The 115,343-nt window shown below is 69.9% G+C and carries 74 protein-coding genes (2 of these 74 running past the window's edge); 36 read left to right on the plus strand and 38 right to left on the minus strand.

What is annotated here, in order from left to right:
- Positions 1-377: the final stretch of a hydroxyectoine utilization dehydratase EutB gene (gene eutB, locus P2PM1_RS20440; RefSeq protein WP_186400315.1), read on the plus strand. It extends 619 nt beyond the left edge of the window; 377 of the gene's 996 nt are visible here — the last part of the coding sequence; the start codon falls outside the window, past its left edge; the stop codon is at positions 375-377.
- Positions 367-1,359, plus strand: coding sequence for a cyclodeaminase (locus P2PM1_RS20445; protein ID WP_186400316.1), 993 nt, complete (start codon positions 367-369; stop codon positions 1,357-1,359). The genes eutB and P2PM1_RS20445 overlap by 11 nt, the downstream gene beginning before the upstream one ends.
- A gap of 6 nt (positions 1,360-1,365) precedes the next feature.
- Here P2PM1_RS20445 and P2PM1_RS20450 read toward each other — a convergent pair whose 3' ends face one another.
- From P2PM1_RS20450 to P2PM1_RS20485, 9 genes are all read right to left on the minus strand, one after another.
- Positions 1,366-2,019, minus strand: a complete 654-nt coding sequence (locus P2PM1_RS20450; RefSeq protein ID WP_186400317.1) for a YitT family protein — start codon at positions 2,017-2,019, stop codon at positions 1,366-1,368.
- A gap of 193 nt (positions 2,020-2,212) precedes the next feature.
- Positions 2,213-3,133, minus strand: a complete 921-nt coding sequence (locus tag P2PM1_RS20455) for an SRPBCC family protein (protein ID WP_186400318.1) — start codon at positions 3,131-3,133, stop codon at positions 2,213-2,215.
- Between the two features lie 14 nt (positions 3,134-3,147).
- Complete coding sequence (locus P2PM1_RS20460; protein WP_186400319.1) at positions 3,148-4,014, minus strand: phosphoenolpyruvate hydrolase family protein; 867 nt, start codon at positions 4,012-4,014, stop codon at positions 3,148-3,150.
- The gene (locus tag P2PM1_RS25565) at positions 4,011-5,210 is read right to left on the minus strand and encodes a Tm-1-like ATP-binding domain-containing protein (protein WP_244301580.1); all 1,200 of its coding nucleotides are present in this window, start codon (positions 5,208-5,210) and stop codon (positions 4,011-4,013) included. Before P2PM1_RS25565 ends, P2PM1_RS20460 begins: the two co-directional genes overlap by 4 nt.
- 18 nt (positions 5,211-5,228) lie before the next feature.
- Positions 5,229-5,939 (minus strand): ABC transporter ATP-binding protein, encoded by a 711-nt coding sequence (locus P2PM1_RS25570; protein WP_244301581.1) that lies wholly within the window; start codon positions 5,937-5,939, stop codon positions 5,229-5,231.
- Positions 5,939-6,766 carry an ABC transporter ATP-binding protein gene (locus P2PM1_RS20470; protein WP_244301582.1) on the minus strand — a complete coding sequence of 276 codons (828 nt, stop codon included), beginning with the start codon at positions 6,764-6,766 and terminating at the stop codon, positions 5,939-5,941. Before P2PM1_RS20470 ends, P2PM1_RS25570 begins: the two co-directional genes overlap by 1 nt.
- Before the next feature lie 63 nt (positions 6,767-6,829).
- On the minus strand, positions 6,830-8,095 hold the full coding sequence (locus tag P2PM1_RS20475; RefSeq protein ID WP_186400320.1) for an ABC transporter substrate-binding protein: 1,266 nt from the start codon (positions 8,093-8,095) through the stop codon (positions 6,830-6,832).
- Positions 8,096-8,216: 121 nt separating this feature from the next.
- Positions 8,217-9,218, minus strand: coding sequence for a branched-chain amino acid ABC transporter permease (locus P2PM1_RS20480; RefSeq protein WP_208985357.1), 1,002 nt, complete (start codon positions 9,216-9,218; stop codon positions 8,217-8,219).
- The gene (locus P2PM1_RS20485) at positions 9,215-10,108 is read right to left on the minus strand and encodes a branched-chain amino acid ABC transporter permease (protein WP_208984831.1); all 894 of its coding nucleotides are present in this window, start codon (positions 10,106-10,108) and stop codon (positions 9,215-9,217) included. Before P2PM1_RS20485 ends, P2PM1_RS20480 begins: the two co-directional genes overlap by 4 nt.
- 182 nt (positions 10,109-10,290) lie before the next feature.
- On the opposite strand from P2PM1_RS20485, the gene P2PM1_RS20490 reads away from it, so the two are divergent.
- Positions 10,291-10,974, plus strand: a complete 684-nt coding sequence (locus P2PM1_RS20490; protein WP_186400321.1) for a phosphoenolpyruvate hydrolase family protein — start codon at positions 10,291-10,293, stop codon at positions 10,972-10,974.
- Positions 10,975-10,996: 22 nt separating this feature from the next.
- On the opposite strand, the gene P2PM1_RS20495 is transcribed toward P2PM1_RS20490, so the two are convergent.
- Entirely contained in the window at positions 10,997-12,742 is a 1,746-nt protein-coding gene (locus P2PM1_RS20495; protein ID WP_186400322.1) for a phosphoenolpyruvate hydrolase family protein, read from the minus strand.
- A 493-nt stretch (positions 12,743-13,235) separates the two neighbouring features.
- On the opposite strand from P2PM1_RS20495, the gene P2PM1_RS20500 reads away from it, so the two are divergent.
- From P2PM1_RS20500 to P2PM1_RS20580, 17 genes are all read left to right on the plus strand, one after another.
- Complete coding sequence (locus P2PM1_RS20500; protein WP_186400323.1) at positions 13,236-15,632, plus strand: ABC transporter permease; 2,397 nt, start codon at positions 13,236-13,238, stop codon at positions 15,630-15,632.
- A 117-nt stretch (positions 15,633-15,749) separates the two neighbouring features.
- Positions 15,750-15,977, plus strand: coding sequence for a hypothetical protein (locus P2PM1_RS20505; protein WP_186386632.1), 228 nt, complete (start codon positions 15,750-15,752; stop codon positions 15,975-15,977).
- A gap of 33 nt (positions 15,978-16,010) precedes the next feature.
- Positions 16,011-17,042, plus strand: coding sequence for an ABC transporter ATP-binding protein (locus P2PM1_RS20510; RefSeq protein ID WP_186400324.1), 1,032 nt, complete (start codon positions 16,011-16,013; stop codon positions 17,040-17,042).
- On the plus strand, positions 17,039-18,067 hold the full coding sequence (locus P2PM1_RS20515) for an ABC transporter permease (RefSeq protein WP_186400325.1): 1,029 nt from the start codon (positions 17,039-17,041) through the stop codon (positions 18,065-18,067). The genes P2PM1_RS20510 and P2PM1_RS20515 overlap by 4 nt, the downstream gene beginning before the upstream one ends.
- Before the next feature lie 30 nt (positions 18,068-18,097).
- Positions 18,098-19,030 carry a thiopeptide-type bacteriocin biosynthesis protein gene (locus P2PM1_RS20520; protein ID WP_186400326.1) on the plus strand — a complete coding sequence of 311 codons (933 nt, stop codon included), beginning with the start codon at positions 18,098-18,100 and terminating at the stop codon, positions 19,028-19,030.
- A complete protein-coding gene (locus P2PM1_RS20525; protein ID WP_186400327.1) occupies positions 19,027-20,367 on the plus strand; it encodes a YcaO-like family protein in 1,341 nt (446 codons plus the stop codon). The genes P2PM1_RS20520 and P2PM1_RS20525 overlap by 4 nt, the downstream gene beginning before the upstream one ends.
- A 14-nt stretch (positions 20,368-20,381) precedes the next feature.
- On the plus strand, positions 20,382-21,110 hold the full coding sequence (locus P2PM1_RS20530) for a hypothetical protein (RefSeq protein WP_186400328.1): 729 nt from the start codon (positions 20,382-20,384) through the stop codon (positions 21,108-21,110).
- The gene (locus P2PM1_RS20535; protein WP_186400329.1) at positions 21,104-23,434 is read left to right on the plus strand and encodes a nitroreductase family protein; all 2,331 of its coding nucleotides are present in this window, start codon (positions 21,104-21,106) and stop codon (positions 23,432-23,434) included. Before P2PM1_RS20530 ends, P2PM1_RS20535 begins: the two co-directional genes overlap by 7 nt.
- Positions 23,431-24,360, plus strand: a complete 930-nt coding sequence (locus tag P2PM1_RS20540) for a hypothetical protein (RefSeq protein WP_186400330.1) — start codon at positions 23,431-23,433, stop codon at positions 24,358-24,360. The genes P2PM1_RS20535 and P2PM1_RS20540 overlap by 4 nt, the downstream gene beginning before the upstream one ends.
- Positions 24,357-25,271, plus strand: coding sequence for a VOC family protein (locus P2PM1_RS20545; RefSeq protein WP_186400331.1), 915 nt, complete (start codon positions 24,357-24,359; stop codon positions 25,269-25,271). Before P2PM1_RS20540 ends, P2PM1_RS20545 begins: the two co-directional genes overlap by 4 nt.
- Complete coding sequence (locus P2PM1_RS20550; RefSeq protein WP_186400332.1) at positions 25,268-26,650, plus strand: efflux RND transporter periplasmic adaptor subunit; 1,383 nt, start codon at positions 25,268-25,270, stop codon at positions 26,648-26,650. Before P2PM1_RS20545 ends, P2PM1_RS20550 begins: the two co-directional genes overlap by 4 nt.
- A gap of 11 nt (positions 26,651-26,661) precedes the next feature.
- A complete protein-coding gene (locus tag P2PM1_RS20555) occupies positions 26,662-27,396 on the plus strand; it encodes an ABC transporter ATP-binding protein (protein ID WP_186396441.1) in 735 nt (244 codons plus the stop codon).
- Complete coding sequence (locus tag P2PM1_RS20560; RefSeq protein WP_186400333.1) at positions 27,393-29,564, plus strand: hypothetical protein; 2,172 nt, start codon at positions 27,393-27,395, stop codon at positions 29,562-29,564. Before P2PM1_RS20555 ends, P2PM1_RS20560 begins: the two co-directional genes overlap by 4 nt.
- Positions 29,558-30,373 (plus strand): ChaN family lipoprotein, encoded by an 816-nt coding sequence (locus tag P2PM1_RS20565; RefSeq protein WP_186400334.1) that lies wholly within the window; start codon positions 29,558-29,560, stop codon positions 30,371-30,373. The genes P2PM1_RS20560 and P2PM1_RS20565 overlap by 7 nt, the downstream gene beginning before the upstream one ends.
- A 474-nt stretch (positions 30,374-30,847) precedes the next feature.
- Positions 30,848-31,300 carry a LuxR C-terminal-related transcriptional regulator gene (locus P2PM1_RS20570; protein ID WP_186400335.1) on the plus strand — a complete coding sequence of 151 codons (453 nt, stop codon included), beginning with the start codon at positions 30,848-30,850 and terminating at the stop codon, positions 31,298-31,300.
- A gap of 107 nt (positions 31,301-31,407) precedes the next feature.
- On the plus strand, positions 31,408-31,953 hold the full coding sequence (locus tag P2PM1_RS20575; protein ID WP_186400336.1) for a pyridoxamine 5'-phosphate oxidase family protein: 546 nt from the start codon (positions 31,408-31,410) through the stop codon (positions 31,951-31,953).
- Positions 31,950-32,525 (plus strand): GNAT family N-acetyltransferase, encoded by a 576-nt coding sequence (locus P2PM1_RS20580; RefSeq protein ID WP_244301583.1) that lies wholly within the window; start codon positions 31,950-31,952, stop codon positions 32,523-32,525. The genes P2PM1_RS20575 and P2PM1_RS20580 overlap by 4 nt, the downstream gene beginning before the upstream one ends.
- A gap of 34 nt (positions 32,526-32,559) precedes the next feature.
- Here P2PM1_RS20580 and P2PM1_RS20585 read toward each other — a convergent pair whose 3' ends face one another.
- The 19 genes from P2PM1_RS20585 to P2PM1_RS20675 form a co-directional block, all read right to left on the minus strand.
- Positions 32,560-33,387, minus strand: a complete 828-nt coding sequence (locus P2PM1_RS20585) for a carbon-nitrogen hydrolase family protein (RefSeq protein WP_186400337.1) — start codon at positions 33,385-33,387, stop codon at positions 32,560-32,562.
- Complete coding sequence (locus P2PM1_RS20590; protein WP_186400338.1) at positions 33,384-34,127, minus strand: YqcI/YcgG family protein; 744 nt, start codon at positions 34,125-34,127, stop codon at positions 33,384-33,386. The genes P2PM1_RS20585 and P2PM1_RS20590 overlap by 4 nt, the downstream gene beginning before the upstream one ends.
- Complete coding sequence (locus P2PM1_RS20595) at positions 34,124-35,050, minus strand: spermidine synthase (protein ID WP_186400339.1); 927 nt, start codon at positions 35,048-35,050, stop codon at positions 34,124-34,126. The genes P2PM1_RS20590 and P2PM1_RS20595 overlap by 4 nt, the downstream gene beginning before the upstream one ends.
- Positions 35,047-35,916 carry a cyclopropane-fatty-acyl-phospholipid synthase family protein gene (locus P2PM1_RS20600; protein WP_186400340.1) on the minus strand — a complete coding sequence of 290 codons (870 nt, stop codon included), beginning with the start codon at positions 35,914-35,916 and terminating at the stop codon, positions 35,047-35,049. The genes P2PM1_RS20595 and P2PM1_RS20600 overlap by 4 nt, the downstream gene beginning before the upstream one ends.
- Positions 35,913-36,884, minus strand: coding sequence for a hypothetical protein (locus P2PM1_RS20605; RefSeq protein ID WP_186400341.1), 972 nt, complete (start codon positions 36,882-36,884; stop codon positions 35,913-35,915). The genes P2PM1_RS20600 and P2PM1_RS20605 overlap by 4 nt, the downstream gene beginning before the upstream one ends.
- Positions 36,881-38,062: a hypothetical protein gene (locus tag P2PM1_RS20610; RefSeq protein WP_186400342.1), complete on the minus strand. Its 1,182-nt coding sequence runs from the start codon at positions 38,060-38,062 to the stop codon at positions 36,881-36,883. Before P2PM1_RS20610 ends, P2PM1_RS20605 begins: the two co-directional genes overlap by 4 nt.
- Before the next feature lie 109 nt (positions 38,063-38,171).
- Complete coding sequence (locus P2PM1_RS20615) at positions 38,172-39,281, minus strand: mandelate racemase/muconate lactonizing enzyme family protein (RefSeq protein WP_186400343.1); 1,110 nt, start codon at positions 39,279-39,281, stop codon at positions 38,172-38,174.
- Complete coding sequence (locus P2PM1_RS20620) at positions 39,278-40,183, minus strand: DMT family transporter (RefSeq protein ID WP_186400344.1); 906 nt, start codon at positions 40,181-40,183, stop codon at positions 39,278-39,280. The genes P2PM1_RS20615 and P2PM1_RS20620 overlap by 4 nt, the downstream gene beginning before the upstream one ends.
- A gap of 7 nt (positions 40,184-40,190) precedes the next feature.
- Complete coding sequence (locus P2PM1_RS20625) at positions 40,191-41,165, minus strand: glycine betaine ABC transporter substrate-binding protein (protein ID WP_186400345.1); 975 nt, start codon at positions 41,163-41,165, stop codon at positions 40,191-40,193.
- 151 nt (positions 41,166-41,316) lie between these two features.
- Positions 41,317-42,234: an aspartate carbamoyltransferase gene (locus P2PM1_RS20630; protein ID WP_186400346.1), complete on the minus strand. Its 918-nt coding sequence runs from the start codon at positions 42,232-42,234 to the stop codon at positions 41,317-41,319.
- A 51-nt stretch (positions 42,235-42,285) separates the two neighbouring features.
- Positions 42,286-43,236 carry a ThiF family adenylyltransferase gene (locus P2PM1_RS20635; RefSeq protein ID WP_186400347.1) on the minus strand — a complete coding sequence of 317 codons (951 nt, stop codon included), beginning with the start codon at positions 43,234-43,236 and terminating at the stop codon, positions 42,286-42,288.
- A 29-nt stretch (positions 43,237-43,265) separates the two neighbouring features.
- Positions 43,266-43,718, minus strand: a complete 453-nt coding sequence (locus tag P2PM1_RS20640; RefSeq protein ID WP_186386658.1) for an SET domain-containing protein-lysine N-methyltransferase — start codon at positions 43,716-43,718, stop codon at positions 43,266-43,268.
- A 179-nt stretch (positions 43,719-43,897) separates the two neighbouring features.
- The gene (locus P2PM1_RS20645; protein ID WP_186400348.1) at positions 43,898-44,506 is read right to left on the minus strand and encodes a maleylpyruvate isomerase N-terminal domain-containing protein; all 609 of its coding nucleotides are present in this window, start codon (positions 44,504-44,506) and stop codon (positions 43,898-43,900) included.
- The gene (locus P2PM1_RS20650; RefSeq protein ID WP_186400349.1) at positions 44,503-45,609 is read right to left on the minus strand and encodes a cupin domain-containing protein; all 1,107 of its coding nucleotides are present in this window, start codon (positions 45,607-45,609) and stop codon (positions 44,503-44,505) included. The genes P2PM1_RS20645 and P2PM1_RS20650 overlap by 4 nt, the downstream gene beginning before the upstream one ends.
- Before the next feature lie 30 nt (positions 45,610-45,639).
- On the minus strand, positions 45,640-46,287 hold the full coding sequence (gene maiA / locus P2PM1_RS20655; RefSeq protein WP_186400350.1) for a maleylacetoacetate isomerase: 648 nt from the start codon (positions 46,285-46,287) through the stop codon (positions 45,640-45,642).
- Between the two features lie 4 nt (positions 46,288-46,291).
- Positions 46,292-46,987, minus strand: coding sequence for a fumarylacetoacetate hydrolase family protein (locus P2PM1_RS20660; protein WP_186400351.1), 696 nt, complete (start codon positions 46,985-46,987; stop codon positions 46,292-46,294).
- 15 nt (positions 46,988-47,002) lie between these two features.
- Complete coding sequence (locus tag P2PM1_RS20665; RefSeq protein ID WP_186400352.1) at positions 47,003-48,976, minus strand: TRAP transporter fused permease subunit; 1,974 nt, start codon at positions 48,974-48,976, stop codon at positions 47,003-47,005.
- 76 nt (positions 48,977-49,052) lie between these two features.
- Positions 49,053-50,033 carry a TAXI family TRAP transporter solute-binding subunit gene (locus P2PM1_RS20670; protein ID WP_186400353.1) on the minus strand — a complete coding sequence of 327 codons (981 nt, stop codon included), beginning with the start codon at positions 50,031-50,033 and terminating at the stop codon, positions 49,053-49,055.
- 99 nt (positions 50,034-50,132) lie between these two features.
- On the minus strand, positions 50,133-52,892 hold the full coding sequence (locus P2PM1_RS20675) for a benzoate-CoA ligase family protein (protein WP_186400354.1): 2,760 nt from the start codon (positions 52,890-52,892) through the stop codon (positions 50,133-50,135).
- Positions 52,893-52,977: 85 nt separating this feature from the next.
- On the opposite strand from P2PM1_RS20675, the gene P2PM1_RS20680 reads away from it, so the two are divergent.
- Both P2PM1_RS20680 and P2PM1_RS20685 read left to right on the plus strand, forming a co-directional pair.
- Positions 52,978-53,403, plus strand: coding sequence for a thioesterase family protein (locus P2PM1_RS20680; protein WP_186386666.1), 426 nt, complete (start codon positions 52,978-52,980; stop codon positions 53,401-53,403).
- Entirely contained in the window at positions 53,384-54,178 is a 795-nt protein-coding gene (locus P2PM1_RS20685; protein WP_186386667.1) for an IclR family transcriptional regulator, read from the plus strand. The genes P2PM1_RS20680 and P2PM1_RS20685 overlap by 20 nt, the downstream gene beginning before the upstream one ends.
- 202 nt (positions 54,179-54,380) lie before the next feature.
- On the opposite strand, the gene P2PM1_RS20690 is transcribed toward P2PM1_RS20685, so the two are convergent.
- The 5 genes from P2PM1_RS20690 to dctP form a co-directional block, all read right to left on the minus strand.
- Positions 54,381-55,280, minus strand: coding sequence for a hydroxymethylglutaryl-CoA lyase (locus tag P2PM1_RS20690; protein ID WP_186400355.1), 900 nt, complete (start codon positions 55,278-55,280; stop codon positions 54,381-54,383).
- Between the two features lie 10 nt (positions 55,281-55,290).
- Positions 55,291-56,568 carry a hydroxymethylglutaryl-CoA reductase, degradative gene (locus P2PM1_RS20695; protein ID WP_186400356.1) on the minus strand — a complete coding sequence of 426 codons (1,278 nt, stop codon included), beginning with the start codon at positions 56,566-56,568 and terminating at the stop codon, positions 55,291-55,293.
- Positions 56,569-56,593: 25 nt separating this feature from the next.
- On the minus strand, positions 56,594-57,907 hold the full coding sequence (locus P2PM1_RS20700) for a TRAP transporter large permease subunit (RefSeq protein ID WP_186400357.1): 1,314 nt from the start codon (positions 57,905-57,907) through the stop codon (positions 56,594-56,596).
- Positions 57,904-58,416, minus strand: coding sequence for a TRAP transporter small permease subunit (locus P2PM1_RS20705; RefSeq protein WP_186386671.1), 513 nt, complete (start codon positions 58,414-58,416; stop codon positions 57,904-57,906). Before P2PM1_RS20705 ends, P2PM1_RS20700 begins: the two co-directional genes overlap by 4 nt.
- 98 nt (positions 58,417-58,514) lie before the next feature.
- Complete coding sequence (gene dctP, locus P2PM1_RS20710; RefSeq protein ID WP_186400358.1) at positions 58,515-59,546, minus strand: TRAP transporter substrate-binding protein DctP; 1,032 nt, start codon at positions 59,544-59,546, stop codon at positions 58,515-58,517.
- Positions 59,547-59,684: 138 nt separating this feature from the next.
- Here dctP and P2PM1_RS20715 point away from each other — a divergent pair, with 138 nt between their 5' ends.
- On the plus strand, positions 59,685-61,082 hold the full coding sequence (locus tag P2PM1_RS20715) for a PLP-dependent aminotransferase family protein (RefSeq protein ID WP_186400359.1): 1,398 nt from the start codon (positions 59,685-59,687) through the stop codon (positions 61,080-61,082).
- Between the two features lie 9 nt (positions 61,083-61,091).
- Here P2PM1_RS20715 and P2PM1_RS20720 read toward each other — a convergent pair whose 3' ends face one another.
- Positions 61,092-62,057 carry an acyltransferase domain-containing protein gene (locus P2PM1_RS20720; protein ID WP_186400360.1) on the minus strand — a complete coding sequence of 322 codons (966 nt, stop codon included), beginning with the start codon at positions 62,055-62,057 and terminating at the stop codon, positions 61,092-61,094.
- Between P2PM1_RS20720 and P2PM1_RS20725 the strand changes: the two genes are divergently transcribed.
- Positions 62,056-62,880: a 4'-phosphopantetheinyl transferase superfamily protein gene (locus P2PM1_RS20725; protein WP_186400361.1), complete on the plus strand. Its 825-nt coding sequence runs from the start codon at positions 62,056-62,058 to the stop codon at positions 62,878-62,880. The genes P2PM1_RS20720 and P2PM1_RS20725 overlap by 2 nt on opposite strands.
- Here the strand turns inward: P2PM1_RS20725 and P2PM1_RS20730 are convergent.
- Entirely contained in the window at positions 62,838-63,704 is an 867-nt protein-coding gene (locus P2PM1_RS20730) for a metallophosphoesterase (protein WP_186400362.1), read from the minus strand. The genes P2PM1_RS20725 and P2PM1_RS20730 overlap by 43 nt on opposite strands.
- Before the next feature lie 127 nt (positions 63,705-63,831).
- Between P2PM1_RS20730 and P2PM1_RS20735 the strand changes: the two genes are divergently transcribed.
- The 6 genes from P2PM1_RS20735 to P2PM1_RS20760 are packed head-to-tail and all read left to right on the plus strand — an operon-like array spanning position 63,832 to position 69,434.
- Positions 63,832-64,638 (plus strand): FkbM family methyltransferase, encoded by an 807-nt coding sequence (locus tag P2PM1_RS20735; protein ID WP_186400363.1) that lies wholly within the window; start codon positions 63,832-63,834, stop codon positions 64,636-64,638.
- A gap of 11 nt (positions 64,639-64,649) precedes the next feature.
- Positions 64,650-65,906: a cytochrome P450 gene (locus P2PM1_RS20740; protein ID WP_186400364.1), complete on the plus strand. Its 1,257-nt coding sequence runs from the start codon at positions 64,650-64,652 to the stop codon at positions 65,904-65,906.
- Positions 65,903-67,180, plus strand: coding sequence for a hydroxymethylglutaryl-CoA synthase family protein (locus P2PM1_RS20745; RefSeq protein WP_186400365.1), 1,278 nt, complete (start codon positions 65,903-65,905; stop codon positions 67,178-67,180). The genes P2PM1_RS20740 and P2PM1_RS20745 overlap by 4 nt, the downstream gene beginning before the upstream one ends.
- Positions 67,181-67,214: 34 nt before the next feature.
- Positions 67,215-67,463, plus strand: a complete 249-nt coding sequence (locus P2PM1_RS20750) for an acyl carrier protein (RefSeq protein ID WP_208985358.1) — start codon at positions 67,215-67,217, stop codon at positions 67,461-67,463.
- Complete coding sequence (locus P2PM1_RS20755) at positions 67,444-68,664, plus strand: beta-ketoacyl synthase N-terminal-like domain-containing protein (protein WP_186400366.1); 1,221 nt, start codon at positions 67,444-67,446, stop codon at positions 68,662-68,664. The genes P2PM1_RS20750 and P2PM1_RS20755 overlap by 20 nt, the downstream gene beginning before the upstream one ends.
- Positions 68,661-69,434 (plus strand): enoyl-CoA hydratase/isomerase, encoded by a 774-nt coding sequence (locus tag P2PM1_RS20760; RefSeq protein WP_186400367.1) that lies wholly within the window; start codon positions 68,661-68,663, stop codon positions 69,432-69,434. The genes P2PM1_RS20755 and P2PM1_RS20760 overlap by 4 nt, the downstream gene beginning before the upstream one ends.
- On the opposite strand, the gene asnB is transcribed toward P2PM1_RS20760, so the two are convergent.
- Positions 69,398-71,407 (minus strand): asparagine synthase (glutamine-hydrolyzing), encoded by a 2,010-nt coding sequence (asnB, locus tag P2PM1_RS20765; RefSeq protein ID WP_186400368.1) that lies wholly within the window; start codon positions 71,405-71,407, stop codon positions 69,398-69,400. The genes P2PM1_RS20760 and asnB overlap by 37 nt on opposite strands.
- 52 nt (positions 71,408-71,459) lie before the next feature.
- Entirely contained in the window at positions 71,460-71,708 is a 249-nt protein-coding gene (locus P2PM1_RS20770; RefSeq protein WP_186386684.1) for a phosphopantetheine-binding protein, read from the minus strand.
- Between the two features lie 419 nt (positions 71,709-72,127).
- Here P2PM1_RS20770 and P2PM1_RS20775 point away from each other — a divergent pair, with 419 nt between their 5' ends.
- The 6 genes in view from P2PM1_RS20775 to P2PM1_RS20800 are tightly spaced (each overlapping or abutting the next) and all read left to right on the plus strand, a layout consistent with a single transcriptional unit that may run on beyond the window.
- Positions 72,128-73,765 (plus strand): cyclic peptide export ABC transporter, encoded by a 1,638-nt coding sequence (locus P2PM1_RS20775; protein ID WP_186400369.1) that lies wholly within the window; start codon positions 72,128-72,130, stop codon positions 73,763-73,765.
- Complete coding sequence (locus P2PM1_RS20780; RefSeq protein ID WP_186400370.1) at positions 73,762-75,417, plus strand: cyclic peptide export ABC transporter; 1,656 nt, start codon at positions 73,762-73,764, stop codon at positions 75,415-75,417. The genes P2PM1_RS20775 and P2PM1_RS20780 overlap by 4 nt, the downstream gene beginning before the upstream one ends.
- Positions 75,414-77,774 (plus strand): ACP S-malonyltransferase, encoded by a 2,361-nt coding sequence (gene fabD, locus P2PM1_RS20785; protein ID WP_186400371.1) that lies wholly within the window; start codon positions 75,414-75,416, stop codon positions 77,772-77,774. The genes P2PM1_RS20780 and fabD overlap by 4 nt, the downstream gene beginning before the upstream one ends.
- Positions 77,771-98,452 carry an SDR family NAD(P)-dependent oxidoreductase gene (locus P2PM1_RS20790; RefSeq protein WP_186400372.1) on the plus strand — a complete coding sequence of 6,894 codons (20,682 nt, stop codon included), beginning with the start codon at positions 77,771-77,773 and terminating at the stop codon, positions 98,450-98,452. Before fabD ends, P2PM1_RS20790 begins: the two co-directional genes overlap by 4 nt.
- Positions 98,449-99,786: an NAD(P)/FAD-dependent oxidoreductase gene (locus P2PM1_RS20795; RefSeq protein ID WP_186400373.1), complete on the plus strand. Its 1,338-nt coding sequence runs from the start codon at positions 98,449-98,451 to the stop codon at positions 99,784-99,786. The genes P2PM1_RS20790 and P2PM1_RS20795 overlap by 4 nt, the downstream gene beginning before the upstream one ends.
- A protein-coding gene (locus P2PM1_RS20800) for a non-ribosomal peptide synthetase (protein WP_186400374.1) crosses the window boundary here: on the plus strand, positions 99,783-115,343 show its 5' portion. Its footprint extends 4,725 nt past the window's final position; only the first 15,561 of its 20,286 coding nucleotides appear in the window; its start codon is at positions 99,783-99,785; its stop codon lies off the right edge, out of view. Before P2PM1_RS20795 ends, P2PM1_RS20800 begins: the two co-directional genes overlap by 4 nt.

Raw genomic sequence — 115,343 nt, forward strand, 5'->3', positions numbered from 1 at the left:
CCATCCGCGCCGGCCACCCGGTCGAGGTGGAGGAGGTGGCGAGCCTTGCCGATTCCCTTGGCGGCGGCATCGGCCTCGACAACCGGCTGACCTTCGCCCTGTGCCGCGACCTGCTCGACGACTGCGTCCTCGTCACCGAGCAGGAGATCTACGAGGCGATGCAGGCGCTTTACTACGAGGACCGCATGGTGGCGGAGGGCGCCAGCGTCGTCGGCATCGCCGCGATGCGGGCCGGCCGGCTGCCGGCCTTCGACGGCCCGGTCGCCACCATCCTGACGGGCCGCAATGTCGACATGATCACCTTCACCGACATCGTCGTCGGGCGCGGCATTCGTCTCGGCGAGGTCGAGGTAAAAGGGCGTGGCTATGGCGCATGAGGTAACCGTCCTGACCGCCGGCGAACTGCGCGGTCTCGTGCATCTGGATCCGGCCGCCGTCGATGTGGTCGAGCGGGCCTTCGCCGCGCTCGCCTCCGGCACGGTGGTGATGCCGCCGATCCTGTCGATGACGATCCCTGAGGCCAATGGCGAGGTCGACGTCAAGACCGCCTATATCCCCGGCTTCGACGGTTTCGCGATCAAGGTCAGCCCCGGCTTCTTCGACAATCCCAAGCTCGGCCTGCCGAGCCTCAACGGCTTGATGATCCTGTTTTCCGCCAAGACCGGCCTCGTCGAGGCCCTGCTGCTCGACAATGGCTACCTGACGGATGTGCGCACGGCCGCCGCCGGCGCCGTCGCCGCGCGCCATCTTGCGCCCTCCAGGGTCGAGACGGCGACGGTCATCGGCACCGGCGTCCAGGCGCGGCTGCAGATCGAGGCGGCCCATCTGGTGCGCCCGTTCTCCCGCGTCCTCGTCTGGGGGCGCGACAGGGCCAAGGCGGAGGCCTGCGCCGCCGATCTCTCCGGGCGGCTGAAGATTGCGGCCGAGGCCGCTTCTGACCCGGCCCAGGCTGTGGCGCAGAGCCAGCTCGTCGTCACCACCACCCCGGCCGAGCATCCGGTGTTCAAGGCCGAATGGCTGCATCCCGGCCTGCACATCACGGCGATGGGCTCGGACCAGGCCGGCAAGAACGAGATCGATCCGGCCGCGCTCGTCGCCGCCGACCTTTACGTCTGCGACCGGGTCAGCCAGTGCGAGGCCCTCGGCGAGCTGCGCGCCGCCATCGCCGCGGGCCTCTGGCAGGGGGGCACGCCGCCGGAGCTCGGCGAGATCGTCACGGGCCGCCATCCGGGCCGCCGCTCGGACGACGAGATCACCCTCTGCGACCTCACCGGCACGGGCGCGCAGGACACGGCGATCGCCACCTTTGCCGTCACTGCCGCCCGCAAGGCCGGCGCCGGATCGGTGATCGTCACCTGACGGCTCTCAACTCGATCCGAGATAGCGGCCGGGCCGGTGGTTCATCGCCAGCACCAGGTTGAGGACCACGGTGCCGATCACCGAGAACAGGAGTTCGCCGGCGCCGAGCACGAAGACCGCCCCGGCGATCACCGCAAGGTCCAGCCCCATCTGGACATAGCCGGCACGCAGGCCGAACCGGTCCTGCAGATACATCGCCAGCAGGTTGAAGCCGCCGAGCCCGGTGCGGTGGCGGAACAGCATCAACAGCCCGACGCCGCACAGCCCGCCGCCGGCGAGCGCGGCGAAGGCCGGGTCGAGATGCGAGAACTCCACCCAGACATGGATCACCCCCGACAGCAGGCTGACCAGGCTGACCGCGACAAGGGTCCTCAGCGCCACCGCCGGCCCGAGCCGCAGCCATGCCAGCAGGTAGAAGGGCAGGTTCACCGCGAAGAAGCCGGCCCAGAACGGCACGCCGCTCGCGTGCTGCAGCAACAGGGCAAGGCCGGCGACCCCTCCCGTGACCAGATGCGCGTCGGCGAACATCTTGGTCCCCAGCGCGACGAAGGCCGTGCCGAGCAGGATCGCCGCGACATCCTCGTGCAGGCCGTGCCGGGCAAGGCCGCCCGTCGCACCGGTGCCCGGCGCGTCGCCGTCTGCCGTCGCCGGAGCCGTCATGCTGCGGCCCTCCGCTCGGGGCATCGGAAGGGCGCCGCCGGCGCCGGGCCGGCGGCGGTTGCGAAGGGGGGGCGGTCCATGGCCTCGGGTCCTGTCTGTGTCCGACGATTGGACACAGTCCTACCCGGCCGCACGCCCGCGATCTTTGACCTGTCACAACTCCGGGCGCAATGAGCCGGGCGTCACAGCTCTCTCAGCCGGCCCCGTCTCCCAGTTGTTCTTCCAGCGTGTCGAACGCCTTCTGGAAGACATTGCCATGCACGTTGGGGATCAGCTCCAGATCGTCCTGCGGCGCGGCGGTCCAGTCGGCGGTCCACACCGCGAAGGTGTGGTTCCGGTCGGTGACCGGATAGAGCCGCGCGCCGGCATGGTAGTTGAGCCAGGGCATCGGGCTTTTCAGGATGCGGTAGCGGAAGGCGCGCTCGCTGTCGGAGAGATAGGTGAGCTGCTCCCACAGCAGGCCTTCGCCGAACAGGAAGTCGCGCACCCCCGACACCTTGTCGGAGCGCGCGCCGTCCAGCATGTGCATCTTGGTGATGTCCTCGTGCCAGCCGCCCATGCCGGCAAAGTCGCGCATCTTCGCCCAGACCGTCTCGACCGGCGCGGTAATAGCGCTGGAGGTGAACACCTTGGCCGGGCGCAGGCCCTGCCAGCGCTCGGCCCCCGCCGGCGCGCTCGCGCCGATGAGCTTTTCGGCAAGCGCCGCGAGACCGGCGGCGAAGACATCGCGCGAGACGATGTCGACGAAGCGCCCCGCATCCTCCGGCTTCTCGTCGAACGTCGCCCACCACTGGACATAGGTGCGCCCGCTCTTCGTCTCGGGGATCAGCTCCATGCCGGCGACATAGTTGCCGACCGGGAAGGCCGGCGTCTCGAAATTGTAGGTGAAGCTGTAGCGGCTGTCGTCGAGCGACAGCAGCCGCTCGCGCACGAAGGTGCCGTCGGAAAGCGTGAAGGCGCGCACGCAGCCGACCACGTCGGAGGCAAGGCCGCCCTCGATGGAACTGTCGCGCACGGCCGGGTTCCAGTCCGGCAGGCCGTTGAAGTCACGGACCATTGCCCAGACCGCCTCCACCGGCGCATCTAACAGGGTGCTGGCGAAAGCCCTTGCCATGGCTGGTTCTCCCCTCAGAAGCTGAGCTGCTTGAAGCGCCGGGTCTGGTCGATCAGCGCCGATTCCGCCGGCAGCCGCTCCATCGAGCTGGCGCCGTAGAAGCCGTTGCAGCTTGGTGTGTTGCGCAGCACGAATTCGGCGTCCTCCGGGTTGGCGATCGGCCCGCCATGGCACATGACGAGGATGTCCGGGCGCACGCTGCGCGCCGCCTCGGCCCAGGCGCCGATGTCGCGCACGCAGTCCTCCAGCGTCCGCGCGGTCTCCGCGCCGATCGAGCCGCCGGTGGTCAGGCCCATATGGGCGACCAGGATGTCGGCGCCGGCCTCGGCCATCGCGATGGCTTCCTGCGAGGAGAACACGTAAGGCGTCGTCAGCATGTCCTTCTCGGCGGCGAGGCGGATCATCTCCACCTCGTGGTGAAAGCCCATGCCGGTCTCCTCCAGGTTCTGCCGGAACATCCCGTCGATCAGCCCGACCGTCGGGAAGTTCTGCACCCCGGCAAAGCCCAGCGCCTTCAGCCGGTCGAGGTGGTCATGCATGATCACGAAAGGATCGGTGCCGTTGACGCCGGCCAGCACCGGCGTGTGCTTGACGACGGGCAGCACCTCGCGCGCCATGTCGAGCACGATCTCGTTGGCATTGCCATAGGCCAGCACGCCGGCCAGCGAGCCGCGCCCGGCCATGCGGTAGCGGCCGGAATTGTAGATGACGATCAGGTCGATGCCGCCGGCCTCCTCGCATTTCGCCGAAAGGCCGGTGCCGGCGCCGCCGCCGATGATCGGGATCCGGCGCCGGGCCATGTCCTGGAACCGGTCCAGCAGCTCGCGGCGCGTCGGCCGGGCGGGCCGGGAGGAGGTCTTGGGGTTGGGTACTTCGTTCATGACGCGATCTTTCGGAATTCGGCGACCGCCGCATCGGCGAAGGCCGGATCGTTGATGGTGAAGGGCAGTTCGATCAACTGGCGCTTGGGGGTGGTGACGAGGGTGTCGCGGATGGCGGCGAACAGCGCCGCATCGGCCTCAGGGTCGTGGAAGGGCATGCCGGGAACGTCGATGGCCGAGACCCCGCCGAGCGGCAGCAGGAAGCGGACCTCGCCCTCGCAGCGGTTCAGCCGTTCGGCGATCCACCGGCCGATGGCGGCGTTCTCTTCCGCCGTCGTGCGCATCAACGTCACCTGCGGATTGTGGACATAGAGGTTGCGGTCCCGGTACTTCTCCGGAACCGTCTCCAGCGCGCCGAAATTCACCATGTCGACGGCCCCGACCGAGCCGACATAGGGCAGGCGGGTGCGCGCCACCGCGCCGAACCGGTCCTGCGTGCAGGGAAACACCCCGCCCATCAAAAGGTCCGGGACCTCGGTCGTGGTGACGTCGATCATCCCGGCGAGCAGGCCGGATTCCGCCAGCTTCTCCATCGACTGGCCGCCGGTGCCGGTGGCGTGGAAGACGTAGCACTCGTAGCTGTCGCCGATCCGCTCGCGGATCTGGTCGACGCAGGTCGTGGTGACGCCGAACATCGTCATGCCGACGCCCGGCCGGTCGCCGCTCGCCTCCGGCGCCTGCCACAGCGCCATGGCGGCAGCGGCATGGGCGGCATTGGCGATGATCTTCCGGCTGATGGCGTTGAGCCCGGCGACATCGGTCACCGAATACATCATGGCGATGTCGGTCGGCCCGACATAGGGCGCCACATTGCCGGAGGCGACGGTCGAGACCATCAGCTTGGGCACGCCGACGGGCAGCGCCCGCATCGCCTGCGTCACCAGCGCCGTATTGCCCGACCCGCCAAGGCCCAGCACCGCGCCGATGTCCTGCCGGCCGGTGAGCCAGATCGTCAGCGCCTCGGCCATCGCGCCGACGGCGGCGCCCCGGTCGCTGCCGCCGAGCACCGCCTCCACCCCGCCCGGATGCCTGGCGGCGACCTCGCGCGCCGGCACGTCGGCGACGTCCGTCTCGCTCCGGGTTCCCACATCCACCAGCACCGCCTCGACGCCGGCGGCCCGGATCAGCGACCTGGCATAGGCCAGCTCCTCCGCCTTGGTGTCGCAGGTGCCGACAACATAGACCGTCCTGCCCATCAAGCTGTCTCCCGCCCTTCAATGTCCATGGCTGACGCCGAGATAGCGGCGCTGGGCGTCGCGGTCGGCCTCCAACTCGCGCGCGGGCATGGTCGTGGCGATCCGCCCGGTGACCATGATCGCGACCTGGTCGGAGACCGAGGTCGCAACCCGCATGTTCTGTTCCACCAGCAGCACGCCCATGCCTTCGGCGGCGATGGCGCGCAGCGTCTCGATCAGGTGGTCGACGATCACCGGCGCCAGCCCTTCCGAGGGCTCGTCCATGATGACGATGCGCGGGTTCATCAGGAGAGCCCGCGAGATCGCCAGCATCTGCTGCTCGCCGCCCGAGAGCTGGTGGCCGCCGTTGCGGCGCCGTTCGGCCAGCCGCGGGAAGGTCTCGTAGACCCGCTCCACGGTCCAGGCGCCCTTGCTCCGTCCGGCCACCAGCAAGAGGTGTTCATGCACCGAGAGCGAGGGGAACATCCGCCGCCCCTGCGGCACCAGGGCGATGCCGCCGCGCGCCACCCGGCTGGGGCCAAGGCCGAGCAGCGGCCGCCCGTCCAGCGTCACCGTGCCCTGCCGCGCCGCCACCATGCCCATGATCGCATGGCACAGGGTCGACTTGCCCATGCCGTTGCGCCCGACCAGCGACAGCGGCGCGCGATCGAGCGACAGCGTCACGCCCTGCAGGATCACCGCCTGGCCGAAAGTCACATGCAGGTCGTCGATCTCCAGACGGCCGCCCATCAGTGTTCGCCTCCAAGATAGATCGCCTGCACCACCGGATCGTCGGCGATGCGGTCGGGCGTGCTTTCCACCACCACCTCGCCGTCCTTCATCACGGTGACGATGTCCGAGTTGGGCAGGGCCACATCCATGTCGTGCTCGATCAGGATCAAGGTCAGCTCGCGCGGCAGGTCGCGGATCAGCTTGACCAGTTCCGGCCGCTCTGCCGCCGAAAGCCCCGCCGCCGGCTCGTCCAGCATCAGCAGGCGCGGGTCCGAGGCGAGCGCCATGCCCACCTCCACCTGCCGGCGCTGGCCGTGCGAGAGCGACTGGATGCGCGCCCCGGCGATGGTGTCGACGCGCACCTGCTCGGCGAGCCGCCGCGCCTTGGCGAGCGCGGCATCGCCCCGTCCCGCCTTCCACAGCGACAGCCGTCCGGGCATTGCCCCGCGCACGGCGAGATAGAGGTTTTCCAGGACGCTCAGCCCGTCGAACAGCAGCGAGCTCTGATAGGTGCGGCCGATGCCGCGCCGCGCCCGTTTGTGCGGCCGCAGGTGGGTGATGTCCTCGCCGAACAGCAGGATGCGCCCGGCGGTCGGCGGATGGTCGCCGCAGATCGTGTTGAACAGCGTGGTCTTGCCGGCGCCGTTGGGGCCGAGGATCGCGCGCCGCTCGCCCGGCGCGATGGTGATCGACACATTGCTGACGGCCCTGAGGGCGCCGAAGCTGCGGCCGACATTTTCCGTCACCAGGGCAGGGGTCGCGGCAGGGGTCGCGGCAGCCGTCGGTGCCAAAGCCTCCGTCCGGTCCTTGCGTGTCGTCGTGTCGAGCATCTGCTGTCTTTGCATGCTGGTATCGGAAGGAGCCTCCCCCCGCGCGGCACGCGGGAGGAGGCAGGCTGGGAGGGAGCCTCAGTTGGCCGGCGGGCAGTCCGGATTGTCGCGCGAGGGGGCGCCGAGCGCCAGGAACGCCTCGCGGTCCATGCCCATCGTCTGGGTCACGCCCTCGGTCTTGCCGAAGGCCTGCGTGCGCAGCGTGCCGCCGTCGTTGACGATCCGCGTCAGGAAGATGTCGGAGATCGCCTGCCGGTTCTCGTCGAGGCTGACATTCGCCCCCATCGGGTTCTTGAACTCGACCTTGGCCAGCGCCTCCTGGAAGGCCTTCTGGCCGTCCGACAGGTCGCCGCCCACCTCGTCCAGCGCCAGCAGCACCGCCTTGGTGTTGGTGTAGTAGTTGAAGGCATGGATCGAGGGCGAGTCGAAGCCGTCGGGGAAGCGCTCGCGATAGGCGGAGACCCAGGCGACCCACATCGGATCCTCGTTGAGGTCGGCGATCGGGCCGGCCGCCAGCATCCCTTCCATCAGCCGCTGGTGCGGGCCGCGGGCGCTGAGCAGCGTCTGGTCGGCGGTGATCGAGCCGCCGATGATCGGCAGGTCGCCGCCGGCCTCGGCATACTGGGTCAGGAAGGCGAGGGCGTCGGTGCCGCCCTGGATCAGCACGATGGCGCCGGCATCCTGCGGGATGTTGGCGATGATCGAGCCGAAGTCGGTGGTGTTCAGCGGCGACCACAGCTTGGTCACCGCGCCGCCCGCCTGGCAGTATTCGAGCATGAAGCCCATCACCTGCGCATAGGGGAAGGCATAGTCGGCGGCGACCAGCGCCACATGGCCGACATTCAGGTCCTTGTAGACGTGGTTGCCGAGGCCGGCCATCCACTGGGTGCCTTCCGTGCTGAAGCGGAAGAAGTTCGGCGAGGCATCGCGCAAGGTGGTGTCGGCGGCGCCCGACGAGCCGTTGACGATGGTCTTGCCCTCCAGCGTGCGCGAGTAGTCGCGCAGCGCGATGCCTTCGGCGCCCGACAGCGGGCCGACGATGATGTCGACATTGTCCTGCTCGATCAGCTTGCGGGCGCGGGCCAGCGCCACGTCTGCCTGGGCGTTGGAGGATTCGCGGATCCACTCGATCTTCTTGCCGTTGATCGTGTAGTCGATCTCCTCCAGCGCCATTTCCATGGCGCGGTAGGCGTCCTGGCCGCCGGTGGCGAAGGGGCCTTCCAGCGTGGTGATCGAGCCGAGCTTGATGACGTCCTGTGCGGCGGCGGCACCGATCCCCGCCAGTGCGAACAGGCCGGCGGCCAGCGCCGTCGCGGTTCTATAGGCCAGTTTCTTCCTGAGCATGGTCTTCTCCCCTTGGTGGTCTTGCTCGGCCATTTCTCCTCCACGGCCGGGCTCCGGTGATGCCGGCCTTGCGGCCGGTGCCTGCCTGCGGCGCCGGAGCCGGGCTGCCGCAGGCAATTCCTCAGTGCGGCGTGCCGCCGTCCCCCGCGTCCCGTTGCTTGCGCCAGCCGGTCAGGCGCTTGCCGAGCCCCAGCACCCCGTCGGGCGAGGCCACGACGATGCCGAGGAAGACGAGGCCGATCAGCGTGTTGAAGCGGTCGCGGTCGTAGATCGTGGCGGCGAACGTATCGATCAGCGTGAAGATCACCGCGCCGATGAACGCCCCGATCGGGTGCCCCAGCCCGCCGATGACGGACATCACCAGCACGTTGACCGTCGCCGTCATGCCGATCGAGCCGGGGGTGATGCCGATATTGTAGAAGGTGATCAGCACGCCGCCGCAGCCGGCGATGAAGCCCGCCATGGCGAAGGCGGCGATGCGGTGCACGGCGACGTCGAAGCCGAGCGCCGACACCCGGCGCGGGTTGTCGCGGATGCCCTGCAGCACCAGGCCGAACGGCGTGCGCACCACATAGAGCACCATGAGATAGAGCAGCGCCGAGACGGTCAGGGCCACGTAATAGAACACCGCATGGGCACGGAACGGCTGGCCGAAGAGCTCCGGCCCGACGACGTTGCGGATGCCCTCATAGCCGTTGAACCAGTCGATGTTGGACTGGGCGAACAGGCTGAAGCCGACCGCCAGCGCCAGGGTGATCATCAGCAGGTAGATGTCGCGGGTGCGGATCGCGATCAGTCCGACCACGCCGCCGGCAAGGGTCGCGGCGAGCACGGCGAGCGGCATGGCGAGCCAGTAGCTGACGGCGTTCTGGCCGGCCGGGATCGCCGTCGGCGCCAGGATCGCCACCGTGTAGCCGGCAATGCCGGCGAGCATCGTCTGGGCCAGCGAGATGAAGCCGCCATAGCTCGCCAGGAAGGTGATCGACAGCGCCACGATGCCGTAGATCAGCGACCGGCCGAGAATGCCGCTCAACCAGAAATCGGGCAGCAGCAGCGGCAGGACGGCGAGGATCGCCAGTGCCAGCGCGGTGACGGCCCATTGCGTGCGGGACATCAGGATCATCGTCCGGTCCTCCCGAGCAGGCCCTGCGGACGCACCGCCAGCACGGCGACCATGATCGCGAAGGTCAGGATCACCGAGTAGGTCGGAAACAGCGCCTGGCCCCATTGCTCGGCGACGCCGATCAGGATCGCGCCGATGGCCGTGCCGCCGATCGAGCCCATGCCGCCGACGATCACCACCACCAGCGAGGTCAGCAGGAACTTGACGTCGACCCCGAGCGCGACCGGCTGCGCCGTGGCGCCGATGACGCCGCCAAGGCCTGCCAGCCCGGCGCCCAGCGCGAAGGTGGCGACCGAGATCAGCGGCACGTTGACGCCGCAGGCGGCCAGCATCTGCCGGTCGTCGACGCCGGCCCGCACCATGATGCCGAGCCGCGTCTTGTTGAGCAGCAGCCACAGCCCGACGCCGACGGCGAGCGCAAGGCCGATCTGGAACAGGCGGAAGGTCGAGTAGCGGCCGATCACCGGCACCGGCGTCGGGCCGAACAGCGCGTCGGGCGCGAAGAACTGGAACGGGTTGCCGCCGAAATGCGCCAGCAACTGGTCGGCGATGATGATCGACAGGCCGATGGTCACCAGCGCCTGGCGCAGCTCCTGCCCCTGCATCCAGCCGAGGAACACGACCTGGATCACCACGCCGGCGACCGCCGCCGCCACCACGCCGGCCAGCAGTCCGACATACCAGGCATAGCCGGCGGTGGCGTTGGAGGCGTAGAGGCTGTCGAAAACCGAGAACCCGACATAGGCGCCGATCATGTAGAGTGATCCATGCGCCATGTTGACCGTGCGCATCAGGCCGAATATCAGAGAGAAACCGCTGGCGACGATGAAGTAGAGAGCGGCCAGGGTGAGGCCGTTCAACGTCACCGTGATCATGAACTGAAGCGACAAAAATCCCTCCCGTGCGAAAGATCATCGATCTTCCACGCATCGTTTTTGTTTGTTTTGAGGGTAAGTTTCGGCTCCTCCCAAAACCTCCCGATCTGCTACGAATGTTTACAAGCGCGGAAGATCCGTGCCAGAAGGAATTTTCGGCAATTTCGGGTAAGAATGGGTAACATGGGTCAACGATCATGTCCTTGACGCTGCCGATCCTGGCCCAGCCGCCAGCTCAGCCGCCCGCCCGCCCGCCCGCCGAGCGTCCCGACGGGGACTACCTCCTCGCGCCCTTCCTCGCGCAGGTCGCGCCGGCCCATCGCGAGCTTGTGGGCATGCTGCCGGTGGTGGATGTCAACGCCGCCGCGCTGGCGGGGCTGCGCGCCGTGTCCCCCGCATCGCCTTCCTGCCGCCGGGCGGTGGCCGGCCTGATGCTGGTCGATCCGTTCCTGCGCCTGCGCGATGCGACGCTGGCGCTGGCCGAGGCGGGGGTGAGCGGCGTCGCGAATTATCCGACGGTGCAGCTCATCGACGGCGAGACGGCGCGCGTCTTCGACAGCGCCGGGGCCGGGGTTGCGCGCGAGATCGCGGTTCTGACGGCGTTTCGTGAGGCCGGCTTCGAGACCGTCGCCTTCGCCGCCTCGCTGGACACCGCCCGGGCGATGCTCCGCCACGGCCCCTCGCGGCTGGTGCTGCATCCGGGCCTGGCGCTTGCCGACTGGCGCGAGCGGGCCGCCGCCAGCCTTGCCGTCGCCCACATGATCCCGGCCTTGCGCGACCAGTGCGACACGCCCCTGCTGGTCTATCGTCCGCATGGCTTCGGCCCGGAGCTCGATCAGGCGGAGGCGCTGGCCGACGGGCGCGTATGGGTCGCCGACTGAGCGGTTTTCAATCCAATAGGACTCAGTCCAAGAGACCGGCGCGGCGCATCTTGTTGTAGAGCGTCTTGCGCGAGATGCCGAGGAAGGTCGCCGTCTCGCCCCGGCGGAAGCGGTGGCGGCGCAGCGCGTCGAGGATCCAGTCCTTCTCGGCGAGCGGCGTCGTCGTCCCTTGCGCCCCGTCCGCGGCCTCGATCACCGCCCGCAAGACCTGCGAGCCGATCACCCGTCCCTCGTTCAGCACCGCCGCCTGTTCGACGACCCGGCGCAATTCCCGTGTGTTCTCCTGCCAGCCATGGGCGAACAGCACCCGGTAACCGTCGGCCGAGATCTCCAGCGGCCCCAATTGCCGCGCCTCGCCGATCGCCTCCAGATAGGCGCGGGCATGGGCGGGAATGTCCTCGGGCCGGTCGCGCAGCGGCAGCACGTCGATGCGCCCCGGTTGCAGCCGCGCGGCGAGCGCCTCCGCCAGCCGGCCTTCCGCGAGGTCCTCAGGGCTTGCGATCAGCACCAGCCGCCCTTGCGGGCTGTGGCTGCGGCTGCCGCCGACGCGCTCGGTCTCGCCGCGTTCCAGCCAGGACAGGATGTGCTGCTGCGCCCCCTCGTCCAGCGCACCGGCATTCTCCACCACCACCGTCGCCTCGCGCGCATCGAGCGCGCCATTGCGCCGCACCCGGCCGAAATCCGCCTCCGCGCCGAACAGCAGCTCCGCCGGCGGCACCTCGCGCTCGGCCCCGTTCAGCACGGCGAGGCCGCCCTTGCGGTTGGCCAGCGCATGCAGGCTGCGGGCGAGGGTGGTGCGCCCCAGGCCCCTTTCGCCGACGATCAGGATCGGCAGGTTGGTGCCGGAAAGCTTCACCACCTGCTCCAGCAGCCGGGCGACGGCCTTCGACTGGCCGGCGATGCCGGTCAGCCGTGCTGCGCGCATCGTCTCTCGCGATTGCGCCGCGTCCGCCTGTTGCAGCACGCTGAAGGCCTTGAACGCCGAGGTCTTCTGCATCACCGAGATTTCCAGCGGCATCCGGTCGAGCGTCGAGCCGCCGACATAGCCGTCGGCCCGTGCATCCCGGCACACCCGGTACATGTCGTCGGGGCTGACGATCGGCCCGCCCTCGAAGACGCAGATCGTCTGCGGGCTCGCCTGCCGCACCTCGGAGAAGATGCGCCGCGCCCGGTCGGCCGCCTCTTCCAGGGTGAAGGCCTGCGCCACGGCGCGCGTGCCACCGGCGTTCCAGCCGAAATTCAGGCACAGGATGTCGACGCCGATCTCCAGCAGGTGCTGGATTTCCTTGCGGCTCTTGGCATAGCCGAAGGTGGCGAGCCCCTGGCGCTGTGCTTCCCCTAGCAGCTCCACCTCGCGCGAATAGCCAAGCCCCGCTTCCTCCAGCGCCCGCCGGAAGCGGCCGTCGTAATGGATGGATGTCGGGAAATTGGCGATGCCGTGATAGCCGGCGGCGGCCAGCTCGGCGACGAAGGCACGCAGGTCCAGCTTTGGATCGAAGGCGGAGGCGCCGAAGAACACCGGCACGCCGACCCGGTCGAGGATCTCGCGCCGGGCGAAATGATCGGTGAAGCGGTTGGCGTTGTCGAGCGGCAGCATGGCGGCGATGGAAGTCGCGCCCATCACCCGGTAGCGCCCGGCATTCAGCGCCAGCAGGAAGTCCGCGCCGCCCCGCTCGGCCGCCTCGGCGGTCATGCCGACGCCGATGGCCGCCCCCACGAGCGGTTCGACAGTGCCTTTCGAGCGCAGTTGCTGGTGCCAGGAAAACATGCCGCCGGACCGGGTCTCTGGTGAACGCAGGATCGTCTGAACGCAGGATCGTCTTGCAAACGGTAGGGGCGAACGGCCCCCCGAACAAGACGCTCTCCGCAAGCGCTCCCCGCAAGCTGCCCTTCGCCTGCCGCCAGGGGCGGCGGCCCGTCCGGACGGGTGCATTTCCCTTGTTGCGTATCAATAAATATTTTCATCATATAAATGGAACGATCCTGCGAGAAATGACAATACTTAATTCCTGTGATGAATTTTATGAAATGAAATTTATACATGAAGAATAGACAGTAATAGCAAGTTGACACCTCGGGGGTTCACTTTAAGATCGCGCCATAGCCAGCCGTTGCGCATGGATCGCGAGCCAGACGAGGGCACGCGGTCCACCTGCCGGCCAGCCAGCGACACGTATTCGGCCGACCCTGCCGGCAGGGTCGCCGGTGCGGTTTTCGGGGCTGTGGCTGTGGATCTATCCGGATATGTTCCGAGACGGGCTGTGTTTCGCGCTGTCGCCGCGAAGCTCCACCGCCAGTGGGTCAGCTTCCTCCTGCTGTTCGTCGTCCTGTCGCTGGCCGTGGCGGTCTGCATCGTCCTCATCGGGGCGATCCGCTATTATTTCGCGCCGGGCCGTCTCGTCGATGCCGACCTGTGGCGCATCGACACCGTCTGGAGTTCCAGCCATTCCGGCGAGAGCGGGCGCTGGGCGACCTCGCCCGATCCGCTGGCCCGGCTGATCCGCCAGGATCACGGGGCGCTGGCGCGTGCCGGCCGCTTCACGCCGCTGCGCTCGCAGCTCACCATCGACGACATGTCGCTGCCCGGCGGCGCCGTCTTCCGCAGCGATCCGCCGTCGCTTGCCGTCTTCGACTGGCGGATCCGCCAGGGGGCGCCCGCCATCGACCGGCTCGGGCCGGGCGAGGCGCTGGTCAGCTCCGCCGAGGCCCGCCGCCTGTTCGGCACGCGCGATCCGGTCGGCCAGCGCATCACCCCGGCCCAGCCGGACCGGCGCGGCCGCCGGACGACCTACACCGTCGCCGCCGTGTTCCAGCCTTTCGCCGAAAACGCCGTCTTCCGCCCCGACGTGGTGCTTGTCGATGCGGTGCCCGGCGCCATCGACCGGGCGCTGCTGCCGGACAGCCTCCGGCAACTGCCGATGGAGTGGCTGCGCCCGAGCGCCTACACCTTCCTGCGGTTCCGCGGCGAGGGCGGACGCGAAAAGGCCGGGGCGATCGCCGCCGCGCTGACCGCCCGCGCCCCCTATCTCGGCGGCTGGACGCCGGAGTTCCGCGCCCGGCCGGCGGCGGCCATCTGGCTGTCGGACGGCGTCTACGAGGAACTCGTGGCGGCGATCCCGCCGGCCTCGGCGCGTCTGCTGTGGATCGGTGCCGCGGTGCTGGCCGGCGTCGCGCTGGCGGCCTTCGGCTACGGGGCGGGGCTGGCGCGCCTGCAGGTGGCGGAGCTGACGCGCATCCTCGCCAGTCTCGCGGTGCCGGCCGCCAGCGGGCGGGTGGCCCTGGCAGCGCTCGCTGCCGCCGCTGCCGTCGGCGTCTGCGCTGTCGGTGCGCTCGCCGGCATCGGCCTGTCGCGGTTGGTCGCCGGGCTGCTGCGGCTCGATCCGTCGGCCTTCGCCCTGACGCCGGTCGAGGGGCTGGCGCTGGTCGCCCTCGCCGCGCCCGCCTTCGTCCTCGTCGCCCTGGTGCCGCTCGCCCGGCCCGACGCCGCTCCGGGTGCCGTCCGGCGCGCCGTGCCCTTGTGGGCGACCTTCGTCGTCTGCGGCACGGCGGCCGGCCTGTCGCTGGTGCTGGTGCTGCAGCATCTGCATCTCACCGGCCGCGACAGCGGCCTGTCGCTGGAGCGCACCCTTGCCCTGGAGGTCGACCAGGACGACGTGCTCGGCGAGCGTCACGAGGCCTTCCGCCAGGAGCTTCTGGCGCTGCCGGGCGTGCGCGAGGTGGGCTTTGCCAAGACGCTGCCCGGCGCGCTGCACGACTACAGCTATATGGAGCTGCGCGCCGCCACCGACCGCCGCCAGAGCGAGAAGCGCTACCAGGCGCTGGCGGCCGATGCCGGCTTCCTGCGCTCCATCGGGGTGGAGCCGATTGCCGGCGCGCTGCCCGACAGCAGCAGGCAGGCCCGCGACCAGGTGGTGCTGAACCGCGGCGCGGCGGCCCTTCTCGGCTTCGCCTCGCCGGGCGAGGCCGTCGGCCAGCAGGTGCTCAGCTTCGACGGCGGACCGCAGATCAGCCTGCGGGTGGCGGCGGTGGTGGAGGATTTCCGCCTCAACGGGCGCCATATGCCGAGCCCGCCGCTGGTCGTCTATCACGATCCCCGGCTGTTCCGCGTCGCCACGGTGCGCTTCGACGGCGCCGCCGCGCCGTCCCGCCTTGCCGGCATCCTTCCCGTGTGGTGGCGCCTGTGGCCGCAGGCGACGCCCTCGCGCATCGAGGTCGACGCCTTCTACCGGGCGGCGAACCGGCCGGCCGAGGGCGCGGCGCTGCTCGGCCTGGGCGCCTGGCTCGCCACCCTTGCGGTGGTCGGCGGCGCCCTCTTCGCGGTGATCCGCTTCCGCTCGGTGACCTGCCGCCGGGAACTGGGGCTGCGCCGGCTGCTGGGCGCGACGGCGGTGCAACTCGCTCCGGTCCTCGCCAGCCGGCAGGTCGCGCCGCTGCTGCTCGCCATGCCGGTGGCCGCCGCCGCCACCGTGCTGCTCGGCGAGGCCTGGCTCTCCGGCCAGGCGGAGCGGATCGCGGTCGCCTCGCCGGCGGTGCTGGCGACCCTCGGCCTCGGCCTGGTGCTGTCGTCGGCGCTGGCCCTTGCCGCCTGCATCGCCGTCGAACTCCTGCTGATCTCGCGGGGGACCGATCTTGTCGCCACAGCCACGGGAGGAACCTGACGGGGACGGGCCGTCCCCGACCACTGATCTGCGATGAAAGCCGTCCGGCCGGGAGAGCGGGCCGGCCGGCGCGAGGGAGTTTCCCGCATCGACACCAGGATACGGAAGGAGACTGGAATGCAGCATGTACTCGACATCGCGGCCACGTCCGCGCACGCGGCCGTCTACGAAAGCTATATCGAGGAGACCGAGCCGATGCTGGCCCGGGCGACCACCAGCGACTGTCTGTCGACCGGCACGACGATCAGCAGCGGCGCCGGCTCCACGGTCGGGTCCTTCTTCTGCATCGGCTGCATAACCGGCACCGGTGGCTACAACACCGGCTGCAGTAGCTGTCACGAATAGGCTGGCGGAGCGGGTCCGGGGACGATGAAGACGATGACCGATACCGGCGGTGCCGCGGCCTTTCGCGAAAGAGCCGCTGTCGCGGAGGAGGGCAGCCGGCTGCGCGTCTCCGGGCCTTCCGCCGCGTCCGGGTTGGCCGTGGAGGGGCTGCGCAAGCGCTATGGCGATCACCAGGCGCTGGACGGGGTCAGCCTCGACTGCCGGCCCGGCACGCTGACCTCGCTGCTCGGGCCGAACGGCGCCGGCAAGACGACCCTGCTGGAGATCCTCGTCGGGCTGCGCAAGCCCGATGCCGGGCGGGCGGAGATCCTCGGCGCGCCCTTTGCCGGCCTGCCGCTGGAGCATCGGCGCCGGGTCGGCATCGTGCTGCAGACCCAGAGCCTGCCGCCGCTGCTGCGCACCGACGAATATCTGGCGATGGTCCGCAAGGCCTATCGCAGCCGCGATCTGCCGTCGGGGCTGATCGAGGCGTTCTCCCTGGATGCGGCATGGAAGAAACGCATCGGCCAGCTTTCCGGCGGCCAGCAGCGCAAGCTGGCGCTGGTCGCCGCGCTGGTCGGCGAGCCGGCCGTGCTGATCCTCGACGAACCGACGGCCAGCCTCGATCCCTTCAGCCGGCTGGCCTTCTGGACGGAGCTGCGGCGGCTCTGCGACCGCAAGACATCACCCTCCGCCATCCTGCTCGCCACCCACGACATGGCCGAGGCGACGGAACTCAGCAGCAATGTGGTGATCCTGGAAAACGGCCGCGTGCGCGAAAGCGGCACGCCCGACGAGCTGATTGCCCGCAACGGCGCGCCGCCGCGCCTTGCCGTCGCCGTCACCGATGCCCTGGCCGCCGAACGGATCCTTGCCGCGCATCCGGCCATGGGCGAGGGCCTGACGCTGGAGCGGGAGCGGGGCGGCGGGGCGCGGGCCGTGTTCGACGCGGGCCTGCTCGACGCGGTGCTTGCCTCCCCCTTGCGCCCGCATCTCGATCTGGCGCGGCTGAGCCAGCGCCGCTCGACGCTGGAGGATGTTTTCGTCGCCCTGCTCGGGCCGGGCCTGAAGGAGACGAGACGATGAACGCACCGCTGCTCGCCGTGCTGGTGCTGAACAATTTCCGCGAATACCTGCGGGACTTCACCTCCAGCTTCTTCACCTTCGTGTTCCCGCTGATCTTCGTGGTGATCTTCTTCATGAGCAGTTCCGGCGGCGGGGCGCCGGGCCCGCTGCCGCTGGCGCTTGAGGGCGATGTCGACGCGCCGCAGGCACAGGCGCTGGTCGAGGCGCTGGCCGGCGTGCCCGGCCTGCGCCTGCTGCCGGCCGGACACAAGGCGGCAGGCGTCGTCTCCGTCGCGGTCGGCGCCGACGACCGTATCCGGCTGGAGGTTTCGGCCGATCCGGCGCTGGCGACCCTGCTGCACACGGCGGTGCTGGCGGCGGCGGGCCGGCAGGCGGGGCCCTTGCCGTTCGATTACCGGTTCGAGCCGGTGCGCCGATCCTCCGAACTGGTGCAACTGCTGCCGGCCTTCTTCGCCATGTCGCTGCTGCAACTCGGCCTGTTCGGCACCTCGACGCCGCTGTTGCAGCAGCGCGCGCGCGGCGTCTTCCGCCACATGAAGACCCTGCCGATCACCGTGGTGCAGATCGTCGCGGCGCTGCTGGCGACGCGGCTGGCGATCGCCCTGGTGCAGATGGTCGGGCTCTATGCGATCGCGGCCGGTCTCTTCGGTTTTCGCATCGAGGGCAGCGGCGTGCTCTTCGCCGCGCTGCTGGCGCTCGGCACCGGCTGCTTCGTCGCCATGGGCTTCGCGCTCGGCGGCATCGTCGGCAACCAGCAGGTCGGCGTGCTGCTGACGCTCGCCATCAACTTCCTGATGCTGAGCTTCGGCAATGTCTTCTTTCAGGTGCCGCCCGACAGCGCCCTGGCGCTGATCTCGAACGCGCTGCCGATCACCTATCTGGTCGACGGACTGCGGCTGGCCGCGACCGGCGAGCCGCAGGCCCTGCCGATCGGGCTGATCCTGGCGGTGCTGGCGGGCGCGACGGTGCTGCTGACAGCGGTGTCCGTCCGTTTCTTCCGGTTCGACATGGGGAGCAGGGCATGAGGGGAAGCAGGGCATGAGGGAGAGCAAGCCATGACGGGAGCGAACGACGCCGCGGCGGCGCACGGAGCGCGCTGGATCTATTTCAAGCTCTATCCCGGCCTGTTCGGCGCCGGCCTCGACCATCTGATCGCCAACGATCTGGCGCCGCTCGCCGGGCGCGGCGATGTCGCCAAATGGCATTTCCTGCGCATGACCGATGATGGCGGCCCGCATCTGCGCGTGCGCTTCCTGCCGGCCGATCCGCACGCGCGGGAGCCGCTCGCCGCACGCATCGAGCGGGAGCTGCGCACCCTTGCCGATGAACTGCCCTTCACGCCGGAGAGCCCGTTCACGCCGCTGGTCGCCACCCGCCGGACGGAGGGCGCGGCGGCGGCAATGGTGCCGGCTCCCCGCGCCCCCCGTGCTCATGTCCAGCGCGACACCTACGAGCCGGAGACCGGCAAATATGGCCTTGGCGAGATGCTGGAGGCCTGCGAAACCCATTTCCAGGTGTCGAGCGAGATCGCCGCCGCCGCGATTGCCGCGGAGCTGCTGGAGGGCCGCTCGCGCAAGGGGATCGCGCCGCTGCTGATGGCGCGCTGCGTCCATCTGTTCGAGCTGCCGCGGTCCTCGCGCCAGTTCCTCGCCGACTATTGCGACTATTGGCTGCGCGGCGCCGACCCGGCCGAGGACCATCGCGGCCGCTTCGCCGAACGGATCGCGGATCTGCGCGTCCTCCCCTTCGATCCGCTGGACGCGGATGCGCTGCTCGTCGCCGGCGAGCAGGATCTGCTCGCCCGCTGGGAGACGTCGATCCGCCAGGTGTCGCGCGCGGCCGGGCGGCACTTTGCGCGCAACGACAATTTCCGCGACCAACTGGCCTTCAACCTCTGCCATCTGATGATGAACCGGCTCGGCTTCCCGGCCACCGACGAAGCCTATCTCGCCTGCCTCGTCGCGGCCTTCGACCGGGTGCCGGCATGATCGACGTGTTCGACAAGAGCGCGTTTTCCGCCCGCGTCCCGTGGTCCTCCATCCTCGGTGCCTCCTGCGGCATCGTCCAGAGCGTGGCGGGTATCGACGACGAGGAACTCGGCGTGCCGGATTTCCGGCGGCGCACCGCGCGCCTGTGCAACGTCTCGCTGGCCTATCCCTGGATCCGCGCCGGCGACGGCACCAGCACGGCCGAGACCCTGACCGCCGGCAATGGCGGCGACCTGCGCGCCGATCTCGCCTATGTGCGGGCGGTGGCGGAGGCGGCCGAGCGCTATGCCAGCTCGGTCTTCGACGAGACCGACTATATCCTCGCCAGCGCCCGCGAGCTGGGCTCGGCCGCCCTCGATCATCGCCGCTGGCCGAAATGCGATGCGGCGGAGCTCGCCGATCCGCGCTGCCAGCTCCATGCCTTCGACCCCGACCGGCCGATCCGCTGGGTCGAGGGATATTCGGTGACGCGAGGCCGCAAGGTCTGGCTGCCGCTGGTGATGTCGCATCTGGTGTTCGAGCTGCTGCCGGGCGAGGCGTTCTGGGCGCCGATCACCACCGGCATCGCGCTGCATGACTGTCCCTATCGCGCGGCGGTCGCGGCGATCTGCGAGAGCATCGAGCGCGACGCCATCGCGCTCACCTGGCTCTGCCGGCTGCCGCTGCCCCGGCTCGTCCTCGACGCCGCGCCGCCGCACGAGGTCGGCGAGGCGCTCGCCCGCACCGCGGGCCTGCCGCTGCAGCAGCAGTTTTTCGACGCGACCACCGATCTCGGCGTGCCGACGGTCTATCTGCTGCAGACCTACGAGGGCCATCCGCAGCTTGCCAGTTTCGTCGGCTGCAGCACCGAGTTCGACCCCTGGACGGCCTGCGGCAAGGTGGTGCGCGAGGCCTGCGTCGCGCGCACGGCGATCCCCTATTTCCAGGAGATCCCGGACGATCCGCTGCAGTTCACCCGCCTCGAATTCGGCGCCAGCTACATGGGCCGGCCGGAGCAGGCCGGCGCCTTCGACTTTCTCGCCGGTCACGGCCGGGAGAGCCCGATCTCGCGGCTCGCGCCCGGCTGCGAGGCGGACGCGCGCGAAGAGTTCGACTGGCTCGTCGCCCGGTTCCGGGCGCTCGATTTCGAGCTGACGCTGGTCGACCTCACCACCGACGATCTGCGCGAGCAGGGCTTGAGCGTCATCCGTGCCGTCACGCCGGACCTGATGCCGCTCGATTTCCTGCCCTCGGCCCGCTACCTCGGCCATGCGCGGCTGCACGACTATCCGCTCAAGGCCGGCTACGGCCGTTTCGAGCGCGCCGCCGCCAATCCCTATCCCCAGCCCTTCGCGTGAGAGGAACCGACGAGATGGCCGATTCCCTGGCGCCCGCCTCCCCGATCTCCGCCCCGGCCGCCGCGCCGGTCCTGCAATGCGTCATCTCCGGCGCCTTCGGGCGCCGGGTACTCGAGGCGCTGCGCGCGGAAGGGGTGGCGATTGCCGCGGCCGTCGATCTCGACGGCGCGGCCGACCCGGTCGAAGCCCTCTCGGGGCTGCCGGCCGCCGACACCTTGGTGATCCTCGACGTCGACCGGCCGGAGGTCCTGATGCGGCTGTGGGACCGGCTCGCCGGCAGCGGCTGCCGGCTGCATCTGATCGGCCTCCTGGACGACGGGCTGACCATCGGGCCGCAGTTCCGCACCGGCCGGCCGGGCTGTCCGGAGTGTTTCGCCCGCCGCCGCCTTGCTGTGTCGAGCCAGGACGACGCCGGCCGGCTCGACAAGCTGAGCCGCACCTGTCTCGCGCGCCTGCCGGAGGCCCGGCCGGGCTTTCCGCCCTATCTGCCGGCGCTGGCCGCCGGGGCCCTTGCCGCGCGGCTGCGCCGCCCTGCAGAGGAGAGCGACGGGCGCTTCCTGCGCTTCCTCACTGACGGCAGTTTCCTGGAAGAGGGGCGCCTGCTGGCGCTGCATGGCTGCCGCTGTCGCGGCACGGCGCCCGGCGGCCGGCGCACCACCCGCCATCTTGCCGCGATGCTCGGCCTGCCCGCCGCGGAGGACGCCGCGCCCGGACGCGAGAGCGGGGAGGCGCCGGCATGGTGAGGGTCGAGAGCGCCCATGCCCGCGAGCTCGCCGCCCAGCGGGCGCATGATCCCGAACTGCTGCGGCTGTCGCTGCAAAGGCCGTATTTTCCCCCAAGCGTTCCGGTCCTGCCGTTCGGGCCGTCGCGGCTGGCGATCCTGTGCGGCGGCCGGCGCGAGGTCCTGCGCAGCACCGTTCCGCACGCGCTGGTCAGGCGGCTGCTCGGCCTTTGCGACGGCACGCGGACGCCCGGCGAGATCGCGGCGGCCCTTGCCCCCGACTTCGGCGGCGCCGGGGAGGCGCTGCGCAATGTCGACGAGTTGGTGACGCTGCTGGACCGGCGCGGGCTGATGCAGGACGGCGTGCCGGATGCGGCGGACGGCGTGCCGCTGCGCGATGCGGAGACCGAGCGGTTCTGGGAGCAGGTCGTCGCCGCCGACAGCGTCCACCGCTCGCGCGCCGCCTTGCGCGCGGCGGTCGACCGCTTCCGGGTGCGCGTCCTTGGCCCCGCCGCCCTTTGCGGCGAAGCGGAAGCGGCAATCCGCGCCGCCGGCCTGCGCCTCGCCGATGCCGGCGCGCCGGACGTCGCCCTGGTGCTGTACGACGATCCGGCGGATCTGTGCCCGTCGCCGGAGCCCCTGTCGCCCTTGCCCCTGCAACCGGGCACGCTGGTGCTGTTCGCCGGCGGCGGGCCGGAGAGCTTCCGGCTCGGGCCGCTGGTGCCGGCGGAAGCGGCGGCGACCGTCGCCGGCTGGCTTGCCGGTCCCTGGCTGGAGACGCCAAGCCATGACCGGTCCGCGCCGGTGCTGGAGGGTCTGCGCGCCAGCCTTTCCGCCGCGCGGCTGTTCCGCCTGGCCTGCGGCCTGGAGCGCGGCCGCAAGTTCAACAGCGTCGAAGTGTTCGCGCGCCGCGCGGCGGGCGCCCCGCTCACCCGCGAGATCGCCCTCGTCTCGCCCTATGTCGCGGCGGCGACAGCGGGCCCGCCCGATCCGGCGATGCTGGTGGCCGCCGCCCAGTCGGGCATCGAGGAGCTGTTCAGCCGGCACCTCAGCCCGCGCACCTATCTGATGCATTATGCCAGCAAGAACCGGAAGCTGGCGGCCGGCCCGGCGCCGGCCTTCCACGGCGTGCCGACGCTGGCCTTGCCCACCGCTGATCCCGGAGCCGATCCCGGCGCTGATCCCGGCGCTGCGGCGACCATGGCTTCTCGCCTGTCGCTGCTGTGCAAATGGGCCTTCGGCGAGGACGAGGGCCGGCGCCTCACGCCGTCCGGCGGCGATCTGCGCTCGGCCGCGCTCATCGTCAACCTGCCGCAGGACACCGACCTTCCGGCGGGCCTCTATCGCTATCGCGACGCCGATCATCTGCTTGAGCGTGTGGGCGCGCCGCTGGTGGGCGCCGAAACCGGCCTGCCGGACAACGGCCCTGCCTTCCTTGTCGTCTCGCGGCTGCGGCGGGTGGCGCGCAAGTACCAGGACGCGGCCTATAAGATCTGCGGCCTCGACGCCGGCGTCTCCAGTGCCGTGCTGATGGAGACGGCAGCGCGGCTCGGCCTCGACCTTGTCGTGCGCACCGACCTCGACATGGGTGCCATCGAGCGCCGCCTGCCGCTCCCCTTCCTCGACGACCGCCACATGCTGTCGCTCTGTCTTGCGACTCCGGACGGCGCAGGCGAACCGCCGCACGAGCCGGCGCACGAGCCACTGGACGACCCGCAGGCCCTTCACGAACCGCGCCTGCCGCACTGGATCGTCGCGCTCGGCAAGGCACCGCTGCGGGATCGCCTGCGCGCCGCGCCGGCCGAGCCGCAGCCCTCGCTGGGGGATCTGGCGCGCATGGGCGAGGTGCTGCGCGCGCGCCGGGCGGTGCGTCTGCTGCCGCCCGCGCCCCTGTCGCCGGAGACGATCCTTGCGCTTCTCGCCGAGGCGCGGGCCGGCGCTGCCCGCCATGCGCCGAGCCTTGCGCCCTATCTGCGCTTCGTCGCGGTCGACCGTGCCCGCGGCCTGGTGGCGGCGGGCTGCGACGGCCGGCCGCGCTGGTCGCCCGGCATCGGCGACACTCGCGTCTTCTGGCAGTCCGTGCCCGACATGGCTCCGGCCCTGCTGGTCGCCGGGCTGGAGATGGCGCCGCTGGCGCGGGACCACGGCGCGCCGGGCTATCGCTACGCGCTGCAGGCGCTCGGCGCCGGGCTGCATCTCGCCTGGCTCGGCGCCTGCGCGCGGGGGCTGCAGGGCACGCTGCTCGGCGGCGTCTTCAACGAGGGGCTGAATGCCTGCCTGCCGGGCGAAAGCTGGCGGATCGCGCCGATTGCCGGGCTGGCGGTCGGGGAGGGGGTGCGCTCATGAGCCGGCCCGCCGCACCCGGCATGATGGAGGCCGCCCCGATGCTGCTGGCGGCCGGCGGCCGGCTCTTCCTCATCCCGCGCAGTACGGCTCCCTATGTCAGGGTCGGCGGCCCGCTGTCGCGCGCCGTGCTGGCGCTGCTCGGCGGGCGCGATCGCGGCGCGGTGCTGGCGGATCTGGCGGCGGCGGGCGAGCCTTCGGCGGGGGCGCTGCTCTCCGCCGCCGAGGCGCTGATCGCCCGCCATGCGCTGGCGGGCCTGCCGGAGTGCCGCCCGCCCCGCCGCAGCGGCGCCGTGCTGCTCGTCGCCGGCAGCGTCCTGGCGCTGGCTGCCATCCTCCTGTGTGCCGGCTTCCTCATTGCCCAAGTCGCAGCACCGATGGAGACCGGCTTGCCGCTCTCGCTGGCAACGCTCGGCTGGCTGGTGGTCGCCGTGCCGTGCCTCGTCATGGCGCACGAGGCGGCGCATCTTCTGGTCGCGCGCCTCTTCGCCGTCAGGCCCTCGGCCATCGGCGTCCATCGCGGGCGCGCCGGCCTGCCGATGCCCTGGCTCGACCTGCGCGAGGCCTGGGGTCTGGCGCCGCGCGACCACGCGCTGGTGCATCTCGCCGGACCGTTCTGCGACCTGCTGCTGACCGCGCTTGCGGTGCTGCTGCTGTGGGTCGGGGCCGCGCCGGTCGCCCCGCTGCAGGCGCTCGCGCTCGCCGGCACCGCCTTGCTGCTGGCCAATCTCACGCCCTTCGGCCGCAGCGATCTGGTCGGCGCCTGCCGCGCCGCCCGTGCCGACCCCGATTACGGTCCCTGCCGCCTGCAGCGGGGCCGGCTCGCCGGTCCGCCCGGCCTGATGTGGTTCGCCCGTCTCTATCTCGCGGTGCTGGCGCTGCTGCCGGCGCTCCTGTGTCTTGCCGCTCTTTCAAGGATCCTGCGATGAAAGCTCTCGTTTCCGTCCTGCTCGGCCTGCTCCTTGCCCTGCCGCCGGCCGCGGCGCAGCACGCGGTCGTCCCGCCGGGCCTCAGCGGCCCCTCCGGCGTGCCGGTCGCCGGCGCGCGGGAGAATGTCGAGACCCTCGGCTTCGTTCGCATCGCGGTGGAGGACGTGGCCGCGACCAGCCGCTGGCTGCGAGAGGAGATGGGCTTCACCCCCTGGGAGATCGGCGCGCGCGCCAGCGGCGAGGAGAGCGTCATGGTGATGCTGTCCTCCGGGCAGAGCGTCGAGTTCTTCAGCCGCCGCCCGTTCTACGAGCGGCTGGAGATGAGCGGCGCGCGCGCCGTCGCGCTGGCGCTCTATGTGCGCGACATCGGCGCCGCGATGATGGCGCTGGCCGCGAGCGGCGTGCCGACCACCGACATCATTCCGCTGCATGCGGGCGGCGAGACGAGCTACCCGAAGATGTTCGACTTGCTCTTCATCCGTTCCTTCGACTTTCCCTTGTGGAATTTCAGCTTCGCGCAGCGCGATGGCGCGGGCATCGCGGCGGTGCGGGCCGGCTATCCCGAATATGACGACCGCAAGTGGCAGGAGCACGGCAACGGCGCCGATGGCCTGTCCGAGGTCTGGTTCGGCGTCCGTGACCTCGCGGCGAGCGAGCGGCACCTCGCCGAGCTGGCCCTGGTCGCAAGCGAGGAGCAGGGTAACGAGAAGGGCGAGCGCGTCTACGTGCTCAGCGGCATGGTCCTGCGCCTCGTCTCGCCGGACCATCCCGAGCGCGGCGCGGAGATCGCCCGCAGGATCGAGGCCGGCGGCGAGGGCGCCTTCCACATCGTCTTCCGCTCCGATGCGGGGCGGGCCTCGCCCGGCGCGCAGGCGATCCCCGGCAGCGAGCTCCTGTTGGAGGTGCGATGACCCTGCACGAGGCGCCGCGTCCGCATCCTGTCGTGCGGCCCGGGCCGGGAGCCGGGGCCGGGCGCCGCCCTGGAGCCGAAGGCGGCGCGCCGGCGGCCGCCCAGCAGCGGCTGGAGGCGATGGACCGGCCGTTGAAACGGCCCGTGTGGAAGGGCGCCGCCGCCTGGACCGGCCTGGCCGCGCTCTGCGCCGCGGTGATCGTGCTGGCGGCGACGCGGTTCGACTGGTCCGACGACCGGGTGATCCAGGTGGCGCGCGCGGATGTGGTTCTCGACCGGGTCCGCCTCGGTCCCTTCCAGCCGGTGCTGCATGCCACCGGCCAGGTCAAGCCGCGCACCTCCGTCGCGCTGCAGAACAGCATTTCGGGCCGTGTCGATGCCGTCCATGTCAAGCCGGGCGACCGGGTCAGCGCCGGCAAGCTGCTGTTCGAACTCTCCAATCCGGAGACGGAGATGAGCTTCTTCACGCTCGAGGTGCAGGTCGCCGAACAGCTCAACGCGCTGACCCAGCGCGAGCAGAGCCTGGAGCGCGGCCGCCAGGAGGACGAGCTGGAAGTGCTGCGGCTGACCAACGAGATCGCCGAGCTCCGCATCCAGCTCGAGCGCCGCCGCCAACTGCTGACGCGGGGCCACGACAAGCCCTTCGAGGTCGACGCGCTGATGCGCCAGCAGACCCATCTGGGTGCCGTGCTGGAAATGCGTGTGGGCATGCTGAAGTCGCGGATCCAGTGGCAGGGCGACCAGGCGCAGCAGGCAAGGACCCTGTCCGGCAACCTGATGCGCAATCTGGAGACGGCGCGCGCCTCGCTCGACGCGCTGAACATCCGCGCCACCATGGACGGCACGCTCTCCGACTTCAGCGTCAAGCGCGGCGAGGTGGTGGAGCGCGGCGCCAACCTCGTCACCCTGTTCGAGCTCGGCACGCCGATCATCGAGGCGGAGGTCGACGAGCTCTATCTCGACCGCCTCTCGATCGGCGACGAGGCGAGCTGGCGCGACGGCGGGGGCGGCTGGCGGGCGCTCAGGGTGCGGCGGATCCTGCCTGAGGTGATCGACGGCAAGATCACGCTGGAGATGGATTTCGTCGACGCGCCGCCGGACGGGCTCGTCCACGGCCAGCGCCTCGACATCCAGATCCGCACCCGCGCGCTTGCCGAGGACGTGCTGATCCTCGCCAATGGCGGCTTCCTCGCCCAGACCGGCGGCAACTGGGTCTTCGTGCTGGACGAGGCGAGCGGCCGGGCGACGCGGGTGCCCGTCGAGATCCTCGCCACCACCCGCGACGAGGTCGCGCTGAAGACCGGCCCCGCGCCGGGCAGCGCGGTCGTCGTCTCCTCCTATCTCGGCCTTGCCGAGGCCGATTATCTCAGGATCGAGTGAGCAGGACGGCCATGCAGATCGAGCTGGACGGCGTTACCAGGCGGTTCCGCAGCCGCAATGTCGAGACCACGGCGCTGAACGGGCTGTCGCTGGAGATCCCTTCCGGCCGTCTCACCACGGTGATCGGCCCGTCCGGCTGCGGCAAGACGACGATGCTGGCGATCATGGGCCTGCTGGAGGCGCCCGACGAGGGCGAGGTGCGCTTCGACGGCGCGCCGGTCTCGCGCCTCGGCCGCCGCCGCCGGCTGGTGCTGCGCCGGGAGCGGGTCTCCTTCGTCTTCCAGTCGCTGAACCTGATCGAGGAGATCTCGGTTCTGGAGAACGTGGCGCTGCCGGCCCGCTACATGTCGCTGCCGGCGCGCGAATGCCGGGCGCGGGCGGAGCAGGCGCTGGAGGAGATGGGCCTCGGCTTTCGCGCGCAGCATTTCCCCTTCCAGCTTTCGGGCGGCCAGCGCCAGCGGGTTGCCATCGCCCGGGCGCTGGCGATGCGCTCCGACCTGATCCTGGCGGACGAGCCGACCGGCAATCTCGACCGCGACAGCAGCGCCGGCGTGCTGGAGGCGCTGCTGGCCTGCCGGGCGCGCGGCACCACCGTCGTGCTGGTCACCCACGATCCCGACATCGCCGAACTGGGGGACTTCGTCGTCGAGATGCAGGGCGGCCATGTGGTGAACGGGCGGGCCGGGGAGTTGAGCGAGCGCCGCCCCGCCCCGTCCGGGCGCTGGGTCGAGGCGATCGCCACATGACGGGGCTCGCCGAGCCACGGACAGAGACCGCCGTCGCCGCAGGATGGACGGGGCCGCGCGCTGCCTCCGCCGACATGCTGGTGCTGCGGCTGGCGCCGCTGCCGGCCGAAATCCTCGAGGACCTCGTCTCGCCCGCCTTCCGCCGGGCACTTGCCGAGGCGGGCAAGGACGATGCGCCGCCTTCCGCCGGCCTTGCCGGCCTCTGGCCTTGCGAACTTGAGCGGATCTTCGAGGCGCTGCGCGCTCTCGCGCTGGACGCGCGCACGCTCTGGGTGCTGGACGAGGTGCGCGAGCGGCTTGCCCGGCTCGCCGCCACGCTCGGCAACCCGACTGAGAAGCCCGGTCGCCGGTTCCGCGCGGCGATGCGGCTCTTTCGCTATCTTGCCCGCGTTGCCCACAAGACCAGTCCGTACCAGCGCTACATGGGCATCGGCATCTGCGGCGGTGAGGGCCGCGCGCGGACGCGGTCGCCCCTGCGCTTCGACCTTTCGAGCCGGGACAGCCTGTCGCAGGAATGGATCGCCGTGCTGCGGCACAATCATGCCGATGCGCTCGGCCAAGGCGAGCGGTTCGAACTCGCCGGAGACCTTTCCCCGGAGGCCGACCGGCTGGACGCGGAACTGACCAGCCTCGGCCTGACGCGCGGCGCCCTGTGGCAGACCGCCCGGCACCGCAGCTTTCGCCTGCGCCCGCCGATCGACCGGGTGTTTCGCGCCCTTGCCGGGCGCAGCTTCTCCCTGGCCGAGCTGACGGCGGCATGCCGGGCGCATGGCATCGCCGAGGCGCAAGCTGCCGGTCTCGTCCGGAGCCTGCTCGACCGGGGGCTGGTGCGGCGCTCTCCGGCGGCGCCCGGCACGGCGGAGGCGATGCTTGGCCGAGCCCCCGCTCCGGCGCTGCTGGCCCGTCTTGCCGCCGATCCGCTGCTGCAGGATGTGCCGAGGCTGCATCGCGACTGCTGGGTCCGGCTGCACGACCAACCGGACTACGACCTTGCCGGCCTCCGCGACCGGGTCTGCCGGGCGGTCGCGGACCTGTCGATGCCCTCGCCCGAGCACCGGTTGCTGCGCGACCTGTTCCAGGCGCTCGCCCCGCCCGGCGGCGGGGCGATGCCGCTGTCGCGCTTTGCCGAGGAGATCCAGCAGGCCGGGCCGCAGCTTCTTGCCCGCCTGTCCGACCCGGCGCTGGCCCGCCGCCTTGCCGCCGAAGGGCTCGGCCCCGGCAGCGGCCACCATCCCTTCTGCGCCCATGTCCAGCCGTTCCGCGAGGACGGCGCGCTGCGGCTGGTGCTCAACGGCACGTTCGACGAGCCGGTCTGGCTGCTCGCCCGCTATACCCAGGGCGAGGGCGAGGACGCAGCGGCGATGCGCGGCCATCTGCGCGGCTGGCTGGCGCGGCAGAGCGCGCTGACGGGCGAACGGTTCGTCGGCCTGTCGCGCGGCAGCGAGGTGAGCAGCCTGCAGCGCCATCGCGGCCTCGTCGACCGCTACCTTGCCGGCTTCGCGCCGCCCGGCGCGGCGGTGCCGCTGCTGTCGCCGGCGGATTGCCGGGTGTCGCTGGCGCCGGGCGGGCGGCGCCTGCAAGTGGAAGACGGCGAGGGAGGGCTGCTGCGCTTCGTCAATCTCGGCAGCGTGCTGCCGTCGCCGGCCTGGGGCCTGCACCACTGGCTGATCCATCTGACCGCCCCCGTCGCGGTCATGCGGCCCGGCCTCGACAAGGGCTTCGTCGGCGACGAGACGCTGCCCGCGCGCCACCGGCCGCGCGAATATCATGGCGACTGCGTGCTCTTCCGCGAGACCTGGTACGAGACCTCGCAGGATCTGCTGGACGCGGTCTGGCGCGGGGAGGGCGAGGCGCATCTGCCGACGGTCGGCGCCATGGCGGCGCTCGCCCGCTATTTCCGCGCCCGCGGCATGCCGGCGCAGGTCTTCGTCGCCCGCAAGCCGGGCATGGACTGGCATGCCAGCAACTCGATGGCCAACCGCCACCGCAAGCCGCAATGGATCGACATCGCCAACCCGGTCTGCGTCGCCCTGCTGCGCCGGATCCTGCGCGAAAGCCGCACCGTCATGTTCCAGGAGGTGCTTCCCGGCCCGGCCGACCGGCTCGCCCGTGCCGGCGGCGGCAGCCATGCGGCCGAGCTGCATCTGGAGGCGAGCCTGACATGGTAGGCGCGGCGCGGTGCCTTGCCGCCGGTCTTCTCCTGGCGCTCGCCCAACCCCTGCCGGCCCGCTCCGCGTCCGCCGACATCGTCATCCTCGGCGAGGTGCACGACAACCGCGCGACCCATCTGGCGCAGGCCCGCCGCATCGAGGCGCTTCGCCCGACCGCGGTGGTGTTCGAGATGCTGACGCCGCAGGCGGCCGAGCGCGTCATGGCCGCCGACCGCACCGATCCGGCGGCGATCGCCGAGGCCGCGCGCTGGCACGAGACGCGCTGGCCGCCGTTCGATCTCTATGCGCCGGTGTTTCTCGCCGCCCGCGAGGCGGCGATCCTCGGCATGGCGGTGACGCGCGAGGACGCCCGCAAGGCGATGTTCCTCGGCGCGAACAGGGTGTTCGGGGCGGTGTTCGGGGCGGACGGCGCCCGCTTCGGCCTCGACCTTGCGCTGCCGCCGGACGAGCAGGGCGCGCGCGAGGCGCTGAAGGCGCGGACCCATTGCGGCGCGCTGCCGCCGGTGCTGCTGCGCGGCTTCGTCGAGGCGCAGCGCCTGCGCGATGCGGCGCTGGCGCTCTCGGCGCTCTCGGCCTTGGCGACGCATGGCCCGCCGGTGGTGGTGATCGCCGGCCACGGCCACGCCCGCACGGACTGGGGCGTCCCGCGCCTGATCGCATTTGCCGATCCGGACGTCACCGTCCACTCGGTCGGCTATGTCGAGACGCCGGACGACGCCTCCTTCGACGAAACCGTGCTGGTGCCGGCGACCCCGCGCGGCGACCCTTGCGGATCGCCGCCGGGCCGCCCTGCAACAGGCCCTTGATCCGGTCGATCGTCTTCGGGACAGAACACTCCAGGTGCAACGGCCGCACCCCGGCCGCCCTTGTCGCCCGCAGCCGGGCGAGGGTCTTCCTGCCGTCGGTCCGCTTCCCCGGGCGAAGCAGTGCCTCTGCATCCGAAAGATGTGGATCGTCGCCCCTCAACTAAAAAGAGCGCCCCTCAAGCCTCCAGCCGTCATTGTCGGTCGACGGCTGCCCCGGCCGCTCGCCGTTTCCTGCGGCAATACCTTGTTTTGGACGTAGCCGTTTCGCGTATTTATGCGGAATACATTGGTCTATCGTCGCGTAGTGGGCTGTTTCTACAAAAATATGATTGTTGTATTTTGTAATATATTTATGAAACGCATTTGTTGAAGCTTGATATGAACCTGAAAATGGGAAATGCGGTCTATTTATTTGTCTTTATTGATTTGCTTATTTTTTAATTCGACAGCGCAAATATTTTGAGGGTGCCTGGCATGACGGATCCTGCAAAATTCAACGTGGTCCTGGAACTGGCGGAACTGTCGCAGGGCGGTCTCGGCATCAGCAGTTCCAGTCTCCTCGCCCTCATTGAAGGCATGAAGACAGCCTGTCGGCATGGCGAGCACGGCGACGAGGTCGACGACCGACCCTGTCTTGACGATCGCATCACCCTGAACTTCCATCTGGTCGTCGATCATTCGCAGGCGGACGCGGCCTGTCCCGCCCTCGGCCTCGATCTGACGCGGCGCCAGACCGAGATCGCCCATCTGCTGGAGCGCGGACTGACCAACAAGGAGATCGCCAACAAGCTGAACATCAGCCCCGCCACGGTCAAGAACCACGTGCATGCGATCCTCGGCAGGCTGCATCTCGACCGGCGGAGCAAGGTCGCCGCCTACCTGCGGGCCAGGTCGTCGCCGGTGGTCGCGGCGCCTGCGCCCTCGTAAGGCGCTGATGCCGTTGGCGGCACCCTCCGAAGTTGTGACGGCTCGACCGTCTCCTGCAACCCATGGTATCCATTCCGGGTTCCGGATCGAAAGGACGTGTGTGCGACATGGCTGTTGCTGAAAAGCTGAATCAGACGTTGCGGACCTTCATCGAAGGATGCGACCTGTTCTTTGTCGGCACCGCCGCGCCGGAAGGGCGGGTCAACATTTCGCCCAAGGGCCTCGATACCTTGCGCATCCTCGGCGACGACCGGATCGTATGGCTCAATCTCTCGGGAAGCGGCAACGAGACGGCCGCTCATCTTCGCGAAGCGGATCGCATGACGCTGATGTTCTGCGCCTTCACCGGCGAGGCGCGCATCCTGCGGGTCTATGGCCGGGCACAGGTGCTGCATCCGCGCGACGCGGGCTTCGACGCGCTGGCCGGGATGTTCCGCCCGATGGCCGGCACGCGGCAGATCTTCGACCTGGCGATCGACATGGTCCAGACCTCCTGCGGCTCCGGCGTTCCGGTCATGACCCTGGAACGCCAGCGCGGCGAGGAGGAGCTGGTGCCCTTCTATGCCGACATGGGGCCGGACGGAGTCGAGGCCTATTGGCGGCGCAAGAACGTCCTCAGCATCGACGGCAAGCCGACCGGGATCCTGCCGTGAGCCTCCCGGCCGTCGAGACGCACCCGCTGACCCCAGACCGGTTCGGCGATTTCGAGCGGCTGATGGGGCCGAAGGGCGGCTATGGCGGCTGCTGGTGCATGCTCTGGCGGCTCGGCAAGGCGGCCTATGACGAGGGCCGCGGCGCGGCCAACCGCGCGGCGATGGAGGACGTCGTGCGCGCCGGCCCTCCGCCGGGCGTGCTCGCCTATGACGGCGACCTGCCGGTCGGCTGGGTCTCGGTCGCCCCGCGCCAGGTGTTTGTGCGCCTGTCGTCCTCGCGGGTGCTGAAGCCGGTCGACGAGCGGCCGGTCTGGTCGGTGTCCTGCCTGTATATCGCGCGCGGCCATCGCCGGAAGGGGATTTCCGGGCCCTTGCTCCGGGCCGCGGCCGATCTGGCGCGCAGCCACGGCGCCGCCTGCCTCGAGGGCTATCCGGTCGCGCCGGACAAGTCCTCCTATCCGGTCTCCTATGCCTGGACGGGGTTTCACGAGATCTTCCTGCGCGCCGGCTTCCGGGAGGTGGCGCGCCGCTCGCCGACGCGGCCGATCATGCGCCTCGAGCTTGCCCCCTGAGCTTGTTGCCCCGTAGGCGGCGCCGGTGCGGCCCTTACGCGGGGCGTGGCGGCGTGAGGACGAGATGCGTGCGGATGGTCATCGGATAGGCCGCCCTTGCCCGGTCGAGCGCCGCCCTCGACAGCCTCACCGCCGCCAGCGGCCGCGCCGGGTCGGTCAGCGCCAGCAACTCGCCGCCCGGATCGATGACGAAGCCGCCGCCGCCGAAAGCCGGCTCCCCGCCGCCGGCGCGGTTGGAGCTGGCGACATAGCACCCGGTCACCAGCGCGGTCGCCCGCGCCACCGTCAGCCAGCGGTCGAACCCCTCGGCGGTGCTGGCCCTCGGCACCAGCAGCACATCCGCGCCGAGGCGGGCCAGCATGCGCGGCACCTCCGGCACCATCAGCTCCGAGCAGATGGCGAAGGCGAAGCGGAAGCCGCTGTGATCGAAGGTGCCGAAGGCGCGGCTGCCGGGGCAAAACCAGGTGTCTTCGTGGAACCCCGGCTCTTCCGGCAGGCAGAGCTTGTGATGCAGCGCGTGATAGCGCCGCTCCAGCCGGACGAAACCCTCGTTGATCAGCTTGCTGCCGGCGGGAAGCGCGGTCGACCCGAACAGGGCAAGGGGCGGGAGGACATCCAGCGCGGCGATGCCGGCCGCATGGGCGGCGGCGGTCCTGCCGGCGCGGCCGAGCTCGAACGCCGGGCTCGCCGCCGGCCAGCGGCCGAAGGGCAGTTCGTTCAGCAGCAGCGCCTGCGGCCGTGTCCGCGCGACGCCGTCAAGCAGGTCCCGCCAGGCGGCATCGCCGGGGCTGAGGCCGTCGGGCAGCTCGCAGACGGCCAGGGACAGCGTCTCCCCGTCCTGCGGCTCATGCATCCGGGTCATGGCTCGGACCTCATCTTGAACGGACAGGTGCCGGCCGGCAGCGCGTTGGTTTCCGCAAGCCCGTATTGCCACCACTCGATATCGCCGGCCTCGTAGCTGCCGAGCGCCGGGCTGTGCGGCAGCCCGTCATAGGCATGGATGCGGCGGCGCAGCCGCTCGCGTACCGCATGGCCGCGCGGATTGTCGCCGGCGACGATGTCGAAACGTTCGCGCGGATTGATGATGAAGGCGAGCGACGGTCCGAGATTGCGGCTGCGGCGGACGCGGTGGGCGGGGTTGCTCATGTTGACGAAGAGCTGCAGTCCGGCAAAGCACATGGTCCAGAACGGGCTCGAGGGCAGGCGCGAGACCTCGCTCGGCCAGGGGGCGCCGTCCCGGTCGTGCCAGGCCTGCAGCACCCGCCAGCCGATCTCGTGATAGGCCTCGACACTGTCGGCGGCGACGGTTTCGGGGTGGAAGATCATCGCCAGCGGCTCGGCGGTGGCGACGTCTCCGTCCCAGCTCCGCGACCGCTCGACATAGGCGGACAGCGCCGCGCTGCCGCGGGCAAGGTCCTCGGCCTCCAGCCCGCCGACGAATGCGAAGAGGATGCGGCCGCGCCGGCAGGCGTTCTGCGAGAAGAAGCAGGGAAAGTTGGTCGGCATCTGCAGCCGCTCCAGCAGCCGCAGGGCCGCCTCGCGCTCCCATGCCGCCAGCCGGTCCGATCCGGTTTCGATCTCGATCTGGGGAAACAGCGTCATGTCGTCGTCTCCATGAAGGTGGGGTGAGTGGGGACGGGGGTGGGGGTTGCCGCGTCGAGCGCCGCCCGCACGATGGCCGGGCGGTGCAGCAGCGCCAGATGGGTTTCCGCGTCGTAGTGGCGGCGCATCGCGGCGGGCAGGGCGGCGATGCGCCGCGCCATCGTGGCTCCGGCGAAACGGTTGAGGCTGCGGTCGCGGCTGGCGATGGCAAAGCCCCAGGCGACCGCGAGGCTCGGGATCGGGTGCTCGTAGACGACGACATCGGCGAACAGGCGCCGCAGCCGCGCCACCGTCTCCGCCTGAAACGAGATCGCCGCCGGATGGCAGTGGCCGACATGGGTGACGAGCAGCCCGCCGGGGGCGAGCAGGTCGCCCGCCGCCGCCAGCGCCTCCATATCGAAGACGCCGGCCGCATAGGAGGTGTCGGCCGCATCGGGCAGGTCGAGCAGGACGAGATCCGCCCAGCCGCCGAGATCGCCGCGCTTTCGCGCCAGCCAGGCGCGGGGATCCTCGAACTCCAGCCGGTAGTCGAAGGAAAACGGCTCCTGCGGCTGCAGGTGCGGCAGGTGATAGCGGCAGAGCCCGGCCAGCGTCGGGTCGAGGTCGACATGGTGGAGCCCGCGCAGCGACGGCAGGTGCTGCAGGCGGTTGACGATGCCGCCATTGGCCCCGCCGATCACGACGATGCGGCGCGGATGCCCATGCAGGGCGACGGCCGGCGACATCAGCATCTCGTGATAGAGAGCCTCGTCGAACTCGCAGGACTGGATCAGCCCGTCGATCAGCAGCGCCCGTCCATAGGCGGCGAAGCGGACGATGCGGTAGCGGGTCAGCCCGGTATCGCCCTGCGCCAGCACCGCGTCGACCGTCAGCAGGCGGGTGTCGCCCGCCTCCAGCAGCGGATGGTGGAGGGGCGGCGTCACGGCAGCGCCTCCGCGATCACCGCCGCATAGCCGAGCAGCCCCTTGCGTGAGACGTCGGCCTCATAGGCGGCAAGCGCCAGCGAGGTCTCGAAATACTCCTGCGAGGTGGCCGCGACGATCTCCCGCCGCAACTCCCGGCGCACCTCGACGGAGCGCGCCTGCCAGGTGCGGAACCGCTCCGTCGTGTCGAGCACATGCCGGACGCGAAACCCCGCCACGGTCAGCAGCTCGCCATATTCGGCGGCGGTGTAGACATGCGGGCAGGTCCAGTCGGTGGTGAGCTTGCGCCAGTCGGCGGCGTCGATGTCGCCGAGGCGCACCCGCTCGAAGATCGCGAGCCGCCCGCCGGGCACCAGCAGCGACCTTGCGCGGGCGAACAGCCGGGCGGCGTCGAAATGGCAGGCGGCCCCGGTGCTGTAGATGCCGTCGAACCGCTCGGCAAAGGCGTGCTCGTAGACATTGCCGGCGATCAGCTCCACCCCGTGGCCGGCCTTCCGCCCGGCGGCCAGCGAGGCCAGCGACAGGTCGATGCCGGTGACGGTCCAGCCCATCTCGCCGGCCAGGAACGCCGCGACGAGGCCGCGGCCGCAGCCAAGGTCCAGCACCCTGGCGCCGGCCGGCATCTGCATCAGGGCCGCCATCAGCCGCAATTCGTCGGCGCTGTTGTCGCTGAACTGGCCGATATACTGGTCGGCTCCGAACACCTTTGGGTAGATCAGATCGTGCACCTGCGCATTGTCGGCCATCGTCTGGTCGTACAGGGCCTGCACGGCGGCAAAGTCCTCTGGTGCCGGTGCCGGTGCCGGTGCCGGTGCCTGTGCCTGTGCCTGTGCCTGTGCGGCGGTGCGGGACTGTTCGGCGGTCATCTGCGGTCCTCCGTTGGCTGGCGGGCGGGCGCGCTGCGGCGGCCGGCCAGGCGCGCGCGCAGGTCCTTCGGCAGCGACACCATGTGGCGATGGGTGGTGCCGTCGTAATAGGTGAGCGGCCCGTCCAGCCGGGTCGCGACGAGACGGTCGATAAGGCTTGCCGGCCGCCCCGCGAGATCGAGATCCCGGTGGGCGCCGACCGAAAACAGCCAGGACGTGCCGTAGGACTGGGCGTGGCAGACCAGCGGCTCGGCATGGGCGAAGTGGCCGGCCGTCAGCGCATGGATCATGGCCGCGCCCGCGCCCGCGCAAGGACCGGCGGCGCCCGCCCAGGTGACGAAGGCGCCGGTCGGCGACACGACCCTGGCCAGTGCCGCGAAATGCGCCGGCGTGAACAGGAATTCCGCCGGGGAGCCGGGCAGCGGTTCGCTCACGTCATGGATGACGAGATCGTAGGGCGCCGGTGCCGAGGCCAGGTGGTCGCGAATGTCGGCGATCACCAGGCGATAGCGCGGGTCGTCGTGGAAGCCTTGCGAGATATGGCCGAAATGGCTGAGGGTGAGCGCCGCCATGCGGGCGTCGATCTCCACCTGGACGACCTCCTCGACCCCCCGGTGCTTCAAGGCCTCGCGCACCGCGCCGCCCGGCCCCCCGCCGACCACCAGCACCCGGCGGCAGTCCTTGCCGAGGGCCAGCGCGGCGGGATGTACGATCGCCTCGCTATAGATGTATTCGTCGCCCTCCAGGTGCTGGATGCGGCCGTCGAGCAGCAGGCCGCGCCCGAAGGCGCGGGTGCGCACCACCTCGATGCGCTGGCCGCCCTCGCCGGCGAGCACCTGCCGCTCGACGATCTCGTGGCAATGCGCCTCTCCCGGAGCGACCGCCTCGAAGGTCCACTCCTGCGGCCAGCGCACCGGCCTCGTCGCGGCGGGCGGGCCGGCGACGGCGATCCCGGCTCGCGCGCTCACTGGACCGCCTCCTCGGCAAGGTCGCCCGGCCGGATCAGCGTCAGCGCGCCGCAGCCCTCGGCGAGATACTCGGGCGGAAAGGTCTGCCCGAGGAAGCGGGTGATCATCGAGTAGCAGTAGGAGCCGGCCTGCGAGAATTCGATCCAGTCGCCGATCTCGACCTGCGGGATCGTCTGGCGCCGGGCCAGGAAGTCGCGGGAATAGGTGGTGTTGCCGACGATATCGACCGGCTGGTCGAAGTCCGGCCGCGCTCCCTTGCCGTTGGTCATCACCCGGACCGGGTTGTAGTCCTCGTAGAACATCGCCCTCGGGATCATCGACGCGCTGGCGTCGACGCAGACGAAGTAATGGCCCTCGCGCCGCTTGACGTCGGTGACCTGGGCATAGAAGCGCGCGGCATTGCCGAACATCGCCCGGCCGGGCTCGATCACCAGCCGGATCGGCCGGCCGCGCCGCCGGGAGAAGTCGGACATCAGCGCGGTGATGCGGGCGTTGTAGTCGTCGAAGTCGAAGCGCGTCTCGTCGAGCGGAAAGCCGCCGCCGACATCGACATAGGCAAGGTCGGGGAAGCGGTCGGAGAGCTCCAGCGCGCGCTCGATGCCGGCGACCATCTCGTCGACGCTGACGATGTCCGTGCCGATATAGACATGGCTGCCGGTGGCGGCGAGGCCGAGGCTGCGGCAGGCCTCGAGCGCGGCGTCCAGCTCGTGGTCCTGGATGCCGATGCGGCTGTCATTGCCGGTGAACGGGCTGATGCGCGAGCGTTCGGACGTGTTCAGCCGCAGGCCCACCTCGGTCTTGAGGCCGAGCTTGCCGAACTGGCCGATCTGGGTCAGCGAATCCAGATGCAGCCGGATCCCGCGCGCCACCAGATGCCGCATCATCGCGCTGGTCAGGCCGGTGCTGGCGAAGATGATCCGCTCGGTCGGGAAGCCGCAGGCCTCCGCCAGCCGCAGGTGCTTCAGCGAATTGACGAACAGGCCCATGCCCCGCTCGCGGATCTTGCCGAGCAGGACCGGATTGTCATTCGCCATCGACGCGAAGAAGACGCTGGTATGCGGATAAAGAACGCTCTCGAAGCGCGTGAAGTTCTCCTCGATCTTCTCGTTGTCGTAGAGATAGAAGGCGGAGTTGATCTTGTCGGCTCGCATGTCCATCAGGTAGTCGATCTGGTTCATCTGTCTCTCTCCAGCGGTTGGCAAGGGGGGCTGAGCGGGTGCGGCGTCGGGTTGACGGTCTCCCATGCGGTCGGGGGTTCGACGGGCTCTGCGGCGATCCGGCGGTCCGTCATCGGAACAGGGCGATCGGCTGGCCGAGCGCGGCCTCGTCGGGAACGATCCCGAGCCCCGCACGGGTGCCCGGCACGGTGACGCCGTCGACGATCTCGAACGCGCCCTGCGCATAGCTCTCGGTGTTGAACTCGCGGCAGCTCCACAGGCCGAACAGATGCGCGCGCGGCGTCGCGGCGGCGGCGTGCAGCGCCGCCATGTCGGCGATCTCCGTGCCGCCCGACGACGCCCAACTGAGCGAGAGGCCGGCGATCTCGCAAAAGGCGGTGAAGCGCCGGGCGGCGGCAAGGCCGCCGATGCGGGACAGCTTCACATGGACGATGTCGGCGGCATTGTCGCGGGCGAGGCGGGCCAGCACGTCGCCGTCGGTGACGCTCTCGTCCAGCGTCATCGTCGCCCCGGTGGCGCGGCGGACCCGGAGGCAGGCCTCGTAGGTGGCGCAGGGCTGCTCCAGGTTGAAGCCGAGCGGTTCGATCGCGCGGGCAACGCGCAGCGCGTCGGCCAGCGTCCACAGCCGGTTGGCATCGGCGATGAAGATCTCGTCCGGCCGGCGGATGCCGGCGAGGCGTTCGTAGAGCGCGATGTCGGCGACCGCCTCGCCGCCCGGCTTGGTGGAGAAGATGCGATAGCCGGGGCGCTCCCGATAGGCGGCGATCCGCTCGGCCATCTCCTCGAACGGGCCGTGATAGACGGCGCAGTTCATCGGGATCCGGTCGCTGCCCAGTCCCCCGAGCAGCCGGTAGACCGGCAGCCCGGCGCTCTTGCCGAAGAGGTCGTGGGCGGCGATGTCGAAGCCCGACTTGACATAGGCATGGCCGTCGAGATGCCGGTCCATCACCGCGTGCAGCGCGGCGATGTCGGTCGGGTCGGCGCCGATCAGCGCGGGAGCGAGCACGTCGATGCCGGCGCGCGCGCCCTCGGCGAATTCGGGCAGGTAGCTGCGGCCCCAGGGGCTGATCTCGCCCCAGCCGACCAGCCCCTCGTCGGTGTCGAGGCGCAGGATCGTGCCGTCGATGCTCGCCTGCGCCGTGCCGGAGGCGCCGGTCGTGTAGCGGGTCTCGCCGAAGTCGATGGGCAGGCGGTACACCGCGATGCGGTCGATCTTCATGAGCGTGCCTCCGGTGCGGGGGCCGGTGCCGGTGCGCGCCGGCCCTGCAGGATCGAGAAAATGACGGCGGCCATCACCACCAGGCCGCCGAGGGCGGTCGTGAGCGGCGGCACGTCGGCGAAGGCGATCCACACCCATAGCGGCGCCAGGGGCACGTCGAGCGTGCTGATCAAGGCCGCCTGGCCCGAGTTGAGATGCCGGGCGCCGAGCGTCAGGAACAGGATGCCGAGCCCGAGCTGGGCGATGCCGAACGCCGCGAGCAGGGCGAGGGCGCGGCCGTCGACCTGGCCGAACTCGGCGAAGGGCAGGGTGATCAGGAACGAGGCGAAGGCCGAGGCGCAGGCCATCGCCACCATGGAGTGCGCCTTGCCCCAGCGCACCGCGACGATCATCAGCGCCATGAACACGGTCATCGCCATCGCGTAGAGGTCGCCAAGGAGCCCGCCGCCGCCGAGCGATCCGCCGACGATGACGGCGACGCCGGCAAGGGCGACGAGACTGGCCCACAGCGTCGCCGGGGCCGCCGGCTCGCGCAGCAGCAGCCAGGAGAAGGCGGCCGCGACGAAGGGGGCGGTCGCGTAGATCAGCACCACATTGGCGACCGAGGTGTTCAGATAGGCATTCAGGTTGAAGATCATCGCCAGCACGCTGGCGGCGATCGCCACCAGTCCGGGCAGGCTGCGGAACACGGAGAACTGCGCCAGCCCGGCGCGCCCCTCGCGCGCCAGCATCACCGCCAGGATGAACAGGCCGGCGACCAGGCCGCGCAGGCACAGCATCGTCCAGACGCTGGTGTCGATCAGCCGGGTGAACAGGCCGGCGGTGCTGTAGCAGGCGGCGGACAGCACCAGCAGGATCATGCCGATGCGCACCTGCCGGGCGGTGTCGGAGGGAGCGCTCATGCCGGCCTCACTGCGCCTGCGCCGCGCCGAGCCAGTCGGCGACGGTGTCGCGATTGGCCGCCAGCCACGCGCCCGCCACCTCGTCCGGCGACTTGCCGGCGACGCCGGTCTCCGTCACCCAGCCGTTGATCACCGCCGGGTCGAAGGTCACCCGCGTCAGGAAGGCGGCGACCTTCGGGAACCGGGTTTCCAGCGAGCGGGAATGGAACACATAGACCCGGCTCGTCTCGAAGGCGCAGGGGAAGGAGGAGGCCTCCAGCCAGTCCTCGCGCTCGCTCGGCGAGTAGACAGTGTCGCAGCCGGGCCGGTAGGCGGGCTCGGCCACCTGGGTCAGCGGATGCACGGAGAACACCCATTCCGGGGTCCAATGGTAGAACAGCAGCGGCCGGTCTTGCGCCCGCGCGCTCTCCAGCGCCGCCTTGAACTCCTCGTTGCTGGCGATCCACGGCTCCCACAGCTTGTCGAGGCCGTAGGACTTCATCTTGATGCGGTTGAGCCGCGTTGCGCCCCAGCTCTCCTCGCCGGCCCAGTATTCGCCAAGGCCGTTGCCGTCGGTGTCGAAGCGCCGGGCAATCTCGGGCGACTTCAGGTCCTCGATCGTGGCGATGCCGAGCGCCTGCGCCGTCGCCGTCGGCAGGAAGAAGCCCTGCACGGCCTCGTAGCCGGCATTGTGGCCGATGGTGGCGCGCTGCTCGACATGGATTTCCCAGGCCTTCTGCTGGTTCGGCATCCAGATGTCGGGGAAGACGTCGTGCTCGCCGTCGCCGGCATCCATCGAGGCGAGCGACGTGTCGGTGTCGGCCTCGCGGATCCGCACCGGCGCGCCGAGCTCCTGCTCGATCACCTGCGACAGCACCTCGGCGATCACCTTGGCGGCGTCCCAGTTCAGTCCGGTGATGGTCACCTGATCGGCGGCGGCGGGGGAGGCAAGGCCAAGCGCGCCGGCGGCGGCGAGGCAGAGGGTCGTCGGGATGCGGGGCATGAGTGTCTTCCTTCTGGGCAAGGCTCTCCCGTGTCCGGTCCGGCGGGCCGGCGGACGGGGGCGAGGGTGGTGGTGAAATCTGGAGCGGCCCGAGCAAGTCCGGGAAAAGCGGGAACCGGTCTTCCGTCCGGAATTGCGAAAAAAGTCGAGGCTATTCGCGCTTGGCCGTGAGCAGGTGCTCCATGACGGCGATCCGCACGGGCACGCCGTTATGGGCCTGTTCGAAATAGCGGGCCTGCGGCATGGCATCGACGTCATGCGCCAGGTCCTCGACCCGCGGCAGCGAATGCAGGACGATCGCCTCCGGCCGGATATCGGCGAGCCGGGCGGCGGTCAGCGCGAAATAGCTGTCGACCGGTTCGCCGCGGCGCTCGGTGATGCCGTTGTGATAGATCACGTCGACGCTGCGCTTGACGTCGTCGAGATGGGCGATGCGGGTGAAGCGGATGCCGGCGCGGCGATAGTGTTCGGCATCGGCATGGTCCATCCAGAACTTGTCCGGGCACAGGACGAAGATCTCGGCCTGCGGATACTGCGCCAGCGCCCGGATCTGCGAGCGGAAGGCGCGCAGATGCGTGCCGCCGATGATCAGGATCTTCAGCCCGTCGATCCGCCCGAACGCCTGCTCGATCGTGTAGAGGTCGATCAGCGCCTGGGTCGGATGTTCGGCGCGCAGGCCCATGCCGTTGCCGGCGTTGATCACCGGGATCGTGCTGGCGGCGGCGAAGTCGTAGACCCCGTCGGCCTGCGGATGGCGGATCACCGCGAGATCGGCGAAGCCGGACAGGACACGCGCCGTGTCGGCAAGGCTCTCGCCCCAGTTGGAACCGGCCCGCGAGCTTTCCGGCTCGACGGTGATGACCCCGCCGCCGGCCCGCAGCACGCTCGACTGGAAGCCGTATTGCGTGCGCGTCGAGGGCGAGAAGAACAGCATGGCGGCAAGGGCTCCGGGAATCCGGCCGGCCGCCCCCGCGGCGATCTCGCGCGACCGCGCGAGGATCGCCCGGATCGCGTCGCCGCCCAGATCGTCGATGGACAGCAGGTGCCGTGGTTTGGTTGCGGCCGGCATGGCGGGCTCCCGGAGTTGTGAATGTCTTGAAGGGAGGCGGGGCGGCTGCGCTCAGCTTGCCGCGCGCCAGTCGAAGTCCGGCTTGAAATGGGCCTCGTGCACGCCGTCGTTGGCCCAGGTGCCGTCGAAGGCGTAGAAGCCGGCATCGAAGGTCGCCGTGTCGACGAGGTAATAGGCCGGGATCGGCGGCAGCGGCTCGCAATAGGGCGCCTTTTCCAGGCCGCACAGGACCAGCACGGAGCGGGCGGCGACATAGCCGCAGGCGATCGGCGGCACCGCGCCGAGGATCGGGATGTTGCCGACATCGTCCATCCATTCGTAGACGGTGTCGCGGTCGGGGAAGCGCGGGAAGTAGTTGGCCTGCATCTTGATCAGCCGCTCGACGTCGTCGCGGTCCAGCGTCTTGTCTTCGGGAATGCCGAGCAGCTCCTCATAGGTCATGCCGTGCTTGTCGAACTTGTAGACGGTCGACGCCCAGCCCCAGACGCAGGCGCACAGCATGGTGATGGCGCGCGGGCTCGCCCGATAGGCCCGGTGCAGCGCGTAGCGCTCGGAAATCAGGTAGAAATCCGTCATGTCGAGCAGCAGGTCGCAGCCCTCCACGAAGTCCTCGGCGGTGTGGCGCTGGATCCCGTCCGGATAGATCTCGACGGTCACGTCGGGCGTCATCTCGTGCACCATCTCGCCGACCACCATCGCCTTGTTGCGGCCGACCGTGTTCTTGCCGGCGCCGAGCTGGCGGTTGATGTTGGAGGCGTCGAAATGGTCCGGATCGGCGAGCTTCAGATGCCGCACCCCCATGCGCGCCAGTTGCACGGCGAGATAGGAGCCGATGCCGCCGCAGCCGGCGACGCCGACCGTCGCATTGGCGAGCTTGTCCTGGGAGAGCTGGCGCTGCTCCTCGTCGAGGCCGAGAAAGCACAGGGAGCGGGACACGCGCTCCTTGTAGAAGGCCTCGTCGTGAATGCCTTGCAGCTTGATCTTGCGGGCTTTTTTCAGCATGGAAGGGTCCTTTCGTCGATGTGGTGCGGTCAGGAGGCGAAGCTGTCGCCGTCCGGGTACTCGTCGAGATTGGTGTAGCGGATGGTGACTTCCGCCCCGGCGGCGATGGCGGTGAGGGCGCGCAGTTGCAGCCAGAGGCCGTCGGCCTCGAAGCTCCACTGGATCACGGCGTTGTTGTCGGCCGCGTGGTTGCAGTAGGACATGCCGCCATTGATCAGCGCATAGGTGTTGCCGGGATTGCCGGGCGCGTAGTCGGCCGGGTTGGCGAGCAGATGATCGAAGACGGCGGTGGGCTTGAGCGCAGCGCTTTCATCGGCATCGAAGAAGATGCCGGGGGCGCGCTGCAGCAGGGTCCCTGCGTCGACCGCCCTGCGTGCATAGACGCCGCGGCCCTTTTTTCCGGCTTCCCGGACGCAGATCAGCTCATATCCGCTCTCGAAATCTTCGGGAGTGGCTGAATATGGTCTTTCAAGGGATGACATAGTCTCTTTCCTCGCAGCCGACGTCTGTCGTCGAGGACAAGAGTATTGGGGGAGGCCCCGCGTTGATATGATCCGCAGGGCTCAATTCGGATCTATCCTGGCGTGTATTTCGTCAGGAAGGCGGCTTTTGCGTGTGGCTGCCGGTCGCGGCCCGAGGACTTGAGGGCGCTTTGCGGGCGTTACAGATCGAGCAGTGCCGGGCTCGGCGCCGGCCTGTCCCGCGCCAGCGCCTCGGCAAGGCCGGGCGGCGCATCGGCGATCCGGCCGCCGGCGCGAAGGTCGAGCCCGTGCCGCCACAGGGCGCGGGCGCGCAGCCACGGCGTGTCGGCAAGCGCGATCCGCCGCCCGGCCGCATCCTCGACCGCGCGCTCCCACTGCGGCGCCTCCAGGTCGCGCCATTCCACATCCAGGTGGATCGCGGAATGGGCGAACAGGTGCCGCAGCGCCCGCGCCGGCTGGCTTGCCTTGCGGCTGACGTCGTCCGGGTCCACCGCCGCGCGTCCCGGCATCGGCCCGGCCGCGCTTCCCCGCGCCCAGGCGGCGATCCCGCTGAGCGCCCGCGCATGATAGCCGACATGGGCGACGATCTGCCGGCGCGTCACGCCGGGGATCGCGGAGGGCGCGTCGAGATCGCCGTCGTCCAGCCCGTTCAGCAGCCGGGCGAAGAAGGCGGTGCCCTGCCGCGCCCAGGCCAGCGTGCGGGCCGGGGCGGTCGCCGCGTCGTAGCGCGCCCCGGCGCCCTGGCGGCGGCGCAGTTCGGCGCGCGCCGCCTCCAGCGGATCGGTCATCGTCCGGCCTCCTCCACATGGGCGCGGGCGAAGTGCAGCCGCTCCATGATCGGCGCATCGGAAAAGCGGAACAGGTCGAACCGGGTCTCGGCCTGCAGCGACCAGGCGATCCAGGACGGGATGACGAACAGGTCGCCGGTCTCCAGCCGGTGCTCGTGCCCGTCCAGCACGACCGCGCCGCGCCCGTCGAACACCTGGAACACGCTGGAGCCGACCTCGCGCCGCACCGGCGTCTGGCAGCCGGCGCGCAGCCGGTGGAACTCGCAGCGGATCGTCGGCATCACGTCGCCGCCGGTCGTCGGGTTGACGTAGCGCACCGCCGCGTGGCCGGGCGCTGCCGTCGCCGGCTGGCCCTCCTCCTCCAGCAGCAACTGCTCGCTCAAGGCCCGGTCGGTGAACTCCCAGCGATAGGCGCCGATCGGCGAGCTGACGGTCGCCTGCAACCCGGAGAGCGGGTGCAGGCCCGGATGGCACCACAGCCGCTCGCCGCGCGAGAAGCGCGGCGTCGCGTAGTCGGTCACCCGGTCGGAGCCGAATTCGAAGAAGCCGACATCGTTGTGCTGGGAGAAGGGGATGTCGAGCCCGTCGATCCAGGCCATCGGCCGGTCGGTGTCGTTGTGGTGGCCATGGAAGTTCCAGCCCGGCGTCAGCAGCAGGTCGCCCCGGCTCATGCGCACCGGATCGCCGTTGACGACGGTCCACACGCCCTCGCCCTCGACGACGAAGCGGAAGGCGTTCTGCGAGTGGCGGTGCTCCGGCGCGGTCTCGCGCGGGCCCAGATACTGGATCGCCGCCCACAGGGTCGGGCTGACATAGGCATGGCCGCCGAGGCCGGGATTGGCGAGGCCGATGGCCCGCCGCTCGCCGCCGCGCCCGACCGGCACCAGCTTGCCGGAGGCCTCGGCCAGCGGCAGCAGGTCCGCCCATTTCCACACATGCGGTCGGGCGCGCGGCTTGGGGTGGACCGGCATCAGGTCGCCGATCTGCGTCCAGAGCGGGATCAGGTGATTGTCGGCAAAGCCGCGATACAGCGCGCGCAGCTCGGGGCTGTCCTGCGGCTGCATCGCGTGCTCGACCGTCTCGTGCGTCAGGGCGTCGTTCATGGCACTCTCCGTTCCGTCTCGGGTGGCGGGTCAGGCGGCATCCGGCTGCCGCGGCGGGGCCGCCTCGGCAAAGGCCGGGATGGCGTCGAGCCGGCCGAAGATCGCGGCGATGGTCGGCCAGGCGTCGGTGTCGATCTCGAAGCGGCGGTTGTTCCACATCTGCGCGTAGAGGCAGATGTCGGCAAGGCCCGGCGTGTCGCCGTGGCAGAAGGCGCCGGTCTCGCCGTCCCGCGCCAGCATCGTCTCCAGCGCGTCGAAGGTGGTCGTGACCCAATGGGTGAACCAGCGCGCCTGCGCCGCCTCGTCGGCGCCGAACTGCTCGGCCAGATAGCCGAGCACCCGCAGGTTGTTGAGCGGGTGGACCTCGCAGGCGATCATGTTGGCGAGCGCCCGCACCCGCGCCCGCCCGTCCGGATCGGCCGGCAGCAGCGGCGGCTGCGGCCGGGTCTCCTCCAGCCATTCGATGATCGCCAGCGACTGGGTCAGCACCCGCCCGTCCTCGCGCTCGAGCGCGGGAACCAGCCCTTGCGGGTTGAGCGCTAGGAACTTCGGAGCGCGCGTCTCGCCCTTGCGCAGCGCGTAGGAGACATAGGCGTAGTCGAGCCCCTTCAGCTTCAGCGCTGCGCGCAGCCGCGTCGAGGTGGAGGAGCGGAAGAAATTGTGCAGCACCAGGGTCATGGGATCACTCGCGCGGGCCGATGGGGGTGACGATCTCGCCCAGCCCCTCGATGGCGACGGTGCAGGTGTCGCCGGGGGCGAGCGGGCCGACGCCGGCCGGCGTGCCGGTCATGATCAGGTCGCCCGGCCGCAGCGCGATCGAGTGCGACAGGATCGAGACGATCTCCGGCACCGACCAGATCAGCTCGCTAAGGTCGGCGTCCTGGCGGATCTCGCCATTGACGGCAAGGCGGATGAAGCCCCTGTCGGGATGGCCGATCTGCTCGGCCGGATGCACCGGGCCGATCACCGCCGAGCGGTCGAAGGCCTTGCCGAAGTCCCAGGGCCGGCCCTTGTCGCGCGCGGCGAGCTGCAGGTCGCGCCGGGTCAGGTCGTTGCCGACCGCGTAGCCGAACACATGCGACAGCGCGGTATCGCGGGCGATGTCGCGCCCCGCCCGGCCGATCGCCACCACCAGCTCGGCCTCGTAGTGGAAGTTCTCGGTCTCCGGCGGATAGGCGACGCTCTCGCCGCTCGCCACCACCGCGTCGGCCGGCTTGGTGAAGAAGAACGGCGGCTCGCGCTCCGGGTCCTTGCCCATTTCCCGGGCATGGGCGGCATAGTTGCGCCCGACGCAGAAGATGCGGCGCACCGGCAGCAGGGCCTCGCTGCCGGCGACAGCCACCGTCGGCACGGGGAGCGGCGGGGAAATATACGACATCGATCGGTCCTTCCTTCAGTCGCGTGTCACGGGAGAGGCGGTCGCCGGCGCGGGGGCGCTTCCGGCCCGCCACAACAGGGCGAGGGCGACAAGGCCCGCGCCGTTGATCCACAGCGTCGCCTCGCCGCCGATCCCCGGCGGCAGCAGCAGGGCAAGGCCGGCGGCGGCGGTGGCGAGCCGGCGGGCCGGGCCGGCCGGTCCGTGCAGCCAGCCGACAAAGGCGGCGGAGATCGCGTAGACGCCGAGCGCTGCGGTGACCACCGCCACCAGACTGTCGAGCGGGTCGCCGATCAGCAGCAGGGCCGGCGAGAACACGAACAGGAACGGGACGATATAGGCGGTCCAGCCGAAGCGCATGGACTCCATGGCGGTCGCCATCGGCGGCGCCTTGGCGATGGAGGCGGCGAAGAAGGCGCCGATGCCCACCGGCGGCGTCACCATCGACATCATGCCGAGATAGAAGATGAACAGATGCGCGGCGATCGGCTCGACGCCGGACTCGATCAGCGACGGGGCGACCAGCACCGCGAGCAGCAGATAGACCCCGACCGTCGGCATGCCCATGCCCAGCACCAGGCAGACGGCGGCGGAAATCAGCAGCAGCAGGAACAGGTTGCCCTGGCCGAGATCGACCAGCGCATAGGTCACGGCGAAACCGAGGCCGGTGACGTTGAGCACGCCGATGATGAAGCCGGCGGCGGCCGAGATCATGATGATGTCGGTGATCGCGACCCCGGTCTCGACCAGGCAGTCCCACAGGTTGCGCAGCCCCATGCGCAGCTTGCCGTAGCCGCAGCTCAGGCCGATGCCGAGGGCGGCCAGCGCCCCCCACAGCGCCGCCGTCTCGGCCCGCTGGTTGAACCAGAACAGCGCCGCGACGATCGCCGCGAAGGGGAGGGCGAACACCCAGCCGCGCGCCAGCACCTGCGCCGCCCTTGGAATCTCCTCGCCCTCGACCGGGCGGATGTCCTGCTTCGCCGCCAGCAGGTCGGCCTGCGCGAACAGCGACACGTAGTAGAGCAGGGCCGGGACGATGGCGGCGACGACGATCTCCGAATAGGGCTTCTGCAGGATGTCGGCCATCAGGAAGGCGACCGCGCCCATCACCGGCGGGGCGATCTGGCCGCCGGTGGAGGCGACCGCCTCGACGGCGGCGGCGGTGGTACGGCGGAAGCCGGACTTGATCATCAGGCGGATGGTGACGACGCCGGTCGCCACGATGTTGGAGACGACGACGCCGGAGATCGAGCCGAACAGGCCGGAGGCGACGATGGAGATCTTGGCGGCGCCGCCCCGGCGGCGGCCCATGGTCGCCATGGCGATGTCGTTGAAGAAGCCGGCGCCGCCCGAATGCAGCAGCACCTGGCCGAAGAACACGAAGGCGATCACCACGGTCGCCGCGACGTTGAGCGTCAGGCCGAGCAGGCCGTTGGGATCGAAGGCGAGATAGACCGCGAGCCGCACCGGCGCCACTTCCCGCGTCTGCAGGATGCCCGGCACCAGATGGCCGAGCAGGCCATAGCCGCAGATCGTCAGCACGACGATCACCAGCACCCAGCCGACGCAGCGGCGCAGCGCCTCCAGCACCAGCGCGAACAGCGCGATGCCGGCCACCAGGGCGTCCCAGGGCAGCATCATCGCCCGCCCGACCAGCGAGGGATAGGCGGCCGCGACATAGAGCGACAGCCCCAGTCCGGCGAGGCCGAGCACCGGGTCGGCGAGGCGCTGCAGCCGGCTCATGTGGCGCCGTCCGATCGCCGTCGGATCGCCGAGAAAGACCAGCGCCAGCGCCAGTCCGAGGACCGCGGCGAGGAACTGCTCCGTATAATAGGAGTAGCCGAGCCGCGAGCCGAGATCGGCCGCCTGGGCAAGGGAAAGCAGCGTCAGCGTGCCGCCGAGCGCCGCCCGCAGCAAGCGCGTCGCGGCGACGCCGCTACGGTCGCCGCCATGGTTGCTGCCGGCGCCTTCCGGTGTCTGGGTGGGTGCCATTGTCTGTCCTGACGAGGTTCGATCGCGCGCGCCGGACGGACGGCAGCTTGCCGCCCGTCCGTCCACGACCTGAGGATCATTCGACCGGCGTCTGCGCGATGCCGCGCTTGGCGAAGAAGGCGACCGCCCCCGGATGGTAGTCGAGCCCCGGATAGGCCTTGTAGGCGCTCGCCAGGTCCAGCGCCCGCAGCGGCGGATAGGCGGTGCCGATCGCCTGCGCCTCGTCGAACAGCACGCCGAGCAGCGCCTCGACCTGCGCGTCGCTGACATGCGCGCCGGCGACCAGGATGTTGTCCCAGGTGACGAAGGCCATCGGCTCGTGCACGCCGACGCGGGGCGGCGCCGGGGTCACTTGCGAGAAGTAGAAGGCCGGGCGCACCGCGCGGATGCGGGCGAGCGTGTCGTCATTGGCCTCGATGGTCAGGAAGCGCACCCCGCCGACCGAGGCGTCGACCTCGGCCACCTTCGGGCCGCCAAGGGCGAAGAAGGCGCTGTCGACCCGGCCCGAGGCCATGTCGTCGGAGCCGCGGATCAGCTCCGGCACCGGCACCTGCCGCACGTCGTCCCAGGTCAGCCCGCCGGCCGCCAGGATCGCCGAGATATGGGAGCGGGCGATCGGAAAGGCGTCCCAGCCGGAGGGCACGCTGCGGCCCTTCAGCTCGGCCACCGCCTTCAGCCCGGAGCTTTCCTTGACATAGAGGCCGACCGGGAACGGGTTGACGCGGGCCAGCACCCGCAGGTTCGGCATCGCCGCCGTGTATTCGCCGCTGCCCTCAACGGCGGAGATCACGTCGTTGACGTCGTTGAGCGAGAATTCCGCCAGTCCCTCGTTCACCGACTGCATCATCTGGGCATTGCCGCCATAGGGCTGCACCACCATGCGCATGCCGGCGCTGGTGCGGGCCTGGCCGGCGATCACCGAGGCCATGGTGTTCCATACCGAGCCCTGCGGCGGCGTCGAGATCGAGGCCACCTGGGCCAGCGCGGTTGCGGCGGTGCCGATCAGCACGGCGGCGGCCAGGGCGCAGTTCGCAAGTCGTTGTCCAATGCGTGTCATGTCTTCCTCCCCTTCAAAAACCTGTCGTTTTCGACCTTGGCGGCCCGCTCCGTCCCTGGTGCGCGAGGCCGCCTCGGTCCTCCCGGCGTGCCGGCCCGGTCACGCCCGCTGCAGCAGCGCCTGGCGGTCGATCTTTCCGGTGCCGGTTTTCGGAAGCTCGTCGATGTAGTCGATGAGGCGCGGATACTTGAACGGCTGCAGCCGCGACTTGACGTAGTCGCGCAGCCGCTCGCTCTGCTCGTCGCCCTGCCGCGAGCCCTCGCGCAGCCGCACGATCGCCCGCAGCGTCATCCGCCGGTCGGGCAGTTCGTGCGCCAGCACGGCGCATTCGTGCACGTCCGGATGCTCGTTCAGGCAGCGCTCCACCTCCAGCGGCCAGACCCACTGGCCGGACACCTTGATCAGGTCGTCGGAGCGGCCCTGGAAGTAATAGTGTCCGTCCCGCTCGACAAAGCGGTCGCCGGTATGGATCCAGCCGCCGCGCATCGTGTCGCGGGTCTTGTCGGGCCGGTTCCAGTAGCAGGGCGCGGAGGAATGGCCGCGCACCAGCATCACGCCTTCCTCGCCCGGTTGCGCCGGCCGTCCGTCCGCCGTCTCCAGCCGGATCTCGTAGCCGGGCACGCGCCGGCCGGCCGCGCCGATCCGGTGGTCGTCCAGCGCGTTGGACAGGTAGATGTGCAGCAGTTCGGTGGAGCCGAGCCCCTCCGTCGGGCCGTGGCCGGTGCGCGCCTTCCAGGCGTCATAGACCTCCTGCGACAGGATTTCGGCCGCCGACATCGACTGGCGCAGCGATGACAGGTCCCGCGCCGCCAGCGACGGCGCCCGCGCCAGCGCGGTGTAGAGCGTCGGCAGGCCGAACAGCACGCTCGGCCGCCATCTCTCGATCAGCGCCAGCACGTCGTCCGGGCGCGGCTGGCCCGGCATCAGCAGCGTCGTCGCGCCGACCGAGAAGGGAAAGGTGAGGGCATTGCCGAAGCCATAGGCGAAATAGATCTTCGGCACCGAGAAGCAGATGTCGTCCGGCGACAGCTTCAGCACATGGCTGCCGAACGAGGCCTGCGTATAGGCCATGTCGTGATGCAGATGCACGACGCCCTTCGGCCGGCCGGTCGAGCCGGACGAATACATCCAGAAGGCCATGTCGTCCGGGCCGGTATCGGCGCAGGCAAGCTCCGTGGCCTGTCCGGCGAGGAAGGTCTCCGCCGCCATCTGCCGGTCGCCGCCCGCCGATCCCGTGGCTGGTTCTGGGGCCGGGCCGTTGACCAGGATCACCCGCTCCAGCGCGCTGCCGGCCAGCGTGTCGCCGGCGAACCGGTCGGCAAGCGCCGCCTCGCACAGCGCCAGCCGTGCGCCGGTGTCCTTCAGGAAGAAGTTCAGCACCTCCGGCGTCGTCTGGATGTTCAGCAGCACCGGCACCAGCCCGGCGCGCACCGCGCCGAAGAAGGCGGCCGGGTAGGCCGGCGTGTCGTCCAGGAAGAACGGGATGCGCTCGCCGCGCCGCAGCCCGGCGGCAAGGAAGGCATTGCCCCAGCGCGCCGCTTCGCCGACCAGGTCCCGATAGGTCAGCGTGCCGGCGGGGCCGGTCACCGCCACCTTGTCCGGGTTGCGGGCGAGATTGTCCCACAGGATCGCCGAACAATTGGCGTGGTTGGCCTTGTCGAAGCCGATCTCGGCCGCTCCCGGCGTGTCGTCGCCGACCGGATCGACGATGGCCGGCGCCGGCGCATTGGCCTTGGCGGCCTCGTAGCGAGCCATGAATTGCGGGGCGATGGAGCGCAGCCGGTCCATGTCGACCCGGCCCGAGCGGGTCATGTAGTCGAAGGCGAAGTCGAGCGGCGGCAGGTCCATCTTCGCCGCGAAGCTCTCGTACCAGCCGGCCGAGGTGTTGGCGGCGTCGACGATCTTGCGGGCGATCGGCTGGCGGTCGCGCTGATAGGCGGCCAGCGCCGCGTCGACATCGTCCTGCGCGGCGAGCGCGCGCACCAGGGCGATGGCGTCCTCCATGGCAAGGCGGGTGCCCGAGCCGATGGAGAAATGCGCCGTGTGGACCGCGTCGCCGAGCAGCACGTGGCGCCCGGCCACCCAGTTGCGGCACCACAGCCGGGGAAACTGCCGCCACATCGAGCGGTTGGTGATCAGCGGCGCCCCCTCCAGCACCTCGGCGAAGATCTCGCCGCAGACCCGGGCGCTCTCCTCCTCGTCCATCTCGGCGAAGCCATGGGCGCGGAAGGTCGCCGCGTCGCATTCGACGATGAAGGTGCTGCGGTCGGGCGCGAACCGGTAGTGATGGGCGTTGAGCGAGCCCTTGGCGCTGCGCACGAAGCTCTGCGTCAGCGTGTCGAAGGGGCGCGGCGTGCCGAACCAGGCGAAGTGATTGTCGAAATGCTCGAGCCTCGGCTCGAAGGCGTCGGCCAGGCTGGCGCGAACCAGCGAGTTCAGCCCGTCCGCGCCGACGATCAGGTCCGCGTCCAGCTCGTCCAGCGCGTCGACGCGGTAGGAGTAGCGCATCTCGACGCCGAGCGAGGCGGCATGCCGGCGCAGGATCTCGATCAGTTCCAGCCGGCCGATGGCCGAGAAGCCGACCCCGTCGAGCAGCACCTGCCCGCCCGGCAGGTTCAGCGTCATGTTGCGCCACCGCTCCATATGCGGCGTGACCAGGTCGTGAATGTCCGGATCGTCCGCCTTCAGGAAGTCCAGCGCCTGGTCGGAAAACACCACTCCGAACCCGAATGTCGCCCCTTCCGGGTTCTGTTCGCTGACCCGCACCCGCACATGCGGCAGCAGGCGGCGAAACAGGATCGCCGTGTACAGCCCGGCCGGGCCGCCGCCCAGCACCTCGACCTTGGAAAGCCCGCGCATGCTCCTCCCTTTCCCTCTCGACAAGCGTGGGAGGGGAAGATACAAACAATTCCACAATATGCAACATCTTTCATATGGTGGAATTATGAGCCGGCCAGCCCACAGTTTCTCGACCCGCGCCAGCTTCGGCGACTGCGATCCGGCGGGGATCGCCTTCTATCCGAACATTCTCGGCTGGCTGGACCGGACCTTTCACGACTGGCTCTGGGAGTTCGGCGGCCATGCCGCCCTGTGCGCGCGGCTCGGCGCGCGCGGCATCGGCGTCATGGAGGTTTCGGCCCGCTTCCTGGCGCCGATCCGCGAGGGCGACCGGCTGACTGTCGAACTGGCGGTGGAGGAGTGGAAGGAGCGGGCGGTGCGGCTCGCCTATCGGATCGGCTCGGGGGACCGGCTGGTGGCGCTCGGCCACGAGACCAGGGGACTGTTCGCGCAAGGCCCGGACGGTATGATGGCGGCGCGACTCGATGCGCTGCGCGATGTGCTGGAAGACCATGAAAAACAGGCAGGATGAGACGGAAGAGGGCGAGCCCTCCGGCGGCATACAGTCGCTCGACGCGGCGCTGCGGCTGCTCCGGGTGATGACCGGCTACAGCCGCCCCATGGCCCTGTCGGAGATCGCCCGCGATTGCGGCATGCCGCTCAGCAAGGCGCATCGCTACCTTGCCTCGTTCCTGCATGCCGGTCTGGTCGAGCAGGCCGGCCGCTCCGGCAAATACGATCTCGGCGCCGGCGCCGTGCGTCTCGGCCTTGCCGCCCTGGCCCGGCACGACTTCGTCAACCGCACGGCGGAGGAGCTGCCGGACCTGTGCGGCGAGACCGGCCTCACCGGTCTGCTGTCGGTCTGGGGCAACCAGGGCGCCACGGTCATCCGCTGGGAGCGCACGGCCTCGCCGGTGATAACCTCGATGGGGCTCGGCACGACGCTGCCGCTGCTCAACTCGGCGACCGGTCGCGCCTTCCTCGCCTGGGCGCCGCAGGGCGCGATCCAGCAGGCGCTGGAGGTCGAGTTGCAGCACGCGCGCCACAACCCGAACCTCATCTCCGACCTGACCGCCACAACCGACGGCGTCGCCGATCTGCGCCAGGCGACCCGCGCCGCCGGTTATGCCACCGTCGACGGCCGGTTTATCCCCGGTCTCGTCGCCATTGCCGCGCCGATCCTCGACTGGCAGGGCGAGGCGCAGGCGGTCGTGACCCTGATCGGCACCGATCCGGCCGCGACCCGGCCGGGCTCCGATCCGGTCGCGCGGCTGCGCGCCTTCGCGCAGCGCCTGTCGCTGACGTGACCTGATTAGACGTTACGTAACGTCATCTGAGCCGTCCCGGCCGACGCGCGGCCGATCCGCTCCGGCGCCTTGCGGGCGGATTCGGGAGGCTTGCCGCCTTTGCCGATTTCGAGACGAGATTCCCAATTTCGCGCGATATTGAGACGGAATTTTGCAAAATCCGTCTCAATTTTCGAGACGGCCGTCGCGCCGGTTTTTCGCCTCAGCCGGTGCTGCCGCGCAGCGCCTTGTAGACCCGGCTGGTCGGGCGGATGCCCATCTCGCGCGCGATGAAGGCGACCGCGTCGAGCAGCGGTTCCATCGAAATTTCGCAGTCGTAACAATCACCTAAGAGCAGATAGAGCACGTCCTCGGTGGCGACGTTGCCGGCCGCGCCCGGCGCGAAGGGGCAGCCGCCGAGCCCGCCGGCCGCCGCATCGACGGTGCGAATTCCGAGCCGCAGCGCCTCGGCGACATTGGCGATGCCCATCCCGTAGGTGTCGTGAAAATGCGCGGCAAGCTCTGCGACCGGAACGTGTCCGGCGACCGCCTCGACGACCGCCGCGATGCGCGCCGGCGTTGCTTTTCCGAGCGTTTCGCCCAGCGAAATCTCGCCGCAGCCCATGTCGCGAAGCGCCCGCGACACCTCCGCGACCGCCGCCGGCGCGACCCGCCCGGCATAGGGACAATCGGTGATCGTCGACACGTAGCCGCGCACGAAGATCTTGTAATCTCTCGCTTTTTCAACGAGCGGCCGGAAGCGGGCGAGCGACTCGGTGACGGTACAACCGATGTTCTTTTCGGCGAACGCATCGCTCGCGGCGGTGAAAACGGCGACCGCGCGGGCGCCGTGCTCGATGGCCTGGTCGAGGCCGCGCTCGTTGGCGACCAGCACCATGTCGCCGTCCCGCTGGCGCGAGCCCGTCGCGGTCATCACCTCGGCGGTATCGGCCATCCGCGGAACGGCTTTCGGCGAGACGAACGAGCCGACCTCGATCCGCCTTATCCCCGCCCGCCGCAGGTGCTCGACAAGGCCGATGCGCGCCGCCGTCGCGATCGGTTCCTTGCGCGCCTGCAGCCCGTCGCGCGGGCCGACTTCGACGATGGTGACGCGCTCGCTCATCCGGCCCGGCCTATTTTCCGGCGCGCAAGGCGGCGAGGATTTCCTCGGCGATATCCTGGCGAACCTTGCCGCGCGCCTTGAGTTCGCGCGCCACCTGGTCGATTTCATCCCCGACCGCGCCGACCAGCAGGGCGACGTTCTGGGCATGCAGCGCCATGTGGCCCTTCTGGATGCCGGTGGTCGCCAGCGCCCGCATCGCCGCGAAGTTCTGGGCAAGGCCGATGGCGACGATGATCCGGGCCAGTTGGTCGGCGCTATCCACGCCGAGCAGCTTGAGGCAGGCCTGCGCGGTCGGGTGAATCTTGGTGGCGCCGCCGATCAGGCCGACGGCCATCGGCATCTCCAGGATGCCGACCAGATTGCCGTCCGCGTCCTCCTCCCAGCGCGACATCGAGCCATAGTGGCCCTTGCGCGCGGCGAAGGCGTGGGCGCCGGCCTCGATGGCGCGGGTATCGTTGCCGGTGGCCAGCACTACCGCACTGACACCATTCATGATTCCCTTGTTGTGGGTGGCGGCGCGATAGGGGTCGGCATCGGCGAAATGATAGGCCGAGATCATGTCGTCGCGGACCTCGTCGCCGCCGATCTCCTCCAGCGGCCACACCGCGCGGGCCCGCACCACGCGGCGGTCGGCGAGATTGGTCAGGATCCGCAGCAGGCTGCGGGCGCCGGTCCATTCCACCAGCCGCGGCGCCAGCGCCTCGGCCATGCTGTTGACCGCGTTGGCGCCCATCGCGTCGCGCGTGTCGACGATGATATGGACGATGGTCATCGGCCCTTCGGCCGTCTCGATCACCCGCACCTCGATGTCGCGGAAACCGCCGCCGAGCTTGACCAGAAGCGGGTCGGTCTCGTCGCAGATCGCGCGAATTTCCTCAATGCGTTCATAGACTTTGAGGCGCACCTGCTCCGGATCGCTGGCGCCGAGCAACTGGATCTGTGCCGCCATCACCGGCCCCGATGAGGAGGTGAAGAAGCCGCCCGTCGGCCGGCAGCGCTTGGCCGCGTTGCAGACCGCGGCGATGACGGAGGACTCCTCCGTCGCCATCGGCACCAGGACCTCGCGGCCGTCGACGATCATGTTGGTGGCGACGCCGATCGGAATGGCGATGCTGGAAATCGCGTTCTCGACCAGCCGGTCGGCCAGCTCGATCCGGCCTTCCGCGGCAGCCGCGAAATTGGCGATCGCCTCGTTGCCAAGGCCGGCCTTGGCGGCCACCGCCTGAAGGCGCTCGGCCGGCGTCATCTTGTGGAGACCTTCGATACGGGAAGATCGCGCGTCGCTCATGGTCAGTCCTGTCCTGGGTAAGGTCTTACTGGATCATGGATTTCGGCAGCCACAGCACCAGTTCGGGGAACATGGCGCAGATCAGGATGCCGAGGGCCTGGAGAAGCATGAAAGGGATGATGGCGCGGTAGACCGTGCCCATGCCGATGCCGGCGGGCAGCACCCCCTTCATGTAGAAAAGCGTGTAGCCGAAGGGCGGCGAGATATAGGCCATCTGCGCCGACACGAGGAACAGGATGCCGAACCACAGCCGGTCGAAGCCAAGGAAGTCGATGACCGGCAGGAACACCGGCACGCACAGCAGGATGATGCCGATCTCGTCCAGGAACATGCCCAGAAAGAACAGGATCGCCAGCATCACAGCCAGCACCAGCCAGCGGTTCGTATCGAGGTCCTGGATGAAGCCGAGCAGGAAGTCGGCCCCGCCCGTGCCGGTGAAGATCGCCACGAAGGCGCGCGCGCCGATGGTGATCCACAGGATCATCGTCGTCACCTTGACCACGTCGAGCGCGACGCCGGTGATCAGCTCGCCGTTGAAGCGGCGCTCGAGCAGCGCCGAGACGAAGGCGAGCGCGACGCCGACGGCCGCCGCCTCGGTCGGGGTGGCGATGCCCATGTAGATCGTGCCGAGCACGCCGACGATGATCAGCATCGGCAGGATCAGCGACTTCAGCGCCCCGAGCCGCATGGCCCAGGTGATCTCGTCGTCGTCCGTCGGGCGCGGGGCGATCGACGGGTTCAGCGCCGAACGCAGCACGATATAGCCGATATAGAGCGAGGCGAGCAGCAGTCCCGGCACCACGCCGGCAATGAACATCTGGCCGATGGAGGCCTGCGCCGTCACCGCGTAGACGATGGTGATCACCGATGGCGGAATGAGAATGCCGAGCGTGCCCCCGGCGCAGATCGTGCCGATGGCCAGTTCCGGCTGGTAGCCGCGCCTCAGCATCGATGGCAGCGCCAGCATGCCCATGGCCGCGACGGCGGCGCCGACGATGCCGGTCATGGCGGCGATGATCGTGCAGATCGCCACGGTGCCGACGGCAAGGCCGCCCGGCAGGCGCCGCGACCAGATCTCCATCGCGTTGTAAAGGCTTTCGATCACGCCGGAGCGCTGCAGCACGCTGGCCATCATCACATAGAGCGGGATCGCCAGCAGCGATTCCGAGCGCATCGTGTCGTAGAGGTTCAGCACGGTGACGGTCAGCGCCGCCGGCCCCCACAGGACGACGGTGAAGAACAGCGCCAGCGAGCCGAGAACGAAGGCGAGGGGCAGGCCGGTGAGCAGCAGGCCGACAAGACCGCTGAACATCACCAGGAGAACGAGTTCGGAACTCACGGGCGGGCCTCCTTGGCGGCGGCCGCTGGCGGCGTGCGCAGTGCCATGCCAGCTTCGACGAGCGCCTGGGCGAAAAGCATCAGGAAGGCGAAGGGAACGATGAATTTGACCCACCAGATCGGCGGGTTCCAGGCGGAGAAACTGGTCTCGCCGAACTGGAAGGCATTGACCGCGAGCGGCCAGCTCACCCAGCCGAACACGGCAGCGAAGATGGCGATCACCAGAAAGCTGAATATTTCCAGCGCCTTGCGCGTGCGGCCCGAGCTGCGTTCGCTAAAGATGTCGACAGCGACATGCCCGCGCAGATGCAGCAGATAGGGGCCGGCCAGCATGAAATGCGGACCGAACAGGAGCGTGCTCGCCTCCATCGCCCAGACGGTTGGCGCCTGGAAGGCATAGCGGGCGACGACCTCGTAGAGCAGCATCGGCACCACGGCGAAGATCGCAAGGGCGGCAATGCCGAAGAGGATCCGGTTGAGGCCGGTGACGAAATTGAAAACTGGGGTCATGAAGAAAGCCTGCTGTCGGTGACCGTCTGCTGTGGGTCAGGCAGGACGCAGCAAAACGGCGGGCGACGCAAGCGCGCCGCCCGCCGGGGAGGAAGGGCTCAGAGAAGCCCGAGCGACTGCATGAAGGCGGTCTGGCTCTCGACGATCCGGGTGGCGAGCGCGTCGCCCTTGGTTGCCGTGGTCCAGGAGGCGACCGCCTTGACGCGCGCCTCGGCGATGTCGGCCGGATCGAGATGGATCACCTCGACGCCCTGCGCGCGATACTTGTCGAGCACGAGCGTGTCCTGCACCAGGATGCGCTGGCGCAGCGAGCCGGAAATCTCGCGCGCGGCAACCGCCAGCGCCGCCTTGAAGGAGGCCGGCAGGGCCTCAAAGGCGGCCGTGTTGGCGACATAGCTGGTGGCGGTGGTCGGCTGATGCACGCCCGGCAGGATGATGAACTTCGCCACCTCGCCGAGACCGGCCTCGAAATTGGCGGTCAGGTCGCCGCGGTCGGCGAAGTCGATCAGGCCCTTTTCCAGGCCGGAATAGACGTCGGCGGTCGCCATCGGCGAGACGGCGACGCCGAGATCGCCCATCACCGCGGAAGCGAGGCCGACGAAGCGGCCCTTCTTGCCGGCCATCTCGGCAATGCTCTCGATCTTGACGGTCGAGTGCATCGGCTCCTCGCCGTAGACGGTCGGGGCGATGTAGGAGAGGCCGGCCTTGCCATAGGCCTCGCGCGCCATCTCGAGGCCGCCGAGCTCGTAGAACCAGGCCTCGTACTGGTCGGCTTCCGGGAAACCGAAGGGAATCGTCGAGGTGAAGGCGAAGGCCGGGATCTTGCCTGCCTCATAGCCGTCGAAGGTCTTCATCATCTGGAAGGCGCCGCTGCGCACGGCATCGAAGGCCTGCGCCGCCGGCACGAGCTGTCCGGCGGAGAACAGCTTGATGTCGAACTTGCCGTCGGTCAGTTCCGCGACACGGGCGACGAAGGCCTTCTCGAACTCGAACGGCGTCGTGCCACCGTCCCACAGCGCCTGCATGCGCCACTCGACGGCCTCCTGCGCGCGGGCGACCGCAGGCATGGCAAGCACACCGCCGCCGATGGCGGAAGCGGCGAGAAAACGGCGTCTGGAAACATCCTTCATGTGCATCCTCCCGGATAGTCGGTTTGTTATGTCCGCGAACTGTCCTAAGAATGACTGGGACAATCAAGGGACAGTTCCTGTCAAATTTGCGATGACTGTCCCAGTTCCATCATTGGGACAGTGAGCGGGAAACGAGGCATGCCAAGGCGTTCCAGGGCGGATACGATCGTCAGCCATGTCAGCGGGTTGCTGTCCGCCGGCGCCTACAAGGCGGGCGAGCGGCTGCCCTCCGTGCGCCAGGCGGCGCGCGAACACGGCGTTTCCAAGAACACCATGGCCGAGGCCTATGACCGGCTGGTGGCGCGCGGGTTGCTGGAAGCGCGCGCGGGCTCGGGATACTACGTCGCCCAGTTCCAGCCGCCCCGTTCCGTGCCGCCGGCGCCGCATGTGGCGGCCGCCGTCGACGTGGTTTCCCTGCTGCGCGAACAGCTCGACCAGCATTACGAGGTGCGCCCCGGCGACGGCCGTCCGCCGCCCTTCTGGATGGAGGGCTCCGAGCTCAAGCGTTATTTCTCGGTGTTCAAGACGGCAGGCCCGTCCTCCGTCGATTTCGGCTATGGCAGTTCCTGGGGCTATGCGCCGCTGCGCCAGCGGCTGCGGGTGCTGCTGATGGAGCGGGCGATCGCGGTGCAGCCGGACGGGCTGCTGCTGACCCACGGGGTCAATCACGGCTTCGACCTGATCATCCGGCACCTGATCGAGCCCGGCGACACGGTGTTTGTCGACGATCCCGGCTACTATCCGCTGTTCGGCAAGCTGACGCTGGCCAAGGCGAGAATGGTCGGCATCCGCCGCGCCCAGGATGGGCCGGATCTGGAAGACCTTGCCGCCAAACTCGCCATCCACCGGCCGAAGATCTTCTTCACCCAGTCGCTCGCCCACAATCCGACCGGCGGCTCGCTGTCGCCGGCGGTGGCCTTCGGGCTGATGCGGCTCGCCGAGCGTTGGGGTTTCCTGCTGGTGGAGAACGACGTGCTCGGCGACATCCTGCCGGCGACGCTGCCGCGCCTTGCCGCGCTCGACCAGCTCAACCGGGTGCTGTATGTCGGCACCTTCTCCAAGACCCTGTCGGCGAGCCTGCGCTGCGGCTTCGTCGCCGGGCACCCGTCGATCATCGCCTCGCTCGGCAATCTCAAGATGCTGACGAGCGTGGCGACGGCCGACTATGTCGAGCGATTCGTCTTCAAGCTGATCCAGGACGGCCACTACCTGCGCCATCTGCGGCGACTGCGGACGCGCGTCGAGGAGGCGCACAAGGCCTCGCTGGCGCAACTGGAGGCGCTGGGGCTGACGGTGCGCGCCAGCGTGACGCCGGGCTTCTACCTGTGGACGGAGTTTCCCGAAGGCATCGACGAGATGGAGCTGTGCCGCAAGGCGGCGGAACGCAGCATCTTCCTGGCGCCGGGCAGCGTGTTCACGCCGGATCGTACGGCGGCTGAGCGGGCAGGGCGCGGCCGCGCGGCGATCCGCGTCAACGTCGCCTATGGCACCAATCCGCGCTTCATCGACTTCCTGCGCGACATCATGGAGGGCTGACCTCAGGGGTCAGGCCGTCTCCAGCAGCTTGGCGAGGCGCCGCAGGTTGCCGCCGAAGGGCGACAGCACTGCGCTGATGCGCGATCGCGAGGCCTCGCCGAGATCCTGCCGAATGATCGCCGCGAGGCTGCCTGTGGCGCTGAGATCGATGTAATGGGCGCCGCCCTGCGCCTCGATCGCCGCCACTGTTGCGCCAAGGCGCATCGGCTCGCGGACGATCCGCCAGGCGAGATCCGCAACGCCGGGCTGCACCGGCGCACTGAGGCAGGCCGACCAGACCGGCCAGAACGGGCTTTCCAGCCGCTCGCTCGCCGCATCGGCGACAACGCCCGTGCGCGCCGGCTCGATCCAGCGCGAGTGAAAGGCGAAGGGCACCGGCAGCCGCTGGAACGGCGCGTCGAGCCGGGTGAGGATCGCCTCGACCTCCGCGGCATTCTCGCCCGGCATCGCCAGGACATGGTGGCGTTCGGCGTTGATGCCGGCAAGCTCGCTCAAGGTGCCGAGCCGTGGCTCGCTCTCGCGCAGGGACGGCGGGCCGAGCACGGCGATCAGCGCGCCGGGCGCGCAGCTTTCCAGGAACAGGCGCGGCTGGCGCGCGACGGCGGCAAGGGCCGTTTCGAACGGCACCATCCCGGCAACGCTCATCGCGGCGAACTCGCCGAGGCTGACGCCGAGCAGCATGTCGGGGCGGATCCCCTTGTGCTGTAGCAGCTTGGCCATGGCGAACTGGGTCATGAAGATCGCCGGATGGGTGTGCTCCAGCCGGTCGAAGGGCTCGCTGGCGCGCCGTCCGCTTGCATGGATCTCGGCGAGCGGCGAGACGCCGTGCCTGTCGCGCACGATGGCATCGCCAATGTCCATCCATTGCCTGAACACCGGTTCTTCGGCAAGAAGGTCGGCGGCCATGTGGTAATACTGCGAGCCCTGGCCGGCGAAGCAGAAGACGAGCGGCAGGGACTTGGGAGCAGGCGGCATGCAGGAATCCTGGCAGGGCAGCGCGAAGCAGGAGCAGCCTATCTCGCACGGCTCGCCCTTTCGCGACAAGCTCGAGGCGGGCGTCGATCACGTCACCGTCTGGTGGCTGGACCTGAAGAGCATCCGCGAGGACGACTGGGGCCTGCTGGAAAGCCTGCTGGAAGACAGCGAGTTGGAGCGCTCCACCCGCTTCCACTTCGACCGCGACCGGGACGTCTATATCGCCGCCCATGCGCTGACGCGCGGCCTCCTGACCTGGTGGACCGGCCTGCCGGCCCGCGACTGGCGCTTCACCGCCGGCGATCACGGCAAGCCGGAGGTGACGCCGCCCGCCGGCCTGCCGCGCCTGCGAGTGAACCTCTCCCACACGCGTGACCTGGCGGCCGTGGCGCTCACGGTCGACAACGATGTCGGCGTCGATGTCGAATGGCTGGAGCGGGTCAACGACGTCGACCAGCTTGCCAAACGCGTCTTTGCCGCCGACGAGCGCGCCTTGCTGGCCGCAACGCCGAGCGACCGCAAGACCGAGATCTTCCTCACTTTCTGGACGCTGAAGGAGGCCTATGTGAAGGCCATCGGCAAGGGTCTGTCGCAGCCGCTCGATGCTTTCGCCTTCACCCTGGAGCCGCCGCTGATCCGCTTCGACAACATCGCGGCGGACGATGCGGCGCTCTGGCGCTTCCGCCACCTGAAGCCGACCGACCGCCACAAGCTGGCGGTCGGCGTGCGCCATCCGCATCCCGAGCGCCTGTCGATGGAGATCGGCGAAGCGCCGCTCGACTACTTGCGGAACCTCGGCGCGGCGAGCTCGTCCTCCGGCTGATCGGGGCCGGGCAGCACCTCGCGGATATAGGCGGCCATGCCGCGCGCCTGGTCCCACTGGCGCGGATAGCCGAGCGAGACCTCCTCGAAGCGCGTGCCGTCGCGCCAGTCGGTGCGCCGCACATGCAGATGGCCGGAGACCACGGCGCGGGCGTTGAACCGCCGGTGCCAGTCGAAGGTTGCGCGCGTGCCGCACCAGGGGGTGAAGCGCGGCGCCCGCGGAATGTGGATCAGGTCCTCGCGCAGCGGAAAGTGGTTGATCAGCACCGTCGCCATGTCGGCGGGCAGGGCGGCCAGCCGCGCCTCCGTGTGCCGCAGGCGCTCGGCGCACCAGGCCTCGCGCGAAGCGAAGGGCGAGGGATTGAGGAACATCTCGTCGGCGCAGACCGAGCCCGTCTCCCGCGCCCAGCCGACGACGCCGTCGCGGCTGACATGGGCCGGGCGGAAACTGTAGTCGTAGAGCAGGAACAGCGGCGCGATGGTGCAGGGGCCGCCGTCGCCGGTCCAGATCTGGTAGGGGTCCTCTGGCGTGACGACGCCGTGCGCGCGGGCGGTGGCGACAAGGCGGCGGTAGCGCTCCTCTCCCACCAGAGTCGGCAGGCCGGCCTCCTCGGGGATCGCCCACAGGTCGTGGTTCCCCGGCACCCAGAACACCCGCGCGAAGCGCTTCGTCAGTTCGGTGAAGGCAAGCCGCATGTGGTCGAACCGCTCGCCGACATCGCCGGCGAGAATCAGCCAGTCGTCGCGATAGTCCGGCAGCGCCAGCAGCGCGTCGCGGTTGGCCGGGCTGGCGAGATGCAGGTCGCTGATGGCGCGCAGTTTCATGAGGAGCCTTGGCGGGAACCATGTCCGGGATCGTTCCTTGACCCCTGTTTTCACATGGGGAACACTCGCTGCCGACGTCAACCCTCAAGGGGCGTCGCGATTCTTCCCGACCCGGATGGACGGCCCCGTGACCTTGAAGAAAGCCCTGCTGCCCGACGGCCGGGAAATCGCCTGCATCAACCCTTACGAGGTTGATTTCGCGGTGCACGAGATCTTTTCGCAGGACCTTGCAGCCCATGGCCTGACATTGCAGCCGGACGGGGCGGTCTTCGATGTCGGCGCGAATATCGGCCTGTTCTCGCTGCATCTGCGCCAGCAGGCGCCGTCCGCACGCATCTTCGCCTTCGAGCCGGTGCCACAGGTCTTCGCCGCGCTGGAGCGCAATATGGCGCTGATTCAGCCGCAGGCCGTTGCCGTGCCGCTGGGACTTGGCGCCGAGGCCGGCGAGGTGGAGTTCGACTACTTCCCCGGCGTCGCGGCGCTGTCGACGGCGCATCACGAGGTCGGCGCGCGGATGGCCGGCGGCATCCGCGATCTTCTCAGGGGAAGCGCCGGCGAGGCGGTGCGCGCGGTGATCGAGCGGACCGGCGCGGGCGAACTGGCGCAGGAGGACGGCTTTCTCGACGACCTGCTCCGGGTGGAGCGGGTGCGGGCCCGCATCGACACGCTGTCGTCGCAGATGGCCGCCTACGATGTCGAGACGATCGACCTTCTGAAGATCGACACGGAAGGGGCCGAGGAGGAGGTGCTTGCCGGCATCACCGAGGCCGACTGGCCGCGCATCCGCCAATTGATGGTCGAGGTGCATCTGGGCCGGCCGAAGCTGGAGGAGATCGCCTCCGGGCTGACGGCGCGCGGTTACCGGGTGACGACCGACACGCATCCGCTCGCCGAGGGCGGGGCGGCGGTTTTTCATCTCTACGCGGCACGATAGGGGACGGGCACATGAGCGAGCGCGGCGCGGAAACGCAGGGCGAGCGGATCGACTGGTGGGGCATCCTCACCGACCGGGCCTTCCTGGAGAACCCTTACAGCGAGTTGAAGCGGCTGCAGGCGCTCGGCCCCGTCCATCTCGACGAGGCCTCCGGCGTCTATTTCGTGCTCGGGCACCGGGCCTTCCTGAAGGTCGCGAAGTCCTCGGAACTCGGCCGCGACACCCGCTACTGGAAGAACGGCTGGACCGCGCCGGACTACCGGGTGCACGACCCGGTCGGCTACCGGCTGTTCAGCGAGTTCCAGCCGCAGATGATCAATTGCGACGGCGCCGAGCACGCCCGCATGCGCAAGGTCTACGAACCCGCCTTCCGCTCGCAGGCCGTGCGCGACGTCGGGGAGCTTGTGGAGGCCGAGGCGGCGCAGCTTCTGGAGGCAATGCCGCGCGAGGGGACCGTCGACATCATCGAGTCCTTCGCAGGTCCCCTGCCGCTGCGGGTCCTGTGCAAGCTCTTCGACATTCCGCAGAGCCTCGACGAGACGGTCGCGCGCTGGAGCGCCTCGCTGATCCGCATCGGCGACATCCTGATGACGCCGGACCAGAAGAGCGAAGCGCTGGAGGCGCTGACCGAGTTCAAGGCCTTCCTGCGCGAGCACATCGCCGCCCGCCGCGCCCGGCCGGGCGACAGTCTGATGGACCTTGCGATTCGCGCCCAGGACGACGGCACGCTCGACGAGGAGGAGACGCTGACCAATCTCGTCTCCATGCTGGTCGCGGGCCACGAGACCACGGTGACGCTGATCGGCAACGGCCTGCTGCTGCTGCTCCGCCATCCCGGCGAGATGGCGCGGCTGCGTGCCGACCGCAGCCTGCTGCGCACCGCCATCGAGGAGTTCCTGCGCATGGAGCCGGGCGGCAACATGATCCTGCGGGTGGCCCGCGAGGACGTCGAGGTCGAAGGCACGCTGATCCCGGCCGGCGCCCCGGTGCTCGGCCTCATCGGTGCGATCAACCGCGATCCGGCCCGCTTCGAGCGCGCCGACGAGGTCGATATCGGCCGCCCCGCCAATGCCCAGCTCACCTTCGGATCCGGCCCGCATGTGTGCATCGGCGCTCCGCTGGCGCGGCTGGAGGCGCAGATCGCCTTTTCCGCCCTGCTTGACCGCTACGGCTCCATCGAACTGGCGGGCGAGCCCGAATGGCGGCTCGACCGGCTCAACGCCCGCGGGCTGGGCCGGCTGCCGGTCCGCGTTGGAGGTGCCGCATGACCCGTGCCGTCGGCATCGAGGCCCGCGCCGCCGGCATCGAGGCGATGAACGTCTATGGCGGCATGGCCTGTCTCGACGTCAAAGAATTGTGCCTGCATCGCGGCCTCGACATGCCCCGCTTCGAGAACCTGCTGATGCAGGAAAAGACGGTGGCGCTTCCTTACGAGGACCCGGTCACCTTCGCGGTCAATGCGGCCCGGCCGCTGATCGATGCGCTGGCGCCGGAGGAGCGCGCCCGCATCGAGATGGTGGTGACCTGCACCGAGTCCGGCATCGACTTCGGCAAGTCGCTCAGCACCTATGTGCATGCGCATCTGGACCTGCCGTCCAACTGCCGGCTCTTCGAGATCAAGCAGGCCTGCTATTCCGGGACCGCCGGCTTGCAGATGGCGGTGAATTTCGTGCTGGCGCAGACCTCGCCCGGCGCCAAGGCCCTGGTGGTGGCGACCGACATTTCCCGCTTCGCGCTCGCCGATGCTGGCGCTATCGAGGAATGGGCCTATTCGGAGCCAAGTTCCGGTGCCGGCGCGGTGGCGATGCTGGTCTCCGACACGCCGCATGTCCTGCGCATCGATCCGGGCGCCTATGGCAACCATGGCTTCGAGGTGATGGACACCTGCCGTCCGGGTCCCGATACCGAGGCGGGCGACGCGGACCTGTCGCTGATGGCCTATCTCGATTGCTGCGAGGGCGCGTTCCGCGACTACAGTCGCCGGGTGGAAAACGCGGACTTTCGCGACAGCTTCGGCCAACTGTGTTTCCACACGCCGTTCGGCGGCATGGTCAAGGGCGCCCACCGGCACCTGATGCGCCGGCTCTACAAGGCGCCGCCCAAGGAGATCGAGGCCGACTTTCAGGCGCGCCTGGCGCCGAGCCTCGCCTTCGGCAAGCGGGTCGGCAACACCGCCGGCGGCTCGGTCTTCGTGGCGCTGGCCGGCATGCTGGAGACGGCCACGATTGATGCGCCGATGCGGGTCGGCCTGTTCTCCTACGGCTCGGGCTGCTGCTCGGAATTCTACAGCGGCGTGGTGACGCCGGAGAGCCAGGCGCTGCTGCGCGCGATGCGGATTCCGGCCGCGCTGGACCGCCGCCATCGCCTCACCATCGCGGACTACGAGACCCTGCTGCGCGGCGAGAGCGTCGTGCGCTTCGGCACGAAGGACGCGGAACTGAACCACCAGATCGTGCCGGATGCCTGGCCGGTTGATGCGGCCGGCGACCGGCTTGTGCTGGATGCGGTCGTCGGCTACCACCGCAAGTATATCTGGATCTGAGCCGGGCTGCCGCGACGGAGCCGGAAAAGGGGGCGTGTTGGACAGCGACCGGATTGCCGAGATCATCATTGCCGAGATCCGCAGCACCGTGCCGGAGCTGGAGGCGCAGCCGATCACCCGCGCCGATTCCATGGCCGATCTCGGGGTCGATTCCATCGAGCGCAGCGAGGTCATCCTGGCAACGCTGGAGGTCCTCGGCCTGAAAGTGCCGATGGTCCAGTTGCACGGCCCCCGCAACATCGGCGAACTGGCCGATCTGCTGCATGCCAAGTCCAAGGCCTGACGTCCATCCGCCCGTCGTCACCGGCATCGGGGTCGGCAGCGGCCTCGGCCATGGCAAGGACGCGTTCCGGCAGGGATTGTTCGAGGGGCGGAGCGTCTTCGCGCCGCTTGCCCGTCCCGGCCGGCAACGCGGCGACGGCAGCCCGCCGTTCTTCGGCGTCGAAATGCCCGATCCGCCCTCGATCCTGCCGCCCCGGGTCGAGCGCACCGCCGGCCTCAGCGGCCGCGCGGCGGTCGCCGTCCTCGACGAGGCCTGGCGCGAGGCAGGGCTGGATCGCCTCGTCCCCGAGCGCATCGGCCTGATCGTCGGCGGAACCAACCTGATGGCGCGCGAGCAGTTTCTCAGCCTGCGCGACTATGCCGAGCGGCTCGATTTCCTGCCGCCGCGCCATGGCCACGTCTTCCTCGACACCGATATTTGCGGCCTGTGCGCCTCGCAATTTCCCATCCGCGGCTTTGCCCACACGGTTGGCGCGGCCTCGGCGAGCGGCGCGGCTGCGATCGTCGCGGCAGCCGAGGCCGTGTCGAGCGGCAGGGTCGACGCCTGTATCGCCCTCGGCGCCTTGCAGGACGTGTCCTTGATGGACCTGCAGGGCTTCCGGGCGCTCGGCGCGCTGGGCGCGGGGCCGGTCTGCCGGCCGATGGACAGGGGCCATGACGGTTTCCTCTATGGCGAGGCCTGCGCCGCGCTGGTCGTCACCCGGCCGGAGCTTGCCGGGGGCACGATCTATGGCCGCGTGCTGGGAACGGGCTTTTGCGCCGATGGCAGCCGAGGGCCGGAGCCGAACTCCGAAGGGCAGGTTCGCGCCGCGCAAGACGCGCTGGCCGCCGCCGGACTGGCGGCCGCCGACATCGACTATGTCAACGGCCATGCCACGGGAACGCCCTCCGGCGACGACGCCGAGCTTGAGACCCTGCGCCGGCTCGGCCTCGCCCATGCGCGGGTCAACGCCACCAAGTCGATCATCGGGCACGGGCTGAGCGCGGCCGGCGCTATCGAGGCCGCCGCCGTGCTGATCCAGATGCACGAGGGGTGGCTGCACCCGGTGCTGCATCTCGAGACGCCGCTGGACGAGGGTTTCGGCTGGGTGCAGGGCGCGGTGCAGGAGCACCGGATCCGCCATACGCTGAAACTCTCCTTCGGCTTTGGCGGCAGCAATGTCGCGCTGGTCTTCGGGGCGCCGGAGGGAGAGGCGGCATGACGGAGTTCTCGACGATCTCCTGCGACATCGCTCAAGGCATTTGCCGCATCCGCTTCGCAAGGCCGGAGGCCGGCAACAGCATCACGCCGCAGATGGTGCAAGAGCTGCACGCGGCCTTCGATCTCTGCGAGGCGGGCGAGGGGGCGGATGGCCGGCCCGTCACGGTCGCGGTGCTGGAGGGCAGCGACGACGTCTTCTGCATGGGCGGCGATTTCGACGCGGTCGCCGAGGATGCCGAGCCGATGGACCCGGCGCCGCTCTACGATCTGTGGCTGCGCATGGCGCGCGGGCCGTTTGTGACCGTGAGCGTGGTGCGCGGCAGGGCCAATGCCGGGGGCGTCGGACTGGCGGCGGCCGCCGATATCGTGATCGCGGACGAGACCGCGAGCTTTGCCCTGTCGGAGCTGCTGTTCGGCCTCTATCCGGCCTGCGTGCTGCCGTTCCTGGCGCGCCGCGTGGGGGCGCAGCGCGCCCGCTACATGACGCTGATGACGCGGCCGGTGGGCGCGCGCGATGCCCTGTCCTTCGGGTTGGTCGATGCGCTGGGCGAGCGGGCCGACGAGGTTCTGCGCCAGCACCTGATGCGGTTGCGGCTGCCGGGGCGGGCGGGCATCGCCCGCTTCAAGGCACAGGCCGGCGCGGGGCTCGACGACCTTGAGGGCCAGCGCGAGGCGGCGCTCGCCGCCAATCGCGAGATGTTCGCTGATCCGCGGATCCGGGCCGATATCCGCCGCTACGTGAGGGACGCCAAGTTCCCCTGGGAGGCGTGAGGCGCGGCCTCCTCGCGCAGGTCCACCGCGCGTTGCAGCGGCGGCAGGGCGTTTGATATCCCTGCCTGTCCGAGGTCCTGCCTGCGCACGAAGAACCGGTCGAGCAGGGCGATGGACAGCAGAAACAGGAAGGTCTGGTTTTCCTTGGTGCTGACCTCTTCGGCCGGCTTGGTCAGCACTTTCGTGGCAAGGCGCTGGGCGAATTTGGCGTTGAGGAAGGGCAGGTTCGCCAGTTCGCTCTCCGACAGGACGAGATCGAGATAGTCCGGCCGGCGCGCGGCGAAGGCGGCCGCGTCCGGTGCCCGGTAGGGGAACTTGCGCTTGTCGGCGACGGCGCCAGGCAGCCGGTCGCGGAAGGCCTCGCGCAACAGCCGCTTCTCGGTGAACCCGTCGTCGAAGCGCAGGTTGACGGAGGCGGCGAGCCCGATCACGGACGGATCGAGGAACGGGCAGCGGTTCTCCACCCCGTGGGCAAGGCTCATGCGGTCGCCCTGGGTCGACAGCAGGTAGCCGGGCAGCAGGGTCTTGTATTCCAGCCACTGCGCCTTTTCGACGGCGCTCATCGAGCCGAACTCGGGGCTGCCGGCAACGAGCGCCGAAATCTCGGCAAAGGGATCGCTGGGCGCGTTCAGCAGGCGGGCCGAGAACTGACCGTTCTGGAAGCGCAGCTCATGCGAGAAGAGGCCCGGCATCTTCTCAGCCGAGAACTGGTGGTAGAGCCCGGTGACGGCGGCAATGTCCTTCGGCCCGTAATGGGCGAGATGCGGGTAGAGCTGCTCCAGCCGGCTGCGCCGCACGTCCTCTGGAAGCTCGTTCCACGCGGCGCGCAGCAGGGTTTCCTTGAACAGGTCGTAGCCGAGAAAGGCCTCGTCGGCGCCTTCGCCGCTGAGAATGACCTTGATGCCCGCCTCGCGGGTGCGCTGCGACAGCAGGAACATCGGGATGAAGGCGCTGCGGAAGGCCGGCACCTCCGCGTGATAGACCGCCTCGGGACAGGCCTCGGCGATATCGGCATGGCTGATGCGGCGGGCGTGATGGCGGGTGCCCAGGTGCTCCGCGACGAGGCGCTGCTCGGCGGATTCGTCGAACTCCGTATCCTCGAACTCGACCGAAAAGGTGGACAGCGGATGCGGGGTCAGCTCACGGGCGAGCGCGGCGACGATGGCCGAGTCCACCCCGCCGCTGAGATAGACGCCGACCTCCACATCGCTGCGCAGGCGCAAGGACACGGCATCGGTCATCCGCTCGCGGATCCGCTCGATGGCATCCCCTTCGCTGGCGACGGCCTCGGTCGGCGCAAAGGACAGCGTGTCATAGGCGAAGCGCTCGATCCGCCCCTCGCGCACTCTTGCCCATTCTCCCATCGGCAGGCTCTCGATGCCCCGGAAGCCGGACTGGTGCGGCAGCGGTGTCCACTGGCCGAGGATCGCGGCGAGTTGCTGCGGGTCCTGCTCGAACCGGAATCCCGGAACGGCGAGAAAGGCCTTCATCTCGGAGGCGAAGAGGATGGTCTCGCCATGCCGGGCGAGAAAGAGCGGGCGCTTGCCGTATTTGTCGCGGGCCAGGAACAGCTCCTGCCGCTCGCGGTCGTAGAGCGCGAAGGCGAAGCCGCCGTTGAAGCGCGTCAGACAGTCCGGTCCCCAGGCGATCCAGGCGCGCAGCACGACTTCCGTGTCGCAGCCGGTGCGGAAGACATGGCCGAGACTGACAAGCGTCTCGCGCAGCTCCCGGTAGTTGTAGACTTCGCCATTGTAGCAGAGCCAGTAGCGCCCGCTTTCGTCGCTGACCGGTTGCAGCCCGGCCGCCGGATCGAGAATGGCGAGGCGCACGGTGCCCATGGCGAAACCGTCGTCCACCACATAGCCGGCGCCGTCCGGTCCGCGATGGGCGATTGCCGCGAGCATGGCGCGGATCCGGGCGCCCTGATCCCCTGAGAGGGGGGCGGCACTGAGGAAACCGGCGATGCCGCACATGAAGTCGCTTGCCCCCTGGATCGGTTCCGGCCGGCTCTCCGGCCGCTTGCGTTCAGCCCGCCGCGCGGGCCGCGACCTTGCGGGCCACGGTTTCGCGGATCTGGACGAGGCTGACCAGCACGTCGCCGGTCATTTCCTGCTCGGTGAAGCGGATGTCGAACTCCTGCTCCAGAAAGCGGATCAACTGCACGTAGCCGAAGGAGTCCATCACGCCCTCCTTGAACAGGTCGGAGTCCTCGGGAAACGAGTCGTCGAACTCGATCAGAAACTGATTCTCGATGAAATCCCGAATTTTATCCATACGCTCCGATCGCTTGCAGCAGGGGCCGGAAACCCGGTGGAGTCTGAGGGGAGGCTGGTCGGCGGGACGCCGCCACGCGACATCCCGTTTCGCTCCCCGATGCGCCGCACGAGGCGGAACGACCCTACGGTATCGAATAAGTGTGCGCCGCAACAGCCCTTCCGCTACATGTTGATGAGCGAACCGTGAAAGGGATGGGGATGCATGCAAGGGGGACAATCCCGGACGCCACGACAAGGCGCGCACTTGCAACCGGAAGGCTCGCTGAATAGCATTTCGGGAGGTGGCCGTTGCCACCCGACGATAGCGAAAGACCAGCGAAATCAGACCGGTGAACAGGTTGCCGCCGGAGCGCCGGGGGCGCCGGGGCGCGGATCGCACGGCATTGGCACAGGGGCATTCACCGTGGTTCGGTCAGTATGAACATCTTGCGGCTGCTCAGAACCGGCCCGCCGGTGAACCGCCGGTCGATCCTGCTGATCACCAGCCTGGCCGGGCTCGGCAATGCCGGCCTGGTCGGACTGATCAACGAGGCGGCGGAAAAGGCCGTGCTCGCCGAGCCGATCGGCACCCAACTGCTGCTGATCTATCTGGCGACGCTTGCCTTCGTGCTGCTGTCGAGCCGGGCCTCGCTGCATGAGGCCAACCGTTTCGTGCAATCGCGGCTGGAAGCGACCCGCCGGCGCATCGTCAGCAAGATCCGCCGCGTCGACCTGCGGACGCTGGAACGGCTGGGCCACGGCGACGTCTTCGTCACCGTATCGCAGGAGACCGACCATCTGTCGCAGACCCTGCCGCTGCTGATCGGCGCGGGGCAGAATGCCTTCCTGCTCGCCTTCCTGCTGCTCTATGTGGCGCTGCTGTCGCCGATTTCCTTTCTGGTGGTGACGGTCTTCCTCGCCGGCGGCCTCTATCTCTTCTGGCGGCGGCAGAGCGCGCTGACCGGAGCGCTGGCCGAGGTGCATCACCGGGAAGCCGAGATGCTCGACAGCCTGTCGCATTTCACGCTGGGCTTTCAGGAAATCCGGCTCAACGCCGACAAGAACGACGCGCTGCAGGCGCATTTCGCGGACGTCACCGCGCGGCTGCGGCAGGTGGTGGTCGGGCTCGGCGACCGCTGGGTCAGCCTGCTGCAATTCGCCAATGCCTTCATTTTCCTGCTGGTCGGCGTCGTCGTGCTGGTGCTGCCGGTGTTCTTCCAGGGCTACACGGACACGATCTACAAGATCACCGCCGCGACCGTCTTCGCCCTCGGGCCGATCGCGGCGATCACCTCTGTTGCGCGCCTGATCGCCCGTGCCGAGGCGGGCCTTGCCCATGTCTACGCCCTCGAACGGCGCCTCGATGCGGGCCTGACGCCGGAGCCGCGCGGAGCGGTGCGGGCGCCCTCGCGCTATCGCTCGTTCCGGACCATCGAGATGCGCGGCGTCACCTTCAGCTACCGGGATGCGGAAGGGGCCGCCCTGTTCGCCGCCGGACCCTGGGACCTGACGCTGAAGCGCGGCGAGATCCTGTTCCTCACCGGCGGCAATGGCAGCGGCAAGTCGACGGCGCTCAAGCTCCTGTGCGGGCTCTATGCGCCGGAGGGCGGCGAGATCGCCTGCGACGGCGCGCCGGTGACGGCGGAGACCCGGCGCGACTACCGGGAGCTCTTCTCTGCCATCTTCACCGATTTCCATCTCTTCGACCGGCTCTACGGGCTGGAGACCATCAAGCCGCGCGAGGTGGAGCGGCTGATCGCCCGCATGGAACTCGGCGACAAGGTGCGCTTCGAGGACGGGCGCTTTTCCACCACGGATCTGTCGACCGGCCAGCGCAAGCGGCTGGCGATGATCGTGGCGTTGCTGGAAGACCGCGAGGTCTATCTGTTCGACGAATGGGCGGCCGACCAGGACGCGCATTTCCGGGAGGTGTTCTACACCGAACTGCTGCCCGATCTGAAAGCGCGCGGCAAGACCGTGGTGGCGGTGACCCATGACGACCGCTTCTGGTCCTGCTGCGACCGGCGGCTGGAACTCGATCTCGGCCGCCTTGCCGAACCGGCAGGGGAGGCATGAGCATGGAACTCGTCGCCTTTGTCCGCGGCGCCGGCCGCCGCAAGCTTCAGATGATGTTCGCCCTCAGCCTGCTGGCCGGCATCGCCAACGCGGTGCTGGTCGTGGTGATCACCACGGTGGCGGAGCGGGTCGCCCGGGCGGAGCACCCCGGCCTGATCGCCTGGGCGGCCTTCGGCGTCGCGTTCCTGGTCTACTACCTCGCCAACCAGTTGGCGCTGGTGCGGGCGACGACGCTGATCGAGGAGCGCCTCAACGATCTGCGGCTGCAACTGGCGGAAAAGCTGCGCCAGTCGGAACTGCTCGCCGTCGATCGCATCGGCCGCGGGCGGCTCTACGGGCTTGTCGCCAAGGAGACCAACCACCTCTCGGTGACCTTCCCGCTGGTGATGGACGCGGTTCAGCAGGTGGTGCTGCTGGCGGTGGCGCTGCTCTACCTGCTCTACCTGTCGCCGGCAGCCTTCCTGTGTTTCGCGCTGGCGGTCATGGGCGGCGTCTACGGCTACAAGGCGATCAACAACCGCTTCCGCCGGATTCTCGGCCTTGTCGAGACGCTGCAGGCGCAGATGCTCGACGCCATTGCCGACATCATCCACGGCAGCAAGGAACTGCGCCTCAACGCCCGCCGCAGCGAGGCGGTGTCCAACGCCTATCGCAAGCGGTCGAACGTGCTCGAGGTGATGCTGGTGCGCACCATCGACCACTGGGTATCGCTGATCCTGCTCGGCAGCCTCGTTACCTTCGCGCTGCTCGGCGTCGTCGCTTTCGGCTTTCCCGCCTTCGTGTCGGGGCACACGGTGATCGTGTTCCAGCTCGTGCCGGTGCTGCTGTTCTGCCTCGGCACGCTGACCAAGACCGTCGCGCAGTCGCCGATGTTCGTGCGCGCCGAATTCGGCCTGCAGTCGATCCTGGCGGTGGAGCGCGAACTCGCTGCCGCCAAGGGCATTTCGACCGATGAGGCGCGGCAACATGCCCATGCCTTCCGGTCCTTCAAGGCGATCGACTTCCGCGAGATCGGCTTCAGCTATCCGGCGGAGCAGGGCGTCGGCTATCATGTCGGGCCGCTGTCGCTCACCCTGTCGCGGGGCGAGGTCGTGTTCCTGGTCGGCGGCAATGGCAGCGGCAAGTCGACCGCGCTGAGGATGATGTGCGGCCTCTATCCGCTGGCGAGCGGGCGTATCGACGTGGACGGGCATGCGGTCGAAGGCGCCGAGCTTGGCGGCTATCGGGAGCTGTTTTCGGCGATCTTCGTCGATTTCCACCTGTTCGACCGGCTGTATGGGCTGGAGCGGGTCGATCCGGACCGGGTCAACGCGCTGATCGACGAGATGGGGCTTGCCGGCAAGGTCCGCTTCACCGACGGCCGCTTCTCGCAGCTTCACCTGTCGACGGGCCAGCGCAAGCGTCTGGCGCTGATTGCCGCTGTTCTGGAGGACCGGCCGATCTATGTCTTCGACGAGTGGTCGGCGGAACAGGATGTTCATTTTCGCGAATATTTTTACGAGACGTTTATCCCGAAACTCAAAGCGGCAGGAAAACTTGTCATCGCGGCAACACACGATGAGCGATATTGGGGCGTGGCCGACCGGGTCATCCGGATGGACCTTGGTCAGATCGAGTGGGTGAAGGACAAGGCCGAGTTGGAGGAGCAATGAAGGCCTTCATGTTTCCAGGGCAGGGCGCGCAGCGCGTCGGCATGGGCGAGGGCCTGTTTGCGGCCTTCCCGCAGCTCGTTGCCGAGGCGGACGCCGTCCTTGGATACTCGGTCGCACAGCTCTGTCTGGAGGGGCCGATGGAGCGGCTGACCCGGACCGAGTTCACCCAGCCGGCGCTCTATGTGGTCAATGCGTTGACCTATCTTCGCCATGTCCGCGAGAGCGGCGAGCGGCCGGACTATGTTCTCGGCCATAGCGTGTCCGAATATGTCGCCCTGTTCGCCGCAGGCGCTGTGGACTTCGCCAGCGGCCTGAAGATGGTGGCGCGGCGCGGCGCGCTGATGGGCGAGGCGCGCGGCGGCGGCATGGCCGCCGTCATCGGCCTCGATGCCGACGGCATCGCGGCGGTGATCGAGCGCCACGGCCTGAGCGACGTCTTTGCCGCCAATTACAACACGCCCCGGCAAATCGTGGTGTCCGGCCGGCGGGACGCGGTGGTTGCCGCCGAGCCGCTGTTCCGCGAGGCCGGCGCCAGCCATTATGTCGTGCTGCCGGTGAGCGGCGCCTTCCACACGCCCTATATGGAGGCTGCGCGCGCCGCGTTCGCCGAGCACATCGCGGGTCTGACCTTCAACGCGCCCGAAATCCCGGTCATCTCCAACGTGACGGCACGGCCGCACGAGGCGGACCGGCTGCGCGAGCGGATGGTCGAGCAGATCACCGCGCCGGTGCGCTGGGCCGAGAGCATCCGCTATCTGCTGGCCAAGGGCGTCACCTTCGCCGATGTCACCGAGCTGGGGCCGGCCGGCAGCGCCGTCGTCAAGCCGATGGTGAAGCGCACGGAACTGGAGGCCGGGCCGCTCGATGCAGGCCTGCTGGCGCGCGAGGAGGCGGAGGTCGCCGCAGCCGCGAGGATCGCCGAGCCGGAGCCGGAGACCGTCCGCAAGGCGCCGGACGAGAGCGAGCCGCCCCGGCTCAACGGCCATGCATCCTTCCGCTTTCGCCCGGAAAATCTCGGCTCGCGTGCCTTCTGCGAGGCGTTCGGGCTCGACTATCCGTACGTCGCCGGCGCGATGTATCAGGGCATTGCCTCGGTCGAACTGGTCAAGCGCATGGCCCGCGCCGGGTTGCTCGGCTTCTTCGGGGCGGGCGGCCTGCCGATGGCCGAGGTGGAGCGCGCGATCCTGCGCCTGCGCGACGAGCTTCCCGAAGGGGCGCCCTACGGCATCAACTTCATCGCCCATGTGAACCGTCCCCATCTGGAGGACGAGCTCACCGATCTGCTGATCCGGCACGGCGTCGGCATCATCGAGGCCTCGGCCTTCATGGAAGTGACGCCGGCGCTGGTGCGCTACCGCGCCGCCGGGCTCAAGGACGAGGGCGGCGGGCGGATCGCCGCGCGCAACCGCATCATCGCCAAGGTGTCGCGCCCCGATGTGGCCGCGCAGTTTCTCGCGCCCGCGCCCGAGCGCCTGCTCGGCAAGCTGCTCGCCAGCGGCGCGATCACTGCCGACGAGGCCAACCTGCTGCGCCAGGTGCCGATGGCCGATGCCATCTGCGTCGAGGCGGATTCCGGCGGCCATACCGACCAGGGCATGCCCTTCGCGCTGATCCCGGCGGTGCTCAAGGTGCGGGACGAGGCGCAGGCGCGCTTTGCGAAATTCGGCCCGATCTTCGTCGGCTCGGGCGGCGGCATCGGTACGCCGGAGGCGGCAGCGGCGGTCTTCATGCTGGGCGCCGACTTCATCGTCACCGGCTCCGTCAACCAGTGCACGGTGGAGGCCGGGACCAGCGAGGCGGTCAAGGACCTGCTGGAAGGCATCAACGTCCACGATACGGCCTATGCGCCGTCGGGCGAGATGTTCGAGCTGGGCGCCAAGGTGCAGGTGCTGAAGAAGGGCCTGTTCTTCCCCGCACGCGCCGAAAAGCTGGTCTCGCTCTACCGCCAGCACGAGAGCCTCGACGAGATCGATCCGAAGCTGCGCCAGCAGATCGAGGAGCGCTATTTCCGCCGCAGCTTCGACGAGGTGTTCCGCGATGTGGCGAAGAGCTATCCGGCAGCGGAGATCGAGCGCGCGCAGCGCTTGCCCCGCCACCGCATGGGCCTCGTCTTCCGTCGCTATTTCAAGGACACGACCACCTGGGCACTCGCAGGCGATCTCGACCACAAGGTCGATTTTCAGGTGCATTGCGGCCCGGCGCAGGGCGCCTTCAACCAGTGGGTCGAAGGCAGCGACCTCGCCCCCTGGCGCGCCCGCCATGCCGATGTCATCGCCGCCCGGCTGCTGGAGGGCGCGGCCGACGTGCTCGGCCGCCGGCTCTCGGTGATGATCGGCGGAGGAGGCGGCAGCCGATGAGCCGTGAGGGGGGAAAGGCACCGGTTGCGATCATCGGCGTCGGGCTGCGGCTTCCGGGCGCGGATCGCCTGGCGACGTTCGGCGCGCATCTGGCCGCCGGGCGCTCGCTGATCTCGCAGGTGCCGGCGAGCCGCTGGAATGCGGAAGAGTTGCTGGGCGACCCGGCGCGCGGCAACAGGACGAGCAGCATCTGGGGCGGGTTCGTCGAGGATGCCGACTGCTTCGACGCCTCGTTCTTCGGCATTTCGCCGCGCGAGGCCGCCTGGATGGACCCGCAGCAGCGCTTTGCGCTGGAGATGGCCTGGCATGCGATCGAGGATGCCGGCTACCGCGCCTCCGATCTCGCCGGCAGCCGCACCGGCGTCTATATGGGCGTCTGCCATTGGGACTATGCGGAGCTGCTGGAAAAGCACCTGCCGCATGTCGACGCCTATCTGCCGACCGGCATCGCCTTTTCCATCATCGCCAACCGGGTCTCGCATTTCTTCGATCTGCAGGGCCCCAGCATCACCAACGACACGGCCTGCGCCGCGTCGATGACCTCGATTTACGAGGCGGTGCGGGCGCTGCAGGGCGGCGAATGCGACATGGCGCTGGCTGGCGGCGTCAACCTGATCTGGTCGCCCAACCATTTCGTCGCCTTCTCCAAGGCCGGCATGCTGTCGAAGACGGGGCGCAGCAATGCCTTCGACGATGCCGCCGACGGCTATGTCCGGGGCGAAGGTGGCGCCGTGCTGCTGCTGAAGCCGCTGGAGCAGGCGCTCGCCGATGGCGACCCGATCCACGCGGTCATTCGCGGCATCGGCGTCAATCATGGCGGGCGGACGAACTCGCTCACCGTTACCAATCCGCGGGCGCAGGCGGCGCTGATCAAGGCGGTGCACCGCGAGGCGGGCGTTGCGCCGGACAGCATCTCCTATGTCGAGGCGCATGGGCCGGGCACGCCGCTGGGCGATCCGATCGAGATTTCCGGCCTGAAGGAGGCCTTTGCCGCCCTGCACGCCGAGGCGGGGACGGCCCCGCGCGCGGCGAGTTGCGGCATCGGCTCGGTCAAGACCAATATCGGCCATCTGGAAGGCGCGGCGGGCGTTGCCGGCATCGTCAAGGTGCTGATCGCGCTGGCCCGCGAGGACCTGCCCGGCAATGTCGGTTTCACCGCGCAGAACCGGCTGATCGATCTGGCCGGCACGCCCTTCCGCATCCAGAAGGAGGCAAGTCCCTGGCCGCGCGCGGAGGGCGCGCCCCGGCGCGCCTGCGTCAGTTCCTTCGGCTTCGGCGGCAGCAACGCGCATGTGCTGATCGAAGAAGCACCCAAGGTGGAGGCCGCGCCCGCAGCAGGCGACGGGCAGGTGCACCTCGTGCCGCTGTCGGCGGCAGATGATGAGCGCCTGCGGGCGCTTCTCGGCGAATTGCTGGAGGCCGTCGAAGCACCTGACGCGCCGGCGCTTGCCGACCTTGCCCATACGCTGCGGATCGGGCGGGATCCGCTCGAGGCCCGTGTCGCTTTTCTCGTCCGCGACCGGCGGGAACTGGCGCAGGCCCTCCGCGCCCGGCTGGGCGGCGTCGCCCATCCGGCGGTGGTCGACGGGAAGGCAGGACCAACCGGCGAGCCGCTGCACGATCTCGCCGCGCGCTGGGCCGCAGGGGAGACAATCGAGTGGACGACCGCCGGCCTGCCCAAGGGCAGGCGGGTGCGCGCACCGCTCTATCCTTTCGCGCGCGAGCGGCACTGGATGGACGAGTCGCTCGGCGTGAAGGACGACCGGCCGGCGCCGCATCCGATGATCCGGCGGAACATCTCCGGCTTTGCCGGCCCGGTCTTCGAAAGCAGCTTGCGCGGGCCCGAACTTTTCTGGGCCGATCACAGGGTGCGCGGTACGCAGATCCTGCCGGGGGTTGCGGCGCTGGAACTGGCGCGAGCGGCCGCCGAGCTCGCCGGGGCGGAGCTTAGCAGCACCTTCGCGCTGGAGGATGTCGTCTGGTCGCGGCCGATTGCGGCGCGCGAGACGCCGGTGACGGTCGAAACGCATCTGACGCGGCAGGCGGATCAACGCATCGGCTTCGAGATCCGCGACCTCAGTGGGCAGGGCGCGAATGTGCGCGGCACCCTCTCGCCGGTGGTGGAAGCGTCGCCGTCCGCGCCTGCGCTGGCGGAGCTTCAGGACGAGTTGCGCGAGGAGGTGCCGGTCGCCCTTTGCTACGAGCGCCTGCAGGCCAGCGGCGTCGATCATGGCCCCGCCTTTCGGGCGCTGGCGCGGGTCAGTCGGGGCGGGGGCCGCGTTCTGGCGCAGTTGAAGCTGCCGCGGCGGTTGCATCCGACGCTGGCCGCCTTGCCGCTGCATCCGGTGATGCTGGATGCAGCCATCCAGGCCTGGATCGCGCTGGACGAGGCGGGTCCGTCCGGCGCGGCCGTGCCGTTTGCCTGTCGCCGGGTGGTGGTGCACGGGGCCTGCGAACCGATGATGTGGGCGCTTGTCACTGAGCGGGGAACGGCGCGTGCGACGGCTGCCGTGCGCCATCTCGACATCCACATGCTGGACCGGGACGGCAACCTGCGTGTCGCCTTCGAGGACCTGGCCCTGCGCATCGTCGCTTCCGAAGAGGCGCCGGCGGAGGCATCCGGGGATGAGGTCGCCGACGAACTGCCGCTGGTACTGGCCGAGAGCCATTGGCGACCCGCGCCGACAGACACCGGCAACGCCGCCGGGCGGGATGTCTCCGTGCTGCTGGCTGGTTTCGCAGAGGTGAATTTCGCCAGAAACTTTGCAAGAAACCTGTCGGAGGCGAGTGGGCAGAGCGTCAGCGTGCTTGCCGCTGGTCTGGAGGGCGATCCGGCGGCTGCGGCGGCCGGGCTCTTCAACGCCCTGCATGCGCGGATCGTCGAGACGATGCGGGAGAAGCCGCGCCGCCCTCGGCATTTCCTCGTGCTGGCGCCGGAGAGCCTGCCTCACTCGGTCACCGCCCCGCTTGCGGCGCTCCTGCGCACGGCCGCGACCGAGAACCCGAAGATCTCCGGTACGCTGGTGCGGATCGAAGGCCCGGCGGACACAGGACGGCTCGCCGGGATCCTGCGGCAGGAAGTCGAGGCTGCCGACACCTTCACCGAATTGCGCCACCGCGCCGACGGCACGCGCGAGGCGCTGCGCATCGATCCGGTCGATCTTCCTGCCGGTCGCCGCCAGATGCAGCTTGATCCGCACGGCGCCTACTGGATCACCGGCGGCGCCGGCGGTCTCGGGCTTATCCTGGCCGGCTGGCTGGCAGCGCGGGGTGCACGCAACATCGTCCTCAGCGGCCGCAGCGCGCAGGAGAACAACCGCTTCGAGGCGCTGCGCGCCAGCGGCGCGACTGTCACCTACGCCGTCTGCGACATGGGCGATGCGGCGGCTGTCGAGGCCCTGGCGCAGCGGATCGCGCGCGAGATCGGCCCGCTCAAGGGCGTCGTCCATGCGGCGGGCCTGCTCTACGACGGCTATATCCTGACGCAGGCGGGACGGGATTTCGCGCCCGTCTTCGCGCCGAAGCTCGCCGGTACGCTCAATCTCGACCGGGCGACGCGGGATGCGCCGCTCGACTTCATGGTGCTATTTTCCTCCGTCGCGGCGCGGTTCGGCAACGCCGGACAGGCGGCCTATGCCGGCGCCAACGGCTTCCTCGACGGCTTCGCCGCTGAGCGCGCGGAACTGGTCGCGCGCGGCGAGCGGCGGGGGCGCACGCTCGCTGTTGCCTGGCCGCTCTGGGCCGAGGGCGGCATGAGCGTCGACATGCCGACTCTGGAGGCGATGGAACGGCGCTTCGGCACGGTGCCGCTGCCGAGCGAGGCGGGTCTTGCGGCTCTGGAGCGGCTGCTCGTCGCCGGGCAGGCGCCTTGCGCAACGGTGCTTTATGGCGATACGGCGCGGATCGGGGCGTTCCTTGCCGAGCGTGAGGGGGCGGAAAAGCAGGACGCGGCGGCCCCTTCGGAGGCACCACAGGCGACCGGCGACGACGTGGCTCTCGCCCGCCAGGGCGCGCTGTTCGTGCGCGATATCCTCGCCGATGTCCTGGAGCTCGATCCTGCGCGCATCCGCCTCAACCGCAAGCTCGAAGAATACGGCCTCGACTCGATCTCCATCGTCGAGACGACGAACCGTCTGGAGGAGCGGCTCGGCCCGCTGTCGAAGACGCTGTTCTTCGAATATGTCGACCTGGAGGGGGTGGCCGGCCATCTGGTCGAGAACCACCGGAATGCGCTGGCCGCCGCCCTTGCCGAGGACGGACTGGGCGAGGCTGTTCCACCGCAGAAGACGGCTCCCGCCGAGACGATCCCCGCGCGCGCGGACCCTGGACCGAGCATCTCGCAGCCCAATCCCGAGACCGACAGCCACGCCATCGCTATCGTCGGCCTGTCGCTGCATGTCTCCGGCGCGGCGACGCAGGACGAGTTCTGGGAGATGCTGGCGGGTGGCATCCATGGGTTCCGGCCCTATCCGCAGGAGCGCTGGAACCATGCGGCCCTGCTGCATCCCGAGCGCGACGTTCTCGGCAAGACCGTGGTGCGCACGGGCTGCTTCCTCGACGATATCGACCGGTTCGATCCGCGCTATTTCCGCATTTCCCAGACCGAAGCGGAGCTGATGTCGCCCGAGGTGCGCCTGTTCCTGCAGGCGAGCGTCGAGGCGTTCGAGAATGCCGGCTATTCGCGCGAGACGCTGCAGCGGCGCTACGCGGGCGACGTCGCCGTCATCGTCGGCTCGATGACCAACGAGTACGATCTCTACGGTTTCCAGAACATGCTGATGCGCGGCTCGCCCGCCAGCGGCAGCTATACCGGCACCGTGCCCAATATGGTGTCCTATTATTACGGCTTCACCGGCCCGTCCTATTTCCTCGACACCATGTGCTCGGCCGCCTCGACCTGTGTGCACGAGGCGGTGCACATGCTGCGTGCGGGCCGCTGCGAGATGGCACTTGCCGGCGGCGTCAGCCTGCTGCTGCACCCGCAAAAGCTCATCGCCACCTCGCAGGAGCATTTCACCACCAAATCGGCCGATGTGATCCGCGGCTATGGCCTTGGTGCCGAAGGCACGATCCTCGGAGAGGGGGTCGGCGCGCTGGTGCTGAAGCGGCTCTGCGATGCCGAGCGCGACGGCGACCATATCCACGGCGTCATCATCGGCACCGGCATCAGCAATGCCGGCGTGCGCAACGGCTTCACCGTGCCGAACCCGCACCAGCAGGCGGTGGCGATCGAGCGGGCGCTCGACGATGCCGGCATCACCGCCGACACCGTGAGCTATATCGAGGGGCACGGGTCGGGCACGGCGCTCGGCGATCCCATCGAGGTGAAGGCGCTGACGCAGGCCTTCCGCAAGCACACGGACGCGGTCGGAGCCTGCCCGATCGGCACGGTGAAGAGCAATGTCGGCCATCTGCTCGGGGCCTCGGGCCTTGCCGGCATCGCCAAGGTGGTGGCCCAGTTGGACAAGGGCATGTTGGCGCCCTCGCTGCATGCCGAGACGCTGAACCCCGACATTCCCTTCGCCACCTCGCCCTTCCGCGTCCAGCGCACGCTTGCGCCCTGGCTGCGGCCGCGCAGGCGGGACGGGCACGAACTGCCGCGCCGCGCCGGTGTGACCTCCATCGGCGCGGGCGGCATGAACTCGCATATCCTGATCGAGGAGTATCGGCCGCGCCCCAGATCGAGCGGGCAGGGTGGGCCGGAACTGCTGGTCTTCTCGGCGATGAACGAGGACCGGCTGGCGGCGCTGGTCCAACGACACCTCGCCTGGATCGAGCAGCATCCGGATGCGGATCTCTCCGACATCGCCTTCACGCTACAGGTCGGGCGCACCGAGCTGCCGTGCCGGTTGGCGCTGGCGGCGAGTGATCTGGCCGATGCGCGCCGAAGCCTTGCGGGTTTCGCGGCTGCGCCCGGCGCCAAGGGGGCCTGGCACTATGTTCGTTCGATCCTCGACGTCGACCCGCCGGAGGACGCAGAGCAACTGGCGGCGGCCCTTGCCGCGCGTGACCTCGATCAGGTGGCTCGTGCCTGGACGCATGGTGCAACCATCGATTGGTTCGCGCTCTGGCGGGGCCGCGAGCCGCGCCGCGTGCCGCTGCCGACTTATCCGTTCGAAAAGATCCGCTGCTGGTATCCCGAGCAGCCGGACGCGCCTTCGGTGGTCAACCCGCTGGGGTCGCGGCTGAAGCAGCATCCCTTCATCGGGCGCAACGTCTCGACGCTGTCCGGCCTGCGCTACGAGACCGATATCCATCTCGGCGAGTTGCTCGACTATGTGCACACTCAGGGTCGCCGGCAGACGGTCCTGCCGATGGTGGCGGTGGAGGCGGTCGCGGCCCTTGCCCGGATCGCCGGGCTGCCCGGGCCGGTGTCGGTCGAGAACTTGCAGGTGCTCGGCCTGCCCGACTGGCAGGTGGTCAAGCACCTCACCCTGACGCTGGAGCCGGCGGGAGACGCCTTCCTTGCGCGTGTCGTGGCGCAGGGCGGCGAGGAGGCTGAAACGCCTTGGCTGGAGGCGCGCATATCCTCCGCAGGCGGTCCCGCCGGACGGATCGACGTCGACGGGTTGAAAGCCGCCAGCACCGAGGTGCTGGAGCACGCGCGGATCTATGGCGACCTTGCCCGCAATGGCCTCGGCTTCGGCCCCTATCTGGAGGGGATCGCGCGCGCCTTTCGCCTTGCCGATGGCGGACTGCTTTGCGTGCTGCGCGAGGACGCGCCGCAGCAGGACTGGTTCCGCAAGACCCTGGCGCTTCCCTCCACCGCTCTCGGGGCAGCCTGGCAGGCGCTGGCGCTGCTGACGGCGGGCGGTGAACCGCTGGCGCTGGCGGGCGTCAGTCGCTCGCACCTTACGGGCGGCGACGTTGCCGCCGTGCTCTGCCAGCCGGGGAGTGATGGCGCGTACGACCTGTCGTTCCTGGATGCGTCGGGAGGCATCGTCGCGCGGTGCGCAGGTGTCGCTGTGGTTCCTGTCGCACGCTTCATCGCCGCGGCATCCGTTTCAACTCCGCAGCCGGCAAAAGCCGTCGCACAGGGCAGCGGCGAGACGGCGGACCGGGTTGCGCACGAGCTTCGCCGGATCGCCGCCGGGATCCTGAAGTTCAACCCCGACGATGTCGGGCCGCGCGAGCCGTTCCACGATCTCGGCTTCGATTCCATCTCGCTGACGCGCTATGCCGGCGAGATCGGCGCCGCTTTCGGCATCGAGCTCTCGCCGGCGATCTTCTTCGAATGCGAGCATGTCGAGGCGCTGGCCGAGCACCTGGTGCGCCGGCACGGGATCGCACTGTCGGTCGAGACCCCTCCCGCAACGCCCGTTCGCGCCGCGCCCTTGGCCGCAGCGCCAGCGCCGACCATCTCGCAATCGCTCGCCAGCCCTGCGGGGAAGGCAACGGGCGGCCGCATCGCCATTGTCGGCATGGCCGGCCGCTTCCCCGGCAGCCCGGATATCGACAGCTTCTTCGACAATCTGCTGGCCGGGCGCGACCTGACGGGTGATCTGCCGCTCGAGCGGTACGGCGAGGCCTATCGTACCCGCGTTGCGGCCGCATCGTTCCCCCGGCGCGGCGGGTTCCTCTCCGATATCGACCGCTTCGATGCGGCGGCGTTCCGCATCTCGCCGGCAGAGGCCGAGCGGATGGACCCGCAGCAGCGGCTGCTGCTGGAAACCACCTGGCATGCGGTCGAACATGCCGGCATCGAGCCGTCCGACCTGCCGAAATCGACCGGCGTCTTCGTCGGCGTCACCAGCCTCGACTATGCGGCCCTGCTGGCGGCCCATGGGGTTGCGGCGGATGGCTATGTCGCGACCGGAAACTCGCTCGCCATGGTCGCCAACCGGGTGTCGCATGCCTTCGATCTCAATGGTCCGAGCGAGGCCATCGACACGGCCTGTTCCAGCTCGCTGGTCGCCCTGCTGCGCGCCGCGCAGGCGCTGAAGGACGGGCGCTGCGACGTCGCGCTCGTCGGCGGCGTCAATCTCTGTCTGGCGGCGGAGGGCTTCGAGGGGCCGCACAATGCGGGCATGTTGTCGCCGGACGGGCGCTGCAAGAGCTTCGGCGCCGGTGCGGACGGCTATGCGCGCGGCGAGGGCGTCGCGGTGCTGATGCTCAAGCGGCTGAAGGATGCCGAGCGCGACGGCGACCGCATTCTCGGCACGACCATCGGCGGGGCGCAGAACCATGGCGGCCGCGCCGGTGCCCTGACCGCACCCAATGCGAAGGCGCAGGCGGCGCTGGTCGAGGAGGCGCTGGCAAGCATCGACCCGGCCAGCATCGGCTATATCGAGGCGCACGGGACCGGCACCCATCTCGGCGACCCGGTCGAGGTCAACGGCCTCAAGCGGGCCTTCGCCAACCTGACCGGGCACGAGAGCGTTGCGGAGCCGCATATCGGGCTCGGCACGGTCAAGTCGTCCATCGGCCATCTGGAAGCGGCGGCGGGGCTTGCCGGTGTCGTCAAGGTGCTGATGGCGATGCAACGGGGCGAAGTGCCGCCGACGCTGCACTGCGACGAGATCAATCCGCATGTGGAGCTGGCCGGCAGCCCGTTCCGTCTGGTGCGCACCCGCGAGGCCTGGCCCCGACGCCGCGACGATACCGGCACCCTGCTGCCGCGCCGGGCCGGCGTCAGCAGCTTCGGCTTCGGCGGCACCAATGCTCATGTGGTGCTTGAGGACTACGCGGCCGACGGTCAGCCGCGGCGCACACCGCTGCCGCCGCGCCGCTTCGCCGCAACGCGCTACTGGATTCCCGGCAGCACGCCCGTGAGCGAGACGCTGATCTTCGTGCCGGAATGGCGGGAGCAGGACGCCCCGGCAGGACGCTTTGCGGGTCGGCGCATCGTCGTTGCCTGCGGCGTCGATATCGAGGCGCGTCCGGGCTGTGAGCTCGTCTCGCTTCCATTGGGAAGGGGCAGTCCCGCCACGCGCTATGCCCAGGCGGCGACACATCTGCTGAGCCTGCTGCGCGATCTCGTGAGGCAGCCGGGCGAGGGCAGGGTGCTGGTGCAACTGGCTCTCTCGCCGACGCGCGACGGCGCTCTGCTCGCCGGCCTCGGCGCGATGCTCGACACCGTAACGCTGGAAGATGCCCGCATCGCCGGACAGGTCATCGAGCTTCCTGAAGGGGCCGCGCCGGATCATGCCGCCCGCTTGCTGGCCTCCGAGGCCGGAGCACCGGCGGGCGAGCGCATTCGCTATTCGAGCGGCCGGCGGTTCGTGCGCGGCTGGCGCGAGAACCTGGTGGCGGCAACGCCATTCGCCTGGCGGCCGCGCGGCGTGGCGCTGGTCACCGGCGGCATGGGGCGGCTCGGCCGGCTGGTCGCGCGCGATATCGCGCAAACGGCCAGGGGCTCCGTGATCGTGCTGACCGGCTCCCGGCCACTCGATGACGCCCGAGAGGCGTTCCTCGACGAACTCCGTGCACTGGGTGCGGTCGCCGGTTACCGGCAGGTGGACATGGGCGATGCCGATGCGGTCGCAGGTCTCGTGTCCCATGTGATCGAGGTGCATGGCAGGCTCGATGCGGTGGTGCACTGCGCCGGCACGCTCCGCGACGGACATCTCGCCTGGAAGCGGGATGCGGACCTTGCCGAGGTTCTCGCCCCAAAGGTGACGGGCGCTCTGGCCCTGCGCGAGGCATGCAGCGGGCTGGACCTCGAAGCCTTCGTGCTGTTCTCCTCGCTGGCCGGGGCCTTCGGCAATGCCGGGCAGGCGGATTATGCCGCCGCCAACGGCTTCCTCGACGCGCTCGCCGGGCAGTCTGGCGGTCGGATCACCGCCATCGGCTGGCCGCTGTGGCGGGACGGTGGCATGGGGGCCGGCGACGAGGTGCAGGCGGCGCTGTTTCAGCGCATGGGCCAGCGGCCGATGGAAACGGAGGCAGGTCTTTCCGCGCTGCATGCCATTCTCGGCGCCGGCCATGCGCAAGCCGCTGTCATTGCCGGCGATGGTTCGCGCGCTCGCCGCTTCTTCTCGCGGCAGGAGGCGCCCGAAACCCTGCCGAGCGAGCCCCAGGCCGTGACAGGGGGCGGCGCCGTGTCCTCGCAGCTTCTCTCCCGCACGACCGCCCGGCTCGGCGAACTGTTCGCGAAGGTCAGCGGTCATCCGGCCGGGCGCATCGATCCGCAGGCCCCGCTGGAGGACTACGGCATCGACTCCCTGATGATCACCCGGCTCAACAGCGAGTTGGGCGGGATCTTCGAGGCGCTGCCGAAAACCCTGTTCTTCCAGTATCGCACGCTCGCCGCGATCGCCGGATGGCTCACTGAGCGCCAGCCCGACGCCTGCCGCCGATGGACCGGCCTGAGCGACAATAGCGCCGCCCCTGTACCCGCCATTGCGGCAGCGGCAAAGGCGGCGGTTGCCCCCTCGCGCGCCGCGCCGCTGCCCCATGCCGAGCCGATTGCGGTGATCGGCCTTGCCGGTCGCTATCCCGGCGCCGACACGCTGGACGCGTTCTGGGAGAACCTTCAGGTCGGCCGCGACATGGTCGGCGAGATCCCAGCCGAGCGCTGGGCCCTTGAGGGCTTTTTCGAGCCGGATGTCGACGAGGCCGTCGCCTCGCAGCGCAGCTATTCCCGCTGGGGCGCGTTCCTGGAGGGGTTCGCCGGCTTCGATCCCCTGTTCTTCCGCATCTCGCCGAGGGACGCGGCAGCGATGGACCCGCAGGAGCGCCTGTTCCTGATGTGCGCCTGGGCGGCGTGCGAGGATGCCGGCTACACCCGCGCGCGGCTGAAGCAAGTAGCCGGCGGCCGCGAAGGCGCCGATGTCGGCGTCTTCGCCGGCGTGACCAAGACCGGCTACGCGCTGCACGGCCCGTTCCGGGGCGAGGGCGGAGCAATGGTGCGCCCGGCCACGTCCTTCGCCAGCGTCGCCAACCGGGTCTCGCATGCGCTGGACCTTGTCGGGCCGAGCCTGCCGGTCGACACCATGTGTTCCTCGTCGCTGACGGCGATCCACGAGGCCTGCGAACAACTGCGCGCGGGGCATTGCGCCATGGCGCTGGCCGGCGGCGTCAATCTCTACCTGCACCCCTCGAACTACGTCGAACTCTGCGCCGCGCACATGCTGAGCCCGAGCGGCCGATGTCACAGTTTCGGCGCAGAAGCGGACGGCTTCGTGCCCGGCGAGGGCGTCGGCTGCGTGCTGCTCAAGCCGCTGTCCCGCGCTCTGGCTGACGGCGACCGCATCCATGCGGTGATCCGCGGCAGCGCGATCAATCACGGCGGGCGTGCGACCGGCTACACGGTGCCGAGCCCGGCGGCGCAGCGCGATGTGGTGCGCGCCGCGCTCGAGCAAGCCGGCTTGTCGGGGCGCGATGTCAGCTATATCGAGGCGCACGGCACCGGCACGGTGCTCGGCGATCCCATCGAGGTCGACGGCCTGACCCAGGCCTTCGCCCCGGATACGGCCGAGACGGGCTTCTGCGCGCTGGGGTCGGTGAAGTCCGCCATCGGGCACCTTGAGGCGGCCGCCGGCATCGCCGGGCTGACCAAGGTGATCCTGCAGATGCGCCACGGCATGCTGGCGCCGACGCTGCATGCGGAGACCCCGAACCCCAATCTCGACCTTGCCGCGACGCCCTTCGCGCTCCAGCGGCAGGCGGCGGAGTGGCGCGTGGACAGGCCGCGCATCGCCGGCATTTCCTCCTTCGGGGCCGGCGGCGCCAACGCGCATGTGATCGTCGAGGACTGGCGGGGCGAACCTGCAAGCGCCGCGCCCGCACCCGCACCGCAGGCCATCGTCCTGTCGGCGCGCACGCCCGAGCAGTTGCGCGCGCAGGCGGAGAACCTTTTGGCGGCGCTGCGTTCCGGTGCCACGGCGGGCGCGCCTGCCGCTCCGCAGACAGTTGCGGCCGGCATCGCGGACGACCTTGCCGCCGTGCTCGGCGTCGAGGTGGCGGACATCGATCCGGGCGAGAGCTTCGATGCTCTGGGGCTGGAGGGGCCGGAGCTGCTGGCGCTGCGGCGCCGGCTGGAAGAGCGCTTTCCCGCAGCCCGGCTGCCGTTGCTCGACCGGTTCGCCAGCATCGAGACGCTGGCCGAGACCTTGGCAGGCCAGGGGCTCTCGGCGGAGAGCAGGACAGCCCTCCCGCTCGACGCGGTCGCCTACACGCTGCAGGTCGGGCGCGAGGCTTTCGCCCATCGTCTCGGCATCGAGGCGCAAAGCGTCGACGAGCTGGTCGCGCGGCTGGGCGATTGGCTCGCGGGCAAGGCAGGAACGGGCATCCATACCGCCGAGGCGAAGGCCGCTGACGGGCTGCTTGCGACCCTGCGCGGCGACGGCGTGTTGCAGGAGCTTGCGGAGCGCGCCTGGCAGGAAGGCCGGCTCGACAAGCTGCTGGCATTGTGGGCAGAGGGCATCGATATCGACTGGGCGCGCCTGCCGCGCAGCACCCGCCCGGCCATCGTGTCGTTGCCGACCTATCCTTTCGCGCGGGATCGCTATTGGCTGCCGCAGACCGAAGCGCCGGCGTCGGCCGACCTTCTGCGCGCCATCACAGCCCCGCAGGGCGACGCGCGGCTGGAGGCCGAGCAGGACCGGCTCGACCGGCATGTCGCCTGCGTGCTGGCGGCGCAGCTTGCGCGCGTGCCGGAGAGTGCCGTGGCGCAGGATCTTCGCCGCTGGTATCGCGCGGCGCGCGACCTGTTGGCGCGGGACGGCGTGGACGCCCTCTCAGAGGACGACGCCTGGACCCGTTGGCGCGCCTGCCGCGATGCGGGCGGCCTCGCAGCCCAGATGCGCCTTGCCGAAGCTTCGCTTGCGGCCCTGCCGGAGATCCTGACGGGCGTGCGCAAGGCAACCGACGTGCTGTTCCCGCAAGGCTCGCTGGAGCTGGTCGAGGCGGTCTACAAGCAGAACGCGGTTGCCGCGCGCTTCAGCGAGACCCTCGCAAAGGCCGCCGCGAAACACGTCGGCGGAAGCCGGCCGGAGCGCCCCTTGCACATCCTGGAGATCGGCGCCGGGACGGGCGGGACCAGCGAGCCGGTGTTCGCGGCGCTCGCGCCGCTTGCCGGTCGCATCACTGAGTATTGCTACACTGACGTCTCGCGCGCCTTCCTGATCCACGCCGAGCGCAGCTATGCGGGCCGGGTGCCGGGCCTGAGGACGGCGCTGCTGGATATCGAAAAGCCGCTTGCCGGGCAGGGCGTCGAGCCCGGCCGCTACGATCTCGTCATCGCCGCCAATGTCCTGCATGCGACGGCCGATATCGTGCGCACGCTCAAGACCGTACGCGAGACCATGGCGCCGGGCGGCGTGCTGCTGGTCAACGAGACGAGCCGGGCGACGCTGTTCACCCATGTGACCTTCGGCCTGCTGGAGGGGTGGTGGCGCTTCACCGATGGCGAGCGCCGCATCCCCGGCACGCCGTCGCTGGCGCCCGAAAGCTGGGCGCAAGCCCTGCGCGAGTCGGGCTTCGACTGGATCGCAGGCTCCGGCGAGGCCGAACGACGCCTCGGCCAGCAGCTCTTTGCCGCGCGGGCCACAGGTATGGCCGAGCAGGCTGCGGCGCCTGCGGAAAGGCCGGCTGCCACCCCGGTTCCGGCATCCCGCCCGCAGGCGGCGGCAAGCGAGGTGAGCCAGGATCTGCGCGGCCTGTTGCTGAGGCTCGTCGCAACGACGCTGAATGTCGCGCCCGAGAGCATCGACACGACGCGCAGCTTCGCCGATTACGGTCTCGACTCGATCCTTGGCGCGGAATTCGCCCATCGCCTGCGCAAGGCGCTCGGCATCCCGTTCGACCAGACACGCCTGTTCGATTTCGCCAGCGTCGGCCAGTTGGAAACCTTCCTGCGCCGGGAGCATGCCGACGCGCTGGCCGCGCTGGACAGCACGGATGCCGCGCCGACCATGCCGCTCGCCGCGCCAGCACCTGCTCCGGCACCTGTTCTGGCACGCTCGGCGGAAAGCGCCGCCGAGCCCATTGCCATTATCGGCGCCAGCGGACGCTTCGCCGGGTCGCAGACCGTCGAAGAGTTCTGGCGTCACCTGATGGCGGGCGACGATCTCGTTGGCCCCGTCACCCGCTTCGATCTTGCGCCGAATTACCGGGATGTGCCGGAGGGCAGCTACGGCCGGCACGGCAGCTTCATCGAGGGCGTCGACCGCTTCGATGCGGTGTTCTTCGGCATTTCCGGGCTCGAAGCGACCTGGATGGACCCGCAGCAGCGGCTGTTCCTGGAGGAAGCCTGGAAGACGCTGGAGCATGCCGGCCACGCGGGCCCCGATATCGTCGGCGCGCGCTGCGGCGTCTTCGTCGGCTGCGCCCATGGCGACTATCAGGAACTGTTCCGCGAGCAGCCGCCGGGCCAGGCGTTCTGGGGCAACACCACGTCGCTGATCCCCTCGCGGCTCTCCTACTGGCTGGACCTCAAGGGGCCGGCGATTGCGGTCGACACCGCCTGTTCCAGTTCGCTGGTCGCCGTCCATATGGCCTGCCGCAGCCTGCGCGAGGGCGAATGCGACATGGCGCTGGCCGGCGGCGTCTTCGTCCAGAGCTCGCCGCGCTTCTTCCTTTATGCCAACCAGGCCAACATGCTGTCGCCGAGCGGCCGCTGCGCCCCGTTCGGGGCCGGCGCGGACGGCATCGTGCCGGGCGAGGCGGTGGCCGCCGTGCTGCTCAAGCCGCTGTCGAAGGCCTTGGCCGATGGCGACACGGTGCATGGCGTCATCCTGGGCAGCGGTACCAATCAGGACGGCACCACCAACGGCATCACCGCCCCGAGCGCGCTGTCGCAGGAGCGCCTGATGCGCGAGATCTATGAGCGCTTCGGCATCGATCCGGCGAGCATTGCCGTGGTCGAGGCGCACGGCACCGGCACCCCGCTCGGCGACCCTATCGAGCACGCGGCGCTAGCCCGTGTGCATGGCGGCGGACAGGCGGGGGCAAAGCTGCTCGGCTCGGTCAAGTCGAATATCGGCCATGCCACCACGGCCGCCGGCATTGCCGGCCTCATCAAGGCGGTCTGGAGCCTGAAGCACGCCATGGTGCCGCCGGTGCTGCATTTCGGCGGCGGCAACCCTTCCATCGATTTCTCGCAAAGCCCGTTCCGGGTAAACGGCGAGCTGCTTGCCTTCCCCGCACGGGACGGAGTGCCCCGCCGGGTCGCGGTCAGCTCCTTCGGCTTCGGCGGCACCAACGCGCATGCGGTCTTGCAGGAAGCGCCATTCCAACCGCAAGCGGCAAGCCTCCTGCCGTCGTTCCTCTTCGTCTTTTCTGCGCGCAACGAGGCGCTGCTGCGCCAGCTCGCCGAGCGCATGGCAGAGCATCTGGAAACGGCCTCGGACGGCGAGGCGGCCGATATCGCCCATACGCTGCTGGTCGGCCGGCGTCCCATGGCCGAGCGGCTCGCCATCGTTGCCGATGGGACTCGCGATCTTGCCACGAAGCTCCGCGCATGGCTGCGCGGTGAGCGGGCGGAGGGCGTCCACCGCGCAGTGGCATTGCCCTCGGACGAGAGCGGCACTGCAGCGCTGGCGGACGATTGCCGCCGGATTGCCGCTGCCCTTGCAGCCTCGCAAGGGGCGGATGGCGATGCCTGGCGCGACGGGCTGCAGCAGCTTGCCGGCGCCTGGGTCAAGGGCGCTAAGATCGACGGGACCGGACTGTTCGGCGCCGGCCGCCGCCGTGTGCCGCTGCCGGCCTCGCCGCTTGCCGGAAAATCCTATTGGGTGACCGAGGCGCCGCGGGAAGCGGACAAGCCGCTGGCATCGCGGCCGATGACGGCTGAGGCGCCTCGCACCGCGCAACGATCCGCGCCTATTGCCTCTGCCGAGCCGGCGGTGCCGCTGCACCTTGCCGAGCCGGCCGCGCTTGCCGGCCCCTATGCCGTGAGCGCAAGGGAGAGGGTTCCGGTGGTGCTTGCCCCGCTGGAGGTCGCCATTGTCTCCCATGCGGCGCAGCCTTTGCAGGAGACGGGCGGGGTGCGCCTTGCCGGCGATCAGGGCGGCGTGCGCCGGCTCGAGCTGACGGGGCGCTGGAGCGCCGCGACACGGCGCGAGCTGGAGCGCGCGCTGCGCGAGGCGGGAGAGGACGCGACGCTTCGCGCAGTCATCGTCCGGGGCGGCGAGGCGTGGAATTCTTCTGGCGCAGCCGCCGGCAACACGATCACCACCGCGCTGCTCGACTGCCCGTTGCCGGTGGTCGCCGTCCTCGAAACCGCAGTCGCGGGAGACGGTGCGGCGTCCGCGCTGCTGGCCGATTTCGTCATGCGTGCCGGCGGCGCGGCCATCTCGTCCGTGCCGGTTCTGCCGGATGGGCTGCCCTGGCAGCTCGCGGCGCGCCGGATCGAGAGGGGAGTGGAAGCCGTTGCCGCGAACCGCGTCGAGGCTGCCGCAATGGAGCTTGCCGCTTCCATCGCCGAGGCGCCGCGCGATGCGCTGGTGCTGCTGAAGGCGCATATGCGCAAGGCGATGCCGCAGCTTGTCGGCGCGGAGCTCACAGGATCGCCGGAGCAAGACCGCTTGCGGCAGCTCATGCGCGATGCGGGAGCCTCGGGCACGCCTGCGATGTCTTCGCGCCGGGTGCCGCTGGCGACCCCGGTGATGGAACTGGAAGCCTTCCCGGACGGCGTCGTGCTGCTGCGCATGCTGGAGCGCGCGGGCCGCAACACCTTCACCACCGCCTTCATGGACGGGATCGAGGAAGCCTTTGCCGCCATTGCCGCGATGCCGGAGGCCAAGGCCGTCGTCCTGACCGGTCATGACGGCTACTTCGCCTGCGGCGGCACCTCTGAAGGTCTGACCGAGTTGCAGGCCGGCGAAGCGCGCTTCACCGACCGGCGCATCTACAGCCTGCCGCTCGCCTGCTCGCTGCCGGTGATCGCCGCCATGCAGGGGCACGGCATCGGCGCCGGCTGGTCGCTCGGCCTTTATTGCGACGCGGCGATCTTCGCGACCGAAGGGCTCTATCACAGCAATTATCTCTGGTACGGCTTCACGCCGGGCGCAGGCGCGACGCTGATCTTCCCGCACCGGCTGGGCGACGATCTCGGCCGGGAAGTGCTGTTCAGCGCGCGCGAATATCGCGGCCGCGAGCTGGCCGGCCGGGCGCCGCATCTCGATGTGCTGCCGGCCGCGCGGGTGCTGGACGAGGCGCTGGCACGGGCGCATGCACTGGCCCGCCAGCCGAAGGCGGAGCTGATTGCGGCGAAGGCGGAAGGGGCGGCCACCGTCGCCCGGCATCTCGACGAGGTGTTGGAGCGCGAGTTCGCCATGCATCAGACGACCTTCATCGGCAATGCCCGCGTCCGCGCCCGCATCGCGGAGAAATTCGGCGACGTGCCGCCGCCGCGAGCGACGATCCCCTCCGCCGGGCGTGCGGACCTGCGGCCGACTATCCGCGAGCGGCTTGTCGCCTCGCTCGCCGAGGACCTGATGATCGACGCGGGCGAGATCCGCGACGCGGCTGGGTTCCTGGACCTCGGTCTCGACTCGATCCTCGCCGTCACCTGGATCCGCAAGCTCAACGCGCTGTTCAGGATCGAACTGCCGGCGACCGCCGTCTACGCGCACCCGACGGTCGGTGCGCTGGCCGATCATGTCGCGACGCTCGTTCCGTCCTCGGCGGTTCCGCAGCCCGTGCCTGCGCCGGCAGCACCGGTTGTCGAGGTCGCCCCGCCGCCCGCAACGGGCGGGGCCGACGCGCATCAGGCAGGGATCCGCGAGCGGCTTGTCGCCTCGCTCGCCGAGGACCTGATGATCGACGTGGGCGAGATCCGCGACGACGCCGGGTTCCTGGAGCTCGGTCTCGACTCGATCCTCGCGGTCACCTGGATCCGCAAGCTGAACGCGCTGTTCGGCATCGATCTGCCGGCAACCGCGGTCTATGCGCATCCGACCGTCGGGGCGCTGACCCGCCATGTGGCGGACCTGGCCCCGGTCAAAGCTCCCGCCCCGCTCGCCACCCCGCCCGCCACCCCGGCCGTCTCCCAGATCGCGGCTCCGCCGCCGCCCGCGCCAGCCGCTGCCGCCGTCGCTGCACCCGCTCCGAAGTCCGACGAGCCGCCCGCCGTCGCGATCATCGGCGCGTCCGGGGTCTTCCCCAAGGCCGGCGATCTCGACGCCTTCTGGCGCAACATCCGCGAGGGACGCGACTGCATCGAGGAGGTGCCGCCCTCCCGCTGGGATGTCGCGCGCTTCTATCATCCCGACCCGGCGCATCCCGGCTCGTCCTATTGCAAGTGGATGGGCGCGCTTGATGGGGTCGACCTGTTCGACGCCCGCTTCTTCGGCATCACTCCGCGCGAGGCGGAGCTGATGGACCCGCAGCAGCGTCTGTTCCTGCAGGTCGCTTGGCACGCGATCGAGGATGCGGCCATCGATCCGCAGGCCTTGGGCGGCCAGAACTGCGGCATCTATGTCTCCTCCGGCCCGAGCGGTTACGAAGACCTGATCGAGGAGCGCAACGCCTACAGCCTGCTCGGCAGCTCCGGCTCGATCCTCGCCGCGCGCATGTCCTACCTGCTGGATCTTCGCGGCCCGAGCCTGTCGATCGACACGGCCTGCTCCAGTTCGCTGGTGGCGATTGCCGAGGCCTGCGAGAGCCTCGCTGCCGGCACCTGCGACATGGCACTGGCGGGCGGTGCCTGCGTTCTCATTGGCCCGAAGATGTTCATCGACACGTCCAAGGTCGCGATGCTGTCGAAGGACGGCCGCTGCTTCACCTTCGATGCCCGCGCCAACGGCTTCGTGCCGGGCGAGGGCGTCGGCGCCGTGCTGCTGAAGCGGCTGGACGACGCCTTGCGCGACGGCGATCCGATCCGCGCGGTCCTTCGCGGCTGGGGCACCAATCAGGACGGCCGCACCAACGGCATCACCGCGCCCAACCCGCAGGCCCAGACTGCGCTGATGCGCTCCGTGCAGGCCCGTTTCGGCATCGATCCGGCGACCATCGGCCTCATCGAATGTCACGGCACCGGCACCCCGCTCGGCGATCCCATCGAGATCGAGGGCCTGCGCGACGCCTTCCACGGCGTGCCGGCGGAGACCGACTGCCGCATTGGTTCGGTGAAGAGCAATATCGGCCATTGTCTCGCCTCCGCCGGTGTTGCCGGTGCGCTGAAGGCGATGCTCGCCCTGGAGCAGGCCGAACGGCCGCCGGTGGTGAACTTCGACAGTCTGAACCCGCATATCTCGCTGAAGGGCACGCCCTTCGCGCTGACCCATGCGGCGGAGCCGTGGCCGGCGAAAGGCAGTGCGCCGCGCCGCGCCGCCGTCAGTTCGTACGGCTTCAGCGGCACCAATGCGCATCTGGTGCTCGAAGAGGCGCCGGCCCCGGCGAGGCTGCCGGCGTCGTCCGGCCCCTGGCTGCTGGTCCTGTCGGCGCGGGACCGCGAGCGCTTGCAGGACTATGCCGCAGGTCTCGAGCGCTTCGTCGCGGCGACGCCGGACCTTGATCTCGGCGCGCTGGCGCAGACGCTGCAGGTCGGGCGCACGGCGTTCGCCAGCAGGCTCGCCGTTGCCTTTACAGGCCGCGAGGACATGTTGCGTGCGCTCGCCTCGGTCGCGGCGGGGCATCCGCTCGCCGGGGTGCATGTCTCCGAAGGCGACCGCTCGGCGACCGCACCGTTCGAGGCGGACGCGGAGGCGAGGGCGCTTGTCGCGCGCTGGCTCGCCTCCGGCGAGAGGGACCGCCTGTCGCGTGTCGGCGAACTCTGGGCCAAGGGGCTTGCCGTCGACTGGTCGGTCCTGCCGCCGCAAGGCCGCCTGCGACTTCCGGGCTATCCCTTTGCCGGCGAGCGCTATTGGGTCGAGCCGGGCGAGAGAGCCGAGACAGCCGAGGCGGCAACCGTCGTGCCGCCCGCGCTGCAAGCCCATCCGTTGCTGGACGGCGCCGCGACACGTGGCGAGATCGCGCGCTTTTCCGTCTCGCTCACCGGCGATGAGCCTTATCTCACCAGCCATCTGTCCGCCGACCGGCGGCTGGTCCTCGGTCTCTTCCTGCCCGAACTGGCGCGCGGGGCGCTGGAGCGGGCCGGCGGCCACGCGGTGCAGGGGCTGCGGCATCTGCTGTGGGGGGCACCGCTTGCCGTCAACGGCCACGCGAGGCATCTGACGGTCGTGGTCGGCGACGACGGGCAGGGGCTGCTCTATCGTGTCGTGGCGGACGGCGAGGAAGCCGCGCCCTGGCATTTTGGTGCGGCGGTCGCAGAGGATGAGCTTCCGCCACGGCCGGCTAGGGTGGAACGGCTCGCGCCCGCTGCCGGCGCCGACCTCGGCGAGGCCTATCGCGCCTTCGCCGAGCGCTGCGCCATCCATTCGGGACCGCCCGCGCCCGAGGCCGCGAGTGTCGGGAGGGTGAGCCTTGTCGGGGATCGGCTCGTCGCCGAACTCCGTCGCCCGCGCGGCGAGACAGGCTCGGCGGGCGCCATGCTGTTCGATCCGGCGTGGCTGGATGCGGCCTGGCGGCTGCTGGCCTTCCGGCTCGGCGGGCATCTGGCCGAGGCCGCGGCTGCCGCCCTTTCGGCGCCCGTTGCCATCGAGAGCATGTTCGCCTGGGCGAGTGCCGGCGAGCGGGCCGTGCTTCATGTGGAGGGCGGCAACGGCCTCCCGCTGGTTCTTTCCCTTTACGACGACGAGGGCAATGCGTGCATGGTGATGCGGGACGTGCGGCTGGGATCGCCGGAGGCCGGCGGCAGCCGGATCGGTCTGACCAGGGAGGCGGCGCGATGAGTGACAAGATCGCGATCATCGGCGGCGGCCCGACCGGCATCGGCGTCGCGCGCGAGCTGATCGAGGACGGGTTCGCCGTCGATCTCTACGAGGCCGAGGCCGATCTCGGCGGCGTGTGGAACGCGGAGGCCCCTTGCGGGCGCGCCTATGCCTCGCTTCACCTGATCTCGCCGAAATTCAACACCCAGGTGCCGGACTTCCCGATGCCGGAGGACTATCCGGCCTATCCCAACCATCGCCAGATGCTGGCCTATATCCGCGACTATGCCCGCGCGCATGGCGTCTACGAGCGCGCCCGCTTCAACGCCGCCGTCGAGCGGCTGGAGCCGCAGGCGGGCGGCTGGCGTCTGCGCTCCGCCGCCGGGCACGACGAGACCTATCCGCTGGTAATCGTCTGTAACGGATTGCAGCGGGTGCCGCGCTTCCCCGATACGGCGAACCTCGGAACCTTCACCGGCGAGGTGCTGCACGCCCGCGACTACAAGAGCGCCGAGCAGTTCAAGGATCGGCGCGTCCTCGTCGTCGGCGGCGGCAATTCCGGCTGCGACATCGCCGTCGATGCGGTGCGCACGGCCGCTTGCGTGCATCACAGCACCCGCCGCGGCTACTACTACCAGCCGAAATTCATCAACGGGAAGCCGACCCCGCAATGGATGATGGAGCTCGGCAACAAGTTCGCCACCCGCGAGGAAACGCTGGCCTATATCGAGGAGGTGTTCCGCTTCGCTGGCTATGACGGCGCCGACTACGGCTTGCCGCGCCCGGATTATCCGCTGGATGCCGCCCATCCGGTGATGAACTCGCTGATCCTCTATCACATCGGCCATGGCGACATCATGCCGAAGGGCGACATCGCCGCGCTGGACGGCAATACGGTCTCCTTCGCCGACGGCAGCGCGGGCGAGTACGACACAATCCTCTACGCCACCGGCTACAGCCGCGATTTTCCCTTCCTCGACCGGGAGCTGCTGGAGTGGAAGGGCGAGATTCCGGACCTCTTCCTGCACTCGACCCCGCGCAACCATGACAGCCTGCTGTTCATGGGCTTCATCAATGCCGCCGGCGGGCTCGGCGACGGGCTGAAGACGCAAGGGCTCTTCGTGCGCAACTATGCCCGCGCCCTCTTCGCCCGCAGTGCTGGGCTCGAGCGCTTCCTGGCGGCGAAGAAGACCGACCAGCCGGATCTCGGGCAGGGCTATTTCATCGACAGCTACCGCCACCGGTGGGAGGCGGATCTGTGGAAGCTGCTGGCCCATATGCGCCGCTATCGCGACATGCTGGCGGAGGGCGATCCGGCACCGGGGCGCGCGCTGACGGAGGCGCTGGCGCCATGACCGACGACCGGCGGCCCGAGGACCTGAAGGCGCGCATGACGCGGCGACTCGACCAGGAACTGGTCGAGCGGGCCCGTGCACGCGCCGCCTCGCGCCGGCCGGAGCCTGAGGGCGTGAGCGCGCCGTCCGCGCCGGCAACGCTTGCCGCCCGGCTTGCCGAGGACGTGCACCGGCTGGCGTCGCAGGCGCTGCGCATCCCGCAGGACAAGCTCGACCCGACGGAGAACCTTGCCAATCTCGGCATCGATTCCATCGCGATCACCGAGGTGATGGCGCGCATCTCCCGTCATTTTGCGATCACCGTCGCCCCGACGACCTTCTTCGAGGCGAAGCATCTCGACGATCTCGCGGCGATCCTCCTCGCCCGCTACGGCAAGGCGGTGGAGGCGGCTTATGCTGCCCGCGCGCCCGAGCCGGCGCCGGCGAAGGTAGCTCCGGTGACTGCCCCGGCACAGCCTCTGCCCACCACCGGCACCGATGCCGCAGCCGACGTGCCGGAGGCATGGCTCGCCCGCCATCGCGCCTTCGCAACGGGGGAGGGAACCGTACGCTCCGGCGGAGCGGCGCGGCCCGCCCCGCAGCCTCTGGCGGCCGCGACCGCGACCGGCGAGCAGGTCCCCATCGCGGTGATCTCGATGGAGGGGCGCTTTCCGCAAAGCCCGGACCTTGAGACCTTCGCCGCGCATCTGGCCGCCGGCGACGACTGTATCGAGGAAGTGCCGGCGGATCGCTGGGACTGGCGCGCGGTCCATGGAGATCCGAAGAAGGGGCCTTTCACGGATGTGAAATATGGCGGCTTCACGCCCGGCCACGACCTGTTCGATGCGGCTTTCTTCAACATCTCGCCGCGCGAAGCCGAGCTGATGGACCCGCAGCACCGGCTGTTCATGGAATGCGTCTGGAGCCTGATCGAGAAGGCCGGGCATGCACCTGGCTCGCTTTCCGGGCGCAAGGTCGGGCTGTTCCTCGGCATCAACCTGCTCGACTACACCGACATGGTGAACCGGGCCGGTATCATGGATGCCCAGCAGCTCACCGGGCTCGGCCACGCCTTCTGCCCCAACCGGCTGTCCTTCCTGCTCGACATTCATGGCCCGAGCTCGGTCATCGACACGGCGTGCTCCAGCTCGCTCGTGGCGATCCACCGCGCGATCATGAGCATCCGCCATGAAGGCTGCGAGATGGCGATTGCCGGCGGCTCGAACCTGATGCTGTCGCCGATGCAGCACATCATGTTCTCGCAGGTCGGGATGATCACGCCCGATGGGCGCTGCAAGACGTTCTCGGCCGCCGCCAACGGCTATGCCCGTGCCGACGGCGTCGGTGCGGTGCTCTTGAAGCGGCTCGACCTTGCTGAGCGCGACGGCGACCCGATCCTCGGCGTCATCCGTGCGTCCGTCGAGCATCATGGCGGCGGGGCGACCTCGCTGACCGCGCCGAACCCGAAGGCCCAGGCCCGTCTGGTGGCGGAGGCGCATCGCCTCGCCGGCATCGACCCGCGCAGCGTCAGCCTGGTCGAGTGCCACGGCACCGGCACGCCGCTCGGCGATCCGGTCGAAGTGGAGGGGCTGAAGACCGCCTTTGCCGAGCTCTACCGCGAGCATGGCCTGCCCGCGCCGGCCGTGCCGCATATCGGCCTCGGCTCGGTCAAGTCGAACATCGGACACGCGGAAACCGCAGCGGGCGTTGCCGGGCTGATCAAGGTGCTGCTGGCGATGCGGGCCGGGACCTTGTTCCGGAGCCTCCATTGCGAGGAGCCGAATCCGCTGCTGGAGCTCGAGGGAAGTCCCTTCTACCTGTTGCAGGCCGCGCGACACTGGGACCGCCCGGTCGCCGACGGGATCGAGCAGCCGCGCCGCGCCGGGCTCAGCTCCTTCGGCGCGGGCGGCGCCAATGTCCATATGGTGATCGAGGAATATCGCGCGCCGCAGTCCGTGGCCGTGCCCGCGTCTTCTCCAGTGATCGTGCCACTGTCGGCCCGCACGCCGGACGCGCTGTCCGAGGCCATCCGCCGCCTGCGGCCGCATGTGGTGGCCGCGAACCTTGCCGATCTTGCCTGGACGCTGCAGGTCGGGCGCGACGCGATGCGCGAGCGGATCGCCTTCGTCGCCCGCGATACCGACGACCTTCTCCGCCAGATCGATGCCGTGCTGGCGGGGGAGGGCGGCGACGCGCTTCGCGGCACGGTTCCGCGCGGCCGGCGTGCCGACGAAACGCTGCTTGACCCCATCGGCCGCGATCCGCTCGACGTCGCCCGTGCCTGGGTCGGCGGCGCCGGCGTCGACTGGCAGCGGCTGCATGCGGGCGTGCCGCGCCGGCGCCTCGTGCTTCCCTCCTATCCGTTCCAGCGCAAGCGCTACTGGCTGCCGCTGGAAGCCGCGCCGGCGGCTGTCGCGCCCGGCCTGTCGCCGCAACCGGCCGGCGCCGGCACGTTCGAGATCGACCTGACGGGGCACGAGTTCTTCCTCGCCGACCACCGGATCGGCGGGCGGGCGGTCCTGCCCGGCGTTGCCTATCTGGAGCTGGTGCGGGCAGCGGCGGTAAAGGCAGGGATCGGACAGCCGCTCCTGCGTCAGGTCGTCTGGATGAGCCCGCTTGCCGTGGAACGCCCCGTGCGGGTGCGGGTGGTCTTCACCGGGGCCGCTGACGGTGCCCGCCGCGCCGAGGTGCTGAGCCTTGCGGCCGGCGAGGATCCGCGCCTGCATGCGCAGATGCTGGTGGCCGATGGTGTGTCTCAAGCCCCGGCCGCGTCCGATCTGGCGGCTTTGAGGCTGGCGCATCCGCGCATGATCCCGACGGAGCGGGTCTATGCCGCCTTTGGCGCCATGGGCCTTGCCTATGGTCCCGGCCACAAGGCGATCCTGTCGCTTGCCCTTGGGCGCGACGCGAACGGTGAGCGCTCGGTGCTGGGCCATCTCTGCCTGCCGGACGCGGTGGCGGCGACGGCCAACGCCTACGCCCTGCATCCGAGCTTGCTGGACGGCGCCTTCCAGGCGGCCATCGGCCTCGTCATGGAGGAGGACGGCACGGCGCCGAAAGGCGCAGCGCTGCCCTTCGCCATCGAGGCGGTCGAGATCTTCGGCCCGCTCGACACCGACCTTTGGGTGCATATCCAGCCGCGCCCCGCGTCCGGCGGCGATCCCCGCACGCGGCGCATGGACCTGCTGCTGCTGGACGATGCCGGCACGGCGCGCGTCGCCCTGCGCGGCTTTGCGACCCGCAGCTATGTCGAGGCGCCGCCTCAGGACACCCCGTGCTTCGTGCCGGTCTGGCGTCCCGTCGAGGGGGAGGGCGGAGCAAGCCGGCCCGCCCGGCACCTCGTGCTCGTCGTGCCGGAGGCCGCCAACCGCGAGGAACTGGCCCGGCATCTCCCCGGCGCCGAGATCAGACCGCTTGCGGGCGCACCCGGACAGGATCCTGCCGCACGCTTCGAGGCGGCGGCCCTCGATCTGCTCGACGCGCTGAAGGCACAGACAGGCGGCGCGCTCGTGCAGGTGCTGGTGCCGGACGCGGAGGGGCATGGGGCGCTGTCCGGCCTCGTCGGCCTGCTGCGCAGCGCTGCGCGCGAGCAGTCCGGGCTGACCGGCCAGTTGATCGCGCTGGCGCCGGGCCTCGACCCCGCCTCGGTCGCCGCGCATCTCTTGCAGGCGGCCGGCCATCTTCCGCTCGACCGCTTCCGCGCCGGACCGGACGGCCTTGCCGCCGAGATATGGGAAGAGGATAGGAAAGAGATCGGCGGCAGCGCCCTGCCGCTGCGCGACGACGGCGTCTATCTGATAACCGGCGGGACCGGCGGTCTCGGCCGGCATCTGGCGCGGGCGATCCTTGCCTCAGCCCCGAATGCGAAGGTGGTGCTTGCCGGCCGGAGCGCCGCCGCGCATGCCGAAGGCAGGTTGTCCTATGCAGCGGCCGATCTCTCCGACCCGCAGTCCGCGCAGGCGCTGGTGGAGGGGATCCGCGCTCAGCATGGCCGCCTGGATGGCGTGTTCCATGCCGCCGGCGTGTTGCGCGACGAGGCGCTGAAGAAGAAGACGGCGACGCAGTTGCAGGAGGTCTTCGCGCCGAAAGTGCGCGGCCTTGTCAATCTCGACCGGGCCCTCGGGGCCGCGCCTCTCGACTTTCTGGTGCTCTTCTCGTCGATCTCGGGCGTGCTGGGTAATCCGGGGCAGGCCGACTATGGCGCGGCCAACGCCTTCCTCGATGGTTTCGCCGAGGAGCGCGAGGCCCGGCGCCGGCGCGGCGCATGTCATGGCCGCGCGCTCTCCGTCGCCTGGCCGCTATGGCGCGATGGCGGCATGGGCATGGATGCCGCCAGCGAGGCCCTAATGCGCCGGACCACCGGCCTCGTTCCGCTGGAAACCGGAGCCGGGCTTGGCGTTCTCGCTGCCCTGCTGGCCGGCGAGATCGCGCCGGGTGCCGCCCGCGTGCTGGTAACAGCGGGCGAGCGCGAGCGCATCCGCGATCTCGTTACCCGCACCGCCATCCGCCCGCAGGCGAAAGCCGAGAGCGCGCCGAAGCCCGCCGCCGCCGTCGACACCGACGATCTCCGGCTCCGGGTCCTGCGCGCGGTCACCGAGGAGGCCGGCGCGATCCTCAAGGTCGCGCTCGACGATCTCGACGCGGATGTGGAACTGACCGAATACGGCTTTGATTCCATCAGCTTCACCCAGTTCGCCAACCGGCTGAACGACCGCTTCGGCCTCGACCTGACGCCGACCCTGTTCTTCGAGCATCCCGTGCTGGAAACGCTCGCCGCGCATCTGGCGGAGCGTCATGCCGCGGCGATGATCGCCGTCCTCGGCGGCGCGCCGGCACCTGAGGCCTTGCTGCCGGTTGCGCCAACGGGTCCCGCGCCGGCGCCCGTCGCCGCGACCGTCCCTCGTCCCGCGGCTGGAGCCGAGATCGCCTCCGGGGCCGTTGCCATCATCGGCATGAGCGGCATCTTCCCCGGCGCCCCGGATGTCGCTTCCTTCTGGCGGAACCTCGTCGAGGGTCGCGACTGCATATCCGAGGTTCCGGCCGAGCGCTGGGACTGGCGCGACTGGTGGGGCGATCCGCAGCGCGAACCCGGCCGCACCAATGTCAAATGGGGCGGCTTCATCGGCGAGCGGCTTGCGGAGTTCGACGCCGCCTTCTTCGGCATCTCCGCGCCGGAAGCGCGGATGATCGACCCGCAACAGCGCCTGCTGCTGACCGAGGCCTGGCGGGTGATGGAGGATGCCGGCTACGCGCCCTCGCGCCTTGCCGGTTCCCGCACCGGCGTCTTCCTCGGCACGGCGGACACCGGCTACAGCCGGCTGGTCGCGGCCTCCGGCAGCGGCGTTGAAGGCTACTCGATGACCGGCCTTGCCCCCTCGCTCGGGCCCAACCGGATCAGCTATTACTACGATTTCCACGGCCCCAGCGTTGCCGTCGAGACCGCCTGCTCCAGCGCCCTGGTCGCCGTGCACCGCGCCGTCGAGGCGATCCGCTCGGGCCATTGCGATGCGGCCATCGCCGGCGGCATCAACGCCCTGCTCCTGCCGGAAGCCTTTGTCGGCTTCTCCCGCGCCGGCATGCTGTCGCCCGACGGGCGCTCCAAGCCGTTTTCGGATGCGGCCAACGGCTATGCGCGCGGCGAGGGCGTCGGCCTCGTCTTCCTCAAGCCGCTGGAAGCGGCCGAGCGCGATGGCGACGACATCATCGCCGTCATCCGCGCCTCGGCGGAAAACCACGGCGGCCACGCAGCCTCCCTGACGGCGCCCAACCCGAAGGCGCAAGGAGAGCTGCTGCGCAGCGCCTATCGCGCCGCCGGCTTCGATCCGCGCACCGTCGGCTATATCGAGGCGCACGGCACCGGCACGCCGCTCGGCGATCCGATCGAGGTCGAGGCCCTCTCCGCCGCCTTCGCCGATCTCGCGCGAGAAGCGGAGGTGCGTTTCGGCCCTGGCGTCGCGCCCTCCTGCGGCATCGGCTCGGTCAAGTCGAACATCGGTCATCTGGAGCTTGCCGCCGGCATTGCCGGGCTGATCAAGGTGCTGCTGCAGATCCGTCACGGCGAGATGGCCGCCACGCTCCATTGCGACCGGCTCAACCCCTATCTCAAGCTGGAGGGCAGCCCCTTTTATGTCGTGCGCGAGCCGCGCGACTGGCCGCGCATCCGCGACGGGTCTGGCCGCGAGCTGCCGCGCCGGGCCGGCGTCAGTTCCTTCGGCTTTGGCGGCAGCAACGCCCATGTCGTGCTGGAGGAATATGTCGCCGCGCCGGTGACCCGGCCGGCCGAGACCGGCGCGCCGGCCGTGCTGGTTCTCTCCGCCCGCAGCGAGGACCAACTGCGGACGATGGCGAGCGATCTGCGCCGCCATCTGGACGAGGCGGGAGATGCGGTCTCGCTGGCCGATGTCGCCCACACGCTGCAGGTGGCGCGCGATGCCATGGAGCACCGCCTTGCCTTCGTCGCCAGCGGCAGCAGTGAGGCGATCCGGCGGCTCGACGCTTTCCTTGCCGGAGAGGAGACGGGCGGTCTGCATCTCGGCCGGGTGCGGCCCAACCGCGCTGTCATCTCGGTGCTGGAAGGCGATGCCGACCTGAGGCAGGCCGCCGCCGGCCTCGTCTCGCGCGGTCGGCATGATGAACTGCTGGCCCTGTGGGTGCGCGGGCTCGATGTGGACTGGACGCAGCTTCCCGGCAGCGCCGGGCGCAGGCGTGTGCGGCTTCCGGGCTATCCTTTCGCCCGCACGCGCCACTGGGTGCGCGGCGGCGAATCCGCATCGGCGAGTGCCGCAGGCCTGTTGTTGGAGGGGAGCGAGAGCTTCCTGCGCGATCATCTCGTCGGCGGACGGAAAGTCCTCCCCGGCGTCGTCCAGTTCGAACTTGTGCGGGCCGAGCTCGAACGGCGCGGGTTTGCGGACCTGCCGCTGGAATTCACCGGACATGTCTGGTCGCGCCCGGTCGCCGTCGATGTGGCGCCCGTGCGGCTTCAGGTCGAGATGGACGAGGCCGGCGACGGCTATCGTCTTGTGACCTCCGGCCGCGAGGGCCGGCGGGTGCATGGCGAGGGCCGCGTTCGCGCGGCGCCGGACATCGTGCTGCCGCCGATCGATCTCGATGCCCTGCGCGGAGCCATGTCCGGCGCGGTCGATCCGTCCGGGCTCTATGCCCGGTTCGAGGCGCTGGGCCTCGGCTACGGTCCCGCCCACCGGCCGATCACCTATCTTGCGACCGGCAATGGCTGCGTGCTTGCGAGGCTCGAACTCCCGGCAGCCGCAACGGACGGCATGGCCCTGCATCCGTCGATGCTGGACGGCGCGCTGCAGTCGCTGCTGGCGCTCGCAGCGGGCGACGATGCGGCGCTCGCCGTGCCCTATGCCCTGCGCCGCCTCGTCGTCGTAGGCCCGACGGAACCGGCCATGTGGGCGGTCGGCGAACGGGACGGGGCCACGCACACGCTCCGGCTCTGCGACGAAACGGGTCGTATTCTGGCGCTTTTCGAGGGCTTCGCCGCCCGCACCGTCAGCCCGTCGGCGCCTGTCCGCCCACGGCTCGAAGAGGCGCCTTCATCGAGGTCGGCGGAGGTGTCAGCCGCCGCCCTCGACCGCGTGACCGCCATCGCCGCGCGCGTCTTGGAAGTCGACCCGTCCGCCCTCGACACGGAGACGGAGCTCGGCGAGTTCGGCTTCGATTCCATCACGATGACCGGCTTTGCCGCCGCCATCAACGATGAGCTCGACCTCTCGCTGACGCCGGCGGATTTCTTCGAATTCGCAACGCTTGCCCGTCTCGCACGCCATGTCGCCGGGCTGATCGGCCCGGATGTCGCGGCCGGCTCCGCGCCGACCACCACGCTGGCGGAGCCGGCCCAGCCCGTGCCGGTGCCTCGCCAATCGGCACGTGAAACGCTTGCGCCCCTGCGCGATGAGCCGCTGCCGGACGATCCGGTCGTCATCGTCGGGCTGAGCTGCGCCTTCCCGCTGGCGCGCAATGCCGATGCCTTCTGGCAGAACCTCGTTTCGGCGCGCGACTGCATCACCCGCATTCCGCCCGACCGCTGGGACTGGCAGGAGGTCGACGGCGACCCCAAGGCGGATCCCGGCAAGACCAACATCCATTGGGGCGGCTTCATCGACGGCGTCTTCGAGTTCGACCCGCTGTTCTTCAGCATCTCGCCGCGCGAAGCCAAGCTGATGGACCCGCAGCAGCGGCTGATGATGATGCATGCCTGGAACGCCATCGAGGATGCCGGCCATTCGCCGCGCGATCTCGCCGGGCGTAAGGTCGGGGTCTTTGTCGGCACCTCGTCGAGCGGCTATCGCGAGCTCATCGGCGAGGACACCGGCGGCGAAGGGTATGTCGCCACCGGCGCGGTGCCCTCGGTCGGGCCCAACCGCATCAGCTATTTCCTCGACCTGCATGGGCCGAGCGAGCCGGTGGAGACCGCCTGTTCCAGCTCCCTCGTCGCGCTGCATCGCGCGGTCCGCTCGATCCGCGACGGCGACTGCGAGATGGCGCTGGTCGGCGGCGTCAACACCATCGTCACGCCGGAAGCGCATATCAATTTCGCCAAGGCCGGCATGCTGTCGCCCGACGGGCGCTGCAAGACCTTCTCGGCGCAAGCGAATGGCTATGTGCGCGGCGAGGGGGCGGGCATGATCCTCGTTCGCCGTCTCTCGGACGCGCTGCGCGACGGCGATCCGATCCTGGCTGTCATTCGCGGCACGGCGATCAATCACGGCGGGCGGGCGAATTCGCTGACCGCGCCCAATACGCAGGCGCAGGCCGATCTGCTGCGCGCCGCCTATCGCGATGCCGGCATCGACCCGTCCACCATCGGCTATGTCGAGGCCCACGGCACGGGCACCGCGCTTGGCGATCCGGTCGAGATCAACGCGCTCAAGACCGTTTTTGCAGGGATCGGCGCCGAGGGCTCCTGCGGCATCGGCTCGGTCAAGACCAATATCGGCCATCTGGAACTTGCCGCCGGCATCGCGGGGGTCGCCAAAGTGTTGTTGCAGATGCGGCATCGACGGCTGGTGCCGAGCCTGCATTGCGACACGCTCAATCCGTATATCGAGTTTGCCGGCACGCCGTTCGAGGTTGTCCGGCAGGAGCGATCCTGGACGGCTTTGCGCGATGCGAGGGGGCGCGAACTGCCGCTGCGGGCGGGCGTCAGCAGCTTCGGCTTCGGCGGCGTCAACGCCCATGTTGTGCTGGAGGACTACCCGTCCGCGCCGCCCTCCGCCGCCGTAGTGCCCGCACCGCAGCTCATCGTCCTGTCCGCCCGCGATGCCGCGCGTCTCGAAGACCGGGCGCGGGATCTGGCGGAAGCGCTCGCGAGCGGGTGCTTCACCGACGCCGATCTTGTCGACCTTGCCTTCACCCTGCGCATCGGCCGCACGCCGATGAAGCAGCGCCTTGCCTTCGTCGCGCGCTCTCTGACGGAGGTGAGCGACACGCTGCGAGCCTTCCTGGACGGCGTTCCTCTGCCCGGCCTTCATCTCGGGCAGGCGCGTGCGGAGGTCCGCCTTCCGCCGGCGCAGTCGCTTGAGGACTGGGCCCGGCACTTCGTGCAAGGCGGCGACCTTGCCGGGTTCGGCGAGGCGTCCGCGCCGCGCCGCCGTCTGCGCCTGCCGGCCTATCCCTTCGCCCGCGAGGTCTACCGCGTCGCCGCCCCGGCCATGTCTGCCGTGCCGGCGACAGCAGCGCGCGACCCCGCAGTGTCCGAGCTCGCCGGCCGTCTCTTCGCTCGCCGTCTTGAGGCGTCGGCCTTCTATCTGCGCGATCATCGCTTCCGGGACATGCCGATCCTGCCCGCGGCTATGGGGCTGGAGCTTGCACGCGGTGCCTTTGTGGCCGCCGGCGGCGGCGATTCCGTGCGGCTGGAGAGCGTGACATGGCGCCGGCCGCTGGAGCTCGCCTCCGGCTCGGTCGAGGTGCGGCTGCCGCTGGAAGAGGGCGAAGCTGGCGCCAAAAGCTTCCGCCTGCTTTCGGGAACCGAGGCCGAGCACATGCGCGGCAGCATCGTCCCCCTGCCGGCCGGCTCTGCGCCGATGCATCTCGATCTTGCCGCCCTGCACGGCCGCCTCCCGCGCGTGCTCGACCGCGACTGGCTCTATGCCAGCTATGCCGCGCTTGGCCTCTCCTACGGTCCCACCTTCCGCTGTGTCCTTGAGATGCAGGCCGGCGACGGCGAGGCTCTGGCCCGGCTGCGGCTGCCGGTGGCCGCCCGTGGCGGCGAGGCGTTCCATCTGCACCCTGCGATGCTCGACGCTGCCTTCCATTCGGCGCTCGGCCTCTTCCACGGCGAGCCCGGCGGCACGGCGGCGCTGCCCTTCGCGCTGGAGCGGATGGACGTCTTCGGCCCGACCGACGAGGAGATGTGGGCGCATCTGCGCGAGCAGCCGGCCGCAAACGGCCTGCGCCGCATCGACATCGATCTTGCCGATGGTGCGGGCAACGTTCGCGTCGCGATCCGTGGCTTCACCCTGCGCCTGGTGAGGAGCGCCCCGGCGCCGGAGGAGACACGCGCGCCGGCGGAGCGGGAAGCCGCCCCCTCGCTGGCCGCAAGAGCCGAGCGCTATCTCGCGGAGGTCGTGGCGCGGGAGACCGACATTCCGCGCGCCGACATCGATCCTGAGGCCGCATTGGAGATCTACGGCATCGATTCCGTACTGATCACCCGGCTCACGGATGAACTCGCCAAGGTGTTCGGCCCGCTCTCCAGCACCCTGTTCTTCGAGCACCAGACGCTGGCCTCGCTGGCCCGGCATTTCGCGTCGGCCCATGCGGACAGGCTGTCGGAGATCCTGGGGGAGGCGCCCGCCGATGCGCTCCCGGCGATCGCCGCGCCCGCCACTCCGCCCCTCCGTGAGCGCAGGGGCGAGGCAAGGGACGAGCCGATCGCCATCATCGGCCTTGCCGGGTGCTATCCCGGTGCGAGCGACGTCGAGGCCTTCTGGCAGAACCTTGCGGCGGGGCGCGACTGCATCACCGAGATCCCGGCTGAGCGCTGGGATCACGCAAGGTTCCACGATCCGGACGGCCGGGGCGGGTTGCCGCGCGGCAAGTGGGGCGGGTTCGTCGACGATTTCGACCGCTTTGACCCGCTGTTCTTCAACATCTCGCCGCGCGAGGCGCCCTATATCGATCCGCAGGAGCGGCTGTTCCTGCAATGCGCCTGGGAAACGCTGGAGGACGCCGGCTACACCCGCGCCAATGTTGCACCGGCCACGGAGGGCATGGCGGGCGGCGATGTCGGCGTCTTCGTCGGTGTCATGTACGAGGAATACCAGCTCTACGGCGCGCAGAGCACAGCCGCCGGCCGGCCGCTCGCCCTGTCCGGCAGCGCCGCCTCCATCGCCAACCGGGTCTCCTATTTCTGCGACTTTCACGGCCCCAGCATGGCCGTGGACAGCATGTGCTCGTCCTCGCTGACGGCGATCCATCTGGCCTGCGAGGCCCTGCGCGCCGGCGATTGCCGTGTCGCCCTCGCCGGCGGTGTCAACCTGACCCTGCATCCCAACAAGTATCTGGCGCTGGCGCAGGGGCGTTTCCTGTCGAGCACCGGGCGCTGCGAGAGCTTCGGCGAGGGCGGCGACGGCTATGTGCCGGCCGAAGGCGTCGGCGCGGTGCTGCTGAAGCCGCTGTCGCGCGCCATCGCCGATGGCGACCGCATCCACGGCGTCATTCGCGCCTCGGCGCTGAACCACGGCGGCAAGACCAACGGCTATACCGTGCCGAACCCGCTGGCGCAGGCCGCCGTCATCGGCCGCGCCATGCAGCGCGCCGGCGTGCGCGCCGGGGACATCGGCTATGTCGAGGCGCATGGCACCGGCACCAGCCTCGGCGATCCCATCGAGATCGCTGCCCTGTCTCGCGCCTATCGCCGGGAGACGGAGGCTCGCGGCTTCTGCGCCATCGGTTCGGTCAAGTCCAACATCGGCCATGGCGAGAGCGCGGCCGGCATCGCCGGCCTGACCAAGGTCTTGCTGCAGTTCCGCCATGGCCGGCTGGCGCCTTCGCTGCATTCGGCAAGGCTCAACCGCGAGATCGATTTCGCCGCCTCGCCCTTCCGCGTCCAGCAGCGCCTGGAGGACTGGCCGCGGCGGCGGGACGGGCAGGGCAATGAGATCCCGCGTCTCGCCGCGCTCTCCTCCTTCGGCGCCGGCGGCTCGAACGCCCATCTGATCATCGAGGACTGTCCGGCGCCCGCTCACCGGGAGGCAATGCCCTCCCGCGCGGTCTATCCGTTCTCCGCCCGCGAGGCCGGGCAGTTGCGCCAGGTGCTGGAGCGGTTCCGCGCCCGCCTCGACACCCTGTCCGAGGGCGAGCTGTTCGCCGCCGCGACCACGCTGCAGGACGGGCGCGAGGCCTTCGAGGAGCGGCTTGCCCTCGTCGCAGGCGACAAGGCGGACTTGGCCCGCCTGCTCGACGCGGCGTTGCGGGGCGGCGAGGGGGCCGGTGTCTGGCGCGGCCGCGCCGCGCGCAGCCACGGGATGCAGACGGCGCCGGGATCGCTGGAAGCGGCCGCTGCTGCCTGGGTCGGCGGTGCCTTGGTCGACTGGGCGCGGCTGCGCGGCGGCGCCCGTCCCGCCCGCATCGGCCTGCCGGCCTATCCCTTCGCCCGCGAGCGCTACTGGCTGCCCGAGGGCGCCGCCGCGGAGCATCGCGCGCCGGCTCCGACGCCGGCGCCGGCCCTGCCGCTGCTGGTCCGCCCGCACTGGCGGGAGACGGACCCGCCGGTCGCCGCCAGCGCCCCTGATCGGCATGTCGTCGTCCTCTGCGGTGCGGCGGACGAAACTACCTCCCGCCTGCGCTCCCAGATGCCGCAAGCCCGGATCGTGGCGCTGGAGAGCCGCAGCACCGACGAGGGCGAGCGCTTCGCCGATCACGCCGCGCACCTGCTGGCGCTGCTCAAGCAGGAGATGACGAGCCGCTCGCGGCCCACCGTCCTGCAGCTCGTGCTTCCCGTGGAGAGTACCCTCGCCGAAGGGCTAGCCGGCCTGCTGCGCTGCGCGCGCCTGGAGCACCGCGATCTGGCGTGTCAGGCGATCTCGCTCGATCCCGTCCGGCCCGATCTCGCCGGTCTGCTGGCGCATGAGGCCGCCCTCGCGCAGACCGATCACGACATCCGCTACAACCGGGACCAGCGCCTGCTGCGTGTGTGGCGGGAGATCGAGACCGACACGGGCGAACTGCCGTCGCCGTGGAAGCCGGACGGCATCTATCTGGTCACCGGCGGGGCTGGCGGTGTCGGCCTGCATCTCGCCGCCGACATCCTCGCCAAGGCGCCCGGCGCCACCGTATGGCTCACCGGCAGGTCGCCGCGCTCCGCCGCGCTGGGCGAGACCCTTGCCCGCTTCGGCCCGCGCGCCGTCTACCGTCAGGCGGATGTCACCGACCGCGCGGCGATGGGCGCGCTGGTCGCGGAGATCCGCGCGGCGCATGGCCGTCTCGATGGCGTCGTCCATGCGGCCGGCCTCACCCGCGACAGCCTGATCGCCAACAAGTCCGAGGCCGATCTGCGCGCGGTGCTGGCGCCCAAGGTCGCCGGCACCCTGGCGCTCGATGCGGCGCTCGGCAGCGAGCCGCTCGATGTTCTGCTGCTCTTTGCCTCGGCCTCCGGTGCCCTCGGCAATCCGGGTCAGGCCGATTATGCCGCGGCCAATGCCTTCCTCGATGCCTTCGCGCAGGAGCGGAACCGCCGTGCCGGCAAAGGTGACTGCTGCGGCCATACGCTCTCCATCGACTGGCCCTACTGGCAGGACGGCGGCATGCGCCTTCCCGGCGCGGTTGTCTCCGCGATGGAGCGGCAGGCCGGTGCTACGCCACTCGTCACCGATGCGGCGCTGGCAACGCTTGCCGTCGCGCTGCCGCGCAAGGGCGAGGATCAGCTTCTCGTGCTCGCGGGCGACAAGGATCGTCTGCGCGGGCTTCTTCGCCCGGTGACGGTCGCCGCGCGGGCGGCGGAGCCGGTTTCCGTTGCCCTTGATGCGGCTCCCCCGGTGAGCGAAGCCGTTCTGGAGGCAGTGCGGGCCTGTTTCTCGCAGGTTCTGAAGATCCCCGCCGAGCGGCTCGGGGCGGAGGAAACCATCGACCGTTTCGGCGTCGATTCCGTCTCGGCGCTGGACATCGTGGCAGCGCTCGAAACCCGCTTCGGCCCGCTGCCGCAGACGCTTCTCTTCGAGCATCCGACCATCGCCCGGCTGGCTGCGGAGCTTGAGACGATGGGCCGGGGCGCGGCGCCTGCGACCCGCGACGAGGCGCCCTCGCCAACGCCCTCGCCAGCCCCGGCGATGCCTGTCGCGAACATCGATGGCATCGCCGTCATTGCCGTTGCCGGACGCTTCCCCGGCGCGCGTACGGTGGAGGAGTTCTGGCAGGCGCTGGAAGAGGGGCGCGACTGCGTCCGCGAGGTGCCGGCCGCGCGCTGGGATGTCGAGGAGACCTGGTCGCCGCGCAAGGGCCAGCCGCTTGCCAGCCATTGCCGCTGGGGCGGCTTCATCGACGATGTCGACCGCTTCGACGCCGGTTTCTTCGGCTACAGCCCGCGCGAGGCGGCGCTCGCCGACCCGCAGGAGCGGCTGTTCCTGGAGACGGCCTGGCATCTGCTGGAGCGCGCCGGCCACACGCGCGCTTGGCTCGGCAAGCGTTACGGCAACCGCGTCGGCGTCTTTGTCGGTGCCATGTACCAGCACTACAAGGCGCTGGAGATGGACGCGGAAAGCCGGGCGCTGCTGCTGCTCTCGTCCTATTCGGCGATTGCCAACCGCACCTCGTTTGTCTTCGATCTGCAGGGGCCGAGCGTTGCCGTCGACAGCATGTGCTCCTCCGGCCTTCAGGCCGTGCATCAGGCCTGCCAGAGCCTCAAGGCCGGGGAATGCCGGCTGGCGATTGCCGGCGGCGTCAACCTGTCGCTGCTGCCGGAAAAATATGTCGGCCTCAGCCAGGCCGGCCTTGTCGGCAGCCATGCCGGCAGCCGCAGCTTTGCCGGCGGCGACGGTTACCTTCCCTCCGAGGGCGTCGGCGCGGTGCTGTTGAAGCCGCTGGCCGATGCGCTCGCCGATGGCGATGCGGTGCTTGCGGTGATCCGCGCCAGCATGGCCAACCATGCCGGCCACTCCGCCGGCTTTGCGGTGCCCAATGTCGATGCGCAGGCCCGCCTGCTGGCGGAAAACCTCGAGGCGGCGGGCATCGATCCGCGCTCCATCGGCTATGTCGAGGCGGCCGCCAATGGCTCCGCCATCGGCGATGCCATCGAGCTCAGGGCGCTGGGCCGCGTCTTCGCGGGGGCGCAAGGCATCCCGCTCGGCTCGGTGAAGGCCAATCTCGGCCATGCGGAGGCCGCCTCCGGCATGGCCCAACTCACCCGGGTCCTGCTGCAGTTCCAGCACCGCCGTCTTGTCCCGTCGCCCGGCCTGCCGAGCCTTGAGGCCGCCGGTTCGCCCTTTGCCGCAACGCCGTTCCTGCCGCAGCTTCGCGCCGAGCCATGGCTCCCGCGCCTCGTCGACGGTGAGGCGCAGCCCTTGCGCGCAAGCGTCAGTTCCTTCGGGGCGGGCGGCTCCAACGTGCATCTGGTGCTG

This window comes from Stappia sp. P2PMeth1, from assembly GCF_900185735.1.
Taxonomy (GTDB): domain Bacteria; phylum Pseudomonadota; class Alphaproteobacteria; order Rhizobiales; family Stappiaceae; genus Stappia.

What these genes read in the sequence shown, in the direction of transcription:
- P2PM1_RS20490 (WP_186400321.1), top strand. Translation starts at nt 10,291, where the DNA reads ATGTCCTTGACGCTGCCGATCCTGGCCCAGCCGCCAGCTCAGCCGCCC.
- P2PM1_RS20540 (WP_186400330.1), top strand. Translation starts at nt 23,431, where the DNA reads ATGAGCCGGCCCGCCGCACCCGGCATGATGGAGGCCGCCCCGATGCTG.
- P2PM1_RS20560 (WP_186400333.1), top strand. Translation starts at nt 27,393, where the DNA reads ATGACGGGGCTCGCCGAGCCACGGACAGAGACCGCCGTCGCCGCAGGA.
- P2PM1_RS20480 (WP_208985357.1), bottom strand. Translation starts at nt 9,218, where the DNA reads ATGATCCTGATGTCCCGCACGCAATGGGCCGTCACCGCGCTGGCACTG.
- P2PM1_RS20460 (WP_186400319.1), bottom strand. Translation starts at nt 4,014, where the DNA reads ATGAACGAAGTACCCAACCCCAAGACCTCCTCCCGGCCCGCCCGGCCG.
- P2PM1_RS20620 (WP_186400344.1), bottom strand. Translation starts at nt 40,183, where the DNA reads ATGAGCGCTCCCTCCGACACCGCCCGGCAGGTGCGCATCGGCATGATC.
- P2PM1_RS20660 (WP_186400351.1), bottom strand. Translation starts at nt 46,987, where the DNA reads ATGTCGTATATTTCCCCGCCGCTCCCCGTGCCGACGGTGGCTGTCGCC.
- P2PM1_RS20610 (WP_186400342.1), bottom strand. Translation starts at nt 38,062, where the DNA reads ATGAACCAGATCGACTACCTGATGGACATGCGAGCCGACAAGATCAAC.
- P2PM1_RS20680 (WP_186386666.1), top strand. Translation starts at nt 52,978, where the DNA reads ATGAGCCGGCCAGCCCACAGTTTCTCGACCCGCGCCAGCTTCGGCGAC.
- P2PM1_RS25570 (WP_244301581.1), bottom strand. Translation starts at nt 5,939, where the DNA reads ATGGGCGGCCGTCTGGAGATCGACGACCTGCATGTGACTTTCGGCCAG.
- P2PM1_RS20770 (WP_186386684.1), bottom strand. Translation starts at nt 71,708, where the DNA reads ATGGATAAAATTCGGGATTTCATCGAGAATCAGTTTCTGATCGAGTTC.
- P2PM1_RS20450 (WP_186400317.1), bottom strand. Translation starts at nt 2,019, where the DNA reads ATGACGGCTCCGGCGACGGCAGACGGCGACGCGCCGGGCACCGGTGCG.
- P2PM1_RS20455 (WP_186400318.1), bottom strand. Translation starts at nt 3,133, where the DNA reads ATGGCAAGGGCTTTCGCCAGCACCCTGTTAGATGCGCCGGTGGAGGCG.
- P2PM1_RS20565 (WP_186400334.1), top strand. Translation starts at nt 29,558, where the DNA reads ATGGTAGGCGCGGCGCGGTGCCTTGCCGCCGGTCTTCTCCTGGCGCTC.
- P2PM1_RS20555 (WP_186396441.1), top strand. Translation starts at nt 26,662, where the DNA reads ATGCAGATCGAGCTGGACGGCGTTACCAGGCGGTTCCGCAGCCGCAAT.
- P2PM1_RS20470 (WP_244301582.1), bottom strand. Translation starts at nt 6,766, where the DNA reads ATGCAAAGACAGCAGATGCTCGACACGACGACACGCAAGGACCGGACG.
- P2PM1_RS20600 (WP_186400340.1), bottom strand. Translation starts at nt 35,916, where the DNA reads ATGACCGCCGAACAGTCCCGCACCGCCGCACAGGCACAGGCACAGGCA.
- P2PM1_RS20535 (WP_186400329.1), top strand. Translation starts at nt 21,104, where the DNA reads ATGGTGAGGGTCGAGAGCGCCCATGCCCGCGAGCTCGCCGCCCAGCGG.
- P2PM1_RS20790 (WP_186400372.1), top strand. Translation starts at nt 77,771, where the DNA reads ATGAGCCGTGAGGGGGGAAAGGCACCGGTTGCGATCATCGGCGTCGGG.
- P2PM1_RS20760 (WP_186400367.1), top strand. Translation starts at nt 68,661, where the DNA reads ATGACGGAGTTCTCGACGATCTCCTGCGACATCGCTCAAGGCATTTGC.
- P2PM1_RS20530 (WP_186400328.1), top strand. Translation starts at nt 20,382, where the DNA reads ATGGCCGATTCCCTGGCGCCCGCCTCCCCGATCTCCGCCCCGGCCGCC.
- P2PM1_RS20715 (WP_186400359.1), top strand. Translation starts at nt 59,685, where the DNA reads ATGCCAAGGCGTTCCAGGGCGGATACGATCGTCAGCCATGTCAGCGGG.
- P2PM1_RS20730 (WP_186400362.1), bottom strand. Translation starts at nt 63,704, where the DNA reads ATGAAACTGCGCGCCATCAGCGACCTGCATCTCGCCAGCCCGGCCAAC.
- P2PM1_RS20795 (WP_186400373.1), top strand. Translation starts at nt 98,449, where the DNA reads ATGAGTGACAAGATCGCGATCATCGGCGGCGGCCCGACCGGCATCGGC.
- P2PM1_RS20645 (WP_186400348.1), bottom strand. Translation starts at nt 44,506, where the DNA reads ATGACCGATCCGCTGGAGGCGGCGCGCGCCGAACTGCGCCGCCGCCAG.
- P2PM1_RS20545 (WP_186400331.1), top strand. Translation starts at nt 24,357, where the DNA reads ATGAAAGCTCTCGTTTCCGTCCTGCTCGGCCTGCTCCTTGCCCTGCCG.
- P2PM1_RS20590 (WP_186400338.1), bottom strand. Translation starts at nt 34,127, where the DNA reads ATGACGCTGTTTCCCCAGATCGAGATCGAAACCGGATCGGACCGGCTG.
- P2PM1_RS20705 (WP_186386671.1), bottom strand. Translation starts at nt 58,416, where the DNA reads ATGACCCCAGTTTTCAATTTCGTCACCGGCCTCAACCGGATCCTCTTC.
- P2PM1_RS20775 (WP_186400369.1), top strand. Translation starts at nt 72,128, where the DNA reads ATGAACATCTTGCGGCTGCTCAGAACCGGCCCGCCGGTGAACCGCCGG.
- P2PM1_RS20640 (WP_186386658.1), bottom strand. Translation starts at nt 43,718, where the DNA reads ATGTCATCCCTTGAAAGACCATATTCAGCCACTCCCGAAGATTTCGAG.
- P2PM1_RS20675 (WP_186400354.1), bottom strand. Translation starts at nt 52,892, where the DNA reads ATGCGCGGGCTTTCCAAGGTCGAGGTGCTGGGCGGCGGCCCGGCCGGG.
- P2PM1_RS25565 (WP_244301580.1), bottom strand. Translation starts at nt 5,210, where the DNA reads ATGGGCAGGACGGTCTATGTTGTCGGCACCTGCGACACCAAGGCGGAG.
- P2PM1_RS20570 (WP_186400335.1), top strand. Translation starts at nt 30,848, where the DNA reads ATGACGGATCCTGCAAAATTCAACGTGGTCCTGGAACTGGCGGAACTG.
- P2PM1_RS20630 (WP_186400346.1), bottom strand. Translation starts at nt 42,234, where the DNA reads ATGCCGGCCGCAACCAAACCACGGCACCTGCTGTCCATCGACGATCTG.
- asnB (WP_186400368.1), bottom strand. Translation starts at nt 71,407, where the DNA reads ATGTGCGGCATCGCCGGTTTCCTCAGTGCCGCCCCCCTCTCAGGGGAT.
- P2PM1_RS20690 (WP_186400355.1), bottom strand. Translation starts at nt 55,280, where the DNA reads ATGAGCGAGCGCGTCACCATCGTCGAAGTCGGCCCGCGCGACGGGCTG.
- P2PM1_RS20755 (WP_186400366.1), top strand. Translation starts at nt 67,444, where the DNA reads ATGCCAAGTCCAAGGCCTGACGTCCATCCGCCCGTCGTCACCGGCATC.
- P2PM1_RS20720 (WP_186400360.1), bottom strand. Translation starts at nt 62,057, where the DNA reads ATGCCGCCTGCTCCCAAGTCCCTGCCGCTCGTCTTCTGCTTCGCCGGC.
- P2PM1_RS20695 (WP_186400356.1), bottom strand. Translation starts at nt 56,568, where the DNA reads ATGAGCGACGCGCGATCTTCCCGTATCGAAGGTCTCCACAAGATGACG.
- P2PM1_RS20740 (WP_186400364.1), top strand. Translation starts at nt 64,650, where the DNA reads ATGAGCGAGCGCGGCGCGGAAACGCAGGGCGAGCGGATCGACTGGTGG.
- P2PM1_RS20670 (WP_186400353.1), bottom strand. Translation starts at nt 50,033, where the DNA reads ATGACACGCATTGGACAACGACTTGCGAACTGCGCCCTGGCCGCCGCC.
- P2PM1_RS20510 (WP_186400324.1), top strand. Translation starts at nt 16,011, where the DNA reads ATGACCGATACCGGCGGTGCCGCGGCCTTTCGCGAAAGAGCCGCTGTC.
- P2PM1_RS20625 (WP_186400345.1), bottom strand. Translation starts at nt 41,165, where the DNA reads ATGCCCCGCATCCCGACGACCCTCTGCCTCGCCGCCGCCGGCGCGCTT.
- P2PM1_RS20780 (WP_186400370.1), top strand. Translation starts at nt 73,762, where the DNA reads ATGAGCATGGAACTCGTCGCCTTTGTCCGCGGCGCCGGCCGCCGCAAG.
- P2PM1_RS20495 (WP_186400322.1), bottom strand. Translation starts at nt 12,742, where the DNA reads ATGTTTTCCTGGCACCAGCAACTGCGCTCGAAAGGCACTGTCGAACCG.
- P2PM1_RS20445 (WP_186400316.1), top strand. Translation starts at nt 367, where the DNA reads ATGGCGCATGAGGTAACCGTCCTGACCGCCGGCGAACTGCGCGGTCTC.
- dctP (WP_186400358.1), bottom strand. Translation starts at nt 59,546, where the DNA reads ATGAAGGATGTTTCCAGACGCCGTTTTCTCGCCGCTTCCGCCATCGGC.
- P2PM1_RS20685 (WP_186386667.1), top strand. Translation starts at nt 53,384, where the DNA reads ATGAAAAACAGGCAGGATGAGACGGAAGAGGGCGAGCCCTCCGGCGGC.
- P2PM1_RS20585 (WP_186400337.1), bottom strand. Translation starts at nt 33,387, where the DNA reads ATGACCCGGATGCATGAGCCGCAGGACGGGGAGACGCTGTCCCTGGCC.
- P2PM1_RS20725 (WP_186400361.1), top strand. Translation starts at nt 62,056, where the DNA reads ATGCAGGAATCCTGGCAGGGCAGCGCGAAGCAGGAGCAGCCTATCTCG.
- P2PM1_RS20615 (WP_186400343.1), bottom strand. Translation starts at nt 39,281, where the DNA reads ATGAAGATCGACCGCATCGCGGTGTACCGCCTGCCCATCGACTTCGGC.
- P2PM1_RS20650 (WP_186400349.1), bottom strand. Translation starts at nt 45,609, where the DNA reads ATGAACGACGCCCTGACGCACGAGACGGTCGAGCACGCGATGCAGCCG.
- P2PM1_RS20745 (WP_186400365.1), top strand. Translation starts at nt 65,903, where the DNA reads ATGACCCGTGCCGTCGGCATCGAGGCCCGCGCCGCCGGCATCGAGGCG.
- P2PM1_RS20475 (WP_186400320.1), bottom strand. Translation starts at nt 8,095, where the DNA reads ATGCTCAGGAAGAAACTGGCCTATAGAACCGCGACGGCGCTGGCCGCC.
- P2PM1_RS20515 (WP_186400325.1), top strand. Translation starts at nt 17,039, where the DNA reads ATGAACGCACCGCTGCTCGCCGTGCTGGTGCTGAACAATTTCCGCGAA.
- maiA (WP_186400350.1), bottom strand. Translation starts at nt 46,287, where the DNA reads ATGACCCTGGTGCTGCACAATTTCTTCCGCTCCTCCACCTCGACGCGG.
- P2PM1_RS20550 (WP_186400332.1), top strand. Translation starts at nt 25,268, where the DNA reads ATGACCCTGCACGAGGCGCCGCGTCCGCATCCTGTCGTGCGGCCCGGG.
- P2PM1_RS20525 (WP_186400327.1), top strand. Translation starts at nt 19,027, where the DNA reads ATGATCGACGTGTTCGACAAGAGCGCGTTTTCCGCCCGCGTCCCGTGG.
- P2PM1_RS20520 (WP_186400326.1), top strand. Translation starts at nt 18,098, where the DNA reads ATGACGGGAGCGAACGACGCCGCGGCGGCGCACGGAGCGCGCTGGATC.
- P2PM1_RS20635 (WP_186400347.1), bottom strand. Translation starts at nt 43,236, where the DNA reads ATGCTGAAAAAAGCCCGCAAGATCAAGCTGCAAGGCATTCACGACGAG.
- P2PM1_RS20505 (WP_186386632.1), top strand. Translation starts at nt 15,750, where the DNA reads ATGCAGCATGTACTCGACATCGCGGCCACGTCCGCGCACGCGGCCGTC.
- P2PM1_RS20665 (WP_186400352.1), bottom strand. Translation starts at nt 48,976, where the DNA reads ATGGCACCCACCCAGACACCGGAAGGCGCCGGCAGCAACCATGGCGGC.
- P2PM1_RS20575 (WP_186400336.1), top strand. Translation starts at nt 31,408, where the DNA reads ATGGCTGTTGCTGAAAAGCTGAATCAGACGTTGCGGACCTTCATCGAA.
- fabD (WP_186400371.1), top strand. Translation starts at nt 75,414, where the DNA reads ATGAAGGCCTTCATGTTTCCAGGGCAGGGCGCGCAGCGCGTCGGCATG.